Source organism: Sutcliffiella sp. NPDC057660, from assembly GCF_042800035.1.
Classification (GTDB): domain Bacteria; phylum Bacillota; class Bacilli; order Bacillales; family Bacillaceae_I; genus Sutcliffiella_A.
On sequence record NZ_JBHVHV010000004.1, the window covers coordinates 1 to 115,343 of the forward strand.

At 44.1% G+C, this 115,343-nt stretch carries 109 protein-coding genes and 2 riboswitches (1 of these 111 running past the window's edge); of the genes, 29 read left to right on the plus strand and 80 right to left on the minus strand.

Annotation, left to right across the window (positions count from 1 at the left end):
- Positions 1 to 435: 435 nt before the first annotated feature.
- The 16 genes from ACFVAD_RS04685 to ACFVAD_RS04760 form a co-directional block, all read right to left on the minus strand.
- The gene (locus ACFVAD_RS04685; protein WP_386636624.1) at positions 436 to 3,489 is read right to left on the minus strand and encodes an efflux RND transporter permease subunit; all 3,054 of its coding nucleotides are present in this window, start codon (positions 3,487 to 3,489) and stop codon (positions 436 to 438) included.
- Between the two features lie 356 nt (positions 3,490 to 3,845).
- A complete protein-coding gene (fabG, locus tag ACFVAD_RS04690) occupies positions 3,846 to 4,583 on the minus strand; it encodes a 3-oxoacyl-ACP reductase FabG (RefSeq protein ID WP_386636626.1) in 738 nt (245 codons plus the stop codon).
- A complete protein-coding gene (phaZ, locus tag ACFVAD_RS04695) occupies positions 4,580 to 5,494 on the minus strand; it encodes an intracellular short-chain-length polyhydroxyalkanoate depolymerase (protein ID WP_386636628.1) in 915 nt (304 codons plus the stop codon). Before phaZ ends, fabG begins: the two co-directional genes overlap by 4 nt.
- Positions 5,495 to 5,507: 13 nt before the next feature.
- Complete coding sequence (locus tag ACFVAD_RS04700) at positions 5,508 to 6,527, minus strand: 3-oxoacyl-ACP synthase (RefSeq protein ID WP_386636630.1); 1,020 nt, start codon at positions 6,525 to 6,527, stop codon at positions 5,508 to 5,510.
- A gap of 5 nt (positions 6,528 to 6,532) precedes the next feature.
- Entirely contained in the window at positions 6,533 to 6,709 is a 177-nt protein-coding gene (locus tag ACFVAD_RS04705; protein WP_386636632.1) for a hypothetical protein, read from the minus strand.
- Positions 6,710 to 6,719: 10 nt separating this feature from the next.
- Positions 6,720 to 7,718, minus strand: coding sequence for a branched-chain amino acid ABC transporter permease (locus tag ACFVAD_RS04710; RefSeq protein ID WP_386636634.1), 999 nt, complete (start codon positions 7,716 to 7,718; stop codon positions 6,720 to 6,722).
- A gap of 4 nt (positions 7,719 to 7,722) precedes the next feature.
- On the minus strand, positions 7,723 to 8,583 hold the full coding sequence (locus tag ACFVAD_RS04715) for a branched-chain amino acid ABC transporter permease (RefSeq protein WP_386636636.1): 861 nt from the start codon (positions 8,581 to 8,583) through the stop codon (positions 7,723 to 7,725).
- A gap of 15 nt (positions 8,584 to 8,598) precedes the next feature.
- Complete coding sequence (locus tag ACFVAD_RS04720; RefSeq protein ID WP_386637118.1) at positions 8,599 to 9,306, minus strand: ABC transporter ATP-binding protein; 708 nt, start codon at positions 9,304 to 9,306, stop codon at positions 8,599 to 8,601.
- A complete protein-coding gene (locus ACFVAD_RS04725; protein WP_386636638.1) occupies positions 9,290 to 10,057 on the minus strand; it encodes an ABC transporter ATP-binding protein in 768 nt (255 codons plus the stop codon). The genes ACFVAD_RS04720 and ACFVAD_RS04725 overlap by 17 nt, the downstream gene beginning before the upstream one ends.
- 564 nt (positions 10,058 to 10,621) lie before the next feature.
- The gene (locus ACFVAD_RS04730; RefSeq protein ID WP_386636640.1) at positions 10,622 to 11,839 is read right to left on the minus strand and encodes a substrate-binding domain-containing protein; all 1,218 of its coding nucleotides are present in this window, start codon (positions 11,837 to 11,839) and stop codon (positions 10,622 to 10,624) included.
- A 122-nt stretch (positions 11,840 to 11,961) separates the two neighbouring features.
- Complete coding sequence (locus ACFVAD_RS04735) at positions 11,962 to 15,189, minus strand: winged helix-turn-helix domain-containing protein (RefSeq protein WP_386636642.1); 3,228 nt, start codon at positions 15,187 to 15,189, stop codon at positions 11,962 to 11,964.
- Positions 15,190 to 15,333: 144 nt separating this feature from the next.
- Positions 15,334 to 15,858, minus strand: coding sequence for a signal peptidase I (lepB, locus tag ACFVAD_RS04740; RefSeq protein WP_386637120.1), 525 nt, complete (start codon positions 15,856 to 15,858; stop codon positions 15,334 to 15,336).
- 304 nt (positions 15,859 to 16,162) lie between these two features.
- Positions 16,163 to 16,762 carry a TVP38/TMEM64 family protein gene (locus ACFVAD_RS04745; protein WP_386637122.1) on the minus strand — a complete coding sequence of 200 codons (600 nt, stop codon included), beginning with the start codon at positions 16,760 to 16,762 and terminating at the stop codon, positions 16,163 to 16,165.
- 183 nt (positions 16,763 to 16,945) lie between these two features.
- Positions 16,946 to 17,362 carry an HIT family protein gene (locus ACFVAD_RS04750; protein WP_386636645.1) on the minus strand — a complete coding sequence of 139 codons (417 nt, stop codon included), beginning with the start codon at positions 17,360 to 17,362 and terminating at the stop codon, positions 16,946 to 16,948.
- Positions 17,363 to 17,394: 32 nt separating this feature from the next.
- Positions 17,395 to 17,763 (minus strand): VOC family protein, encoded by a 369-nt coding sequence (locus ACFVAD_RS04755; protein WP_386636647.1) that lies wholly within the window; start codon positions 17,761 to 17,763, stop codon positions 17,395 to 17,397.
- A 398-nt stretch (positions 17,764 to 18,161) separates the two neighbouring features.
- Positions 18,162 to 20,153, minus strand: coding sequence for a S9 family peptidase (locus tag ACFVAD_RS04760; protein ID WP_386636649.1), 1,992 nt, complete (start codon positions 20,151 to 20,153; stop codon positions 18,162 to 18,164).
- A 197-nt stretch (positions 20,154 to 20,350) separates the two neighbouring features.
- Between ACFVAD_RS04760 and ACFVAD_RS04765 the strand changes: the two genes are divergently transcribed.
- Positions 20,351 to 20,713 (plus strand): YhjD family protein, encoded by a 363-nt coding sequence (locus ACFVAD_RS04765; protein ID WP_386636651.1) that lies wholly within the window; start codon positions 20,351 to 20,353, stop codon positions 20,711 to 20,713.
- Here ACFVAD_RS04765 and ACFVAD_RS04770 read toward each other — a convergent pair.
- Positions 20,710 to 21,441 (minus strand): DUF421 domain-containing protein, encoded by a 732-nt coding sequence (locus ACFVAD_RS04770; protein WP_386636653.1) that lies wholly within the window; start codon positions 21,439 to 21,441, stop codon positions 20,710 to 20,712. The two genes, ACFVAD_RS04765 and ACFVAD_RS04770, sit on opposite strands and share 4 nt — an antisense overlap.
- 107 nt (positions 21,442 to 21,548) lie before the next feature.
- Positions 21,549 to 22,100, minus strand: coding sequence for a competence protein ComK (locus tag ACFVAD_RS04775; RefSeq protein ID WP_386636655.1), 552 nt, complete (start codon positions 22,098 to 22,100; stop codon positions 21,549 to 21,551).
- Positions 22,101 to 22,301: 201 nt separating this feature from the next.
- On the opposite strand from ACFVAD_RS04775, the gene ACFVAD_RS04780 reads away from it, so the two are divergent.
- The gene (locus tag ACFVAD_RS04780) at positions 22,302 to 22,547 is read left to right on the plus strand and encodes an IDEAL domain-containing protein (protein WP_386636657.1); all 246 of its coding nucleotides are present in this window, start codon (positions 22,302 to 22,304) and stop codon (positions 22,545 to 22,547) included.
- Positions 22,548 to 22,797: 250 nt separating this feature from the next.
- On the opposite strand, the gene aceA is transcribed toward ACFVAD_RS04780, so the two are convergent.
- From aceA to ACFVAD_RS04825, 9 genes are all read right to left on the minus strand, one after another.
- Positions 22,798 to 24,072 carry an isocitrate lyase gene (gene aceA / locus ACFVAD_RS04785; RefSeq protein ID WP_386636659.1) on the minus strand — a complete coding sequence of 425 codons (1,275 nt, stop codon included), beginning with the start codon at positions 24,070 to 24,072 and terminating at the stop codon, positions 22,798 to 22,800.
- 31 nt (positions 24,073 to 24,103) lie between these two features.
- Complete coding sequence (gene aceB / locus ACFVAD_RS04790; protein ID WP_386636661.1) at positions 24,104 to 25,699, minus strand: malate synthase A; 1,596 nt, start codon at positions 25,697 to 25,699, stop codon at positions 24,104 to 24,106.
- A 155-nt stretch (positions 25,700 to 25,854) separates the two neighbouring features.
- Entirely contained in the window at positions 25,855 to 27,117 is a 1,263-nt protein-coding gene (locus ACFVAD_RS04795) for a M48 family metallopeptidase (protein WP_386636664.1), read from the minus strand.
- A gap of 118 nt (positions 27,118 to 27,235) precedes the next feature.
- A complete protein-coding gene (locus ACFVAD_RS04800; RefSeq protein WP_386636666.1) occupies positions 27,236 to 27,544 on the minus strand; it encodes an AzlD domain-containing protein in 309 nt (102 codons plus the stop codon).
- Positions 27,537 to 28,265, minus strand: coding sequence for an AzlC family ABC transporter permease (locus ACFVAD_RS04805; RefSeq protein WP_386636668.1), 729 nt, complete (start codon positions 28,263 to 28,265; stop codon positions 27,537 to 27,539). Before ACFVAD_RS04805 ends, ACFVAD_RS04800 begins: the two co-directional genes overlap by 8 nt.
- Before the next feature lie 451 nt (positions 28,266 to 28,716).
- On the minus strand, positions 28,717 to 29,496 hold the full coding sequence (locus ACFVAD_RS04810; protein ID WP_386636670.1) for an enoyl-CoA hydratase-related protein: 780 nt from the start codon (positions 29,494 to 29,496) through the stop codon (positions 28,717 to 28,719).
- A 79-nt stretch (positions 29,497 to 29,575) separates the two neighbouring features.
- Positions 29,576 to 31,126: a fatty acid--CoA ligase family protein gene (locus ACFVAD_RS04815; protein ID WP_386636672.1), complete on the minus strand. Its 1,551-nt coding sequence runs from the start codon at positions 31,124 to 31,126 to the stop codon at positions 29,576 to 29,578.
- Positions 31,127 to 31,302: 176 nt separating this feature from the next.
- Positions 31,303 to 32,289, minus strand: a complete 987-nt coding sequence (gene lplA, locus ACFVAD_RS04820; protein WP_386637124.1) for a lipoate--protein ligase — start codon at positions 32,287 to 32,289, stop codon at positions 31,303 to 31,305.
- 3 nt (positions 32,290 to 32,292) lie between these two features.
- Complete coding sequence (locus ACFVAD_RS04825; RefSeq protein ID WP_386637126.1) at positions 32,293 to 33,033, minus strand: MBL fold metallo-hydrolase; 741 nt, start codon at positions 33,031 to 33,033, stop codon at positions 32,293 to 32,295.
- A gap of 152 nt (positions 33,034 to 33,185) precedes the next feature.
- On the opposite strand from ACFVAD_RS04825, the gene yhfH reads away from it, so the two are divergent.
- Complete coding sequence (gene yhfH / locus ACFVAD_RS04830) at positions 33,186 to 33,320, plus strand: protein YhfH (protein WP_204416747.1); 135 nt, start codon at positions 33,186 to 33,188, stop codon at positions 33,318 to 33,320.
- 47 nt (positions 33,321 to 33,367) lie between these two features.
- Here the strand turns inward: yhfH and ACFVAD_RS04835 are convergent, their stop codons facing one another.
- A complete protein-coding gene (locus tag ACFVAD_RS04835; protein ID WP_386636675.1) occupies positions 33,368 to 34,681 on the minus strand; it encodes a polysaccharide deacetylase family protein in 1,314 nt (437 codons plus the stop codon).
- A gap of 197 nt (positions 34,682 to 34,878) precedes the next feature.
- Between ACFVAD_RS04835 and ACFVAD_RS04840 the strand changes: the two genes are divergently transcribed.
- Together ACFVAD_RS04840 and ACFVAD_RS04845 are read left to right on the plus strand one after the other, a co-directional pair.
- The gene (locus ACFVAD_RS04840; RefSeq protein WP_386636677.1) at positions 34,879 to 36,615 is read left to right on the plus strand and encodes an ABC transporter ATP-binding protein; all 1,737 of its coding nucleotides are present in this window, start codon (positions 34,879 to 34,881) and stop codon (positions 36,613 to 36,615) included.
- A 226-nt stretch (positions 36,616 to 36,841) separates the two neighbouring features.
- Positions 36,842 to 37,378 carry a hypothetical protein gene (locus tag ACFVAD_RS04845; RefSeq protein ID WP_386636679.1) on the plus strand — a complete coding sequence of 179 codons (537 nt, stop codon included), beginning with the start codon at positions 36,842 to 36,844 and terminating at the stop codon, positions 37,376 to 37,378.
- A 43-nt stretch (positions 37,379 to 37,421) separates the two neighbouring features.
- Here ACFVAD_RS04845 and ACFVAD_RS04850 read toward each other — a convergent pair whose 3' ends face one another.
- From ACFVAD_RS04850 to ACFVAD_RS04885, 8 genes are all read right to left on the minus strand, one after another.
- On the minus strand, positions 37,422 to 38,432 hold the full coding sequence (locus tag ACFVAD_RS04850; protein WP_386636681.1) for a LacI family DNA-binding transcriptional regulator: 1,011 nt from the start codon (positions 38,430 to 38,432) through the stop codon (positions 37,422 to 37,424).
- 321 nt (positions 38,433 to 38,753) lie between these two features.
- Positions 38,754 to 40,946, minus strand: coding sequence for a YhgE/Pip family protein (locus ACFVAD_RS04855; protein ID WP_386636683.1), 2,193 nt, complete (start codon positions 40,944 to 40,946; stop codon positions 38,754 to 38,756).
- Positions 40,947 to 41,020: 74 nt separating this feature from the next.
- Complete coding sequence (locus ACFVAD_RS04860) at positions 41,021 to 41,587, minus strand: TetR/AcrR family transcriptional regulator (RefSeq protein WP_386636685.1); 567 nt, start codon at positions 41,585 to 41,587, stop codon at positions 41,021 to 41,023.
- Positions 41,588 to 41,719: 132 nt separating this feature from the next.
- Positions 41,720 to 43,147 carry a protoporphyrinogen oxidase gene (gene hemY, locus ACFVAD_RS04865; RefSeq protein WP_386636687.1) on the minus strand — a complete coding sequence of 476 codons (1,428 nt, stop codon included), beginning with the start codon at positions 43,145 to 43,147 and terminating at the stop codon, positions 41,720 to 41,722.
- Positions 43,148 to 43,171: 24 nt separating this feature from the next.
- Entirely contained in the window at positions 43,172 to 44,113 is a 942-nt protein-coding gene (hemH, locus tag ACFVAD_RS04870) for a ferrochelatase (protein ID WP_386636689.1), read from the minus strand.
- Positions 44,114 to 44,156: 43 nt separating this feature from the next.
- The gene (gene hemE / locus ACFVAD_RS04875; RefSeq protein WP_386636691.1) at positions 44,157 to 45,197 is read right to left on the minus strand and encodes a uroporphyrinogen decarboxylase; all 1,041 of its coding nucleotides are present in this window, start codon (positions 45,195 to 45,197) and stop codon (positions 44,157 to 44,159) included.
- A gap of 149 nt (positions 45,198 to 45,346) precedes the next feature.
- Positions 45,347 to 46,993 (minus strand): ATP-binding protein, encoded by a 1,647-nt coding sequence (locus tag ACFVAD_RS04880; RefSeq protein WP_386636693.1) that lies wholly within the window; start codon positions 46,991 to 46,993, stop codon positions 45,347 to 45,349.
- 37 nt (positions 46,994 to 47,030) lie between these two features.
- Positions 47,031 to 49,295 (minus strand): transglycosylase domain-containing protein, encoded by a 2,265-nt coding sequence (locus ACFVAD_RS04885; RefSeq protein WP_386636695.1) that lies wholly within the window; start codon positions 49,293 to 49,295, stop codon positions 47,031 to 47,033.
- Positions 49,296 to 49,434: 139 nt separating this feature from the next.
- Between ACFVAD_RS04885 and ACFVAD_RS04890 the strand changes: the two genes are divergently transcribed.
- On the plus strand, positions 49,435 to 49,953 hold the full coding sequence (locus tag ACFVAD_RS04890; protein ID WP_386636697.1) for an antibiotic biosynthesis monooxygenase family protein: 519 nt from the start codon (positions 49,435 to 49,437) through the stop codon (positions 49,951 to 49,953).
- 40 nt (positions 49,954 to 49,993) lie between these two features.
- On the opposite strand, the gene ACFVAD_RS04895 is transcribed toward ACFVAD_RS04890, so the two are convergent.
- The 3 genes from ACFVAD_RS04895 to liaF are packed head-to-tail and all read right to left on the minus strand — an operon-like array spanning position 49,994 to position 52,496.
- Positions 49,994 to 50,644, minus strand: coding sequence for a response regulator transcription factor (locus tag ACFVAD_RS04895; RefSeq protein WP_386636699.1), 651 nt, complete (start codon positions 50,642 to 50,644; stop codon positions 49,994 to 49,996).
- Positions 50,645 to 51,709 carry a sensor histidine kinase gene (locus tag ACFVAD_RS04900; RefSeq protein WP_386636701.1) on the minus strand — a complete coding sequence of 355 codons (1,065 nt, stop codon included), beginning with the start codon at positions 51,707 to 51,709 and terminating at the stop codon, positions 50,645 to 50,647.
- Positions 51,696 to 52,496: a cell wall-active antibiotics response protein LiaF gene (liaF, locus tag ACFVAD_RS04905; protein WP_386636703.1), complete on the minus strand. Its 801-nt coding sequence runs from the start codon at positions 52,494 to 52,496 to the stop codon at positions 51,696 to 51,698. The genes ACFVAD_RS04900 and liaF overlap by 14 nt, the downstream gene beginning before the upstream one ends.
- A 261-nt stretch (positions 52,497 to 52,757) precedes the next feature.
- Between liaF and ACFVAD_RS04910 the strand changes: the two genes are divergently transcribed.
- Positions 52,758 to 53,030 (plus strand): hypothetical protein, encoded by a 273-nt coding sequence (locus tag ACFVAD_RS04910; protein ID WP_386636705.1) that lies wholly within the window; start codon positions 52,758 to 52,760, stop codon positions 53,028 to 53,030.
- Between the two features lie 240 nt (positions 53,031 to 53,270).
- Here the strand turns inward: ACFVAD_RS04910 and ACFVAD_RS04915 are convergent, their stop codons facing one another.
- On the minus strand, positions 53,271 to 53,945 hold the full coding sequence (locus ACFVAD_RS04915; RefSeq protein WP_386636707.1) for a phosphatase PAP2 family protein: 675 nt from the start codon (positions 53,943 to 53,945) through the stop codon (positions 53,271 to 53,273).
- Positions 53,946 to 54,072: 127 nt separating this feature from the next.
- Here ACFVAD_RS04915 and ACFVAD_RS04920 point away from each other — a divergent pair, with 127 nt between their 5' ends.
- A complete protein-coding gene (locus tag ACFVAD_RS04920) occupies positions 54,073 to 55,281 on the plus strand; it encodes a M20 family metallopeptidase (protein WP_386636710.1) in 1,209 nt (402 codons plus the stop codon).
- Between the two features lie 41 nt (positions 55,282 to 55,322).
- Here ACFVAD_RS04920 and ACFVAD_RS04925 read toward each other — a convergent pair whose 3' ends face one another.
- From ACFVAD_RS04925 to ACFVAD_RS04935, 3 genes are all read right to left on the minus strand, one after another.
- Positions 55,323 to 56,042, minus strand: a complete 720-nt coding sequence (locus ACFVAD_RS04925; RefSeq protein ID WP_386636712.1) for an EcsC family protein — start codon at positions 56,040 to 56,042, stop codon at positions 55,323 to 55,325.
- 222 nt (positions 56,043 to 56,264) lie between these two features.
- Positions 56,265 to 57,479 carry an ABC transporter permease gene (locus ACFVAD_RS04930; RefSeq protein ID WP_386636714.1) on the minus strand — a complete coding sequence of 405 codons (1,215 nt, stop codon included), beginning with the start codon at positions 57,477 to 57,479 and terminating at the stop codon, positions 56,265 to 56,267.
- A complete protein-coding gene (locus tag ACFVAD_RS04935; protein WP_386637128.1) occupies positions 57,472 to 58,206 on the minus strand; it encodes an ABC transporter ATP-binding protein in 735 nt (244 codons plus the stop codon). Before ACFVAD_RS04935 ends, ACFVAD_RS04930 begins: the two co-directional genes overlap by 8 nt.
- Before the next feature lie 750 nt (positions 58,207 to 58,956).
- On the opposite strand from ACFVAD_RS04935, the gene ACFVAD_RS04940 reads away from it, so the two are divergent.
- Together ACFVAD_RS04940 and ACFVAD_RS04945 are read left to right on the plus strand one after the other, a co-directional pair.
- Positions 58,957 to 59,379, plus strand: a complete 423-nt coding sequence (locus ACFVAD_RS04940; protein WP_386636716.1) for an HIT family protein — start codon at positions 58,957 to 58,959, stop codon at positions 59,377 to 59,379.
- A 533-nt stretch (positions 59,380 to 59,912) separates the two neighbouring features.
- A complete protein-coding gene (locus tag ACFVAD_RS04945; RefSeq protein WP_386636718.1) occupies positions 59,913 to 60,071 on the plus strand; it encodes a DUF3934 family protein in 159 nt (52 codons plus the stop codon).
- A 48-nt stretch (positions 60,072 to 60,119) separates the two neighbouring features.
- Here ACFVAD_RS04945 and ACFVAD_RS04950 read toward each other — a convergent pair whose 3' ends face one another.
- Positions 60,120 to 60,998: a hypothetical protein gene (locus tag ACFVAD_RS04950; protein WP_386636720.1), complete on the minus strand. Its 879-nt coding sequence runs from the start codon at positions 60,996 to 60,998 to the stop codon at positions 60,120 to 60,122.
- A 101-nt stretch (positions 60,999 to 61,099) separates the two neighbouring features.
- Here ACFVAD_RS04950 and serC point away from each other — a divergent pair, with 101 nt between their 5' ends.
- Both serC and ACFVAD_RS04960 read left to right on the plus strand, forming a co-directional pair.
- On the plus strand, positions 61,100 to 62,182 hold the full coding sequence (gene serC / locus ACFVAD_RS04955; RefSeq protein ID WP_386636722.1) for a 3-phosphoserine/phosphohydroxythreonine transaminase: 1,083 nt from the start codon (positions 61,100 to 61,102) through the stop codon (positions 62,180 to 62,182).
- 124 nt (positions 62,183 to 62,306) lie between these two features.
- A complete protein-coding gene (locus ACFVAD_RS04960) occupies positions 62,307 to 62,831 on the plus strand; it encodes a tryptophan transporter (RefSeq protein WP_386636725.1) in 525 nt (174 codons plus the stop codon).
- Between the two features lie 230 nt (positions 62,832 to 63,061).
- Here ACFVAD_RS04960 and yhzF read toward each other — a convergent pair whose 3' ends face one another.
- A complete protein-coding gene (gene yhzF / locus ACFVAD_RS04965; protein WP_386636727.1) occupies positions 63,062 to 63,253 on the minus strand; it encodes a membrane protein YhzF in 192 nt (63 codons plus the stop codon).
- Positions 63,254 to 63,472: 219 nt separating this feature from the next.
- On the opposite strand from yhzF, the gene ACFVAD_RS04970 reads away from it, so the two are divergent.
- Together ACFVAD_RS04970 and ACFVAD_RS04975 are read left to right on the plus strand one after the other, a co-directional pair.
- Complete coding sequence (locus ACFVAD_RS04970; protein ID WP_386636729.1) at positions 63,473 to 63,835, plus strand: YtxH domain-containing protein; 363 nt, start codon at positions 63,473 to 63,475, stop codon at positions 63,833 to 63,835.
- Positions 63,836 to 63,932: 97 nt separating this feature from the next.
- Positions 63,933 to 64,529, plus strand: coding sequence for an HTH-type transcriptional regulator Hpr (locus ACFVAD_RS04975; protein WP_386636731.1), 597 nt, complete (start codon positions 63,933 to 63,935; stop codon positions 64,527 to 64,529).
- Here ACFVAD_RS04975 and ACFVAD_RS04980 read toward each other — a convergent pair.
- Positions 64,516 to 64,857: a DUF1878 family protein gene (locus tag ACFVAD_RS04980; RefSeq protein WP_386636733.1), complete on the minus strand. Its 342-nt coding sequence runs from the start codon at positions 64,855 to 64,857 to the stop codon at positions 64,516 to 64,518. The two genes, ACFVAD_RS04975 and ACFVAD_RS04980, sit on opposite strands and share 14 nt — an antisense overlap.
- A gap of 172 nt (positions 64,858 to 65,029) precedes the next feature.
- Here ACFVAD_RS04980 and ACFVAD_RS04985 point away from each other — a divergent pair, with 172 nt between their 5' ends.
- The gene (locus ACFVAD_RS04985; RefSeq protein WP_386636735.1) at positions 65,030 to 65,584 is read left to right on the plus strand and encodes a DUF3267 domain-containing protein; all 555 of its coding nucleotides are present in this window, start codon (positions 65,030 to 65,032) and stop codon (positions 65,582 to 65,584) included.
- A 118-nt stretch (positions 65,585 to 65,702) separates the two neighbouring features.
- Positions 65,703 to 65,888: a hypothetical protein gene (locus ACFVAD_RS04990; RefSeq protein WP_078381556.1), complete on the plus strand. Its 186-nt coding sequence runs from the start codon at positions 65,703 to 65,705 to the stop codon at positions 65,886 to 65,888.
- A 119-nt stretch (positions 65,889 to 66,007) separates the two neighbouring features.
- Here the strand turns inward: ACFVAD_RS04990 and ACFVAD_RS04995 are convergent, their stop codons facing one another.
- Both ACFVAD_RS04995 and ACFVAD_RS05000 read right to left on the minus strand, forming a co-directional pair.
- Complete coding sequence (locus ACFVAD_RS04995; RefSeq protein WP_386636737.1) at positions 66,008 to 66,148, minus strand: YjcZ family sporulation protein; 141 nt, start codon at positions 66,146 to 66,148, stop codon at positions 66,008 to 66,010.
- Between the two features lie 85 nt (positions 66,149 to 66,233).
- A complete protein-coding gene (locus ACFVAD_RS05000; protein ID WP_223701000.1) occupies positions 66,234 to 66,320 on the minus strand; it encodes a YjcZ family sporulation protein in 87 nt (28 codons plus the stop codon).
- A gap of 340 nt (positions 66,321 to 66,660) precedes the next feature.
- Here ACFVAD_RS05000 and ACFVAD_RS05005 point away from each other — a divergent pair, with 340 nt between their 5' ends.
- Positions 66,661 to 67,548, plus strand: coding sequence for a peptidylprolyl isomerase (locus ACFVAD_RS05005; protein ID WP_386636739.1), 888 nt, complete (start codon positions 66,661 to 66,663; stop codon positions 67,546 to 67,548).
- Between the two features lie 60 nt (positions 67,549 to 67,608).
- Here the strand turns inward: ACFVAD_RS05005 and ACFVAD_RS05010 are convergent, their stop codons facing one another.
- The 7 genes from ACFVAD_RS05010 to ACFVAD_RS05040 form a co-directional block, all read right to left on the minus strand.
- Entirely contained in the window at positions 67,609 to 67,794 is a 186-nt protein-coding gene (locus ACFVAD_RS05010) for a sporulation YhaL family protein (RefSeq protein WP_386636741.1), read from the minus strand.
- A gap of 78 nt (positions 67,795 to 67,872) precedes the next feature.
- Positions 67,873 to 68,817, minus strand: a complete 945-nt coding sequence (gene yhaM / locus ACFVAD_RS05015) for a 3'-5' exoribonuclease YhaM (RefSeq protein ID WP_386636743.1) — start codon at positions 68,815 to 68,817, stop codon at positions 67,873 to 67,875.
- Between the two features lie 275 nt (positions 68,818 to 69,092).
- Positions 69,093 to 70,310 (minus strand): MFS transporter, encoded by a 1,218-nt coding sequence (locus tag ACFVAD_RS05020; protein ID WP_386636745.1) that lies wholly within the window; start codon positions 70,308 to 70,310, stop codon positions 69,093 to 69,095.
- A 91-nt stretch (positions 70,311 to 70,401) separates the two neighbouring features.
- Entirely contained in the window at positions 70,402 to 73,422 is a 3,021-nt protein-coding gene (locus tag ACFVAD_RS05025) for an ATP-binding protein (protein WP_386636747.1), read from the minus strand.
- Between the two features lie 6 nt (positions 73,423 to 73,428).
- On the minus strand, positions 73,429 to 74,661 hold the full coding sequence (locus ACFVAD_RS05030; RefSeq protein WP_386636749.1) for a metallophosphoesterase family protein: 1,233 nt from the start codon (positions 74,659 to 74,661) through the stop codon (positions 73,429 to 73,431).
- A gap of 144 nt (positions 74,662 to 74,805) precedes the next feature.
- Entirely contained in the window at positions 74,806 to 76,053 is a 1,248-nt protein-coding gene (locus ACFVAD_RS05035) for an ABC transporter permease (protein WP_386636752.1), read from the minus strand.
- Entirely contained in the window at positions 76,046 to 76,948 is a 903-nt protein-coding gene (locus ACFVAD_RS05040; RefSeq protein WP_386636753.1) for an ABC transporter ATP-binding protein, read from the minus strand. Before ACFVAD_RS05040 ends, ACFVAD_RS05035 begins: the two co-directional genes overlap by 8 nt.
- 136 nt (positions 76,949 to 77,084) lie before the next feature.
- Between ACFVAD_RS05040 and ACFVAD_RS05045 the strand changes: the two genes are divergently transcribed.
- Positions 77,085 to 77,270: a YhzD family protein gene (locus ACFVAD_RS05045; RefSeq protein WP_386636755.1), complete on the plus strand. Its 186-nt coding sequence runs from the start codon at positions 77,085 to 77,087 to the stop codon at positions 77,268 to 77,270.
- A 209-nt stretch (positions 77,271 to 77,479) separates the two neighbouring features.
- Here ACFVAD_RS05045 and ACFVAD_RS05050 read toward each other — a convergent pair whose 3' ends face one another.
- The 7 genes from ACFVAD_RS05050 to ACFVAD_RS05080 form a co-directional block, all read right to left on the minus strand.
- The gene (locus tag ACFVAD_RS05050) at positions 77,480 to 78,346 is read right to left on the minus strand and encodes a TVP38/TMEM64 family protein (RefSeq protein WP_386636757.1); all 867 of its coding nucleotides are present in this window, start codon (positions 78,344 to 78,346) and stop codon (positions 77,480 to 77,482) included.
- A 237-nt stretch (positions 78,347 to 78,583) separates the two neighbouring features.
- The gene (locus ACFVAD_RS05055; protein WP_386636759.1) at positions 78,584 to 79,351 is read right to left on the minus strand and encodes an enoyl-CoA hydratase; all 768 of its coding nucleotides are present in this window, start codon (positions 79,349 to 79,351) and stop codon (positions 78,584 to 78,586) included.
- Between the two features lie 138 nt (positions 79,352 to 79,489).
- Entirely contained in the window at positions 79,490 to 79,864 is a 375-nt protein-coding gene (locus ACFVAD_RS05060; protein WP_386636761.1) for a MaoC/PaaZ C-terminal domain-containing protein, read from the minus strand.
- Positions 79,865 to 80,508: 644 nt separating this feature from the next.
- Complete coding sequence (locus tag ACFVAD_RS05065) at positions 80,509 to 82,017, minus strand: coproporphyrinogen III oxidase (protein ID WP_386636763.1); 1,509 nt, start codon at positions 82,015 to 82,017, stop codon at positions 80,509 to 80,511.
- A gap of 127 nt (positions 82,018 to 82,144) precedes the next feature.
- Positions 82,145 to 83,005, minus strand: a complete 861-nt coding sequence (locus ACFVAD_RS05070; protein WP_386636765.1) for a Cof-type HAD-IIB family hydrolase — start codon at positions 83,003 to 83,005, stop codon at positions 82,145 to 82,147.
- 152 nt (positions 83,006 to 83,157) lie between these two features.
- Positions 83,158 to 83,517 (minus strand): YlbF/YmcA family competence regulator, encoded by a 360-nt coding sequence (locus ACFVAD_RS05075; RefSeq protein WP_386636767.1) that lies wholly within the window; start codon positions 83,515 to 83,517, stop codon positions 83,158 to 83,160.
- A gap of 98 nt (positions 83,518 to 83,615) precedes the next feature.
- Positions 83,616 to 84,749 (minus strand): DUF445 domain-containing protein, encoded by a 1,134-nt coding sequence (locus tag ACFVAD_RS05080; protein WP_386636769.1) that lies wholly within the window; start codon positions 84,747 to 84,749, stop codon positions 83,616 to 83,618.
- Between the two features lie 224 nt (positions 84,750 to 84,973).
- Between ACFVAD_RS05080 and ACFVAD_RS05085 the strand changes: the two genes are divergently transcribed.
- The 8 genes from ACFVAD_RS05085 to ACFVAD_RS05120 all read left to right on the plus strand — a co-directional run bounded on the left by ACFVAD_RS05085 (position 84,974) and on the right by ACFVAD_RS05120 (position 92,723).
- Positions 84,974 to 86,347, plus strand: coding sequence for a YheC/YheD family endospore coat-associated protein (locus tag ACFVAD_RS05085; protein ID WP_386636771.1), 1,374 nt, complete (start codon positions 84,974 to 84,976; stop codon positions 86,345 to 86,347).
- Positions 86,348 to 86,353: 6 nt separating this feature from the next.
- Entirely contained in the window at positions 86,354 to 87,424 is a 1,071-nt protein-coding gene (locus tag ACFVAD_RS05090) for a YheC/YheD family endospore coat-associated protein (RefSeq protein ID WP_386636773.1), read from the plus strand.
- A gap of 1 nt (position 87,425) precedes the next feature.
- Entirely contained in the window at positions 87,426 to 88,784 is a 1,359-nt protein-coding gene (locus ACFVAD_RS05095) for a YheC/YheD family endospore coat-associated protein (RefSeq protein WP_386636775.1), read from the plus strand.
- The gene (locus ACFVAD_RS05100; RefSeq protein WP_386636777.1) at positions 88,781 to 89,971 is read left to right on the plus strand and encodes a YheC/YheD family protein; all 1,191 of its coding nucleotides are present in this window, start codon (positions 88,781 to 88,783) and stop codon (positions 89,969 to 89,971) included. Before ACFVAD_RS05095 ends, ACFVAD_RS05100 begins: the two co-directional genes overlap by 4 nt.
- Before the next feature lie 46 nt (positions 89,972 to 90,017).
- Positions 90,018 to 90,227: a YheE family protein gene (locus ACFVAD_RS05105; protein ID WP_386636779.1), complete on the plus strand. Its 210-nt coding sequence runs from the start codon at positions 90,018 to 90,020 to the stop codon at positions 90,225 to 90,227.
- A 55-nt stretch (positions 90,228 to 90,282) separates the two neighbouring features.
- Entirely contained in the window at positions 90,283 to 90,468 is a 186-nt protein-coding gene (locus tag ACFVAD_RS05110; protein ID WP_386636781.1) for a hypothetical protein, read from the plus strand.
- 69 nt (positions 90,469 to 90,537) lie between these two features.
- A complete protein-coding gene (locus tag ACFVAD_RS05115) occupies positions 90,538 to 91,473 on the plus strand; it encodes a PucR family transcriptional regulator (protein ID WP_386636783.1) in 936 nt (311 codons plus the stop codon).
- A gap of 146 nt (positions 91,474 to 91,619) precedes the next feature.
- A complete protein-coding gene (locus ACFVAD_RS05120) occupies positions 91,620 to 92,723 on the plus strand; it encodes an ABC transporter ATP-binding protein (protein WP_386636785.1) in 1,104 nt (367 codons plus the stop codon).
- Positions 92,724 to 92,766: 43 nt separating this feature from the next.
- Here the strand turns inward: ACFVAD_RS05120 and ACFVAD_RS05125 are convergent, their stop codons facing one another.
- Positions 92,767 to 93,009, minus strand: a complete 243-nt coding sequence (locus ACFVAD_RS05125; protein ID WP_386636787.1) for a hypothetical protein — start codon at positions 93,007 to 93,009, stop codon at positions 92,767 to 92,769.
- A gap of 250 nt (positions 93,010 to 93,259) precedes the next feature.
- Here ACFVAD_RS05125 and ACFVAD_RS05130 point away from each other — a divergent pair, with 250 nt between their 5' ends.
- On the plus strand, positions 93,260 to 93,463 hold the full coding sequence (locus ACFVAD_RS05130) for an alpha/beta-type small acid-soluble spore protein (RefSeq protein ID WP_386636789.1): 204 nt from the start codon (positions 93,260 to 93,262) through the stop codon (positions 93,461 to 93,463).
- Positions 93,464 to 93,949: 486 nt separating this feature from the next.
- Here the strand turns inward: ACFVAD_RS05130 and ACFVAD_RS05135 are convergent, their stop codons facing one another.
- From ACFVAD_RS05135 to ACFVAD_RS05155, 5 genes are all read right to left on the minus strand, one after another.
- Complete coding sequence (locus ACFVAD_RS05135) at positions 93,950 to 94,693, minus strand: amino acid ABC transporter ATP-binding protein (protein WP_386636791.1); 744 nt, start codon at positions 94,691 to 94,693, stop codon at positions 93,950 to 93,952.
- A gap of 15 nt (positions 94,694 to 94,708) precedes the next feature.
- Entirely contained in the window at positions 94,709 to 95,410 is a 702-nt protein-coding gene (locus ACFVAD_RS05140; protein WP_386637131.1) for an amino acid ABC transporter permease, read from the minus strand.
- Positions 95,397 to 96,218 carry an amino acid ABC transporter substrate-binding protein gene (locus ACFVAD_RS05145; protein ID WP_386636793.1) on the minus strand — a complete coding sequence of 274 codons (822 nt, stop codon included), beginning with the start codon at positions 96,216 to 96,218 and terminating at the stop codon, positions 95,397 to 95,399. The genes ACFVAD_RS05140 and ACFVAD_RS05145 overlap by 14 nt, the downstream gene beginning before the upstream one ends.
- Positions 96,219 to 96,463: 245 nt before the next feature.
- A complete protein-coding gene (locus ACFVAD_RS05150; RefSeq protein ID WP_386636795.1) occupies positions 96,464 to 98,494 on the minus strand; it encodes an ABC transporter ATP-binding protein in 2,031 nt (676 codons plus the stop codon).
- Entirely contained in the window at positions 98,491 to 100,248 is a 1,758-nt protein-coding gene (locus tag ACFVAD_RS05155) for an ABC transporter ATP-binding protein (protein ID WP_386636797.1), read from the minus strand. Before ACFVAD_RS05155 ends, ACFVAD_RS05150 begins: the two co-directional genes overlap by 4 nt.
- A gap of 794 nt (positions 100,249 to 101,042) precedes the next feature.
- On the opposite strand from ACFVAD_RS05155, the gene ACFVAD_RS05160 reads away from it, so the two are divergent.
- Positions 101,043 to 101,243, plus strand: a complete 201-nt coding sequence (locus ACFVAD_RS05160) for a cold-shock protein (protein ID WP_386636799.1) — start codon at positions 101,043 to 101,045, stop codon at positions 101,241 to 101,243.
- A 271-nt stretch (positions 101,244 to 101,514) separates the two neighbouring features.
- Complete coding sequence (gene hmpA, locus ACFVAD_RS05165; RefSeq protein WP_386636801.1) at positions 101,515 to 102,744, plus strand: NO-inducible flavohemoprotein; 1,230 nt, start codon at positions 101,515 to 101,517, stop codon at positions 102,742 to 102,744.
- A 204-nt stretch (positions 102,745 to 102,948) separates the two neighbouring features.
- Here hmpA and thiE read toward each other — a convergent pair whose 3' ends face one another.
- The 12 genes from thiE to ACFVAD_RS05225 all read right to left on the minus strand — a co-directional run.
- Positions 102,949 to 103,590, minus strand: a complete 642-nt coding sequence (gene thiE / locus ACFVAD_RS05170) for a thiamine phosphate synthase (protein WP_386636803.1) — start codon at positions 103,588 to 103,590, stop codon at positions 102,949 to 102,951.
- Positions 103,591 to 103,613: 23 nt separating this feature from the next.
- Positions 103,614 to 104,423: a bifunctional hydroxymethylpyrimidine kinase/phosphomethylpyrimidine kinase gene (gene thiD / locus ACFVAD_RS05175; protein ID WP_386636805.1), complete on the minus strand. Its 810-nt coding sequence runs from the start codon at positions 104,421 to 104,423 to the stop codon at positions 103,614 to 103,616.
- A 36-nt stretch (positions 104,424 to 104,459) separates the two neighbouring features.
- The gene (locus ACFVAD_RS05180) at positions 104,460 to 105,485 is read right to left on the minus strand and encodes a thiazole biosynthesis adenylyltransferase ThiF (RefSeq protein WP_386637133.1); all 1,026 of its coding nucleotides are present in this window, start codon (positions 105,483 to 105,485) and stop codon (positions 104,460 to 104,462) included.
- Positions 105,482 to 106,249, minus strand: coding sequence for a thiazole synthase (locus tag ACFVAD_RS05185; protein ID WP_386636807.1), 768 nt, complete (start codon positions 106,247 to 106,249; stop codon positions 105,482 to 105,484). Before ACFVAD_RS05185 ends, ACFVAD_RS05180 begins: the two co-directional genes overlap by 4 nt.
- A gap of 1 nt (position 106,250) precedes the next feature.
- Positions 106,251 to 106,454, minus strand: coding sequence for a sulfur carrier protein ThiS (gene thiS / locus ACFVAD_RS05190; protein ID WP_386636809.1), 204 nt, complete (start codon positions 106,452 to 106,454; stop codon positions 106,251 to 106,253).
- Between the two features lie 4 nt (positions 106,455 to 106,458).
- On the minus strand, positions 106,459 to 107,586 hold the full coding sequence (gene thiO, locus ACFVAD_RS05195; protein ID WP_386636811.1) for a glycine oxidase ThiO: 1,128 nt from the start codon (positions 107,584 to 107,586) through the stop codon (positions 106,459 to 106,461).
- Entirely contained in the window at positions 107,570 to 108,190 is a 621-nt protein-coding gene (gene tenI / locus ACFVAD_RS05200; protein ID WP_386637135.1) for a thiazole tautomerase TenI, read from the minus strand. Before tenI ends, thiO begins: the two co-directional genes overlap by 17 nt.
- A gap of 296 nt (positions 108,191 to 108,486) precedes the next feature.
- Positions 108,487 to 108,593, minus strand: a riboswitch (TPP riboswitch).
- Between the two features lie 60 nt (positions 108,594 to 108,653).
- Positions 108,654 to 109,454, minus strand: a complete 801-nt coding sequence (locus ACFVAD_RS05205; protein WP_386636813.1) for an energy-coupling factor transporter transmembrane component T family protein — start codon at positions 109,452 to 109,454, stop codon at positions 108,654 to 108,656.
- Positions 109,435 to 110,913 (minus strand): ABC transporter ATP-binding protein, encoded by a 1,479-nt coding sequence (locus ACFVAD_RS05210; RefSeq protein ID WP_386636815.1) that lies wholly within the window; start codon positions 110,911 to 110,913, stop codon positions 109,435 to 109,437. The genes ACFVAD_RS05205 and ACFVAD_RS05210 overlap by 20 nt, the downstream gene beginning before the upstream one ends.
- 13 nt (positions 110,914 to 110,926) lie before the next feature.
- Complete coding sequence (locus tag ACFVAD_RS05215) at positions 110,927 to 111,517, minus strand: ECF transporter S component (RefSeq protein WP_386636817.1); 591 nt, start codon at positions 111,515 to 111,517, stop codon at positions 110,927 to 110,929.
- Between the two features lie 3 nt (positions 111,518 to 111,520).
- Entirely contained in the window at positions 111,521 to 112,204 is a 684-nt protein-coding gene (tenA, locus tag ACFVAD_RS05220) for a thiaminase II (RefSeq protein WP_386636819.1), read from the minus strand.
- Positions 112,205 to 112,842: 638 nt separating this feature from the next.
- Positions 112,843 to 112,949, minus strand: a riboswitch (TPP riboswitch).
- An 81-nt stretch (positions 112,950 to 113,030) separates the two neighbouring features.
- Positions 113,031 to 115,343, minus strand: partial view of an efflux RND transporter permease subunit gene (locus ACFVAD_RS05225; protein WP_386636821.1) — the 3' portion only. The gene runs 747 nt beyond the window's last position; the window shows 2,313 of its 3,060 coding nt (coding positions 748-3,060); its start codon lies beyond the right edge, outside the window; it ends in the stop codon at positions 113,031 to 113,033.

Here is a 115,343-nt window from a genome sequence, read left to right on the forward strand (position 1 = left end):
ATGAGTTTCGATTTGGTCGTTGATACTCATGCATCATATAGGAGGGCTATTTATTTTTCAAGTACCTCAAAAGATAGAAAACAGGAATGCTCCTCGGCTTCGCCTGTGGGGTCTCCACTAAACGCCATCTCCCGCAGGAGTCTTCGCCTATTGCTCCAATCAACAGCTAGATTCTTAAAAAATCAACTTTCCAGACTAACAGAGACCTGAATTACACCATAAGTAATGAAAATATAGTGCAGACGTTATGCGTCACCTGCCGCCCCTGTTGATTGTAGTGCAAGGTGTGAGACTCCTGCGGGAGATAGCGGTAGACTTGAGACCCCGCAGGCATGCCGAGGAGGCTCAAGCACCGCCCCGCGGAAAGCGAACGCCTGGAACGGAAATCAACAGGGAGTTTAATGTGGCTACCTTATTTTCAGGGGAGCCAACTTATTAAACTTCCTTCACTTTTCTTCTTTTGATTACAAAATAAAACGCCGGGACGAATAGTAGGGTGAAGAAGGTCGAGAAAAAGATTCCCGAGATGATCGAGATTGCCAGTGGTGTGAATAGCACATCTCCACTGAACGCAATCGGGATCAAAGCCGCAATGGATGTAAATGCAGTCAGTACGATCGGCCTGAATCTCGCCTTCCCGGAATCAATGACCGCTTCACTAAGTGTTGCGCCTTCCTGTAATCGCTGCTCCATAAACTCAATGAATACCGTTGCATTACGCACAACAATTCCAGCAAGTGATACAATCCCCATCATTGCCATAAATCCAAGACCTGTCTGTGTCAGGAACAGTCCGATCACTGCACCCGAAATCGCCAGATAAACGGAGCTCATGATCAGCAATGGCAGACGCAGGGAATTGAACTGAATGACCATCAGGATGTATATCAAGAAAACAACAATGATGAACAATTTACCCACTTCAATAAAGAAGTCGCTTCTTGCTGATGACTCCCCTCCAACCGAAATCGAAGTGGACTCCGTTTCATAGGAATCGGCAATCTCCTTGACCTGCTTTTCAAGCTTCTGTTTTTCCTCTTCACCAGGATAAACCCGGACCGTAATCGTTCTATCCCCATTTTTATGCGGGATAAGCGGCAAGGCTTCCGTTTCCTCCTGGGTAACCAGCTCCGATAAAGGAACAAGTACAGGTGCACCGAACTCCGTGGTTGCAAGCTTGCTCGGGAGCTCGAGGTTTTCCAGATTCAACGTTTCCCCTTCATTCATCAGATCCTGAATGATGGTTAAGGTTTTTCTTTCCTTCCCCGCTTCATACGAACCAACAGGTATGCCTTCCGTTTTCAGTCTGATTAGATTACTGATTTCCTGGGCGGTAATGCCATGCTCCTCCATTGCCTCGCGCTTTGGAACATAGTTGATGGTTGGTAATGGTGTACCCACATCATCTATTACCACACCGCTACCTTCCAAAGCATCAATTTCCTTTTTCAGCCCAATTACAGCTTCCATCAATTCATCGATATTTTCTCCGACAACCGCCAGGGCAATCGGGGCACCAACAGGCGGACCGGCTTCAATGGTAGAAAGCATGATGACGCTATCCGGATTTTCTTCCCTCAGCTTAGGCTGCCATTCTTCAATTGTTTCAGCAGCTGATTGTTTTTCACGATCGACTCTGAGGACAATCTGTCCCGTATTTTCTCCGGAATTGGATAACTTGCTGCCGAAAATGCCCGGTTCACCACTACCCGCAAAAATAGTGGTTTCATAGATATCTTCGTCACTCTTCAAACTTTCTTCCATTGCTTTCAACCTTGACTCTGTTTCAGCCATAGGGGTTCCTGCAGGCAAGGTGACGGTCACGGTCACTTCTTCCCTGTCCGCACTCGGGAAGAATACGACAGGAATAAATGGTACTAAAGCGTAGGTTGCCGTACAGAAAATCAGCACCGCAAAACCTGTAAGGAGCGGTTTTTTTACAATCTTTGTTAAAACTTTGTCGCTATACCAAGTGCTCACTTTATCAATTTGAGATCCTAATATTCCATCTTTTGATTTCTTACTGCGCTTTTTTTGACGCCATGCAAGAAAGATTGGAACAATTGTTAGCGCCACAATGGTCGAGCCGATGATCGTTGAAATCAAAACTGTCGGTAATGCCGAAATGAAGGCACCGTTCGGACCGGATATGAACGTCAACGGCAGGAAAGTGAACACAATGGCAAGGGAGGAAGTGATAACAGAAACCCGCACTTCTTTCGTCCCGGTCAACGCCCCCTGCAATGGGCCATCACCAAGCTGGTATCTCCTTTGGATATTATCATTTACCACTATGGCATCGTCGACAAGGATACCCAGGGCGATAATCATCCCGATGATTGAAATCTGATTCAGGTCCACAGATGCATAAGGCAGCGGGATGAGACCCAATGCTATGGATATTGGAATCGATAACGCAACCAGAATGGCGGATACCGCATTTAAACCAAAGAATGTGATCAAGACGACAACAAAGATGGAAATAAGGAATGAGATACCCAAATCATTGAATATTTTACTCACAATCTTATCCTGGGTATAGTAGAGATCCAATTCAATTTCATCAGGCAGATCCTTAGCAAGACGCTCCATCTCTGCATCCACTTTTGCATAGAGGGTTGGGATATCCACGCCCTTCTCCTGCATGATGGTCAACGATAAGGCAGGAGTACCGTTGTAGACAATAATGTCTTCCTGTTCTGCAGGGATTTGTGTCAAACTTGCGATGTCCCGTACATATATGGATTCCCCAGCTTGATTTTTCTTGATAAAAACATTTTCTACACCTTCTATTGAATCAATGTGCTCCATCGTCAGCTGAGAAACCTTGTTCCCTGCCTCCTGGCTGCCTAGTGGGGTGATTTCGAGTTCATTTTGGATACTATTGATTACATCAGGCAGGATTATGCCGGTTTCCTGCATTTTTTCGGAATCAAGATTTAAAGTATAACTTGCCTCCTCCAATCCTTTTACAGTCACCTTGCGGACTCCATCAATCTTTTCCAGTTGGGGAATCCAGTCATTTATCAATCCTTTTTGTTCCAGTAAAAGGGAACGGTCTTCATTCAATAAATGGTAGGACGCAATTACTCCCATTTGAATATCTGAATTGACTGTTGGCTCAAATGCTTCCTCCGGGAATTGACGGCTCACATCCGATACAGCCTGACGGACGAGTGAAAACACCTGATCCCGATCCGCATCATCTGTGAGTTCCAGCACAATATTGGATATACCGACGCCTGAAACGGACGTAACGCTATCCATCCCTTTAATATCAAGAAGCTCCTTTTCAAGAGGTGTGGTGATATCCCTTTCGACTACCTCAGGCGCGGCCCCTGGATAAACAGTGGTGATCGTACCCACATTGATGGAAATCTCCGGTATCTCACGCTTTGGGATTTGAAAATAAGTGAGAGTACCTATTACAACAAGCAATAGCAAAAAAATTAATGTAACCTTTGGTTTTTTAATAAGTGCATTAAACACCTTGATGTCCTCCTATACGAGTTGATTATTCAAATTTGACTATATGATAAATATGATATCATCATAATGGCTAGTGATGGTTAGCGCAAGATTGAATATGCTCGGTAGGAAAGTTTAGATTTTTGGACACAAATTACAACAAAAAAACACCAAGTGCATTCACTCACACCTGATGCTCGTTTTTTCTGTTGGCCCTATAAAAACCGCTGTTGATTTCCGCACTAGGCTTCGCTTTCCGCGGGGCGCAGGAGTCTTCGCCTATTGCTCCAATCAACAGCTAGTGTACACATAAAGCAATACTCTTCTTTTACTAACAATATAGTTTATTAAACTCCCACAACATGGAAGTATGTACTTTACATCATGATGCCGCCATCCACATGCAGTACGGTTCCATTTACATAATCGGATTCATCTGATGCCAAGTATAGATATGCGTTGGCAATATCGCTCGGTTTACCGAGGCGCTGCAACGGAATTACCTGCAATAGTCCCTGGATCACCTTTTCCGGAACAGTCGCGACCATGCTCGTTTCGACAAATCCAGGCGCGACAGCGTTTACATTGATTCCTTTGCGCCCGAATTCCTTAGCCCATGATTTAGTCATCCCTACCACCGCCGCCTTGGAAGCTGCGTAATTGGTCTGGCCGACATTTCCATACACGCCGGAAACAGAAGAAGTATTGATGATTTTACCTGCTCCTTTTTCTAGCATATGGGGAACTACCGCCTGGGTACAGTTGAATACTCCATTAACGTTGATATCCATTACTTTCTGGAAATCTTCACTACTCATCTTAAGCAGCATATTGTCCTTTGTAATGCCGGCATTGTTTATCAATATATCAATCTGTCCGAATCTTTCTTTTACCATTTGAACCATTTCCACTACTTGTGCCTGGTTCGATACGTCCACCTGGTAGAAGGCAGCTTCACCCTCCGCCTGCAGCTCCGAAACCCTTTGATCCCCAGCCACCGCGTCATAGTCCACTAGTGCCACTTTTGCACCTTCCCGTAAAAATACCCTCGCTGCCTCCAGCCCCAACCCATTGGCGGCACCGGTAATGATGGCTACTTTTCCTTCTAGTCTCATTGATATTGTTCCTCCTGTTTTTTCACGAATGTTGTAATGGCTTCCAGCAGTTGTGGCAGATCATCCACCAAGGCAGAGTGTCCGCACCCTTTTAATGGAATGAAAGTCGCTTTATCTCCTAAATCCTCGAGAATCTCCCCTGTCATTTGTTCAGTGATAACAAGATCCTTTTCTCCTGCAAGAACAAGCACCGGGATGTTGATTTTCTTTACATCTCCTGTTCCATCCTTCAGCCCATTATTCTTTTCGCTGATATTAAAAGTATTTAGGGCATGCAGGATTTCAGGGTAATTGCGCTGTGTCAACATATCATCCAAATATGTCTCGTAACGATGTTCTTCCGGTTTATTATCATTGTAGATGGCAAAATCCCATATCATCCGTAACATGTCTTTATTTTTCGTTTCATAAGCTTGTGTAATGGTGATGGTTCTTGTTTTATCCTGCAAGACCTGTTCAAAACTTGTAAGTCTTTTGGATAAATCCGGTTGACCTGTTTCATCCGTAGCGAAAATCGGATAACCTCTTGTAGAAGCGGAAGCAAGCAGGATCAGTTTATTGCAGTACCCCGGGTTATCGACAGCAAATTGCATACCTACCGCTCCACCAGTCGACCAGCCGACCAAGGAGAAACCAAAAAGATTCAGCTCATCGGCAAACAGCTTGATATCATCCGCTAATTCCTTGATAGTATAGAATTTTTCATGATAGGTGGACTCGCCGAACCCACGCATATCCACTGCTATCAAATGAAAAGAAGGATCTATGTTCTCCATGACAAGGTCCCAATGTTTAGATGAGGTCATATTGCCATGAACAAGTAAAATTGTTTCTCCACTTCCTTCACGCTCTCTATACCCAAACGTTTCGCCATTTGCCAATTTGACCGATTTCTGTACGATATCAATCATGTATCTCACCCTCCTAATTGATAGCTTTCCCCCATCTGATCGTTGTTGCACCCCATGCATATCCGATACCCGCACTAACCAGAACGACAATGTCACCAGCTTTTATCTTCTCTTTTTCCAATGCCAGCTCAAGCGTTAGAATCTGGTCGATCTGGCCGATATGTCCGTAGTCTTCCAGATAGATAGATTGCCTTTTGGAAAGTCCAAGTTCCTTTAATACATAGTCATGAGCCGATTTCTTCATATGCAGGATGCCTAAATAATCCACATCCTTTTCAGTTAAGCCGCTCCTTTTCAAAGACCCCCGAATGGCTTCCAGGAAATTTCGCATCGATTTCTCTTCCAGTCTTGCTTTCATTCCTTCCGGGTCCAGGACTTCCAGTTTGTTCAATCCCAATTCGAGTGCTTCTGTTGAAATGGGATTTTTCGTCCCCCCTGCCACCACTACGACATCCTTTGAAAAGGATCCGTCCGTAATCAGGTGGGAGGCAAGCACCTCGTTTTCTCCAAGATTCTTTTTAAGAAGAAGAGCCCCTCCTCCTGCCGCCAAGTTGAACATGAAGCGTGTCCTTGGGTTTTTATAATTGATGAAATCTTCATTGCGATAACCGCCTGCCAGCAGCACGGTATTGATGGCATCATCACTCTGCATCATATCCTTGGCTATCTTCAACGCCATGATGGTGGTGCCACAGCGTAATGCCATATCAAACCCAATCGCATTCACAGCTCCCAAACTCTCTTGCATATATAGGGCGGCTGTCCATAATGGATATTCCTTATGCTCTTCTCCGATATAGATGATCAGATCAATCTCTTCGGCAGTTATTGCCGACTTTTCCAGAGCAATTCTTGCGGCTTTGATTCCCATTTCACATGTATGATCTTCCTCTGCCGCAATGGGCTTCTGTTTAATGCCCAGCTTTTCTTCCACCACATATATAGGTATTCCAGATTTTTCTGAAATCTCCTTGCTCGACATGAAATTTTCCGGGATATAAATTCCTGTACTGACAATTCCAACGGTTGTCATCGCTCTCACCTGCTTAATATATCCTTCATGTATTCATACACTTCCTCCAAGGAAGCAACCGATATTTCTTCCTCTCCTTGCACATGGCTGACAGTGATTCTCCAGACAGGATCCTTATGATCTATATCCACTAAGCTTGCGCACCGTACCACAAAGGATGCTACGCTTGGCTGTGTAATCATCTTTTTCCCCCTAACCTGAAATGTTGTTATCATTTTTTATAGCGCGGTGCTTTGCTTTCCTCTTCCCCCACCAAAGCCTTACTGTCCCGATGATGCCTTGCGGGAAGAACATGACGACCAGTATATAGAGGATTCCAAAAAAGATGATCCAGCGTTCAAAAATCCAATGTACCTTCGCTAAATCCGTTAACCAGTGATGCGCGAATTCAATCAATCCTGCACCAAGAATGGCGCCGATCAACGTGCCTACTCCACCAATGATGGTCATCAATAAGGCATCGAGCGTAACATCCACTGCAAATACGGAGGTATTGACAAAGCGCAGGGTAAGCACGTAAAGGCTTCCGGCGAAGCTTGCCACTACACCGGCAACGACACTTGCTATCACCTTATAGTGAAGAACGTGAAAGCCGAGTGATTCGGTTCTGTTTTCATTCTCCCTGATAGCCTGCAGCACCCTTCCCAATGGAGAAAGAGTGAACCTTCTCAATAATAGGAAAATAGCAGCCATCATCAATAGAGCAACAAAGTACAATGTCATCCGGTCCTTTATGGGATCCGGAATGGAAAAGGTGAATCCATCATTTCCGAATGTCAGGGTTCTCCACTTTTCGGCTACTACTAAAAACAGACCGGAAAAGGCAAGGGTAAGCATCGCATAGAAATGGCTTTTTAATCGCAAGGAAAGCATCCCGACGAGATAACTGATGACGGCTGCAATAACCGCTCCAACGAGTACGGCAAGAACCAATGTTGCGATCGTACTATCAAAATGCTTGAGCATTACACCTGTGGAATAGGCGCCAATTCCAAAGAACATCGCATGACCAAAGGAAACGATACCCGTGTAGCCAAGGAGTATATCATAGCTCATCGCAAATATCGCAAAGAGGAAAATTTGGGTGAACATGATTAATAGCGTACGAGAATCAGAGACAAACGGAATGGTCAGAAGCATGATGAAAATTAACAGATACACCATATAAGGCTTTGTCATATACGTGTTCATGCCCTCACCCCTTTACCCCGAATAAGCCTTGCGGACGGAAGATGAGCACTGTTGCCATCAACAGCATGTTTACCGCCAATGCCAGGTCCGGTACGTAATATGCCATAAAGCTTCCGCTCAATCCCACCAGGATGGCCGCAAGTACAGAACCGGTTATGCTGCCCATGCCACCGATGACCACCACGATGAAGGCAAGTATTCCAAACTCCAATCCCATTTCGGCATATATGACACCCGAATATGGTCCAAGAAGCATTCCTCCAAGGGCCGCCATGGCAGCCCCGACCATGAAAACAAGCATAAAAACCCGTTTAATATTGATCCCCAAGGCTTGCACCATTTCCTTATTGATCACACCAGCCCGAACAATAAGACCTATTTTCGTATTTCTCAGAATATAGTAAATTGCCCCGAAAACCAGTGCGCCAACAATAATAATGAATACTCTGTATTTGATGATGATAATGTCCCCAAACTCCCAGCTGCCACTGAAATAGGAGGGAGTTTTCGCACTAAGCTGATTCGGCCCGAAGACGACCTTGATCATTTCGCTCAGTACAAGCATCACCCCCAATGTGATCAGAATCTGCTGGACATGATTGCCATAAACAGGCTGAATGATAAATCTTTCAAGGGCTAAACCTAAAATAAGTCCAGTCGCAATGGCAGCGAGAATACCTAACATAAAACTTCCAGTTGTGCTATATACCCATATACCGGAGAAAGCACCCCAGGCGAACAGTCCTCCATGGGCGAAATTCAGTACATCCATCAAGCCGAATATAAGCGTCAATCCTGCAGCCAGCAAGAATATCAGCATCCCTGTCGCTAATCCGTTGACAGCAAGGTTAATAAAAACCTCCACTATGCTCCCCTCCTTTTATGCAATTCCCAAATAGTGCTTCCGCAGTTCCGTATTCTCTTTAAGTTCTTCCATCAATCCATTATGAACGGTTCTTCCATCATCTAGGATATAGAAGCAATCCCCGATGGTACTTGCCATATAAAAATTCTGTTCCACCAGAATGATAGTCGTCTCTTTTTTCATCTGCTCAATGGAATGCATCACCTTTTCCACCATGATCGGCGCCAGCCCCTTGCTAGGCTCATCAATCAGCAGGAGCTTGCTGTTATTGACATAGGCACGGGAGATGGCGAGCATTTGCTTCTGACCTCCACTGAGATTTCCTCCACGCTTCTTCCAATAGGTTTTCAGATCCGGAAATAAATCCAGGATCCAATCCAGACTGGAAAGTGTTGCCTCATCGTGCTTTCTCATGGCAACCTTCATATTTTCCTCTACCGTCAATTCCCCAAATATCCCTTGGTCTTCCGGGACATACCCGATTCCTTTATTGGCAATTTCGTAGGTTGCAAGGCCGGTGATATCCTGGCCATTATAGGTGATGGAACCTTTGTTAGGCGGATTCAATCCCATGACACTTCTCAGGGTGGTTGTTTTCCCTGCACCGTTTCTGCCTAGCAGAACGGTGACTTCTCCCTGCTTCGCTTCAAAATCCACCCCTTGCAAAATATGAAACTGTTCAATATAGGTTTGTATTCCTTCCACTTTAAGAAGCGTTGTCATCATACAATCCCCCTAAATACGCCGATTGGACGGTTTCATTGTTCATTATTTCTTCAGGAGTCCCATCCGCCAATAGCCTTCCATTGAAAAGGACCGTTACTGAATCAGATAGATCCAGAATCATATCCATTTTGTGTTCTATTAAAATAATGGTTCGATCTCCCTGTGCTTTTATCAGCTTTATCACTTCGAGAATCGCCGGAACCTCTTCAATCGACATTCCGGCGGTCGGTTCATCCAGAAGGAGGATCTCTGTTTCCAGTGCAAGCAGCATCGCAATCTCCAGCTTCCGTTTTTCCCCATGCGCCAGGTTCTTGGCGAGTGAGTTCGCCTTCTTATCCAACAGTACTGTCGTTAAAAGTTCCATGGCCCTCACTTCAAAATCCTTGAAGTGCAGGAAGTGGGAAAACATGTTGTACCGCACCCCTTTTTGGGATTGAACGGCAATCCTCACATTCTCCAAAACAGTTAAGTTAGGGAAAACATTGGTTATTTGAAAGGATCGACCTATCCCTTTTCTCGTCCGCTTCATCGGAGTCAGCTTCGTTATGTCCTCCCCTTTCCAATAGACCTGGCCTCTGGTGGGCTTCAGCTGTCCACTTAACAGATTAAAAAAAGTGGTTTTTCCTGCACCGTTTGGACCGATGATCGATTTGAAATGATTGGGTTCCACCTTGAAATTCACCCCATCGACCGCAACATGCCCTCCAAAAGCTATCGTTAGATCCTTTGTTTCCAAAATGGGATTCACTTTGATTCCCTCCTTTTAACTTTTATGTGTTGCTTTAAGCATATGGAGCTGGACTAAAGATAAAATGTGAACAATAAACACCGTGTTGGTCTCCGTTCCAGGCGGCAGCGATCGCGGGCGGCCTCGGGAGCCTCCTCGGCGCTTTGCACCTGCGGGGTCTCCCTTGACACGCTGCTCCCGCAGGAGTCTCACGCTTTGCACTCCAACCAACAGGGGGTGAGTAATAGAATAAAATTTGCCTTTCTAAAGTTTGACAAATTGCTCTTTGTCTTATATTTTCATTTCAGTGGAGCAAATAATGTTAAAAAACTGAGTTGATTGTAGCGGAGGACACTTGACTCCTGCGGGAGAGTAGAGGGCATGGGAGACCCCACAGGCGAAGCCGAGGAGGCTCCCATCCGTCCCCGGCGAATCTTGTGTCCGCAGCGGAATTCAACGGCTACATTTGATGGGGACATTTTATCAAATTAGCAACAATGAATGCGAAAACAGCCTTAATGTAAATCCAGAAATATAGTACGAAGGAACTTTAGAGCAGAGCTCCAAAGTTCCTTTCTTCTTTGATTAATTTCGAACTGGTGGGGCCGTTTCCTCTGGGGATAGTTCCCTGATCAGAACTGGCACCGGATAATCTACCCCATCCACCTTTTCCAAGCGAATCGCATATAGGGTCTGCATCGCCTGATGATCTTCAGGGCGGAATGTCATTTGACCTTTTGGTGTATCAAAACTCATTCCTTCCATGGTCTCAATGAGTTGATCCGTGTCCGTTTTACCCTCTGTCTTCTTTAAGGCTTCGACGATGGCAATAGCTGCAGACATCCCGCCCGGCGTGAACAGATCCGGCACTTCCCCATTGAATTTTTCTTTATGCTTTTCCACCAGCCAATCATTTATTGGATTGTCAGGTAGCGTATGATAGTAAACTGAAAATCCTTCCATGCCGATAAGCTGCTCCATCGTGGAAAGAGCCGCAATATCAGGAGCTCCCGTGGAGATCTTGATTCCTCTATCCTGCACCTTCATATCTGAAATCTGGTTCCATGGAGAATTTGCACCTGCCCAGACAACGAAAAGATAATCAGGCTTTGCATCCAGGATTTTCTGTATATTGGATGTGAAATCCGTTGCAGCAGGATCCGCATACTCCTCCAGCACAATGTCTGCTCCGAGAGCCACAGCTGCTTCTTTAAATGCTGCCACTCCATCATGACCGAAGGAATAGTCTGGCGCCAATGTGGCAATTTTCACACCTTTACCGGCGATTGCTGCCGCTCCGGCCACTGCATCCTGGGAAGAGTTGCGGGCAGTACGGAAAATATATTTATTCCAGTCAGCACCAGTGATGCTGTCCGCTACAGCCGGTTCCACAATCATCACCTTTTCATATTCCTCAGCAAGTGGAAGCACGGCCAATGTATCCCCTGAACTTGAGGATCCGACCAGAAAGTCCACTTCATCTTCCTCTAATAGTTTAGTAGCTTTTTGGATGGCCACTTCCGGTTTTGTCTCCGTATCCTCCACCACAAACTCAATCTTATGGCCATTCACTTCCATGGTTCCTTCTGTTGCATATTCCAAACCAAGTTCAAAACCTTGTACCGTCTGCTTGCCGTAGGTTTCCAGAGCCCCTGTCAGAGAAGCAAGTACTCCTACCTTGATCACCTTTTTGTCATCATCTCCACTTGACGAATCCGAATCTGTTCCTGCATTGTTGTTGCAGCCGGCAAGCACCAGCATCATCATACAGACAAGCAGAAACCCTATTTTCCATTTTTTCATTGTTTATCCCCCTCTAAACTAATTTGAAAAGTTGTACCCTTATCGTAAAAGGTAGGGGTTACAAATGAGTTACATGCAAAAACCCCCGTACCCAAAAATTGTGGATACGGGGGTTTCCTCATTCAGTTTGCTTTCCCGAGTACCATGTCATACATCTGCATTGTCGTGGACATAGGCTCCACACCGAGTTCGTTCTCGAGATAGGTTTTACATTTTGCAAACCACTTCATTGCCTGCGGGCGATTGTTTTTTTGATAATAACAGAACATGAGAAGTCGATAGGCTTCTTCCCATGTTGCTTCCTTCTCTATTATCTTTTCGCAGTATTGGATTGCCTGATCGAAGCTTCTGGCTGCAACAAGGAGCTGGGCTATTTTTTCACAGCAACGTAAATAATAGACCAGTAGACGCTCACGTTCATTCAAGCACCAATCCGCATATTTCTGCTCAGGCAGGAAATCTCCTTTGTACAGTTCCAACGCTTTTTCCAATAGGGTTAGCGCTTTACCGGGTTCCTTTTCATCCAGCCCGATATGTGCAAGGGTTTCAAATTCCATACAATCCAGCACATATCCGCAGCTCGGGTTCAATCCATAGGTATTACCGTTCCTTTGGATAAAAAACGGCTCCGTACGCGCTTTACGGTCCGGCTCCAAAGCATTGTTCAATGCATTCAAAGCGACCTTGAAATCCCTTGTCACCGTTTTTTCCGGAACATTGGGCCAAAGTGCTGCAAAAATGTCATCCTTGACGATCTGCTTTTTCCGTTTCGTGACAAAATACTCAAGCAGCTCTTTTGCTTTTATCCGCTGCCAGTCTTTGGAGTCCAGTTCTTTTGAGCCCAACCATACCCTGAATCCACCAAGCGTCTGAACTTTCAACGTATACCCTGGATGATTATGAGCATTCGCAAAGCCCAGTTCATTTAACAAGGATGTCACATACGACCGCTGAATATCTCTTTGCAGCGATTCCTGCAGCAATGGTGTGAATTTCTGGATATCACTCGGGCCAAAGGTTGTACGGGTAAATAGCATGAACTCATAGTTTCCTGCTTGAAGAAACGTCAGGAAGCGGTTCATGGCGTCTTCGAAGTTCCCCCACTCCTCCTTCTCGTAAGAATGGATGGAGCGCCAGAAGTAATAAAGAAGTTCCCCATAATCGTCTCCGCATTTTTGGAGCAGACTGTAAGCACGTACTCCATAGTACTCGACCTTCTCCCATCTTCCATTCACGATTGATGCTATTTTCATGGATAGGTAGATCAAGCCTGAAAGCCAGTTGTCCTTGACTTCCTCTGTTTCCTTTAATGCCTCTTCCCCGCAGATGATCGCTTTTTCAAAAGCTCCCTGGTTGGCATATAAGAGACATAGCCCCATATTCGCTTCCGCTTTTCCCCTTGAAATATTCAATTCATCCATTATGTTCAAGGCAGTCTCATAGCATTGCTTGGCAAGTGTTGCATCATAGGCTTCCATCAATTGAACCGCATGACCTAGACGGATCCAGCCGCATGCTTCCACAAAAGGTGCCTGCAGTTTTATTCCTTGCTTGATTCCGGCATCCGCCAATTTCTTTGCCTGTTCCGCATTTCCCATAAATACCTCTACCAAAGAAAGCAGAAGGTCTGTCTCTCTATGGGATTGGGGCAGGATTCCTTCTACCTGCTCCCTTTTAGTGGAGGTCAGCAATTTCTTTGCTTTTTTCAGCCTTCCTGAGCGGAGCATAATTCTTGGTTCAAGATTATTCTCAGAGCTATGTTTATAGGAAGCCTCCAACTTATCAAACCACGCCAGGGCTTTTGTCGCCTGACCGGCATTCAATAGATTTTCCGCCATGATGGAATAAAGCTGATTCCGCTCTTTGGCTTCTACTTTAGTTGTAGCCAGTAGTTGAATAGCTTCCGATAGCAGCCTCTCCGCCTTTACCGGCTGAATGGTATCCAAATAGATTTTTGCAATCCCCTTCAGAGATCGAATGGTGGCAAGTCCATCCTCATATTCCCTGGAGACCTTCAGCGCCAGCATATAGGCCTTTTCCGCTTCTTCATACTGACAGCGATAGCGGTAGATTTCCCCTTGGATAAACCAGAGCATATAGTATTTTCCCTTTACCTTATCATTGATCCTCAACAGCTTTTCAAGCATATAGGAAAGCTGCCCCTGTTCGATAAGCTCGAAGCCAAAATCATGAATCAAGGCTGCAATGGCACTATAGTCTGCAACCTTTTCCAAATGGGAGATGGCGGAAAGTATATCCCGCTTATTTATATACCACTTCGAACATCGTTTATGCAGCAGGATATATTGCGCTTCCTGCTGCTTCAGCCGCCTTTCCAGAAACTCCTTGAACAAGGCATGGTAGCGATATTGATCAGGGCCCGATGCACTAATAAAAACATGCCTTTCCGCAAGGGTCTTCAGCAGATAGTTCGATCCGTTTATACCAAGGATTTCATCGCACATTTCCCCTGTCATGATATCAAGTATCGAGGTTTGCTCCAAAAACTGCTGCACCATCGGGGTTTGTTTCGTGAAGACCTCTGTCGCCAAATATTTGAACAAATCATCCAATGTACCGGAAGTGGATATCAGGTCATTGTGAAATGACTGCTCCCCCAACCTTTGGCTCAGAAGTCCAATGGCCATCACCCAGCCCTCCGAAAGGGAATAGACCTCCTCCACCTGCTCTTCGGTCACATCCACCATATAGATATCCTGCAATAAAACCTCCACTTCTTCTTTTGAGAATTTTAAATCCTCTTCTGTAAATTCCAATAGTTCATTCTTCACTTTCATTGCGGTGAGTACATCCCAATCCGGACATTCCCTTGTAATCAAAATGAGATGCAGGTTGGAGGATATATGCTGCAGCAGCCAATGGAACCATGTGACAATTTCCGGGTTTCCCTGGACTAAATGAAAATCGTCTATGACAAATATGATCGGTTCTTCAAGATTCAAAAGCTCATTCAGGAACAATGAACATAAATCATGTATTTCCTCATCCCGAATATACCGGTCCATTCTTTCAAGATAAGAGAGTATCTTTTCCCCGAAGCCTTCTCTCTCCCTTCTGAGGGCATGTACCACATAACGCAGAAAAGGAATCAGTTCATCATCGAATGCTGTTGCCGTATACCAATATGTAGGGACATCGAATGTAGGAACAAAGGATGCCAGAATGGTACTCTTCCCATAACCGGGACCAGAATGGACAATGGTCACGCCATGACTGGTAACCGCTTTCATTTTTCTTGCCACTTTTGCACGTCTTAACACATGATCCTTGACGATTGGCGTGGTGAGTTTCGTATGGAGGATTGTGTTTGTATCAGATGAAGACATCATCTTGCCCCCCTAGTTCAGAATATTCCATCTTTTAATTCTATTATAATGGAAAAATGAATGCAGATAGTACTTTTTTCAAGATGTGAAGAGATTTACAACAAAAAAGAGAGAACAGCCTCGGTTTCCAAGATGTCCTCTCTCCAACTATTTAAAAATTGTACCAAATTCATCAGCCGGCCAATAGCGGATATGAACCTTTCCAACAATGTCTTCCATTTTTATAAAGCCGAAATGACGGCTATCGCGGCTGCCCAGACGATTGTCTCCTATAACAAACACATGACCCTTGGGAACCTTTTCTACACCTGTCAGCTCTTCTAGTGTAAAGTCACCGGTGAAATTCCCGCCAAGGATCCGAAGATTATCCGACCGGATAAACGGCTCTAGGACCAGCTCATCATTTACATATAGCATATCTCTCTTATATTCTATTTTATCTCCCGGTAACCCTATTACTCTCTTCACATAGTCTTCCTCGGTATTGTCTTTATGAAACACGACAACATCGAATCGTTCCGGTACGGAAAAAGCATAAACCATTTTATTAACCATGAGGAAGTTCCCTTCTTCTAATGTAGGGTTCATGGAATGACCTTCCACTACATAATTGGAAAAGAACAGGGCACGAATCATAATAACCAAAAGGAAAGAGACAAGCAACCACTTCATCGCTGATTTACGCTGTACGTTTGTATTCTTTTCTTTCAATTCATAACCCCCGAAATTAATCTGTTAGGTCTATTGTACCAATAACCATCTATTATCACAATATACTGAATTCTCGTTTATATTCTTTTTTTATTAGGCTCTTTTCAAAACTATGGTTGTTACTTCACAAGTGAAAAATCGGCATTTGGATTTTTCACCTTTAATTATAGTAACCTCGTGGATTGGTTAGGAAAAGAGCACGATGAAACGTTAAATTCGTGTTTGCAACCTCTACGAAAAGTAACCATTTTTTTAAAGATATCGTTTATTTATCTGCTGAAAGCTGCAGGCGCAATTCTACCTTTTTTCCAATATACCATAAAACAAGCATGATCGTTAAAGCGATCACTGTTTTAATAGGAGCTCGGATAAAAGAAATAATATCATAACCAATATAACTGATCGTAAAAATCATAACCATCTTCCCTGCTAATAGCGCCAGAAAAAATTGATAAAATTTTATTCGTGACAGGCCAGCCACCATATTGATTAAAAAGGATGGAGTGAACGGAAAACATAATAAAAAGAAAATCGGTCCAAATCCATGCCTCTCAATCCAGGACATCGTCTTTCGAATTTTCTCTTTTTCCAGCTGCCTTTGAATCCATTTATTTCTTTTCAGCTTGGTTGCAAAAAAATACACGATGACTGCACCGACCACAGTGCCTGACCAAGAAATCAAAAATCCGAGCCATAAACCGAATGCTGCAGCGTTTGCCATGACAATCACAATCAGCGGCAGAAAAGGTAAAAACGCTTCAAGTACCACCAGTAAAAATCCCGGAAGCGGACCAAATGACTTATAATCCTGAAGCCCTTCCAAAAGGTTATCCATTGTTAGCAGATCTTTAAAGAAATTTATCATATCCATGTAGGTTAACTCCGCTTCTGTCTATATCTATCATCTCTTATTGTACTAGTTATTTCTATATTCACCCATAAAATAACATAAAAACTTTACATTTTTTTATAAAGTATTGAATACCCGATTAATACAAAAAACAACCATCCATTTCACTTTTGGAAATGGATGGTTGTAATAATATCTTCACTGATCAACATGCTGTTGTGTTCTTTTATTTTCCGGCTGCTTCAGCCAGTGCCTTATTCCTTTCCCCGCCAACGGCTCATCGTTGTATCTCGGTATCACATGAAAATGGCTGTGCGGGATGGTTTGATTGGAAGCCTGTCCAACATTCCAGCCTAATGTGAATCCATCAGGTGAGAACTTTTCATCCAGATATTTTTTTGCTTGCTGCAACAGATCATAGGAATCGTTCCATTCCTCCCTTGTCAGCTCAAACGTATTTTTGCGGTGCTTTTTCGGGACAATGACTCCGCAGCCTTCCAGAACGCCCTGTTCTTTATCGTGCTGAAGGAAATAGCACGTTTCGCTTTCCAATACTATGTGTTGATACGGATCGTTCTGCGGGTTACAGAACGGGCAGGTTTTTTCGTCGTTCATGGTTGCCTCCTCTAGGGTATCATTCTTTTTTGTTACTGAGCGCGTTGTGTAAATGCCCAGCGGTGTCCATCCACATCATCAAGCTCGAATTCGATATCCCCCCATGGACGCGTGACAGGTTCGTCGATCGACCTGCTTCCCTCCTGATGGTCGATTGGAACGAGTCCGTTTTCTTTGACCTGTCTGAAATGCTGATGAACATCCTCGACTGCGGCATGGACAGCCGTATCTCCAGGTGTTACCTTTTCGGCTGGATGCAGCATGATAAGTCCGTTACCTAAATGGAACCAATGCATGCCTTCGTATCCGTGCGAGTATTCGAATCCAGCTTTTTCGTACCATTCCTTTGATTTTTCAGTATCCAAGCAAAATAAAACAAGGTGGTCGAGTCCTTTGATCATATGTATATTCCTCCTGGCTTGATTTTTTAGCATCCTTTAAGAATTCTTCGTGATTTTTGAAAGTCCTCTTGGGGATTTGGACAATAATTAGTCCGATTTCCTGTTTGCAGCTTTAAAAAGCTAATGAGATCTTTTTCTGTTAACTCACTTATCGATGGATTTTTTCATATATCAACGGTTTCTGTAGTGATACTACGAAAAAAAAAATTTATATCAACGAATTTTTCGATATTTCAACGAAAAGGGACCAGATATCGAAAAAACTTATTTTTTGACAAAATTCGCATAGCGACGATAGCCGTGACGACTCCACTGGAAACCCCCAAACAGAAATTAAAAAGGGCCCTCCCAACCTTAGGGAAAGGCCCCCTCCTTGTGCTTTCACTCCAAATTGCCTATTACTTCGCACCCTCCAAATATTCCACAAACCAGTTCTTGATATGGTTTAATCGGTGGATTCGGAGTGCCGGGTTGCCGCTTCTGGACAATTCATGGTTAGAATCCGGGAAACGGACGAACTTGGTAGTCTTGCCCTGTTTCTTCAGTGCAATAAACAGCTGCTCGGCCTGTTCGATCGGACAGCGGTAATCTTTTTCACCGTGAAGAATCAAGAGTGGCGTGTTGACATTTGCTACATACTTGATTGGGGAATGGTCCCATAGCTTATCGACTTTGTCCTCCATGTTTCCTTTTACTTCCCACTCGGAGAAATAGTAGCCGATATCACTCACACCGTAGAAGCTCAGCCAGTTGGAGATGGAACGCTGTGTCACTGCCGCCTTGAAACGGTCTGTATGCGCCACCACCCAGTTTGTCATAAAGCCGCCATAGCTGCCGCCGGTTATCCCCAGGTTTTTCTCATCGATATAATCGAATGTTTCCAAGGCATAGTCCATCGCACTCATAACATCGATATAGTCTTTGCCGCCGTAATCGCCACGGACCGCATCGACGAACTCCTGGCCATAGCCATGACTGCCTCGCGGGTTTGTAAATAGGACAACAAAGCCTTGGGAAGTGAGGGTCTGGAACTCATGGAAATATGTGTTGGCGTACATCGCATGAGGGCCGCCGTGAACTTCCAGGATAGTCGGATATTTCTTTCCTTCTTCAAAACCTGCCGGCTTCATGATCCAGCCATGCACGTCCCATCCGTCCGGTGCCTTAAAGCTGATCGGCTCGGCAGCGCTGATTTCCACTTCTTCTTTCCACGCTTTGTTCACATGTGTAAGCTGCTCTCTTTTTTGTGTTCTGAAATCAAGGTAATATAGTTCACCAGGATCAGTTGAGCTGCTGATACCTACAATCGCTTCATGGGAATCTGTCAAGATGGATACCGCATACACATGCTCACCAGGAAGGTGGATTGGGTACATTGCGCCATCAAGGGAACCGTAGTAGATGCCTGTCCCACCCTGGTCACTCAACAGGAAGTAGAATCCATCACTATCCTCCGTCCACATGAGGCCCGGATTCACATTGCCTGAATGGAAGTCGCCAATTGCCACATCTCCCACTTCGATATCCAGATTTTCTGTCAGGCAGTGCAGCACTTCCGTTTCCAGCTGGTACACCCATACACGTGTCAAAGTGGCACTCTGGAACTCTTTTTCATGTCCCAGGAAACCAAGAAACGCACCGTCAGGGGACCAAGTGATGGTAGAAAAGAAACCGTTGCTGTGGGTCACTTTTTTCTTTTCTTTGGACTCCAGATCCATCACGTACACGTCCGTTACAAGCACCTCATCCGGATTTTCCTCCAGGTTCACTACAAAAGCGACTTGCTTGCCGTCCGGGGACCAGACTGGGCTTCCATAATCGCGATCGCCGTGAGTTAACAGGGTAATCTCCTTCGTCTCGAGGTCGAGCACAGCCAAGTGATCGTTTTTCTTGTCCAAAAAGCCTTTTGCATCCGATTTATAACGCAGCTTCTCCACAACCATCGGCTCGGGTTTTTTCTTTTTCTCCTCTGTCTTGGAACCTGCCTTCAGATCTTCCTCCGACTCCAACGCTGTACTGAAGATCAGCTTCGTTCCACATGGGGACCAGACCGGACCTCTTGCACCATTCTTGCAGAAGGTAACCTGCTCGGCTTCCCCTCCGTCCACTGCCATCACATAGATTTGCGCTTTTTCATTGCGCGTGGAAACAAAAGCAAGCTTGGTTCCATCCGGGGACCATCTGGGAGTGGTTGCTCTTCCTTTTCCAAATGTGAAAGGTTTTGCCTTGCCATCCAAGCTTCCTACATAAATGGTGGAAAGATACTCATTATCCTCTTCGCTGATTGTTGTCTGCACATAGGCAAACTTGCGGGAGTGCTTCTCCCACTGTGGATCGGTCAGGGATGTTAATCGATATAAATCGTCCGCTTCTATTTTTCTCTTTGTCATAGGAAACTCTCCCTTATGTATAAATTCATTTTCATTCTATACTGTTTATTTCGACAGCAGAAATAGATACCCTCTATTAAATGAAAAAAAGCTCGAAATTATTCGAACTTAAAAAGTTGCTTGCATAATTTTTATAAATTGGTATAAAATAAATACGAACAGATGTTCTTTTTTTTTAGAAGCAGGAGGATTAATTTATGACTAGACTATCAAAAGAACAAATACACCTCTTTGAGCAAGCCATCTATCTTCCCTTATTGCTGATTGTCCTCGAACGGGATACCGCCATCATCCGGGAAAGCACGTTGAAATTGAAAGAGCCCTATCTTACCTTGATTGACGAGGTCATGAAAAAAGTTCAGCTTCAGCTTAAACAAGTGAAATTGGACATGAAGCAGCAAAAGATGAAACTCCATAAATTAAAACAGGATGAGGCCTTTACGATGTATGCATTTCTATTCAACGGCTATGAGGAACACCACAATTATTTTAATCCAAGGATCCGCAACAAAATCAATGACCTGCTTCACTTTTATCTGGTCAATAAAGAGCAGCGTTAATGAAAAATAGGAAGCGTTTCTGTTTTGTCAGATGTTTTCAAGCATACGTGTAGCCTGTTCTGTTCATTCACCGCAGCATAAAAAACTTCCTTCACATCTGCAATCTTTTGCATTAATAGCTCTTCACGAAGCCAGGCTTCATTCAAGCCTTTATATTGAAGGGCTTCCTTTTGAATGATGCCATCAATAATGACTGGAAACTCGATTGCATTCTGCGCTGGGCTTCCTTTAATATGTTCCACTTTCGCTACTTCCTTATCAGGCTTTAGCTTTACGGACAGGTCACCATTTGCCTCCACTAGGGCAAAATGTACATCCTCTACTCTAAATACATTCTTCTGTCGCAGCATCTGCAAAACATTGTCAATCGAATAGCTTATCTTACGCATATTGTGGATATGGAACTGACCTTCATAAATCACCAGCGTCGGCTCAAATGATAAGTACCCGCCAACTTTTCGGTTCTTTATTTTCCACCAGGCGATAAACTTTTGAAGCAGGGCGATTCCAATGATTGCTCCCACTGTCGGGAGGTGATGTATTTCAGGATCGGCGATATCCGCCCCCACCACAGAACCGAGCGTCAGTATTACGAGAAAATCAAAAACAGGCAACTCGCCAATTGAACGCTTACCCATGAACAAAGTCACCAGCAACATCAGTGGCAGAATGGTGACGATACGCAGCATCACCTTCACCAAATCGAGAATAAGCTCCACAGCAGTCACTCCCTTCCTCCATAGCCTTTTTCAAAAAGAAAATCCTATACACAAAACATGCTTTGTTGTGGTAAACATAAAAAAACATCCCCTAATTTGAAAGAGGATGTTTACCATTACTTTTTTTTGATGATCCGATAGGTTCGGGGAGGAGATGCAATATAATCACGATGCTCCTCAGGTACACCAAATCCTTGAGCCCTTTGCAGCATCCTTGTTCGCAATAGGGCGGCTCTGTGCATTTGGGTTTCAAAGGAACGCAGGGAAATCTGGAATTCCATTTCGGTTTTATTGGTAAAGTGGGCGATTGTAGTGGATAAGGATGTTTTTCTTGTCTTCTCAACATGGTTCAGGGAGATCCAGGTGCATTCGTTTTTTTTGGGAGACATGGTGGGAAAAAAGTACAAGTCACTCATGGGGTCTATTGCAAGTGGGGATTTGTGCGTAACACCCGTCACCATTTTAGTTCCTGACTTTCTGCCTTCCATACTTGCTCCATAGTAGTTACAGCTATCATCGATAATTTTAAGGGGAGGCAGGTCCACGTATATGTCCCCTTCCACTTCCATTATCTTAGAAAACACTTTCCCCTGTTCCTCTATAGGCAATACAGCCATAGTGAAGCGATTGATCTCATATTCTGAAACTAAAGTGACACTATTCTCCATATAATTCACCCTTCCGCTAAAAAATGATTTACCCGGCTCAGAATAGAACGAAAGAACCAGAAATCTGTCTATTTATGTATATTTTTACAAAAGACAACCAAAAAGTAAAGACTTTTTATATTTTTCTAAATATTTTTAATTTTTGTTGATTTTATGCAGGTTCCCCAATATACTATTAAAAAGGCTCGAGGTGAGGGACTCATGAAAAATGAGAAGTCTTATACGGAATTGATGAAGTCGAGAGTAATGAACAAAAAGTTGTCCGTTGAAGCCTATATGATGAATATTTATACCCAGATGATCATTGATGAATCGCTTTACCACTACCACAAGAATCTCCTCCAAGAAAGAATTGACCATGCCATCGACACCAAAGACCACACGCTGTTTCATTCCCTAAGCTCCACATACAAAAAGTTCCTGACTGATTGGGGCGATTCCGCCTGATAATATCCAAAAGAAAAGAGAAGAGCGCCATTTGGATCTCTTCTCTTTTTTATTTTGGCTGTTTCGCATTCATTGTTGATATATAGATAAATTGTAAGCTTCAAATTCCGCCCGTTGATTGCAGCGAGGCACACAAGATTCCGCGGGGACGGATGGGAGCCTTAGGATAAGCGAACGCCTGGAACGGAGACCAACAGGGTGTTTAATGTTGACACCTTATCTTTAGCCCAGCCCTATATTTATTTTTCATTTAGAATTGCGCCTCTTCCGTCGAGCCGGACAGTGCTGTAGTTGAAGAATTCCCGCCGGATACCACTTTTGCCACTTCATCGAAATAGCCTGTGCCCACCTCACGTTGATGACGTGTTGCCGTATAGCCGTGTTTTTCACTGTCAAACTCCGCTTGCTGCAATTCCGAATATGCACCCATCCCGCGATCCCGGTACCCTCTCGCCAGCTCAAACATGCTGTGGTTCAGCGCATGGAACCCTGCAAGCGTCACGAACTGGAACTTGTAGCCGAAAGTGGCGATCTGCTGCTGGAAGGTTTCAATCGTTTCGTCATCCAACTTGGACTTCCAGTTAAAAGATGGAGAACAATTATAGGCAAGCAGTTTTCCAGGGAATTCTGAATGAATGGCATCCGCAAAAGCTTTTGCCTGCTCCAGATTCGGCTCGGACGTTTCACACCAGATTACATCTGCATAAGGAGCGTAGGCCAATCCGCGTGCAATCGCCTGGTCAAGCCCTGCCTTTGTTCTGAAGAACCCTTCAGGAGTCCGTTCTCCCGTCAGGAATGGATGATCATATTGGTCCACATCACTTGTAATCAAATCCGCCGCATCTGCATCGGTTCTTGCAATCAAGACAGTCGGCACTCCCATCACGTCAGCGGCCAATCGTGCAGAGATCAGATTTTTAACTGCGGTCTGAGTAGGCAGCAGAACTTTCCCTCCCAAATGTCCGCATTTCTTTTCGGAAGAAAGCTGATCCTCAAAATGAACACCGGACGCACCGGATTCAATCATTCCCTTCATCAGCTCAAACACATTCAATTGTCCTCCAAACCCAGCTTCTGCATCCGCTACGATGGGTGCAAAATAATCGACTTCCTCTTTTCCTTCTAAGTATTGGATCTGGTCCGCACGTTGAAGCGCCTGGCTAATGCGCTTGACCACATGAGGGACGCTATTGGCAGGATACAGGCTTTGGTCCGGATACATATTTCCCGAAAGGTTGGCATCTGCCGCTACCTGCCATCCGCTTAGATAGATGGCCTTCAATCCCGCTTTTACCTGCTGGATCGCCTGATTTCCTGTCAAAGCACCAAGTGCGTGAACATAATCCTCTTTTGTAAGCAGATCCCAAAGCTTTTGTGCCCCTCTTTTTGCCAATGTGTGTTCAATGTCAATGGATCCGCGAAGCCGTAGTACATCCTCTGCACTATATGGTCGCACAACCCCATTCCATCTAGACTCAAGCTCCCAGCTTTCTTCTAACATTGCCATTCTCTCTTCTCTTTTCATCTTTTCTCCTCCTTCATTATCTTGTAATCTATTAATCTTCCAGCAAGCTGTATGCAGGAAGTGTTAAAAACTCTGCAAACTCTTCGTCTTTTATCAGACTTTCAAACAGCTCGACAGCCTGATCCAATTTCACGTGTGTGTAACGTGATGGCCCCACTTTTGCCAAAATGGCCCGCTTCTCCTCTTGAATGAGTCCCTTTACAAGTTCAAGCTTTATTTTGGTCCCATCCTCCAAATTCGCCCCAGGATGCCTTACCCATTGCCAGACCTGCGATCTTGAAATTTCCGCTGTTGCTGCGTCCTCCATCAGATTGAAAATGGGAACTGCTCCGTTTCCATCCAGCCATGCGGTGATGTACTCGATGCCGACATGGATATTTTTCCGTAATCCCTCTTCGGAAATGGAGCCTTCTGGAAGTTCTACAAGTTCGGCCGCTTCCGCATGGACATCTTCCCTTTTGCGGTCAATCTGATTTGGCCCCTTCATATGTTCATTGAATACTTCCATGGCAACCGGTACTAGCGCTGGGTGCGCCACCCATGTACCATCATGGCCATCTTTCACTTCACGAAGCTTATCCTCCCTCACCTTGGAAAAAGCAAGTTCATTCGCCTGTTCGTCGTTTTTGACCGGAATCTGTGCGGCCATCCCACCGATAGCATGAGCGCCACGTTTATGGCAAGTTTTTATGACCAGCTGTGTATACGCTCTCATAAAAGGCACCGCCATGGTCACCTGGCTTCTATCCGGAAGCAAGAATGTAGAGTCGTTGCGGAACTTTTTGATGAAGCTGAAGATATAATCCCATCTGCCACAGTTTAATCCGGCAGCATGCTCCCGTAGCTCATAAAGGATTTCATCCATCTCAAAGGCTGCCGTGATCGTTTCGATCAGTACCGTGCCCTTGATGGTTCCCTGTGGGATTCCCAGCTCCTGTTGCGCAAATATAAACACATCATTCCAAAGTCTTGCCTCTTGGTGGTTTTCGAGTTTCGGCAAGTAAAAATAAGGTCCGCTTCCGTTTTCGATGAGCAGCTTTGCATTATGGAAAAAATAAAGTCCGAAGTCGAAAAGGCTGGCTGATACTGGATCCTTGTCCAGAAGCACGTGCTTTTCTTCGAGATGCCAGCCTCTAGGGCGGACAAGCAATGTTGCAATCTCATCGTTAAGCTTGTATAGCTTGCCATTTGATGCCTCAAATTCAATGGCCCTTAAGTTTGCGTCTCTCAGATTGATCTGGCCATCCATGATATTTGACCAGGTCGGTGATGTTGCATCCTCAAAGTCTGCCATGAAAACCCTTGCTCCTGAATTAAGCGCATGGATGATCATTTTCCTATCCACCGGCCCGGTAATTTCCACTCTTCTATCCTGTAGATCATGTGGGACTGGGTTGACCTGCCAATCACCGTTTCTGATATGTGCAGTTGATTCAAGGAAATCCAATTTCGTTCCTTGATCGAGTTTCTTCTGTTTTTGCACTCTTTCTTGAAGAAGCTCTTTTCTCCGGGGATTAAATGTTGTATGCAGCTTTTCAATAAAGATAAGTGCGTCCTGTGTTAATACAGTTTCATAGCCTTTTTTCCATTCTCCTGTAACCTCAATGCCTGATGTGTCTATATTCACGCTTCTTGCAACCTCCTTTGTTATGAAACAGTTAGTATATTTGTATTGTATTATATAACAGAATGTTCAAAAAAATAAAGCCCTTTTTTGGATTTGTTTAGTAATTTTTTTCGACAAAGCAAATTACACATAAAAAAAAGAGGCAATAGGCTTCCCTATTCCTCTTCTTCCAAGTATTTTTCCAGGTAGGCAATGCGGTCGACCATTGGCGGATGCGTGTATCTTAGGAATTTTACCAGTGCTGGCGGATGAACTTCACTGAGGCTGGATCTTGTTATCTCCTGAAAAGCGCCAATAGCTGGTGCAGCATCACCTGTCAGCTCGATGGCATAGACATCCGCCGTATGCTCCTGATGCCGCGATATCGCATTGGTGATGGGGCTTGCAAGAAACAGAACAAGGGATAACAGGAGCAGCAGCAAAGGCAAAGAGGAAAATTGTCCCAAACGCGTAATCTTGATAGCTTCCCCCCATTTGGAGATCACTCTGGCTGCACACCAGTGAATCAGATAAAAAGCAAAAAAGGAGAATACAATATAGCCAGAGATCCCGACTACCACATGGTTCATGACGAAGTGACCCATTTCATGTGCCATGATGAACAGGATCTCCTCCTCTTTAAGGCGCGTCAATAACGTGTCCCATAAAACAATGCGTGAATTTCCTCCGACACCTGTTACATAGGCATTGATGCTATTTGTCTTCTCCGACATATTCACTTCATATACCCGGTCCGCTGCAATATCCGATTCTGCTGCAAGCCCGAGGATTTTCTCTTCCAATTCCTTGTCCTGAAGCTCGGTAAAATCGTTGTACAATGGATCGATGACCACCGGCTGTATGTACATGAGAAAGAAGACAAACGGAATGAACAACGCCCAGGCTGCCACCCACCACTTTTTCTCGAAACGGCGGATCAGATAATAGAGGACCATCACCACGAGCCACATGAGGAAAATCCCTTCCCAGAAGCCGACCAGCTGATCTCGCATCCAGCCTGCAAAAGGTTGAACGGTGATATTATAGCTTTTCGAAAGAACGAACCGGATATAGCTTAGTGGAAAGCTAGCGAGTGTGACGAAAAGCGTCAGCCAGAACACATAGATCCCGCCTTGGAGCCAAGAGTACCGTGTCACCTTTTCCGACCAGGCCTGAATTGCCTGGGCCCCGCCGAGCAAAATCAAAAGGAAATAGAGCACCCAATCAAACGGCAAGGATAAAAAATACATCATATTGCGTATCTTGGAGTATTCCTCTACGAGCAGCATTTCCTTGCTTGAGAGAAACGTCCTCGGATCCGCCTTCGTTCCCACCAGATCTGCCGGCAGGGAAGTATCCGCACCAAACCAGAGATAATAGGCCATCACAAGTGCATATAGGACGTATCCTACTATTGTTCCAATAAGAATTTTTTTCAAGAACGCACCTCCCCACTTCCATACTATTCTATCGCCGAACTGGCTGTTTTATTAGTCTGTACAAAAAAACACACATAGAGACATGTGTGCTTTACAGAAAGGCTTTCCTATCATACTATCAACTCACCACCCATGAATATACACTCAGAGCGGCAATTGCACTGATGACAACCAAGATCACATTCGCCCCAAGATAGGCAACAACCAACGCCACTGCACCGCCGATCACCCCGTACATGATATCTTCATTGATGAGAAAAATCCCTGGAACGATCAGTGCCCCAAGTGTTGCATACGGAACATTTTTCAATACCGCTTGCACAAAAGGAGGAAGCTCTTTCCCCTGAAACATGACAAATGGGATAAGGCGCGGCAGATAGGTGACCACCGCCATGCCCACAATCATGATGACAATCGTATTATTCATGGTCCTTCTCCCCCTCTTCTACACCACTTCGAAAAATACTTTCCACTCCAACAGCACTGACCAGTGTTGCCATCACAATGGACCAGCCTGGTGCAATGCCGAGGACCAGGGTGAATATCGAATTCAACATCGCAGCAATCCCCGCCAGGACAACCACTTTGCGATGCTTTTTAAAGGATGGGACAAGCAAGCCGACAAACATGGCATACAAGGCCACCGCCATGCTTTCCTGCAGGGAATCCGGCAGGCTGCTTCCGATGGCATGGCCAATGCCGGAGCTCACGACCCAGCTTGAATAGGAGATGAAAATTACTCCAAACATATAGCCCGTCCTGATGGTTCCTTCCTTTGTCGCTGTGACAGAAAAGGTTTCATCTGTAATGCCAAATGAATAGAGCGACTTCTTCCAAAGCTTATCCTCCTCCACCTTCTCATTCAGTGAAGCACTCATCAGAAAATGGCGGATGTTCAGGATAAAGGTGGTCATGACAATCTCAAACACTCCTGACCCCAGGACTATCATATTCAAACTCATATACTGTGCCGCTCCTGCAAAAACTAGGAGACTCATCATTACCGTTTCCGTTACTGTCAGCCCTGCGGATTTCGCCAGCAGACCAAATGTAATAGCAATCGGAACATATCCGATCGCGATACTGATACCTGCCTGCAGCCCGTTCCGGAAGGATGAACTGTTTCTGGTTGCAATAGTCGTTGCCACAGCGCATTTCCCCTATACCTGTCAATTTTATTATCTATTAATATACTAATTGTCAGGAGGGATTGTAAAGACTATTTCGAAAAACGTAATATTCTTTTTATGCTACGGATTAGAATGAAAATTGTTAGAATGATTTTGTATTGTGTTAGAATGTTAAGCACAGTTGTTAGAATGTTGATGATTCGTGTTAGAATGTTTAGTCCTTCTGTTAGAATGATGAAGAAATCTGTTAGAATGCCCTGAAAAGACTTCAATTATTTCTTCCAAGAAAGTGGAATTCTATCAATTCATTCATTTTTTCTATCAAACCGTAGACTTTTCTAGCAAACAAGCTTTTTATTCTACCAAACCCCATCATAATTCTACTAATCAATCTGCTTTTCTACCTACCTCGTTTTTACACAAAAAGAGCTGCCCGAAAGTCAGCAGACTTTTGGACAGCTTCTTTCTCTTATTTCCCTTTAAACTCCGGCGCCCGTTTCTCCCCGAACGCCACCAACGCTTCCACCCTGTCTTCGGTCGGGATGATCACTTCATAGGCTTTGCGCTCGATCTGCAAGCCTGTCTGCATATCGACACCCATCCCTTGCCTGATGGCAAACTTGGCCTGCTGAAGCGCAACCGGTCCATTTTTCAGCATTTCATGGGCAAGCTCCATGGCTCCGCCGAGTACTTGGGAGCTTTCGTCTACGAGTCTTGTGATCAGGCCGAAGCCGTTCGCCTGTTCCCCAGTGAACCGTCTTGCAGTCAGGATCAACTCCATTGCCTTCGCTTCCCCAATGATTCTAGGAAGACGTTGCGTCCCGCCTGCACCTGGAATGATGGCAAGGCTCGTTTCCGTCAGTCCCATTTTCACATCGCGTGCCGAGACACGGAAATCACATGCCAAAAGAAGCTCCATCCCGCCTCCGAATGCATAGCCGTTGATCGCGGCAATCGTCGGCTGCGGCAGGTCGGCGATGCGGTTGAACACATCCCCGATCTTATACACATTGCGTCGTACCTGCTGCTCTGTCAGGCCTCTTCTTTCCTTCAGATCAGCACCGACACTGAACGCCTTTTCCCCGGCTGCCGTCACAACGACAACACGTACTTCCGGGTTCGTGCGCAGCTCTTCTGCCACAAGACCGAGCTCTAAGAGCATATCGTAATTAAACGCGTTCATCGCATCTGGGCGATTAAGCGTGACAGTCGCAATATAGTCCTTGACTTCCACCTGTATAAAATTCACGTCTGTTCCCTCCCCGAGATTGTTAGCGGTTACAAAATTCGCTATTTTTATAGATTCTCTAAGGAGTCTAAAAATCCTCTTATACTCCCAGCTTTTCTTTCAAAGCCCTTCTGAGGATCTTCCCGGTCGTATTCTTTGGCAGCTCTTCCAGGAACTCAATGGAACTTGGAACCTTATACTTCGCCAAGCGTTCCGCACAATAAGCGAGCAGCTCCACTTCCGCCACCGTTTGATCTGTCACGACGAAACACTTTACCGCTTCACCGAGCTCGGGGTCAGGCACCCCAACAACTGCCACTTCCACCACATTCTTATGGCTGTACAGCACTTCCTCAACTTCACGCGGGTACACATTGTAGCCGCCGACGATGATCATGTCCTTTTTGCGGTCGACGATGTAGAAATAGCCTTCGTCATCCATTGTGGCAAGGTCACCGGTATAGAGCCAGTTATCTCGGATGGCGTGTGCCGTTTCTTCCGGCATCTTGTAATAGCCCTTCATGACATTCGGTCCGCGTACCACAAGCTCTCCCACTTCACCAGGAGCAACCTCTTCACCCAGTTCGTTTACGACCTTGTTCTCCACGTTCACGATCGTCGTACCGATGCTGCCTGGTTTTCTTGGCTTATCCAATGGGTTGAAGCATGTAACAGGTGACGCTTCGGAAAGGCCATAGCCTTCAGAGATGATGACCTGGTATTTCTTTTCGAAATTCTGCAGGAGTGCAACAGGCATGGAAGCACCGCCACTGATGCAAAGTCGCAGTGATTTTAGATCCTCCACATCTCCCTGGGATTGCAAGAGGAAATTGTACATCGTCGGCACTCCGGCAAACACGGTTGCTTCATATTTTTTCACGATTTCAAAAATAGCCTGCGGGCTGAACCTCGGCACAATGATCACGGTTGCTCCATTCATCAACGGGGCATTCAGCGCCACAGTCAAACAGAAGACATGGAACATCGGCAAGGTTGCCACGACCTTATCACTGTCATTCATTTTTAGGAAGTCAGCTGCATCCTTGGCGTTTCGGTACAAATTCTTATGTGTCAGCATCGCACCCTTTGGCTTACCAGTCGTTCCGGATGTATAAAGAATCACTGCCACATCGTCATCCATAAGTTCCGGACCTTCGTACGCAAAGCTTCCGTTCGCCATAATGCTTGTAAACGATTTCATTTTAGGGAATAGGGAAAGCTGATCAACCGGGAAGCTCTTCGCTTTTTCCTTTCCATCAGGTGTTTCGCAAATGATGTAGGTTTCTGTTTCTGGTAAATAGTTGTGAAGCTTTTCAAATAGTGGAACAAGAAGGTCTAAGGTGATGACAGCTTTTACATCGCCGTCTCGCAAAATGTAGCCCAACTCATCTGGTGTGTAGATAGGATTGATCGGAACGACCGTTGCGCCGAGGCGTGCGGCACCGTATAAGCCGACAACAAAATACGGAGAGTTTCCTACCACCAGTGCGATGTGGTCACCCTTTTTGATGCCCATTGCTTCCAGTCCTGATGCAAAGGCATTGATTGCAGCATTCAGTTCCGCGTATGTTTTGGAATCCCCTTCAAAAACATACGCCTCTTTCATCGGGTTCGTTCTAGCCGTCAGTGCTAACTGTGACGAAATATTCATTGTTTCATCTCCCCTTGCTATTTATTGAATGAATGACCATTCATTTATCTCCCACTAACAATTATAGTAGATTGCTAGAGTTCTGTCATTAAATTATGTCTATAAAATTAAAATATTCAGATAAGATATTTTACTATAGAAAAGAACGTGAAGCCCAAAGCCCCACGTTCCCAAAATTAGTATATTAGATCAAGCAATTCTTCACGCGTTATATTCCCGAAATAATGTTTCACATCTACCGTTTCGATCGCTTGGGCTATTTCGGCTTTCTCATATTTGACGCCAATAAGCAGCTCTTCGATTTCACTGACATCCCCGACACCGAAGAAGTCCCCGTAGATTTTGCAGTTTTCTATTTTCCCTTTTGTCACATCGAGGCGGATGTCAATCTGTCCGACAGGGAACCGGTGCGAATGCTGCAGATTGAACTTGGGTGATTTTCCATAGTTCCAGTCCCAGTTCTGATAACGTTCCTTCGATAGCTGATGGATGTTCTTCCAATCCTCTTCCGTCAGTTCATACTGCGGAACATCCTTCGTCTTGAAAATTGCCTCCAGAAGAAGCTGGCGGAACTGCTCGATGGTGATATCCTCTTTCAGGAATTCCTTGATATTCGCCACACGGCTCCGGATCGACTTGATTCCCTTCGATTCGATTTTATCCTTTTTCACATTGAGTGCAGAGACAACATGCTCGATCTCGGAATCGAATAATAATGTCCCATGGCTGAACATGCGGCCCTTTGTGGAAAATTGTGCATTCCCGGAGATTTTGCGTCCCTCTGCAAGGATATCATTGCGGCCGCTCATTTCCGCATCCACACCTAGGCTCTTCAACGCCTCCACTACCGGTGCGGTGAACTTTTTGAAATTGTGAAAGCTCTCCCCGTCATCTTTGGTGATGAAACTGAAATTCAGGTTCCCATGGTCATGATAAACCGCTCCCCCGCCGGAAAGACGACGGACGACATGGATGCCATTGTCTTCTACATATTTCGTATTGATCTCTTCCACACTGTTCTGATTCTTACCGATGATGATGGAAGGCTCATTTATGTAGAACAATAGATAGGTATCCTCGATATCAAGATTTTTCAGTGCATACTCCTCGATTGCCAGGTTGATCCTTGGATCGGTAATTCCCTTATTATCAATAAAAAGCATCATTTATTTCCCACTCTCCCACGTATATCCTTTATGTGCCAATGTGATTTCACCTTTATAGATGGATGAAGCCTCCTCCACCAGCTGCTCGATGTTTCCGAAATGAGGCAGATGCGTAAGCAAGAGCTTCGGCACGCCGGAATCCCTTGCCACTTTTGCAGCATCATGGCTGTTCATATGACCTGCAGCCTGTCCATTCTGGTGGGCATACAGATTGCACTCGCAGATCAAAAGGTCCGCATCCCTAGTAAATGGGATGAACGATTCCTGATAGCTTGTATCTGCGGTATAGACAAAAGAGCCCTCATCTGTCGTTACCTTTATCGCATAGCATGGAACCGGATGCGTGGTCTTCAAAAACTCTATGCAAAAAGGCCCAATCTGAAGAGTCTGCGCGGGATCGTATGCCACACCCTTTGTATACTCCTTATGATCCAATGCAGCAAATCCTTGCGCGTCCTCCTGGTGTCCATAGATCGGCAGCTGTGTCACCGTCTTGCCCATGTAAAAAGAAATCAATCTTGCAAACTGCAACGGCCCGATGTCTGCCACATGATCATGATGATAATGCGACAGGATGACGGCATCCAACTCTGTGACTTCTATATAATTCTGGAGCTGTGCTAATACACCGCTTCCGCAATCAATCAGTAAACGAAAACCATCATGCTCGACTAAATACCCGCTTGTTGCACTATTTGCAGCCGGATATCCGCCCCAATACCCTACAACAGTAAGCTTCAACGCCACATCACCCTTTACCTGTTTCTTTTCAAAATAAGAATACCATACCCACACCCATTTTCCTATTTTACAGTTTGTATTAAAACAGTTGTTGACAGGACAAGCACTGTTATAATACAATAACAACAAATAACAAAACGGAGGGTGATAACATGTTGATTAAAAGTACAGAATTTTTCAAAACCTTACCACCTAAAAAATGCGTAGAATGCAAAAAAACAATGGATGAGCAGCACGAATGCTACGGCAACCATTGCAACGAATGCATGTCCAATCAATTAAAATAGCAAACTGCCAACAGGGTATCCTCTTCGGGTACCCTGTTTTATTCCTTTTATTGATCGGTTTTATAGGCTTTAATAGATAAAAGATTTTCTAAATCAACTATGTCGAAATTCCTTTCCTGTAATTCCTCAATCATTATAGAGAGGGCCATGGCAGTTTCTTTCTTTTCGGAATCGGAATGCATCAAAATGATATCTCCATTTCGAACATTTTCAAATACGTTCTTCACAATATTTTCTGATTCCTTCTGGGACCAATCAAGGGTGTCAATAGACCAGAGAACAATAGAATAGCCTTCTTCTTTCGCTATATCTGCAACCATCCCATTTGTTTCTCCATAAGGAGTTCGGAGGATTGCCGGCTCCCTTCCAATTACTTCCTCCACAGCATTCCCGGCCATTTCCAGTTCATTCCTCAATTTTTCCTCTGTCAATGTTGTGAGATCAAGATGATGGTAGCTATGGCTTAATACAAGATGCCCCTCGGAATAAGTTCTCGTCACAATATCAGGATGCTTCTCTACTTCACTCCCTAGATAGAAGAAACTTCCTTTCACATTATACTCTTTTAAAACATCCAAAATGGCAGGTGTTACGAAATTGTCCGGTCCGTCATCAAACGTGAGGGCAACCATTTTCTTATTTGGGCCATTTATGTGGATATGGTCATAGTCTCTGGAAAATGAAACAATATCCTTCCGCCATTTTTGCATGTCTATCCATGATTTAGAAGATAGTTGATTTGATGTCCCTTTAATATCAAGGAGATAGTCTCTTTCCTCTTCGATCTCAGACGCTTTTGCCCTTTCCCCATTAAACACTGACAAATGATCAACTCCTTCAGTCTGATTGGTTATTACCATTTTCATCTCAAGCTGCTTTTCAAGTCTATAAACATAAATCCGTTCGTTTTCAAGCTCACGTATTTCGGAAGGCTTCCCCAACTTCTTTTCCATCATTTCCAAAGTGATTTCTTGAAGATTTCTTGCATAGGACCGGATATCAAAAATCTCCCCGTCATCTCTATATCCGATGGTAACCTTTTTCTCCGGAAAGCTGGCATATATTCCGGAGCCCGCCCGATCTACCTGCTCGGGTTTGCCCCATTCCTTTTGAACTTGGTCGATAGTTGTTTGCCATACGTCAAAGGAGCTTTCCTTGATCATTCCTTTTTGTGCCATGGCTAAGATTTCATCAAGTAGTATGGATGGATCAATCTCATTAATTGGTGAGGGTTCTTTTTCGACTGAAGGACTTTCTGCTTCATCAGGTGGAATTCCCAATTCCCCTTTTTCACATGCCCCCTGGACGAAAATAAATAAAAAAAGGACGAAAAATAAGGAATTGGCCATTTTACTTTTCATCCGATACTGGACCTCCCTTCATTTCTTGGGTTGATTTCTTTTAAAAACATTATAATCTCTTTTGGACTCACTCATCCTAATATTGTTGAATTCTTGTAAGATTTAATGGAGATTTTAAGCATTTTCTACAAGTAATCCATTAATAGAGTGGTAAAATAAGGAGGCATACTTATTTCGATTAAAGGAGTTTACATATTTTGATAAATGAACAACAAAGGAAGTTAAAGCCTTTTATATCACTCATTCTATCCACGAATATACCGAAGCTGGCACTGACTCTCGGATTGATCGGCAGCATATTGACGACCTTCGTAGGTCTCACCATCCCCTTATTGACCAAGCAGCTGGTTGATGGGTTTTCAGTCGACTCCCTCAGCATCTGGATCATCGTCGCCATCGGAGTCGTCTTTATTGTCCAGGCACTGATTGACGGCTTTGCCACCTATGCACTTGCATATGTCGGACAGAAGATCGTCTCGCGACTTCGTGAACTGATGTGGCACAAGTTGATCCGCCTTCCTGTCAGCTATTATGACAAGCAGAAAAGCGGGGAATCGGTCAGCAGGGTCGTCAATGATACGGGAATAGTTAAGGATCTAATTTCACAGCATTTCCCTCAGTTCATTACAGGAATAATTTCCATAATAGGCGCAATCATCATCTTGCTCATCATGGACTGGAAGATGACTCTTCTCATGCTTATATCTGTTCCTGTCACCACTATAATCATGATTCCTCTCGGCAGAAAAATGGCATCCATCTCCCGAGGACTTCAGGATGAAACCGCTCATTTCACCGGAAGCATCCAGCAGACACTGAGCGAGATCCGCTTGATGAAGGCCTCCAATGCAGAAAAGGCGGAAGCTGCGAAAGGGATTGACGGAATTGGAAGGCTTTTGACTTACGGTTTAAAGGAATCTCGTATTTTTGCCATGATTGGCCCTTTGATGTATCTGATTATCATGGCGGTCATTGTGGTAATCATCGGGTATGGCGGAATTCGGGTGGCTGAGGGTTCCATGACCACCGGTGCACTTGTCGCTTTCCTGCTTTATCTTTTCCAGATCATCTTTCCCATCACCTCCTTCACGATGTTCTTTACCCAGCTTCAAAAAGCGAAGGGTGCTACAGAACGAATCATCGATATTTTGAACCTGGAAGTCGAAGAGGGGCAGGAAGGATTGGACATAGACATTACGGACTTGCCTGTACGCGTTGAGGGAATCTCGTTTTCCTATAATGAGGACGAGCCGATTTTAAGCCATGTTTCCTTTGAAGCCGAGCCTGGCACCATGGTGGCCTTCGCTGGTCCAAGCGGCGGAGGGAAATCAACGATGTTTGGACTGCTGGAACGATTCTATGAACCTACCTCTGGGGAAATCCTTGTCGGCGACACACCAATCCATGATCTTTCCATGGAATCCTGGAGAAGCCAGATCGGCTATGTTTCCCAGGACAGTCCCATGATGGCCGGAAAAATCCGCGACAATCTGACGTACGGATTGAGTGATGCTTCAGAGATCCCTGATGATCGCTTATGGGAAGTGGCAAAGATGGCCTATGCGGACCAGTTCATTGCCGAGTTTCCAAAAGGCTTGGACACGGAAGTCGGTGAGCGTGGGGTCATGCTCTCTGGTGGTCAGCGCCAGCGAATCGCCATCGCCCGCGCTTTCCTCCGAGACCCGAAGATACTTATGATGGACGAAGCGACGGCTAGCCTCGACAGCCAGTCCGAAGCAATAGTGCAGCAGGCACTGACGAGACTGATGGAAGGTCGCACCACCTTTGTGATTGCCCATCGTTTATCGACCATTGTCCATGCAGATAAGATCGTTTTTATTGAAAAAGGGCAGGTGACTGGTGTGGGGACGCATCAGGAAATGGTTAGAGCCCATTCCCTTTATCGCGAATTTGCAGAACAGCAGCTGACATAAAAGTTTGATTTTAAACCGTTAAGACCTTTGGATGTCACATTCCCAAAGATCTTGGCGGTTATTCTAGTTCTATAGTGGAATCTATTACAAAGTCCCCCTTCTATATTAATTTCTTTAATAAACCGATAAAATAATTTATTGATTCATTCTATATCTAATCATTTTGCCGATACAAAGGATTGCTATTTTCATAGAATAAATAAGCATATAAAAAGGAGGTGTACAAATGACTCAACCCATTCTTCCACAGTTAAGCCCCCCTCAATTTACCTATTACAATGAACTGAAATACTCTGTTGGAAACGATCCTGCGGTCACAGTGACGAATATCATTGAGTTGCCATTGAATGCAGGATATCTCGTTCCGATTCTTGTCCGAAACCGCAAGAAAGCTCAGGCCCTGGCTACTATTCTAATTGGCCAAAAGGAAATAGGAAATATTAATGTGTATACCGCAGTTATTAATGATGGACAGGTTGTGGATCCGATTGAAGGAACTTTGACAGCAAAGGAAATCCAAGAGCTTTTTGAAACCGCTCTGGATTCGAACCGCTATTTCAAATTTGCCGTAGTGGAACCGTTCACTCCTGGTACATTTTCTGTATTTCCGGTATTTTTAAAGAGCGTCATCCAATTCTATAACGATGATCTCTCTGACCTGTATAAAAACTTTAATGAAGTGGCAGCCAATGTATTCAGAGATATTTTAAAAGAGGATATAAATGGCACTTCCATTAACCCCTCAACCGCTGAAAAAAATTGAGTCAAAAAAAGCGCACCATCCCCACAGTGCGCTTTTTCCTATTCTATAAGTAAACCCCTTGTTTGACCGTTGATTCCCGAACGATGAGCTCGAGGTCGTATTCATATATTTCCTTGTGGCGGAAGCGTTTGGAGCGGACTTTTTCCATCATGACCTGGAAGGCTTTGCGGGCCATGTCCTCGATCGGCTGGTTGACGGTTGTGATGGACGGTTCGACGAGCTCGGTGATTGCCTGGTTGTCGAATCCTACAACGGCCAGATCCTCCGGAATTCTAATACCATGTCGCTTTGCTTCTGTAATGATGCCGGCAGCCACTTCATCCCCGCCTGTGAAAACGGCGGTCGGCTTTTCCTTCAGTGTGAGCATATCGCGAAGAATTCTGCGGCCGTCCTCAATGGTGAAGGCGTCCCCGAAGGTGAACTCTTCTTGAAATGGTACATTGAATTCCGCCAGCGCTTTTCGGAAGCCAGCTTCACGGCATTGCGCCACATTGCTTTTGTACCCCCCGGTACAGTAGGCAATCTTACGGTGACCAAGTTCCAATAGATGCTTGGTGGAAATGTATCCCCCATATGTCTGATCCAGGCGGACGGATGGCACTTGCGCATCTTCTTCAAATTCGTTGCATAAAACGATCGGTCCATATTCTAAAAATGGCTCTATTACATTCCAGTCGTTTTGAATCGAGGAGAGTATGATACCGTCTACCTGCCTCGTTTTTAGAAGGTTTAAGTAGTCCAATTCCTTTTTCTTGGAATATTTCGTCTGACAGATGATCAGCTGATAGCCGTTTTCCGCCGCTGCCATTTCCATTCTTTCAATCAGTTCACTGAAAAATGGATTCATGACCCGCGGAATCAAAAGGGCAATCATTTCCGTTTTTTGACTGCGTAAGCTTCTTGCAGAGGAATTCGGGACATACCCAAGCTCACTCATCGCATTCATGACAAGCACTCGCTTCTTCTCCGACACATACGGGTGGTTATTGATGACACGGGAAACAGTCGTTCTCGATAACCCTGCTAGTCTTGCTACATCTTCTATTGTTGCCACGAGTCTCCCCACCTAACTAGAATTTAATATGTTAGAAGAATGATTGAAATCGTTTTCATAACTACTAGTATAAAAGGAAATGTAAGTGTTTTCAATAGGTTTTTTGCATTTATGCAGCAAATATGGTGGTGAGCCGTTGGAAATTAATTCTTTTACTGGAATAGGAATGATGATTTAGGCATGTTGACATCGATTTCGTGCGGAACAAGGCAGAGTTGATGCCGAACTTGGGCGAGTTCGTGCCAAAGTCCCCCTAGTTCGTGCCAAACCACCGAAATACAGAAAAAACGGAGTCCAGCATCCAGCCGGGCCCCGTCTCCATTATTCTTCTATCAGTCTACCAATCTTCTTAAATCTTGCAATAAAGTACATCCACGTCCCGAACATCAGCACACCCATGAATCCTGCAAGAACCGCTGCATTTTCCCACATAAAGCCGTAGTCGCCGCTTGAGATGATCGCTTTGAAACCTGCAACCGAGTAGGTCATCGGCAGGAATGCATTGAATACCTGCAGCGCACCAGGAATCAGCTCCAATGGGAATGTCCCGGCGCTTGTTGTCAACTGAAGGATCAAGATGATGATCGCAACGAATCGTCCCGGGTCGCCGAGCAGTGTAACCAAGAACTGCACCAGTGCGATAAATGCTAGCGATGTCAGGATACTGAACACCACAAACAACGAAACGCTTTGTACCTCAATGCCAAGGCCAAACAACAGAACAGCATCCGCAAGCAGGGCCTGCACCACACCGACTGCAACCAGCACACTCAGCTTACCGAGAAACCAGCCAGTACCGGAGCTTGGGATCCCGACAGTATCCCGTAATGGATACACGATGGATAACAACAGGGCTCCGACAAACAACCCGAGTGATAAAAAGTAAGGAGCAAATCCTGTTCCGTAATTAGGGACACCATTGGCAACCTCTGATTTCACTTTCACCGGATCGGCGAACATCCCGAAAGTCTCTTCATCAGCTTTGACCGCCCCTGCCTGATCGGCTGCATCCGTCAGCTTGGACTCCAGTTCATGAGAGCCTTCACCCAGCTTGCCGATTCCTTCGTTCAAAGCGGAGGAACCTTCTGCAAGCTTGGATGTCCCGTCGCTGAATTGCTTCGAGCCATCATCAAGCACTCCCATTCCGTTGACTAATTCTTTTCCTCCGGCAGAAAGCTCGCGGCTTCCATCAGCAGCAGAAGTCAAACCATCACCGAATCTGGCAATGCCTGAAGTCAGCTCCGTCTGACCTTTAAGCAATTCATTTGTCCCTGCCGTCAATTTTCCGGACCCATTTACAAGTGCTGCCAACCCTTCTGATAGCTGTGCTTCACCGCCTGCAAGCTTGGCCAATGAAGCCTCTGAAACTGTCAAGCCGTTTTGCAGCTCACGCACCCCGCCGTCCAATGCAGCCATGCCTTGTGAAAACTGATCGGAGCCTGCAACAAGCTCCTTCAGGTAAGCCTCAATAGCAGCGCGCTCCTCTGGCGTCGCATCATCCAATAAAGGCTGGAGCACCGCATCAAATTCTTTCATGCTTCCTGCAAACTGTTCCGCTTTCACAGCAGCTCCTGAAGTCTTTTCCTGCAAGGAGGCTCCACCTGCTGCCAGCTTTTTCGATCCTTCATGAAGCTGCGAGGCGGCACCGGCAAGCTGTTGCTGGGAGTCGTATGCCTTCTCAATACCAGCCTGTGTTGCTGAAGCACCATCACTCAACTCTCTTGTTCCAGCAAGCGCGCGCTCCGCTCCATCTGCAAGTCTTCCATGACCCTCTTCCAGATCACCCAAACCATTTGCAAGCTTTTCATTCCCTATATAAATTTCCTGTACTCCGCCATAGGCTTTTGCCATCCCTTGGCTGAAGCTGATAGATTTTTCCGCTGCCTGGCTCAATGCTTCCTTCAAATCACCGGAGCCTGATTGAATTTCTGCAACACCTTCATTTAGTTGATGCGTTCCATCTGCCGCCTGTGAAAATCCATCACCGAGCTTTTCGATATTGGCGAACATCTCCTCCGCATAGGTGGCCGTCAATTCGTTGGAAACTTCCTCCTTGATTTTCTCTACCGCGGTTGACCCGATCTGTGCAGAGAGGAAGTTGTAGCTTTCATTCGGTACATATTTCAATTCCATCGGAAAGGGCTTTTCATCCAGAAGCGTCGTTGCCCGCTTCGAAAAGTCCTCCGGTATCTCGATCACCATATAATATTTTTGATTTTCCAGGCCTTGATACGCCTCTTCCTTATTCACAAACTCCCATTGGAACGAAGGATTATCCTTCAGATTCTTTGAGAGATCCTCCCCTATTGCGAGCTCCATCTTTTCAATTTGAGCCCCCTCGTCCAGATTTACGACCGCAACCGGCAGATCATCCAATCTCTCGTAGGGATCCCAGAACGCCCACAGGAACATCCCGCTGTACATCAATGGTATGAACAGGACCGCCAGCACCGGGATCAATATTTTTTTATTTGTAAAATGCTCCTTCCATTCTGCTCCAATAAAATTTTTCATTGTATCAAAACCTCCTGTAAACTATATGACCAATTCCCTCATTTGGTCATTTTTCTTCAAATAGGTAAGGATCATCAGACTGACAATCCTTTGAAAAAGTAGAGCTCAAACAGCTCAGCGATCTTTTCTTTTGATAATGCTTCGTGATTTTTTTCCCAATCCACAATCAGGGCAAAATAGAATTTCAGCATCAGGAAAGCTGTAAGTTCTGAATCGCATGGAATGATGTCCCCTTTTGCAATGGCAACGTCGATCTTGTCCTGGATATAGGCGACAATGACCTGTTCCACTTTTTGCAGTTCTTCCTTCACAATCGGTGTGCCAAGCTCTTTTTCTTCCTGGATCAACTTTATCGTCAATTGATGCTCTTTTCGGAACTCCAAAATCCTCACAAGTGCCCGGTGTGCGTTCTCATGAAACGTCAGCTTGGGATCGATGGCCCTATCTGCAACCTCTCTCATTTCACAAATGATGGCTGATACGATGTCACCGAAAAGCTCCTCTTTATTGGAATAGAAGTTATAGATTGTTCCTTTTCCGACATTGGCAATTTTGGCAACCTGGTCCATGGTGGTGGCTTTGTAACCGAACATGGAGAAGGATTTAGCAGCCGCTTCCTTTATGCTTTGTTTTTTATCCATGATTGATTGACCCCTTTTTATCTACTGACCAAAATACAATTCCGGTCACTTCGTCACTATTATATTCCCTGTTCACAAAAATTGCAATAAAAAAAGAGATTACATCCGAAAATGCAATCCCCCCTTTTCTATTTATACCGTAACCGGCTGATTCTGGTAATGATTCAAAATGGTCGCCACTGCCGCTTTCCCTTGATCGATGCAATCCGGCAGTCCCACCCCTTCAAAGGAGCTTCCTGCAAGATGAACGCCTGGCATATCATCAGCAAGGCGCTCATTGATCTCTCGAAGCATCTTCTTATGGCCGACAGCATATTGCGGCATGGCCTGCTTCCATCTGCTCACAATGGTGAATTCAGGCTCTGCATGGATGTCCATGATTTTATTCAGGTCATCGAGCACCACCTGCTTGATTTCTTCATCGCTCTGCTCGACAATCGCTTCTTCCCCTGCTCTGCCGACATAGCAGCGCAACAGTATTTTCTCATCAGGTGTCGTATGCGGCCACTTTTTGTGGGTCCAGGTACACGCGGTGATGGTGTAGTCGCTGTTACGGGATACCACAAAGCCAGTGCCATCGATATCTTGCTTGATGGCAGATGCATCAAACGCCATGGCTACTGTTGCAACACTTGTAGAATCCATCTCTGCAAGTGGTGCCAAATAATCAGCATGTGGCAGCATGCTTGTAGTTGCAAAATGTGGTGTGGTCATCACTACATGATCAGCTTTCAGCGTTTTGCCATTGCTTAATGAAATCTGGTAATGAAAATCACCCTGCTTGACTACTTCATCCACTTTTACAGCCTTTTGCACGTTCACATGTTTCAATTTGTCCTCAACAGCATCCACAAGTGACTGCAAACCGCCCGTCAATGTCTGGAACATCCCTTTTTTGCTCTTCGGCTGATTGGCAGGACGCTTCGGTGTGGTCTGCTTCATTCCCAAAATCAAACTGCGGTACTTCTGCTCCACCTGCTGAAATTGCGGGAAGGTTGCCTGCAGGCTGAGTTTATCAATGTCACCTGCATAGATGCCGGATAACAATGGTTCTATCAGGTTTTCGACAACCTCATCTCCGAGTCTTCTGCGAAAAAAGGATCCCAGTGATTGGTCTTCGCCATTTCCTGAAGAAGGCATGATTAGGTCTGCCGCTGCTCTCATTTTACCCATTGGAGAAAATAGACCGGTTGTGACAAATGGTGTCAGCTTTGTCGGAATGCCCATCACTGCACCCTCCGGCATTGGATAAAGCTTTCCTTTTAACAGGATATGGGCAGTGCCTGTTGCGTTATTGGTCAATTTGCTTTCAAGCCCTACATCCTTGGCCAATTGACCGGCACTGACCTTTCTCTCCAAGAAAGAATCCGGCCCGCGCTCAATGGTAAAGCCGTCTTTTTTCACCGTCTGGATTTTTCCGCCTAATCTGTTGCTCGCTTCAATCAATGTAATCTCTATATCTAACTTTTTCTCTAACATTTCTTTTTGAAGATAATAGGCGGCAGAAAGGCCTGTAATCCCTCCACCGATGATGACAACCCTTTTTTTCTCCTCGTTCATGGTTTCATCGCCTTCTTTACTAGTTTACTGATTGTGTTTTTTCAATTCTTCCAATACGACTGTTGCCATTGCATCCACAAACTGTGGCTGTGTATTCGGCATCTCTGGGCGATAGTACTTGGCACCGATCTCGTCTGTTACAATCTTGCACTCGGTATCATTATCATAAAGTACCTCAAGATGGTCGGAAACAAATCCTACAGGAGTGTAAACAAATGATGTATATCCTTTTTCTTCATGAAGGTCCCTGGTAATATCCTGAACATCGGGACCTAACCATGGATCTGGTGTGTTTCCTTCACTTTGCCATGCGATTACATAGTTATCGACACCTGCACCCTTGGCGATCATATCAGCTGTTTCCTGAAGCTGGTCGCGGTAAGGATCTCCCATTTGAAGGATTTTTTCAGGCAGACTGTGCGCAGAAACGATCAGCACCGCCTTCTCTCTTTCGGCACTATCCATGCCTTGGAACGTTTCCTTGACACGTTTTACCCAATAGTCGATGAATTTCGGCTCGTCATACCAGCTCTCCACAGAGTAGATTGCCGGACCTCCGATTTTCTCCGCTTCTTCCTGTGCACGTCCGTTATAGGATTTCACGCTGAAGGTGGAGAAGTGAGGTGCAAGGACGATGCTAACCGCTTCTTTGATTCCGTCGTTGTGCATCGCTTGCACTGCATCTTCCACGAATGGCTCGATATGCTTCAACCCCAGATACACTTTGAATTCGATATCGTCCTGGATGGAGTTCAAATGTGCGCCAAGTGCATTCGCCTGATCTTCCGTGATTCTTGCAAGAGGGGAGATTCCCCCGATTGCATCATAGCGGTCTCTCAAATCCTGCAGCATTTCATCAGACGGCTTTCTGCCATGTCGGATATGTGTATAATAACGCTCCAGGTCTTCTTCTTTATATGGCGTACCGTAAGCCATCACCAATAGGCCCATTGTCTTTTTTGCCATTTGTTCTACACCTCGTTCTATTATTCTTTATAGGATAAAGCCATTATTTCTTAGAAGAATAGTCGTGTACGAATTGTGCCAGACGTTTCAATGTGTCAGGGTTCACTTCAGGAAAAACGCCATGGCCAAGGTTGAAGATATAGCCAGGCTGCTGCATTCCTTGATCCAGGATAGCTTTCGCTTTTTCCTCGATTACTTCCCAAGGAGCAAGGAGAATGGCAGGATCCAGATTCCCTTGTACCGTTTTAGTGATGCCGCGCTGTCTTGCTTCTGCGATTGGCAGTCTCCAGTCAAGTCCCACTACATCCAACGGAAGGTCATGCCATTCGTTGGCAAGGTGGCTCGCACCGACACCGAACATGATCAACGGTACATTTTCCTCTTTTAGAGATGAGAAGATGCGGTTCATGACAGGCTTGATGAAATAGCGATAATCTTCCACATTCAACGCGCCAACCCAGCTGTCAAAAATCTGGATTGCTTTTGCTCCAGCATTGATCTGTGATTTCACATAGGTGATAGTCATATCAGCCAGTTTATCCATTAATGCGAACCATGCTTTCGGTTCTGCATACATAAATGCTTTTGTCTTATTGTAGTTTTTGGACGGACCGCCTTCGATCATATAGGAAGCCAATGTAAATGGTGCACCGGCGAATCCGATCAGGGGAACATCCAATTGTTCCTGTGTTAAAAGTTTGATTGTATCAAGTACATAAGGAACGTCCTCTTCCGGGTTGATTTCTCCAAGCTTCTCCACGTCCTGAACGGATCGGATCGGATTATCGATCACAGGACCGATTCCTGATTTGATTTCTACATCCACGCCGATTGCTGGCAGCGGACTCATGATATCCTTATACAGAATGGCAGCGTCGACATTATATTGATCAACAGGGAGCTTTGTTACGTATGCACATAGCTCAGGCTGGTGAGTAATTTCAAACAGGGAGTACTTCTCCTTGATTTTTCTGTATTCAGGCTGGGAACGGCCAGCTTGCCTCATATACCATAAAGGAACATGATCCGTTTCTTCCCCTCGACATGCTTTTAAAAATGTATCATTGAACTTGCGTTGACTCACTGTGATGACCCCTTCCGTCTATCGATTGATTCTCTTTTATTACGTTTCACTTCTGTCATTTATCACTATACCTATTATTGTAAGGAAAGTATAGAATTAGCGCCCATTGTTCATAAAATTGACGATTTATTTAAGCTCTTTTCGCAAAATTATTTATGAAGCGGCATTAAGATTTTTACGATTGTCCCTTTATTTTCCAGACTTTGTATCGAAACGGCTCCACCATGGTTTTCAACGATCTTCATGCTGACCATCAGTCCAAGGCCTGTCCCCTGCTCTTTTGTCGTGAAAAAAGGTTGTCCAATTTTTTCAATCAGATCAGCCGGAATACCTGTCCCTTCGTCCTCGATCAGGAGATAAATGAAGTCCCGCTTTTTTTTCACCTTTATGCGGATCTTTCCGCCTTCAGGCATAGCTTCTATTCCATTTTTTATCGTATTTATCAGCACCTGCTTGATTTGGTTCGGTTCACAATCAATCCATACAGCAGTTTCTTCATGCTCCACCAAAAGCTCCACCTTATGTAACAGGGCTTCGCTTTCAAGAAAATCGGTCACCTGGAAGATCAGTTCCAAAAGATTCTGGTTTTTGATTTTGATTGCCTGGGGTTTGGCAAGTGCCATAAATTCATTGGTGATCTGGTTGATCCGATCAAGTTCCTTTTGCATGATATTAAAGTAATAGGGATCGGGGATCGTCCGCTGCTGGGAGAGAAGCTGAACGAACCCTTTCAGGACGGTCACCGGATTGCGGATTTCATGGGCCACACCTGCTGCCAATTCACCGATGACAGAAAGCTTCTCAGACTGCATCAGCGCTTCCTCCGTCCGTTTTTTATCCGTAATATCCTCCATCAGAAAAATGAGGGCGATGATAGTTCCTCTAGGATTTTTGATAGGTGTTACTGTCACTTTCACTTCTAGTGTATGGTTGCCGACAGACATTACGGTCTCGAAGGAAACGTTCTTCTGTTCTTCCATTCTGCTTATTAGATGAGGCAGACTTTCCATTTTGGTAAAAGCCAGAAAGCTCGTTTGCTTGCCGACTACATCCTTTGCACGGACCTGGAAGATATTTTCGAAAGATGCGTTAATTTGAAGCGCCTGTCCATTTAAGTCATACACGCCGATTGCATCGGTGGTATTGGTAAAGTACGCCTCCAAGTACTCCTTGGTAGAAATCAGTTCGCGGGATGTCTCCTTTTCCTTCTCCTCCGCCCTCAGACGGAACCGTTCATTCAAGCTGCTTGAAAAAAGGAGATAGACGGTTACAAATAACGTAAATAATAGAAAATAGACGACATCCACTTTAATATTTTCATAAAATACAGTTTGGAAATAATAGAAATAGAAATATGTCAAGGTAGCAAGGGTTATGGCACTTGCCAAGATGGTTGGCATAATCCTGTTGTATACCGAGGACATGATTAAAGGCATCGTTAAAAATATGTAATTGATAATATCCTTGTCCAGGTATGCTACCAGCCAAAAAGGCAAAAAGGATGTACATACAATCACGTACATCCCTATTTTTGCAAGTCTGGGCTTTAAAACAAAATAAAGTGTCACGCAGCAGCCAAACAAAGACAAAAGAACTACCGGCAATAGAATGCTTGGAAAAACAAAGAGATTTGTGATGGTATCCAGAACGGACAGGGTGACGAAAACTATCAGCAATAGTTTGTTCCTTTTATGGATCATCGCAAGCTGTTCACTCGTGTCGTTCTTTTCCAAGTTCCATTGTTCGGCTAATCGTAGGGTGAAGACAGTAAAAAAGTTTGGTTGATAAGATTTCATTTCCTTGTTTCTCCTCTAGTGCATTGCTTTATCTATTTTAGCGAAATGCTGGTTTTACTACAGGTGACGGTTCCCCTTCCTGTTCTGTCTGTGGATTGTATGGAACCACGTAATAGGAAGGGACGGAAAAGATATTGATCATTTCCATCTCATACGTACCTTTGCCAGTTACTTCATCGACAAGTGTGGCTTTTTTGTCTTGCAGGGAATAGATTCTGTAAATTACCCTATCGTCATCCGATGCCGGCCAATGCAGGATAGTGGTAAACAGGCCGAATGGACGGAAAGTCAGCGATGCTTTCAGTTCCTCGACATCGGGCAGAATGATCGGCTCTTCAAGATCGGTTACACCGGCTGGAACGGAAAACATCCCCTCATCCAATCCCGAGTCCCTTACAATGTCCTTAAATAGCCTGGTAGGGAATGCACCGCCTCCTGTCAGATACTGCTCTTTTGTCGTCACATCATAGCCCATCCATACAGTTCCCACGATATCCGGGGTATACCCGACAAACCACGTATCCTTGATGGCACCTTCGACATGCGGATAATTGGTGGTACCCGTTTTCCCCGCCAAGTCCCCTTTTATCGAACCTGCCTGGGCAGTCCCCTGTTCAACAACTCCCTCAAGCATCCTTGTCATAGTCCACGCCGTTTGGGAGCTGAAAACATGCTTCTCTTTTAATTTTGCCTTCGCGATGACTTCTCCGGTTCTGCTCTTTATTTCCTTGATGAAGTATGGTTCCACGATTTTACCGCCGCTCCCGAAATTGCGGTAAGCCTTGGTCAATTCCAGTGGTGTGACCCCTTCCTTCAATCCCCCAAGTGCAATGGCCAATCCGTTATCCGGGATGGACAGATCCATTCTATCGAGATAGCCTTTACTCTTTTTTATCCCCAGTTCATTTAAAGCCCAAACCGCCGGGGCATTAAGCGAATCCTTAAGCGCATCATACATCGTTACCTGTCCCAGATATTTGTGATGATAGTTTCTAGGTTCATAGTCGCCATAGGATAGAAGCTTGTCCGATAAGAGACTGTATGGCTCAAACTCCTTTTCCTCAAGGGCAGGTGCATAGACCGCGAGGGGCTTAAAAGTAGAACCTGGCTGCCTCTTGATGGAAACGCGATTGATGCCTTGGGTGACATAATGCCTTCCACCCATCACGGCAAGCACACCTCCCGTTTTCTGGTCCATCAGGACGAAGGAGCCTTCCACAAACTCATGCTTGCCTGGAAAATACTCATCCTTTTGGAACAGCTCGAAGGCGGCGTCCTGTGCGGCAACGTTCATTGGAACAGTGATTGAATACCCGCCTCTGTGCAGTTCTTCGTTCGTAAGGCCATAACGTGTTTCGGCCTCTTCCACTACCATATCAATATAGGTCAGATAGGCCTGTTTTTCCGTTGGCTCGACAATTTCGATACCTAAGGTCCTACCTTGCAAGGTCACCGCTTCCTCCGCTTCCAGATATCCATGCTGATGCATAAGCTCTATCACCAGATCTCTCCGGTTTTTGGCTTCCTCCGGATTATTGATAGGAGAGTAGCTGTTGGGAGCTTTAGGCAACGCTGCCAGCATGGCTCCTTGCTCCACAGAGAGATCCTTGGCGCTTTTATTAAAATAGAACTTGGAAGCCGCTTCTACTCCATAGGCCCCGTGCCCAAAATATATCTGATTCAGATACATTTCAAGGATCTCATCCTTCGTGTATCGTCTCTCCAGATTAATGGCAATGACCGCTTCCTTCGTTTTACGAAGCCACGACTTCTCATTCGTCAGAAAAATATTTTTCGCTAGCTGCTGCGTTAAGGTGCTTCCACCCTCCGCCTTGCTTCTCGTCACCACATCGCGATAGACTGCCCTTCCAATGGCCCTGACATCTATACCCCGATGCTCATAAAACCGTTGATCCTCCACCGCAACAAATGCATGCTGAACATGCTTTGGAATACGGTCGAGCGTCACAATTTCCCGATTTTCAAAAAACAGCTTCGTGATGGGTTTCCCTTCTTCATCAACAAGTGTAGTGGTCGAATCCATAATGAGTTTCGTGTCGTCTATGACATAGTTCCCAGCCAGGATAATCGCGATATACCCGACTAGGCTGAAAAGTATCGCACATACAGCTATCAATGGAAACACAATATATTTTTTCTGAAATTGCTTTGTGAAATGCTTTAAACCTTCCCACTTCTTGTTCCTTGCAGCTCTTTCGATGATGTTTACCTCCTTATGAAAAGCGGTAATAATAAGTAAGATTAATTTGCTCGGGCATCCTTGCAGAAGGTGTCCGGGCATCCTTTTTCTTATATAATTGCAGTAAAAGAGTAAGCTAAAAACGTCCAGATACTATTTTAACTTATTCTGGAGAATCTTTCTTGCATTTACCTTATTTTGTTATAAGAAACCGTTAATTAAACATGAGGAGAGATGAAAAATGAACTTTTATATGACATTTGGAACAGCGGGGTTCCTTGAGGACCTGCGCGAAGGAATACATGATGGCGAATTACTGTTGATGCATGGTGAGGATAATGCCGTACTGATGCACGAAACCACGGAACAGTCGAGCTTCAATTCCGGAAACAAGTATGAAGTGCTGGACGCATCCGGCGAGCTCTCGAAGGGGAAGTTTGCTGTCCTGAATAACATTCCAGTAACTGATGAAGGACGTCCGGTATTTGAATACCGCTTCAACCAGCGTGCAAGATTAATTGAGGATGAAGCTGGCTTTGCCGCTATCAGGGTTCTACGTCCGGTAGGTTCTGATACTTACGTTATTCTTACGCTATGGGAAGACGTCAAATACTTTACACAGTGGCAGGAATCCAAGGCATACGATAAAGCGCACGAAAAACGCGGTTCATCTGAGGGAATCGACCAAAAGCAGCAAGTATTCCCGCGTCCCTCTTATGTCACCACCTACCATGTGCAGATGCCTTACGAGACGGAATAGGCAGCAAAAAAGGACCGTGCATTCGGTCCTTTTTTGTGCATCATTTTTTCTCTTTATCCCTTAATACCCCATGCCTATTTGCATAAATGGCTGCTTGGGTGCGATCTGCCACATTCAGCTTGCTTAAAATATTGCTGACATGCGTCTTGACTGTTTTCACACCGATATATAGCTCATCACTGATCTCCTGATTCGTCAATCCATCCCCAAGACACATCAGCACCTCTATCTCCCGGTCTGTCAATTCATCGTGCGGAAGCTTGGAAGGAGCCCGGAATCTGTTCATCATTTTGCTTGCCACCTTTGGTTCAATCACTGGCTCATTGCGGACAGCCTTCTCGATGGCCTGGATGATATCCTCTGCTCTTGCCGTTTTCAATAGATAGCTGTATGCACCTGCTTCTATCGCCGGAAAGACCTGTTCATCATCATAATAGCTTGTGATTATGATGATTTTGCAGTTTGGGTGAAATTTCACTATTTCCCGTGTAGCTTCAATTCCCGTGCCATCCTCCATCAAAAGGTCCATCAGCATGACATCCGGCATTTGCTTTCTTGCCAATTCGATGGCAGCCCTGCCACTCGCCCCTTCCCCGACTATTTCTATTCCCGGCTCTGTTATGAGGTAAGCCAATAGGCCTTTGCGCACCATGTCATGGTCATCCACCACAGCAACTCTTACTTTATCCATTTAAATTTCCTCCCCTCTTATCGGAATATGAATTTCTATATGCGTGCCTTCCCCTTTTTTCGAACGGACTGTAAACTCTCCGCCAATCTCTTCACAGCGCTCCTTCATATTCGACAGACCATAGGAGGATTGCTTCTGATGGTTCACTTCAAACCCTTTTCCGTTATCACTAATAAATATGTATACATACTGATCTTCCTTTTGATGCATATCTATTTTCACAATGGTAGCATCCGCATGCCGCAGTATATTTGAAATCGCTTCCTGAACAATCCGGAACAAGTGATCCTCCGTTGCATTGCTCAAAGATGAGATCTCTTTTATATCATGCTGGAACGTAATCGGAGTCCTTTCCTCCAATTCTTCAAGGAGCTTATGTATTCCCACACACAATGTATCGTTCGTCAGGGAAACCGGACGTAAATGCAAGAGCAATGCCCTCATCTCCCCTTGTGCCTGGGCAGCGATACCTGCAATATCATTCAATTGCTTTTTGGACTCATCCGGGTACTGCTCAAACATCCTTATCGCAGCAGAGGACATGATACTTAAGGCGAAAAGCTGCTGACTGACGGAATCATGCAATTCCCTGGCCAGTCTCTGACGCTCTTCTATAGTGGCAGCATTATGTGCTTTCATGGCAAGCTGATTTTTCTCTTCTGCAAGCTTCTGAAGCGATCTGACCTGGCTTTGGAATTTATTAGCGAGCTGGTTGATATCCTCCGTCAATCTTCCCAATTCATCCTTTTCAGCGACAATGATTCTTTCAGAAAATTTCCCACGGCCAAGTGTTGCGATGAAGGTTGAGATGTCCTCCACCCTCTTTTTCAAATAGCTGCTCTGCTTATAGCCGATATAAATACTTGTACCAACTGAAATCAGAAAACTCATGACAGTCATCCAGATCGATATGGAAACAGTGATTTCAAAATCCTGTATGAACAGGACCAGTAATTGCAGGGAAATGAAAAATAGGGAGCAGGAAATTGTCGCCACCGTCACAAATGAACGAATCAGCCAAAAACGCAAACTGTTAATCTTTTTATCTTGTTTAGATTCGGTCAATGCGCACATCCCCTATTTTCAGATCCAGTTCAATATCAAGCTTTCTGGTCGCACTATCATAATTCGGTGATTCATAGAAAACCCTGCATTTTTTCCCTTGAGAGGATTCATCAAAAACCCTGATTTTCCCTATTTTCACCGAAGACTCGATTCGAATTGGCAGGTCATCCGGTATCAGCATTTTCAAGTCCGCGACCACTCCCTTTATTCGAATTTTCGTTTCCTTGTCAGGGATATAAGCTTTTGAAAAATCAAAGTAGTAATCTCCTACCACCGTTTTCAATGTCAAAGGCTCGACAGCCCAGTTCGGCTTATTCATTTTCAGCTCACCGATCGTAATGATCCTCTTTTGATGAGAAGGGTCTTTCTTTTCCTCATTTGAAAAATCAACGTCTTCCTCTTTTGAAAATAGGTCGAAATCATAATCACCCTTGGTGACCGTTATTTTAACCGGGCGCTTTTTGATAAATAACTGTAGGCCAAAATAGATGAACAAAAGTGGCCAAAGCTTCCAGATCATCTGAAATTCAAATACGAGGAAATCAAGACGGTCCATCAGCAACAACGCCCCGAACACGACAAGTACGAGGCTGATAAAGAGGGCTTTCTTACCGTATAAGACAGATTCTATGAGCCACTTTAACCCCAGCAATACGATGAGGACAGGATAAAACGTGACAAAATACTCTTTTATTTCCAAGGAAATGACTCCTAAATTGACAAGAAGCAACATGATTCCTATAAGAACAAATAAAATTGCGATTATTTTCTGATTGAATGTTTTCATGATGATGCTTTTCTCCCCCCTTATACCTAATTAGACAATACCAACGGAAAATCCTTTTAATCTACTATCAGTTTACTAAAAATCAAAGCTTTAAAAACCGACCTGCAGTTTGTATCTTTATCCGTCTTGGGACGGAAATTACATGCTTTGTCGTTTTGATAAACAAGAAGTATAAAAATAATTTTATGTTAAGATGTACAAAGAGTTTGTAAAGGATAGTTAATAAACTAACGAACTGTTTTATAAAATGGAGGGGAAATAGTGGATATACTGAAAGAAAGGGTTTTTCAAGCATTCCGTTTAACCTATGACTTTTATAGTTCTATAGATGAAAGGTGTCTACCAATGACGATTTCAGGCGCACCATCAAATACAATAGGAGAGCAGGCATATTGTATTATTGGAGCGAGAGAAAGCTATTTAAAGGCTTTAAAGATTGGTGAATGGTCTGGTTTTGATTGCAGTCTGATTGATAGTACTAATAAAAGCTTAATAGTCAGCAAATTGGAAGAAACTCTTACAAACTTAGAGTGATTTTTTCAAGAAAATAGGACGGGAGAAATTAATACAAATTTGTTAATTGATTTATTAGAACATGAGGTTCAGCATCATGGTCAGTTAATTCGTTATGCGTATGCTAATAAAATTGATTTCCCTGGAAGTTGGAATAGACGCTACACCGTATAATCCCTTTTTCGAAAGGCCATATAAAAAAAACGCATGTATTTCATTACAAGCGTTTTTTTGCCATTTGCACCAACGGAACTATTTACCCTAGGGCTTCACCATTCTTTTTTGAAAATAGGAATGCAACCCTTCATAGGTCAACACACCCAGTAGCAGACAGATATAGCCTGCTGCATAACCTGCAAACACGTCGGAAGGATAGTGGTAGTTAAGGAAGATCCGACTCGTCCCAAGCAACGCAATGAATACGATGCCGGCAACAAGGATGATCAACCGTTTCCCACCGGTCTTTGTATAGGTAAGGATCAGATACAGGAGCAGCCCATAGAAAAAGAGCCCGACCATTGCATGTCCACTTGGAAAACTTAAGCTTTCGGCACCCGGTCCAGTCATCGGCCGCTCTCTCCCGGTATAATCCTTTAGCCATTTGTTTAATTCATTGACCACAATAACTCCGGCAATGATCGTTCCCATCGCTATGTAATCCTTTTTTCTCCACCAGATCAGCACCACAGCAATTAGCATGATTGTGATCACACCAGGTTTATCGCCAAGTGTGGTAAACAGGAAACCGACAAGCCAATCCGCTTCCAACCCATTGACAGCCTCTCGGATCGCCCCATCGAACCCTATCGTATTTTCAGCAACAATCTGTTGAAAAGACCAGAAGAAAAACAGTCCACATAAAAGAAAAATGGCACTCCTGGTCCAAATCCTATATTTGATTGCAACCTGTTCTCTTTGCACTTTTTCCGCTTGCATTCTATCTCCTCCACCATACTTTCTACCTATCTATCATACATGATTTTTGAAAAATATGACTATTCTTTTTTGGCGAAATCATATAGAATACTAGAAAACCAATATTTATTTCGAAAGGGGAAACATTATGCTGAAAAAATTGAATGTGCTGTTAGAAGAACATTTTGATGAAATGGTAGAAATCAGACGTTACTTGCATCAATTCCCTGAGGTATCCTTCAAAGAATTTCACACGGCAACGTACATAGCCGATTTTTACAAGGATCTCGGCATTGCCGTGACAACGAATGTAGGCGGAAACGGTGTGGTTGCAAAAATAGAAGGAGCTCTCCCTGGCAAAACGGTTGCATTGCGCGCTGACTTTGACGCACTTCCGATCCAGGATGAAAAAGAAGTGGAATACAAATCCAAAGTTCCAGGAGTGATGCACGCATGTGGTCATGACGGCCACACTGCTACCCTGCTAGTTTTGGCCAAATGCCTGAATAAGCTCCGTGATCAATTGGCTGGGGACGTGGTCCTCATCCACCAGCATGCAGAGGAATATGCTCCAGGCGGTGCAATCGCCATGATCCAGGATGGCTGCCTGGAAGGCGTGGATGTGATATTCGGCACTCATTTATGGGCAGGTGTTCCCGTTGGTACCATCCAGTATCGTGTAGGTCCCGTCATGGCCGCCGCTGATCGCTTTTCTATTAAAATTCAAGGGTCAGGTGGACATGGTGCCCAGCCGCACAAAACAAAGGATGCCATTGTAACCGGCTCCCAGCTTGTCATGAACCTGCAGCAGATCGTAAGCCGCAGAGTCAACCCAGTCGATCCGGCCGTCATTTCCGTCGGAACATTTGTAGCGGAGAACGCCTTCAATGTCATTGCAGATTCTGCACAACTTATCGGTACTGTCCGCACCTTCAACGATGATGTCCGCGACCAGATAGAAAAAGAAATTGATGCAGTGACAGCCGCTACTTGCGCGTTGAATGGCTCGACTTACGAATATACGTTTGATCGCGGCTATCCCGCTGTCGTGAACCACAAAGAGGAAACAGAATTTCTCGTGGAGATTGCCAATCAGATTCCCGAAGTGGAATCTGTGGAGGAAACAGAGCCTCATATGGGCGGGGAGGATTATGCCTATTACCTTCGTCATGTAAAAGGGACCTTCTTCTTTACAGGCGCGAAACCGGAAGGCGTGGAAGTTGCCTATCCGCATCATCACCCTAAGTTTGATATTAATGAAAAATCCTTGCTGGTTGCAGCAAAAACACTTGGTTCTGCAACTCTCCAATATCAGAATCAGTCACAAAATGCTCTCGTTCAGCCCCATCAGGCATAGTTAAAAGGCACCGAACTTCTCCTTTGAAGTTCGGTGCCTTTTTACATAAGTCCCTGTTCCTTCAGATATCTCAGTCGGTAGCAATTGACCGCAGTTTTCCCAAGATGATCGAGGAAATTATAATTCGCATATGCCCCAACAATCGCTCCAAAACCCGGAATCATCTGCAGCATCTTGATGAGATCGATATAATCCCTGTACTCCTGTTGGAATGTCTGCCAATCCAATTCAGTGATATCCTCTTTGTTTTTTTCCCAATCCACTAAAAAGCCGAGCACGTTCCTGCGGTGTTCTTCACCTGAAAACGCCAGTTGGAAAATATAAAGGATGTACACCCGCTCCTCATACTCTTTAACGTTATAGCCGTAGATGGATGCGACTTCAAAAAGGAACTTCATTTTGATTGAAAGCAGGAGAGGGAAGTCCGCCAATCCCAACAAAATGCCGCCAGCCCCCGTTCCCGCTCCTTCGACAGCTGCAGTTCTTTTGTAGAAATCCAGCTTTTCCTGTACCAGTTTTTCTTTTTCTTCCAAGGAAAGGTCGTTGACATCCTCTCTCTTTTTTGTAGTAATATTACTCCCCACTAAAGTTGCCTGTACCATCTTTTTTATACTTTCACGCATCACCGTATGGACTTTTTCCGGAATCATGGCATTCACTTTATTCTGCGCACCTTTGGAAAGCCTTTGAAACATCGTAGATTTTTTCTGCAGCTGGAGCTTCCATTTTGTGACTTCGTCCAGCATTTTCTGTTCATACATGGGAAACACTCCTCTTGTCATGTTTTTAATATATACGCTGGTTTTTATTGTAGGTTTCATGGATGATGAGCTTTTACTCTGGGAAGCTGGTTGAAAAGCTCTTCATAGCCTTGGCGATGGGCTTTTCTCCCCGAAAAGCTGTACGAAAAGCTCTTCATGAGCGTCCACATCCAACACTAAAACAAAAGCACGCAAACGCCAATACGCTTACGTGCTCTCCCTTTACAACTTTGCAATTTTATTCTTTACTACCGTATTCACATAAACGTAAGCAAACAGGACGCCCCCACCCAAAACAATGCCCACTTCCATCCAGGAAGCCACGAACGCAACAAGGACACTCAATATCACAGACTGCACAACTAGAATGCCTGTCATCATCTTCAAGAATGCGCGGCTTCTTTCCTCTTCCTTGACCGGATAGATGGACAACCATAATTTGTTGTAATGATGGCGCCACATCGGCACGAGCTGGAAGGCTGTGAGATAAAGGACAAACAACGGTGCAAGGTAGGTTGCATATCCCACAGGCAATAGGATCAGGAACACTCCGCCGATAATCAGCAGCCTCAGGAATAAACCGAAGTAGTCACCTGAACGAAGAAACGTCCGCAAGTATAAATAGAGATAGCTTTGTTTCTGATGATACTTTGCCAATGGCAGCACCGCATCCAGCCATCTTCTCCTTTTTACTTTTTCCTTCAGTCCAGGTACATCTACAAACAGATTTGCCACACGGTAGAAAAGCTGCATTCTCTTTGTTTCATTTTCGATCAGGTATTCCCATTTCCAGTTCAACTTAGCGGTTGCTTTTTGGAAATAAACAAGCAAGAAAGCCATGATCACCAATACAAGCCCTATGAATAGATAGTCCGCCCGCGCAAAAACGAGGTACAGTAGGGCAAAATTCAAGAAAAGCCTGATCCACCAATCAGCCAGGCGCGCCTTATTATCAGTGTAAAAGCTCATAAGCCAGGCTATCCAGAGGTTCCAGGCTTTCACTGCAACTAAGAGGGCCAGGATTACCACGACAGTCTGCATCGTTGCCCCTGTAAGCGTTACAAACAATGGCACCGATACCCCAAAGACGAGAAGAAGGAAATAACTCTCCAGGACAATCGAAAACTTGAATGATTTTTTTATGTAAGGACCAAGCTTTGCTTCAAGTGGAAGCAAAAAGACAATATCCGGATCCTTTAAGAACGTATGAAGGCTTCCCCTTGTCAAAAGAAGAGCAAGCAGCGCTCCCATGAGTGGGGCATACGGGAAATCCCTCGGTACGACCTCCAGCCAGTTTTGATAGGCAAGCGCAAGTCCACTTAATAGAAAGATCATGACAATGACCAGATGATCATTGAACATATAGCGTAAATATTTTCTCGTATCCTTTATATATTGATTGAACCTGGTTCTCCACAGCTGATCGACATTAAACATTGTTTTCTTCCTTTGTCAGCTGGATATATAGGTCATCCAAGGAAGCATGCGACATACCGAATTGCTGTCTAAGCTCCGTTAGTGTGCCCTTCGCCCTCACTTCCCCCTCATGCAGGATGACAAAGGAATCGCAATATTTTTCAGCCGTTGCCAGGATGTGAGTGGACATCAGGATTCCTGCACCACTTCTCTTTGCTTTATCCATGATTTCCAATAAGGAATGGATCGCAAGTGGGTCCAACCCGACAAACGGTTCATCCACAATGTAGAGCTTCGGTTCAATCAGAAAGGCAGCCAAGATCATGACCTTCTGCTTCATCCCCTTTGAAAAATGGGCGGGAAACCACTTTAGCCGTTTCTCCATCCGGAACTCCTTCAATAAAGGGTGCAAACGTGCCTCAAATGTTTCCTTGGAGAGGCCGTAAGCCATCGCTGTCAGCTCCAAGTGCTCGTAAAGAGTCAGTTCATCATACAAAATCGGAGTCTCCGGTATGAAGGTAAAAGTGGAACGGTACTTGGTCGTATCCTCCTGAATGGATATGCCATCAATCTTAATGGACCCTTTCTTCGGCTCCATCGTTCCGATCACATGCTTGATTGTCGTACTCTTCCCTGCCCCATTCAGACCAATCAATCCAACCAGCTCGTTTTTCTTCACCGAAAACGAAATATCCTTCAACACGGCCTGATTCGTATATCCCCCGGTCAACCCGCTAATCTCCAACAAATCTAAACTCACCAACACCCCATCCTTTCACAATCCACTAAAGCAATATTAATATGTACTACATAAAAAGGGAAAATCCTGCCGGGGTCTGGCCCCAAATTTTTTTCTTATTTTTTCTTATATATAAAATTTACCATAACATATTTTCGCGGAAAGTGCGCATCATATGTAAGGAAGGGGAACGGGGGCCAAGAAACAAGCCTTTAGGTTAACTTTATGAGATGAGGTGGCTGTCCAAGACAGTTGTGCTTGACTCAATAAAAGTTAAATTAATGTTTTCTCGTCGTTGTGGGACTTAACCGGCTACAACAAATCGATCATCATGAACTCCTACCGATGATTAAGAATGAGGTGTTTACGGGCGACGCTTTACTGTAAAGTAGTGTATCCGTGAGTAATTCATTTTGAAAATGAGGTGTTCGTCAAAGACTATATAGTCGAAAATCCAAGTTACTCTAGTTGTGAAACCAAGTAACAAGGGGATGGTTGTTTTGAACAGGAAAGCTGACCATTAGACACATTTTTAAAAACAGATGAGGTGTTTATCAAACACAGTTTATTTGTAAGCTAAAAATGCTGTTTGTAGGCTTCTCCTAATTCTGATAGAGAAGCTTGTTGCCCCCTTCCCTTTCTTTAAAGCAGAGGCTTAATGCTTCTGCTTTTTATTTTATCCAATTCTTGATGGTTAACTGATTATGCAACGTGTCCAAAACATGGTAAAATGAGAAAAAAATTAATGAGGTGATTCTGATGCATGATTGCATTTTCTGCAAAATTATCAATGGAGATATTCCTAGTGCAAAGGTATACGAAGATGAGCATGTTTACGCATTTTTGGACATCAGTCAGGTAACAAAAGGTCATACATTGGTGATTCCGAAAGTACATAAGGAAAATATCTATGAACTTACTCCCGAAATTGCATCCAACCTGTTCAAGGTGGTACCAAAAATCGCAAATTCCATTCAATCACAGTTTGACCCAATCGGCTTAAACCTCCTTAACAACAACGGAGAAGCTGCAGGACAATCGGTATTCCATTTTCACCTCCATATCTTGCCGCGTTACGGTAAAGGGGACGGATTCGGTGCGGTGTGGAAGTCAAATCAAAGCGACTATTCCACCTCCGACCTATTGGAGATTTCCTCCAAGATCGCGGAAGGAATTAAATAGGATGATTTATCGAGCTGTCCGAAACGTCGGGCAGCTTTTGATTTTGCTGGGGGTATTTAAAGCGGGGTGGAATACTAATTGGATGATGGACTTTTTATATGCCTTCACACCTCAAAAGGTCCTTCATTATTCCGATGATGGACTTTTCACACGCCTTCACACCTCAAAAAGTCCTTCATAACCTCTATGATGGACTTTTCACACGCCTTCACACCTCAAAAAGTCCTTCATAACCTCTATGATGAACTTTTCACATCCATTCACACCTCAAAAGGTCCTTCATTAACCCGATGATGGACTTTTCACATGCATTCACACCTCAAAACGTCCTTCATTAACCCGATGATGGACCTTTCCATAAAGATCACACCCCAAAAAGTCCTCATCCAATAACGCTACAAAGACATCCCTTCATAACCCACTTTTTAATAGCCCCTTTTACATAACCACAAAAAACATGGTATGCTTGTTGTCATGCGTTCATTTCTTTTTCAAATCCAACGAACGCATACAAGAATGATGGAGTTGATAGTATGAGTAAGAGCAAAGGCGGCGGAACTGGCCGGGGTACAGGAAAAAAAGGCTGGAATCGCTGGAAAGCCGGCGCCAATAAAGCAAAAAGCGCAAAGCCCTATAAAAGCAAGGGTGTTAAGCACGGCGGCAAAGATAATCCTGATAGTTCCGATAACTGATAGATAACCAGTACAGTGCGAGGTCAAAACCCAAGCACTGTACTTTTTTTATCTGAATGATCGATTCATCTCCCCGATGCTTGCAATCGTATCGAGGACTTTCCAATCCTCATGATGAAATTCACATGTATGCTTCTTCAAGAAAAGCTCCACCTGCTCCCTGAATGCGAAATCCCATCTTAATAAATGGATGAATTCTTCTCGTGTTCCCAGAAAATCGATCCTCTCTCTCACCTCGTTCAGCATATCTGCCTGCCAGATGGCCGGAAGCTGGCTAGTGCCCGGGATATCAGGAAACCTTATCATATGTCCTTCCCATAACAATGCCTCGGGAACAAAGTAGGCATATACTTTTTCAAAAACCTCACCTGATTCCAGAACCACCTTCTGACCCTTATGTTCCCTTAGCTCGTAGCCCTTTTCTGTCGCGTTTATCAATTCGAGCTGTTTTTTATCCATAAAGGTGATCCAGACCTCGGTTTTCGCTCCCTTCATTGGTGCTATTACCGCAGGCAGTGAACCATATGGGGCGAGAAAAGGACCATACACAATTTCCGAATCCATAATTTCACCCTTAACACAAAGCATGAAGTCATCAACAGATGGACGGAGATTGAATTTATAGCGGAGCTGCGCTAAACAGACATTCGATCCATAAGCGACAACAGGCACTTTTTCCCTCATCAGATCCTCGCCTAAGAAATCCGCTACCTTCCTTGTCTCAAAGCTATTGAAGGCAAGGCTGCCGAGAATATGGTCACTATTTGATAAATGGACACATTGATGCTCAAGAGGCAATCCTTTTACCGCTTCAATTCGGTGTGCTTTTCCCTGCCAAAAGACAAATGAGGAATGCGGCCTTGGTCCAGGATAGATATCGGGATGGTCATAAGGACTTAAATCAAATGGTTTGTTATCTCTAAACATGAAAGGATCTCCTTCGTTTTCAAAATCTTTTATGTATTCTAACATAATTCGTGGTAGGATATATATTAATATTTTGAACCAAATCCAAGGAGGAACCTTCCATGAAACAAGTGTTCAATTTCAATGCCGGTCCTGCAGCCTTACCCAAAGAAGTATTGCAGAAGGCGCAAGAGGAACTATTAAACTTTCAAGATTCAGGCCTTTCCGTCATGGAACTCAGTCATCGCAGCAAGCAGTATGAAAGCATTCAGAATCATGCCACAGAGCGACTTCGGACATTGATGGATATTCCGGCAGATTATGACATCCTCTATATGCAGGGCGGTGCCAGTCTTCAGTTTTCTGCTGTTCCGATGAATTTTCTCACAGAAGGAAAAACCGCCAATTACTGCCTGACCGGTTCCTGGTCTGAAAAGGCGCTGAAAGAGGCAAAGAAAGTCGGCAGCACCCATATTGCATCCTCCTCAAAGGAGGCAAACTATTCCCAGATACCAGACTACCTTGAGCTTTCAGACAACCCTGCTTATGTGCATATCACCAGCAATAACACCATCTTTGGCACGCAGTGGAGAACCACACCTGAACTGCCTGCTAAAGTCCCTTTGATTGCCGATATGTCCAGTGATATTCTAAGCAGGCCCATACCCGTAGATAACTATTCTCTTATTTATGCCGGTGCCCAGAAAAATCTCGGACCGTCAGGCGTGACCGTTGTCATCGTCAAAAAGGAATTGCTTGAGCGCTGCCCGGATAACCTTCCAACTATGCTAAACTATCAGACCTATGCAAAAAACAGCAGTTTATATAACACTCCAGCAACCTTTTCCATCTACATGCTGTCCCTTGTATTGGATTGGGTAGCGGATCAGGGTGGAGTCGAACAAATTGAAGCCATAAATACTGAAAAAGCAAATCTGCTCTATCATGTAATCGATTCCAGTGACAGTTTCTACAAGGGGCCAGCAAGACAAGATAGCCGCTCCAACATGAATGTTACTTTTACGTTGCCATCAGAGGATCTCACGAAGAAGTTCCTGCAGCAGGCAAGCGAGAATGGCTTTGTCGGCCTCTCGGGACATCGCCTGATAGGGGGCTGCCGTGCTTCCATCTATAACGCGGTCCCACTGGATCATTGCGAAAAACTGGCACAATTCATGAAGGATTTCCGTACCAATTTTATGTAATAATGAGCATTCCCCTTTTCAAACACGGAAATATTTTGTATAATTGCCTCTATAATCCGCATTAGACAACGAGTGTACTAATGGGGTTATAAAAAAGAGTAGTAGAGATGAGGAGAGTTGAGAAATGAATACAAAAACGTTAGTTGCTCTATCTTTAATGGTGGGAATCGGTGCGGTTTTACATACCGTTGTTCCCGGGGTCATCCTTGGCATGAAGCCAGATTTGGGCTTGACCATGATGTTCCTTGCGATCATGCTGTTCCCGGAAAAGAAGAACGTATTGTTGGTTGGTATTGTTTCAGGATTAATTTCCGCTTTGACCACAGGATTCCCTGGAGGTCAGATTCCAAATATCATTGACAAGCCGATTACAGCGTTTCTATTCTTCTTCCTGCTTCTTGCAGTGAAAAAGATAAACAAACCTATAGTGAAAGCTGGAGCGTTAACCGCAATTGGCACCATTGTTTCAGGCGTTATTTTCCTATCGTCTGCACTTGTGCTTGTCGGGTTGCCAGGAGGAGAATCTTTCACCTTTTTCCTTGTTACGGCCATTTTACCCGCTACAGCCCTTAATACCGTGCTGATGGTAATCATCTACCCAATTGTAACCTCCATTGCCAAACGATCAAATATTATAGCTACTACTTAAACAACAGAGGGGATGCTCCATAAGGAGGCATCCCCTCTTTTTATTAGGCTCTTTTCGTAATGTTTGTTCTTATGTACGTAAAAAATCGGCTTTTGGATTTTTTACAGCATTGATCCCAGTTTTATTAAAAATAAAATAAATCTATAACATGGGAAAAGAGCACGAAAGTCAGTAATCTTAAGTGTTTCCGTTGAATGCGTCAAAAACAGAAAACAGCCTTTTATTGTTTTTCAAGAAATCCATAAAGCAAGCAACGCCAATAGAAAAACTGCCCCGCCGCCACCGCAAATGACAAGTCCTTTTTGCTGCAATACTCTCTTGGGCGGGTAGACACCTGCTCTTTGGGAAGCCAAAAAAAAGTTTACTCCACCCAACAATAGCAAGATGCTTATGGTAAATAGTCCAAATGTTATCCCTGCCATATCATGCCCCCCCCTTTCTTCATATCTATGCAATCTCCCTCTTTCTTATGTACATGTTCTTTTCTGGCAACATATTTTCCAGTCTTCAATTCACGGATAAATATTTTTATCCTATCTCGTAAAGAATAAAAAAAGGAATTTTTCAATAAATGTTGAATTATATAATAATCTTAGGGTATTGAACTATACTTACATAATTTTAATAACGAGGTGATTTTAATGAATGGCAAATCATTCATCTATGGTGTAATTATTGGCGGCGCAGTGGCAGGCGTTTCAACTTTGCTTGCGACACCCAGTTCCGGAGAGAAAATGCGAGACCGCTTACGATCTACAAAACAGCAAATCCAATTGAGTATAATTGAGCTCAAAGACGAGGCTATGGGAATAAAAGATCAGGTTTCACAGGCAGTGGAAGAAAGCAAATCTGTTGTAACAAACCTTTCAAACGATTTGAAAACTTCTGTGGAGCTTTGGCAGAATTCCATCAAACCCCATCAGGATTCGATTCAGCAAAGCATCGCGCTGGTGGAGAAAGAATTGGAAAAATTAGAGAAAAATTTAGGTAAAAGAGCCGAGTAACGAAAAAATTTTAATTTTTTGTAAATTTTGACCTTTATTAATTATTATTTTATTGTCATAATAGATAGTAATATATTAGAAAAAAGTAGGTGAGTTTGTGAATACACAGAACGGTCAGTATTCATTAAAAGAAGCTATGCTGTTTAGCCAGCGTGTCGCCCAGCTAAGTAAAGCTCTTTGGAAAACAATTGAGAAGGATTGGCAAGCTTGGATCAAACCCTATGATTTGAATATCAATGAACACCATATTTTATGGATAGCATATCATTTGAAAGGTGCAAGCATTTCAGAGATAGCTAAATTCGGAGTCATGCATGTATCAACCGCCTTCAACTTTTCGAAGAAGCTAGAAGAACGTGAATTACTACAATTCTCCAAAAAAGAGAATGATAAGAGGAATACCTACATTGAATTAACGGACAAAGGGGAAAAAATTCTGCTCGATCTAATGGAAAGCTATGATCCTAGCAAAAATTCCGTTTTCAGTGGTGCCCTGCCTATGCATGATTTATATGGGAAGTTCCCGGAGTTGTTGGATGTCATGTGTGTCATCCGTAATATTTACGGAGAGGATTTCATGAAAATCTTTGAACGTTCTTTTAATAATATTGAAGAGGACTTTGAGGAGATTGATGGAAGACTTTCTAAAAAAGAAGAAGCTGCAGAAAAAAATGAAAGCGTTACTTCTTCTTAATCAGGAGCTTCATAAACGCATCCATAAGTGGTTCATACAACGTTTGTGCCTTCATGGCTTGTATCGTATTTTCCAATGGCAGATCAGGATGTAATTTTTGATGAAACTCAGTAAGAAGCGGAGCAAACGTCACAAACCCTTCCGCTTTTTGCTTTTCCATTTCTTTGCTCAGTTCTTCACAAAGATTCATCAATTCCAGGACTTCTTTTCTTCCGAGTTTACTTTGGATCACCAGAGCATCAAATGGATATTGATCCATACGAATCTGCTTTACTAATAGTTCCATATGGTATTCCAACTTGGCCAATCTTTCTTCTACACTACTCATTTTCTTCTTCCTTTTTCGTCATTTCCCTCTATTTTACCCTATAATTTGCCGCTTACCAATATTTAGATTCCCTTCTTTTAAAATAAGTGAAAAACACCTATTGCTTTTCAATACAAAAAGGCTTACAGTAGTTTAGTAATTTGAACTTGTAATAATGGAAGGTGAATCAACCATGAACTGCTGGAAATCCATTAATATCGTTAAACAATATGGACTCCATCGCATAACGCTCGTTTCCTTTATAATCGCCTTACTTTCATTTATCTTGTTGTTTTTATCTTTTAGCCTCATCTTTCATGACGTAACGGTATCATCCAATTATTTTGGTTGGTTCTGCCTATCAATAGCTTCCATGTTTACCATGCATAAGCTATGTCATGCTTTGCCGCTGCTTGCTACTAGAAAACAAGTGAAGTTTTGCTGGAGACTGAAAAGCTTTATGCCTTATATGATTATAAAAACAAAAAAACCTTTTTCAAAATTCCAATCATACATTGTATTTTTGTCACCATTCTTTATCATAACGTTTGCCTTGCTTTTACTTACGAGCATTTTCCCAACCTATTATCATTATTTTGCGATGCTTGCCTCTTTGAACATCGGCTTGTGTTTTCCTGATTTCCTGTATGTCAAACACATCCAGGGTGCCCCGAGCGCATGTCAGATTGAAGAACTGGAAAGCGGTTATGATATTTTGATAAGAAATGAGACCGAAGTGGCTTCCTAACATATATTAGGAGGCTTTTTCTTATTTCTGTAAAAGTTTTGGAACGTCTAGGTATCTTTTTTACTCAAACTTTGGTAATGTATTATGTATAACTGGAAGCCAAAAGGAGGGATCTTATATGGCTATCTTATTTATCGTGGTGGCTGTATTTATACTCTTCTACATAAACAAATTAACTAATGCATTGTGTGTTCAGAAGGAAATCCCTGAGGAGCGTCAACCAAAAGTTTTCCGGACCATCAATGTACTCATTACCATCCTTTTAATTTCTTCTTATGTAGATATCCTGTTAAAATCTTTGTAACTATTCATCAAGCATTCTATTAGCAATTTAATCAAAAAGCATCTCCTGTTCATGGGGGATGCTTTTTGCATTCCAAAAGCAAGGGGTGGGAAAATGCTTCCCCACCCTTTCTGGTTATATTAGTATAACCAAGCTGCACCTACGATTACCAACAAAATAAATAGTACTACGATTAAAGCGAAACCGCCTGAATGTCCACCTGACATCTTTTTTCCTCCTTTTGTTTTATAAGTGAAACTTCCAGTAATGAATGTTTTCATCCATTACAAGTTAGTTGAACCAATCGGGGTGTTAATTTCCGACCACTTTATACAAGTTGACCGGATAACCTGGATTAGAATGTACTTAGTACAACCAAGCTGCACCTACGATTACCAACAAGATAAACAATACAACGATCAACGCGAAGCCACCTGCATATGGAGTACCCATCTAGTAACACCTCCTTTTTGAGTTGTTACGATATCTTATGCTGCATTTCTTAGGAGGCATAGGCGTTTATCCTGCCTCAAAGCTTTTTTCATGAAATCCTTGTGCTTTCTGGACAGCTGATGTATTTCATGATTCTGTTTATCATATGTAGGGCAGTCAAAATTGGATTGGACTTTTGCCCAATTTTTTAGGAAGAACACACATTGCCTAAAAAACTGCATTTCAACCATATGCTACAATTTTCTTATCTTTATGTATAAATCCGATAATTTTTTCATTAATTTAGGAGATTATGCTATAGTAGAATTTGTACCTTTAATACATATGGGAGTTGTTTAGAATGAAAAAATGGATGATTGCTTTTACTGCGACAACAACAATCTTTGCCCTGTCCGCCTGTAACGCCGAAAAAGGAGATAATTCCGAAGTGGTGGCAGAAACAGCAGCAGGAAACATTACGCAAGAGGAACTGTATACTGCTTTGAAGGAGCGTTTCGGCGAGGAAGTCCTTCGTGAGCTTGTGTATGAAAAAGTTCTTGGAGATACATACGAGGTAACGAGCGAAGAACTGGATGATCGTTTGAATGAACTAAAGCAGCAGCTTGGCCCACAATTCGAAGCTGCACTGATGCAAAGCGGATTTAAAGACGAAGAGCAATTAAAACAGACTCTCCGCATTTCCATGCTACAGGAAAAAGCTGCGATTGCAGATATAGAGCTAACAGACGAGGAAGTACAGCAATATTACGATAGCATGAAGGCTGAGATTCGTGCCAGCCACATTCTAGTTGAAGATGAGGCAACTGCCCAGGAAGTAAAGAAGAAGCTTGAGGAAGGCGGAGACTTTGCAGAATTGGCCAAGGAGTACTCCACTGACACTGCATCTGCTGCAAATGGCGGCGACCTGGATTGGTTTGGTGCAGGCAAAATGCTACCTGAGTTTGAAGAGGCAGCTTACAGCCTGGAAGTGGACCAGATCAGCGACCCGGTACAAAGCATGTACGGCTACCACATCATCAAGGTGACTGATAAAAAAGAAAAGCAGCCATTGGATGAAATTCGTGCAGATGTGGAAGAGGAGCTGCGCCGCTCCAAGGTTGGACAAGAGTCTGTCGATGCCGCTGTGGAAAAAGAGCTGGAAAATGCAAAGGTAAAAGTGAAGGAATCCTCCTTAAAGGATACGTTTAAGAAAGAGGAGCCTGCCGAGGAAGCAAAAGACGAGCAATAATAGACAAAAAGCTGGAGCACGGATGCTCCAGCTTTTTTGTTGACCATGCAACTCCAGACTTTAAGAGGCATTGGAAGACATGACCTGTCTTCTCTTCTCCCTTGCTTCCTGGATCCGGTCCATATAGACTTGTCCTTCTTTTTCGATGATGGCACTTTCCACTTCTTTCTCCTCTTTTGCAGTCCGAAGCGTCATATACGCACTGAAACAGATGCCAATAACCACAAGCAACATCCACCAAGGCATGTTCATTCCTCCTTCAAATCTAGCTTACACTTCCTAGCTAGTCTATTTATATGAAAAAGAATGATAGCCTATTACTTATTATTCATGAAAAGTAGGCTTATAGAAGTTTCGATTGTCCATTGCAAAAATTCTCTCCGTATACTCTCCAGGCTTTACTCGTTCAAGTGCACGATCAAGCATATTCATTTTCGCATCAATATTATCAATATAGTGCAACATCTCCGCTTCCTTGATCAGAGGCATCTTAGGACTGCCCCATTCCAGCTTCCCGTGGTGACTTAATACAAGATGCTGAAGCACCATCACTTCTTCACCGGCTATACCCAGTTCTTCTGCGGCTTTGCCGATCTCATTCACCATAATGGAGATATGGCCGATCAGGTTCCCTTCAATCGTATAGCTCGTAGAAACAGGTCCTGAAAGCTCTGTCACTTTTCCCAGGTCATGCAGGATGACGCCGGCGTAAAGCAGGTCCTTGTCAAGTGTTGGATACAAGCTGCTGATTGCTTTTGCGAGGTCCAGCATGGAAACGACATGATAGGCTAAGCCTGAAACAAATTCATGATGGTTTTTCGTTGCAGCAGGGTATTGCAGAAAGTCCTGCTGGTGCTTTTTTAACAGATGTCGGGTAATGCGTTGGATATTGGGATTTTTCATTTCAAAAATAGCCTGTGTGATCTTTTCCATCATTTGATCTTGGGCAAGTGGAGCGGTCTCTATCAAATCAGCAACGGAAACCGCTTCATGCTCTTCCTTCGGCTTGATCTTACGTATTTTCAGCTGATTTCGACCACGGTAATGGTGAATATCACCTTGGACCCGAACAATGCTTTGAGGGCCATATAGATGCTCGTCATCAGGTGAAGCATCCCAAAGCTTGGCTTCGATTTCCCCGCTTTTATCTTGGAAGATAAGTGTCAGAAAAGGTTTTCCATTACTGGCAATCCCTTTTGTCGAGTTTTTTATCAATAAATGAACATCCACCTGTTCGCCAACCTCAAAGTGGAGAATTCCTTTTTTCATGTACATTTCCCCCTGTCTACATATAGCAAATGTAGGATTGTATTATATTATTTAGCTTGGCTCTTTTAACGACGCTGTTGATTTCCGCAAAAGGCTTCGCTTTCCACGGGGCGATGCTTGAGCCTCCTCGGGCTCCGCCCTGCGGGGTCTCAAGCCTACCGCTTTTCCCCGTAGGAGTCTACGCCTTTTGCTCCAATCACCAGCTGAATTCGGATAAATATCAACATACTTCTTTAACAGAGCTTATAATATGAAAAGAAAAGCAGTACTGTATATTATGAAGAGACTTCCACGGATCTGCTTTTTCTCGCAAGCCACAGTTTTGTAGCGGCTAGTCCGAACAGCATGACAAATGCGCCAAACAGATATGGAATATGAATATTCACTTCAAAGAAAATACCTGCCAAAATAGGGCCGGCTACATTTCCGAGGCTTAAAAAGGAATTATTCAGCCCCATGACCAAACCTTGTTTATTTCCGGCAAGCTTGGAAATGAAAGAATTAAGTGATGGACGAAGCAGGGAGTTCCCCAGGAAGAAAATGCTTGTCGTCACTAGAACAAGCAGGAAATTCGTCGCCAATGTCATCAAGACAAAGCCAAGCGCACTGATCAATAGCGAACCTGTCACTACCCGTTCTTCTCCGAACCTCTTAGTTAGCCTTCCAACCAGCACTCCCTGGACCACGGTGCCAACGATTCCCACCAAAAGGATGATCAGTCCCACTTCACTTGGGTCATAGTGGTAGCGCTGCATGGTATAGTACCCGAAAATGGACTGAAAATTTGCCAATCCGAAACTCATTATAAATACCAAAATCAGCAGGAAACCTACTGGACTTTTTAATGCCTTCCACATCTGTACAAATTGGTTATCCCTTTTCTCACCTGCTTCAAGAAGCGCATCCTGCTCCCGTTTTTCCTTTGGATAGGATTCCGGCAGAATAAGAATGGATAATACTCCGGCTAAGCTCGCAGCAACACCTGCCACAATAAATGGGAATGACAGATCGATTTCTCCAAGCCACCCACCTAGGCCGGGCCCTACAACTATTCCAAGCCCCATGGCTGCTCCAAGAATCCCCATTCCCTGACCACGTTTTTCCGATGTGGTGACATCTGATACGTACGCCATCGCAGTCGGCATGAGAGCTGAACCGAAAATACCGGCCAGTATGCGAGATAGGAACAGCATCCAAAGTCCATTGGCAAAAGCAAAAACGAATTCTGCAACGGCAAAGCCGAACAGCCCTATGGTGATCAATGGCTTTCTCCCTATTCTATCGGAAAGTCTACCCCATAATGGTGCAAACAGAAATTGCATAAAGGCAAAAACTGCTACAAGCAGCCCAAGGGTTCTTGCATCTGCACCGAAAAGGTCAATATAAAAGGGAAGGATGGGGATTACCAATCCGATTCCCACCATGATGATAAATAAATTGAAGCTAAGCAGAATCAAGGGAGCTTTTGTTTTTGATACAAGTCTTTCTTTCATTCATTTGTTCCTTTCAGGCGTTCCTCATTTTTGTCTATATAAGCATAGCACTTGTCTTAACCAGGTAGCAATTAAATATAGACAATAAGCCTTAGCTTATCGTGATTGGTAGGTAAGTTCGCTCCAATTCTACGATTTTGGAGTTTTCTACTTTTTCAAAGAGTGATTTCATATGCTCATGGCAAGTAAAGAATAACAGCTGTTCTCCCTCCTCAGTCATCTTCTTCATGAGATCCAGGGCTTGAACCGTGCGGATATGGTCGAAGTTGACAAAACTGTCATCCATCATAAATGGAAAGCGCTGTTCCCTGCTCCAGACGCTGGCAACTGCAAACCTTATCGAAATGTAAAGCTGTTCAACAGTCGCCTGGCTTAGTTCCTTCGGTTCAAAAGAAAGTCCGTTTTTATGCTTTACCATCAGCTTTGTCTCATTAGTTGGATCGTAAACTTGGCTATACTCCCCGTTGGTCAAAAAACGGAAATAATCGGATGCCTTATTCAGGACCTCAGGAAGTTTTACGGTGCGATAATAGTCCATGGTTCTATTGAGCAATTGCTGGGAGGTTGCAAGGACAGCCCACTTCCTTGCCTGCTCCTGGAGATGGCTTTTTGACATCTCGAATTTCTGGACCGCATCTGAATAGGTTCCGCCTTCTTCCAACGTGCGAACGGCTTCTTCTCTTTTAGTTTTCAATTGATAGTAATGTGCTTGCTCCTCCGATAAAAGGCGAATCTGCTCTTCCGTTTCCGCTTTTTCCGAATTCCACATCGAAAGGGTCTTACCTTTTTCCGGAATGATGCCGTAGGAATTCTGCACTTGCTCAAGTTGCAACTGAAGCAGCGACATATTCTGCTCATATTCCGTCCCTTTTTGGAACTGCTGATGTTTGAGGCGAAATTCCTCTTCCTTTGAAACACCAGCTCTCTTCATCAATTCTCCGATTTTTTCAGTGGCATCCTTCTTTTGAATGGTTAAGTATGTGGCTTCTTCCTCGATTTCTTTTCCCTTCACATAAAGGTCGTCAAGTATTTGCTTGTTCCTCTCATTCTTCTCGAGTTCCGCCTTAAGATAATAGAAGGCTTCCTCCAAGGATGATTGAGTCAAGCCTAGTTGATTCATAATCTTGGAGGCTTCATCCCTGAATTGATCAACCATTCTTTCGCTCAGTTGAATACTCTTATGGAGATTCTGTCTTTCCATGAATACCGTTTTTAATTCTATTGCTTTGGCAAATGCCTCTTCCATATGACTTGCAGGAATAGCTCCCAACCCTCGATACTCTGTCCATTCCTTCCATTTCTCATCAAAGGAGAACTGTTGTTTTTCCCACTCCTCAAATTGAAGAATGATTCTGTCATAGGTTCTTTCGCTTTGTGAAAGAAGTAGCCTTTCTTTTTGAAGAAGCTCTTCAATCTGCTTTTCTTTTGCCAGCATCAACCTATACTTTTCAAGACCGGTTCTCTCCGGACTTGTGTAGAGTGTTTCCTTGATCTTGCTGAGCTTCTCTTTCTGAGCCTCCCGATCCTTTTGCAATCGAATCAAAAGGGATGTGGATGCCTTCGTAAAGAAAAGATATCCTCCGATACCCAGTGAGAGAATGAACAAGAATAATCCTAACAATGTGTTGTCCTGCATGTATAAGACAGCAGCCCCTGCTCCCCCTGCTGAGATACTTATCACTGAGGCAAGCTTATTTTTCTTTTTCATTTGGACATGTTCATGCTCCTGCTGCTGAATCTGACCTTCCATTTGATGAAGCAACTGTTCCTGGATAGCTATATCAGTTTCCAGACGTTCGACGCCAAGGCCTTGTACCTTCTTTTGCAGCTGTTGAACCTCTTCTCGTGGTAGCTGTTCTTTTAGAAGGGATGCTATGCGATCTTCCTGCTTTTCAAGATCATCTTTGGCTTGCTGAAATTCTTCATCCAAGTGCTCTTTTTGAAGGGACAGCTTATTCTGTTGTTGCAGAAGTCCCCTCAGCTCCGCTTTCGCGGCAAGGCTTGTATCGATGCCCTCTACCTGTTCTCCGTGTTTTTCTTTCCATTTTAGCTCCATCTTCAAAACTTGAATCTGTTTTTCAAGTCGCTGCTCCTCGGTAGATAGAAACGCTAATCTCTCCATCGATTCCTGATACTTAGGGAATTGTATTAATAAGCTTTCGATACGTTCCTGTTGCTCCAGCAGCGCTTCATCCACTTCGATCTGCTCGATTTTTTTATCAAGCGAGAACCTGTCCTGCCCTAGTTTTTCCAATCTGGAATTGTAGTTGGACTGTTCAATCAAAAGCTTTTCCAACCTTGCTATCCCATCAATAGGGAAGGTTGAATAGTCCCCTAGCTTAGAATGCTCTCTTTTCAATTGTGATAATTGATCCTCAATGGGCTGGATGGCTACCATCGCATCTATTTTTCTCAGCTTTGCGGAGAGCTTTTCCTTTTCGACCTTCAAAGTTTTAAGCTTGTTTGCTGCATGTTGTATATCTTTCTGGAGAGATTCATATTGCTCGAGCTTTTGCTTCCATTGAAGCACCGTCTTTTCCTCTTCCTTTAAATCCCCCATAAGTTTATTCATCACAGGCTTCCGACCGCCCGGCTTGAACAATTCCTCCATGGATTTATTCAACTGATCCGAAATCCTCTGCAGCTTATCAGACCCTATCAGACCCGATGAGAACAAATAGCCTCCAAGCTGCTCTAAATCTACAAGCTTCAGATTTTGTACATCCATTATATTGAAGGAGAAAATCCCTTTATAGATACTCCTATCAATTCCTGCCAACACAGAATCGATGGAAAGGTTCATCCCCTTCTCATCAATTACTGTTACATCACCTGCGGATTTTCCAGCAACTCTTTCAATGGTTAGGAGTTTGCCTTCCTTCGTTTCCATGATAAGTCTACCACCATACTTGTACCCCTTTTTGGGCTCATACCTTAGTTCAGTCTGATTTTTCAAAGGAAACCCAAATAGAATGGCATGTATAAATGCCATCAGTGTGGACTTTCCAGCCTCGTTTCTTCCATAGAATACTTGAATGCCTTGGGAAAACTCATCGATTTTCACATTTTCCAATTTACCAAAACCATAGATTTCAAGAGATTTTATTTTCAAGTTCTATCACCTCTTTTCCGATTCCAGAAATCTTGTCACGAGCCATTGCTCCGCTTCTTCCAAGATGGCTTTTTTATCCTCCTGTTTAAAGGGATCCAAAAAACCCCTTGCATCGGAATGCTTGAACAGCGATCCCAGGAATGGGGTGATATCAGTCGTTTCCTCTACCACCTTATAGAAGTCTTCATAAAAGGCTTTCTTTTTTAACTCCACCTTGGTGAAAGAAGGGGTCGTTTGATTTGATACACTGTATACAAATTGAAAGATGGGCTGTGCTGCTTCGCCATCATTTATAAATTGCTGAAAATCCTCCAGGATACTTTCATCCTGAAGATGAGCAAATAATGGACCGCTCCCGGTTAATCTAATACGTATGAGAGAGGCTCTCTCCTCCTGCCTGCTTATATCCAGCAGGTTTTTTGCTTCCTGCAAGATTTGATCCATCGTCTCACTGGATTCAATGGATAGCCTGAGCTCCTTCCATAGAATGGTGGCTGTATCCTTAAAGGTGGTTTTTGCCCCATGTTGATCCAGTTCCACTAGATAACAGCCTTTCTCACCGGTTTCTTTTTTATTTCTGCCTTGGATGTTTCCCGAATAGATAACAGGGGGATTCTCATGAAGGATTTCGCGTTTATGTATATGTCCAAGAGCCCAATATTGGAATTCCTTTTCCAATAACTCGGAAAGGGAAAATGGCGCATATGGGTCGTGATCCTCCCTACCTGCCAGGTTTCCATGCAACACTCCGATATGATAAGGGACGTTATGGTCCTTCTTCATATATTCACTTGTTCTGTTCTGAAGGACATGCCGTCTGTCGTAGCTGAATCCATAGATATTGGCAATGTGCTCTCCATCCTTGATAAACTTTTTGCTTTCTACCTTCTCGTTAAAAATATGGACATTTTTCGGATACCGGAATTGCAGAGAGCCGGCACCGATGAAATCGTGGTTTCCGTGAATAACATAGACCGCGATGTCCTCCTTCTCCAAGCGCAGGAATTCCTCTCTCAGCTTTGCCTGAGCCATCAGGCTTCGTATTTCCATGTCAAAAAGATCTCCTGCCAAAACAAGAAAATCAACCTTCTCTTCTATAGCAATATCCACCAGGTTGGCGAGTGCTGTAAACGTGCTCGCTCGCACCTGCTCAAAAATTTCCTGGGGCAGATAGTTCAACCCCTTAAATGGGCTATCTAAATGCAAGTCTGCAGCGTGTATAAATCGAATAGCATTCATTGGTATACCTCATCTATCAGTCTTTTTCTTTATTTTACCACGGTTGAAATACGAATGCACGTTCGTGCCGAATGAAAGTTTTGGTTTAGGCCAACCCTTTTCAAAAAACAAACCCCCAAATGATTTCATTTAGGGGTGAGTGCGTTATTTATCTTTTGAAAGCTGCAATGCCTTTTTGATATCCTTCAGGGACGAGCTCTTTCCATACATGAGAACTCCGCCACGATATACCTTTGCTCCAAATATCGCAAGAAGCACAATGGTAGCAACCAAAATCCCGATGGATAATCCGATTTCCCAGAATGGAACCTCCAGCATCCCGACTCGTAGGAACATGATCATTGGCGCAAAGAACGGAATGAATGAGGTTACCTGAATAAATGAATTGTCAGGGTTGTTCAAGCCGAACATCGCAATCATAAAGCCGGCAACAATCAACAGGGTCATAGGCAGAATGATCTGTTGTATTTCCTCGATCCTGCTTACTAAAGATCCCAGGAATGCTGCAAAGGTAGCATAGAGGAAATATCCCAGCAGAAAGAATACAATTGCAAAGATAAAGGTTGAAACCGCAATATCCCCTACACCGAAGTATTCAAACACGCCACCTGTCATGCCCTCCAGATTCCCACTTAAGGAGATGTAGCCAACCACAATCCAGAAAGTCAATTGTGTTAAACTCAGTAGAGCAATCCCGAGGATCTTTCCGAACATATGCATGATCGGTGATGCCGATGAAATCAGAATTTCCATGACCCGGGACGATTTTTCCACGGCCACATCTGTAGCAATCATGCTTGCATACAAGATTACCGAGAAATAGATGACAAATAGAAGGATATACACCAATCCTCTTGCCTGATTCAGTTCTTCTTCCGATTTTGCCGATTCCTGTAAAGCTGTGACATCGAACTGTATCGGTTCATAAAGTGTTGCTATCTGCTCCTGGGTAAGCCCAATCTGACTTGTTGCAATACCAACCTTGATTTGTTGCAAGGCCTGCTCAAGCTGGGAGATGGTTTCGTTATCTGTGATGGACGAAGCCTTGTACTCACCTGTTGGGAGTCCTTCTTCATCAAATGTAACAACCAATAACCCTTCATAATCTCCGGACTCAATCTTCTCGTCGATTCCTTCCGTTGTGTCTACCTGTTCCACTTTCAAGGAATCGCCTGTCGCAGCCAAATGCTGTTCAAGCAAGGGAATGGCAGCATTCTGTTCATCATAGACAGCCACAATTTTTTCTTCCTCTGTATCAAAAATATCAATGATGGACTGAATATTCGTGATGCCAAGAATGATAATGGTACTGATAATCGTTGTGATAATAAATGATTTGGATTTCAATTTACTCATATACGTATGAAAAAGAATGACTAAAAACTTATTCATGATAGGAAGCACCTACCTTTTCAATGAAAATATCGTTCAAGGAAGGCTCTTCAAGGATAAATTTCCTTACATAGCCCCTACCGGTTATCTGCTGCAGAATATCCTGGGAGACTTCTTCATCGTTCACCTGAACAATCATGCCCTCCGCTGTTTTCTTGGTGTTCGTCACACCTGGCAGATTTCCCAGAAACTCCAAATCGAAGTCTGCATGAATGATGACATTTTTTCTACCGAAGGAGCGTTTAATATCCCTCAGCGCGCCATGCACTACCGGCTTCCCGTGATGCATGATGCAAAGATGCTCGCAAAGCTCCTCCACATGCTCCATCCGGTGCGAGGAAAAAACGATCGAAGTGCCCTGATTTTTCAGATCCACCACCGCTTCCTTCAAAAGCTCCACATTCAATGGATCGAGTCCACTGAACGGCTCATCTAAGATCAGTAGCTTTGGTCGGTGAATGGTGGAAGCGATGAACTGAATCTTTTGCTGATTTCCCTTGGAGAGCTCCTCCACCTTTTTATTCAAGTATTCCGGCACTCGGAACCGTTCTAGCCAAAGCTCGAGCTCCTTCAATATTTCGGGCTTCCCCATCCCTCTTAGGCGCCCTAAATAAATCATCTGTTCTTTTACTGTCAGCTTCGGATACAGCCCTCTCTCTTCCGGAAGATATCCAACAATCTCGCTCTCCTTGTACGTAATCGGCTTCCCTGCCCAGGATATCCTGCCTGCCGTAGGTTCAAGCAGCCCAAGGACCATACGAAACGTCGTCGTCTTCCCTGCACCATTTGCCCCAAGAAAGCCGAACATCTGGCTTTCAGGGATTTCCAGGGTTAAATCATTCACTGCGACATGTTTCCCGAATTTTTTTGTTACACCTTCTATTTGCAATGCCATAACTATATCCCTCCTAAACTCTCCTTAACTATACGATATAGAATACAAATAGTTTCATATTCTTTTTACAAAAAAGGAATCTAATAGTAAAATAAAAGCAATGAATAGGTATTCATTCTTTTATGGAGGGATAAAGATGGGGAAATATACACTGACTGTATTCAGTAAAACAGGGGAAACGCTCCTTGATGAAAGCTTTGAAGCTGCCACCGAAAAAGAAGCAAAAGAAACAGGGGAAAAAAGATTGGCAGAACTGAACCACCTGGATACCACCCACCGTTGTACAAATGCAAGCGGGAAATTGGTATTGTTTCATAGATAAAGGCTGTTTTCGCAGAAAGTGTTGCTTTTGACGAATACAACTTAGACAAGTAAAATTATCTACCACCGTGCTCTTTTCAGTGTATTAGAAGTTGTATTTTTTAAATAAAGCGAAGTTTATCTCGGTAAAAAATCCAAAAGCCGATTTTTTCCGGTCATAAACAACAAACTTTATGAAAAGAGCCTAGATAAAAGAGACGCTTCGATCTTTCATTGTGATCGAAAGCGTCTTTTGCTTTTTTCCAACACTTTTTTTAAAGCGATGCTAGAAACGAAGATGACAAGCAGGATAATAGAACCGGCAACTACCAGCTGGGTGCTGGTCAAGGAAAGTGCTTTGGCAAAATAGACCGAATAGGCTAATAAGGAGGTAGTGAACAGCTTGGAGATGCTTGCGATGATAAAGAACCTTTTGAACGAAACCGCCCCGATACCCGCCCCCACGCAAATGATTTCATCCGGGAGGATTGGAATGATAAAAAGGAGTGCCAGTATGACTGTTTCATTCTTCCCCATATACTCCTGAAATTTCAGGAGATGCTTTTCCTTCACCAATCTGGATACTAGCTTAACTCCGCCGATACGCGCTATGAAAAACATGAAAACAATTCCTGCCAGCGTTCCCATGAATCCTAGGTATGCAGCTGTAAAAGGACCGAAAACCGCACTTCCAGCCGGGAGCGTCACTGCTTCGGGAATCGGGAGAATAATAGGCTGTGCCATACAAACGAAGAAAAAGATCAGCTGAGCTGTCGATTCATGTTCACGAAGCATATTTTCCATTCCATACATATCCGTTAAAACCAGGAATTTTGTTAAGTAGTATACTAGAAATAAAAGAAGTACAAAGATGAGAACGGTAAAATGTGCAACTTTTGTGATTTTCAGATATTCATAGCGTTTCCAAAGCAATAGGAAAAAGTCCACCACTGCGATTCCGATAATGATGAATAAAAAAATCATTTTATACGATAAAAGCAAGGTCGGAAAAACTGTACAGAGCAAATAAGTGGATGTGACCGCTAAAAGGATGTGCAAAAAGACCTCGAGCGGTAACTGTTTTCTTTTATTTATCAAGGCAGTAACATCTCCAATGTGAACCGTAATTTTCGAACTGATATTCCACTTTTATTATAGTTAACCTCCAATTATGATAAAACGAACCAAAGCATTAAGTTTAGGTAAGCCTTGAGTCTTAGTTGAAAAAATAGTATCACCATTGGGGAGCTCTGTCTATTTTTAACACTGGCAATAATTTGGACCTTACTAAAAAATGCTGCTACACGAAATAGTAGCAGCAAAAATATAATCCTTTTATTTTCCTGTAAAAACAGGCATCCTCTTTTCCACAAAAGCCTTGATGCCCTCTTTATGATCCTCGGACTTTCTCATTCTGCTTTGTGCATTTTTTTCGAGTTCCAGAATCTTTTGCAAGCGAGGAAGAGAAGTTTTAATGTAAATCTCTTTTGTCTCGAGCATAGCTTGGAGTGGAGCATGAAGAAGCGTGGACACTTTTTTCATGATCATTTCCTCCATCCCTTCGTCCTCTACACGGTCTACCAAACCCAGTTCCAGGGCGGCAGATGCGGATATGGTTTTGCCTTCCCATATCATTTGTTTTGCTTTCGCTTCCCCTAAGCGCTTTTCCATAAAGAAGTGCCCTCCCCCATCAGGGATAAGGCCGATCTTGATAAAATTCATCGCCAATTTCGTAGAAGAATGAGCTACAACAAAATCACTTGCAAGGGCCAGACTCAGCCCAAGCCCTGCGGCAGCCCCGTGGATGGCGCTAATCGTAATTTTCGGCATCGTGTAGATGGTCGTGATCATTGAAGCAATGGAATCCATGACTCTATCAAAGTTGCCGACATCCTCCTGCAACATCATCTTAATGTCTCCCCCAGCACTAAATGCATTCCCGCTTCCCTTCAGCACTACTACCTTTGCATCTCCTTTAGCGATATTTTCCAATTCCTCCGCCAAAGTCTCCAGCATCTCCACATTCATAGCATTCAACGACTCCGGTCTATTCAACTCCACCATAACAACCTGTCCCTGATCCGTCACCTTCACCGTACCCATTCAAAACCCTCCCTTTTATCATACTAAATATGAATGACTATTCATTTCTTTATTATACATTAAATCCTATGTGGTTGATAGAATTTTCAGAAATATTAAATTGTGTTTTGGGGCCAGACCCCTGCAGGAATTCCTCTATCAGTCGCGAACGATTCCGCTGCTGGTGGCGAGGAGGACTTGTTTGTCTTTTTGGTTGGTGTAGGTGGATTGGACGGTTACTTTTTTGTAGCCTTCGCCGTTTTCGACTCTTGTCAGTTTTGCATGGCATGTGATTGTATCGCCTGTGAATACGGGGCGAATGAATTCCATGTTCATGTTTCTTGCGATATAGTTCAGGTCTCCCCCTATTTTTGTGCCAATGCTTGCAGTCAGTAAACCGTGAACCATTAATCTACCATGCTCATCATACTCAATATGGTGTTTCCCCTGATCTCCAGACAGCTGTGCAAACTGCAATGTCTCCTCTTCCGTGAACGTGCGTGACCATGATAGAACATCCCCTGTTTTTATCATTTGTTTGGTACCCTCCCCAACTTTTTTCACTTTGCTACTACTAGTATAATACGAAACTATCGGGAAATGAATGATTATTCATTCATGATTATATTTTTTAAAGACAGCAGCTTACAAATAGAGTGATGCCTCTGTATCGCAACTGGCCTATATAGCAGTTTTTGATTTTGGGTTTTCTACTGACTTTATGGCTATGACTTGCATTTTACTACCTTTAGGTTTAAATGAGCTGAAAAATTGGTAACAAGTGGTTCATTCGAGTGAGGAAGCGGGTTAACAACAGGTTTGATGGGAGATTCAAGAGTCCCGACTCCCATGTTTTTTATAATCTATCGAAAATCGGCAGTAATCTATCCAAAATCCACCTTATTATATCCAAATCGTTCCATAATCTATCGACTTTGACTCTTCATCTATCCAAAACACTTCTTAATCTATCAACTTTCCAATAATAGGTAAAAGTCACAGCATATAAGCATTTAAGCATCCACGAACCTATGCAACTCCCGCCTTACACTCCATTAAGTACCACAACGCCAACAAACAGCACAAAAAAGAACGTACAGCCCAAAAGCTCATACGCTCTTTTCCTTCCTATGGCCTACACTCCCCGTGAAATCCTCACTGCCATAGCCCCATTCACCCTATCGTACCTCCAGCTTATCATCCGAAAAGAACAGCTCATCCAGGATGCGGATTTTTTCCTCCGTATAGTGAAGGAAGCCGTCGTTATATGATTTCGGGTCCTTCGGGTTTGCAAATCTCGTAATTTTCCCGGTAGTCGGATGGACAAATTTACTGGATGCCCCACAACCCAACCCGATGATTGTCTGCTTTTCTTCCATGATCATGATGTTATAGATGCTGTCCTGTCCTGCCAGCGCGTAGCCGACATTTTCAAGATTGCCAAGGATGTTCTTCTGGCGGTACAGATAATATGGCACATAGTCATGCTCCCGGGTCCATTCTGTCGCCATATCCATCATCCGGCTGATCTCATTGCGGTCGGCAACCTTGTATTTACGCTTATTTTGCGTCATCTCGGAGGCACGCTTAAAGGAAAGAGTATGCACCGTCAAGGATTCCGGCATCAGCTTTTCCGTCTCCTGCAGGGTATGGTCGAATTCCTCGACTCCTTCCCCAGGCAAACCGATAATAAGATCCATATTGATATTGTTCATTCCCATTTCACGTGCGAGATGGAATTTTTCAATGGTCTCCTCGACCGTATGGTGGCGACCGATTGCCTTTAAGGTTTCCTGTATATAAGATTGAGGATTGATGCTGATACGGTCGATGTTCCATTTTTTCAGAACCTCGAGCTTCTCAGGCGTAATCGTATCAGGACGGCCCGCCTCCACCGTTACTTCACGGACACGGTCCATGTCAGGAAAAGCCTCATACATTTCCTCATACAGCATGTCCATTTCCTGGGCCGTGATGCTTGTAGGTGTTCCTCCGCCATAGTAGACAGTCGTGATCTTGATTCCTTTTTCCTTCAGCCAGGCACCGATTTCCCTGATTTCATGATGCAGTCCGCCGAGGAAGGAATCCACCTTGCCCTGCTTGCCGTTGATTGCATAGGCCGGGAATGTACAGTAGGCACATTTCGTCGGACAGAATGGTATCCCGATATAGATGCTGACCTCGTTACCAAGCTCGTAAAGGTCAGGCACGACAGAAAGCTGACGATCGACAATTTCCTGCATCAGTGCAATTTTCTCGTCTGTAATCAGATAGTCCTCACGCAGCTGCTGGTGGACCTTTTCCTTCTCCTCGCCCTTTTGCAGTTTTGAATGTAGAAGCTTGGTAGGGCGTATACCTGTCAAAATACCCCACTTCTGGATGATTTCCGTCTTATTCTGCAACAGAGTCAGATAAACGTAGGAAACCGCCTGCTTTTTCAAGCGAAACCTTTCCTTCTCATCCTTAGACGTTAAATTCTTGCTATGTTGGACTGTATCCCCGCCAAGCATTCCTTGTACATGAAACGTATCAGCCACTTCCTCTACAGAAAAAGTGATAAGGATATCAGCCATGTCATTTACACTATTCTCAAAAAGCACTTCCGTTTCTTCAAAAAACAAGTCCGAAATTAAGGATAACGGACGGTGGTATCTATCATCATGAAGCCCTTTGATTGCTATTTTCATTATAATCACCCTTCAATGTTGCTCTCCATTTCACTCTTTCTAGTGTAACGGAACAGGTGAGCCATTATCAAGCGTCAGGATAAGGAAAAAGAGGCGGACCAAAGATTGCGTCCTCCTCTTCTTTCATTTATATTTTCATTTTATTTAAAAATGCAATTCGCTGCTGCTTGCGGAAATGCTCTTTTATCATGTAAGCAACACCGGACTCATCATTGGTCCTAGTAATCCAATCGGCTGCCTGCTTCACTTCTTTTGGTGCGTTACCCATTGCTACACCAAGACCTGCAACCTCGATGATTGGCAGATCCTCCATCGTGTCTCCGATGACGACCATTTCCTGTGGGGCAATCTTAAGAACATCCCCAAGCATCAATAGCCCATCCAGCTTTGTTCCCCCATCCGGAAGAATATCCACCTTTCCATCGGCATGTACGAGGATCTCAATATCTTTGAAGGCGGATTTCAAAGTGTCTATGACCCGCTCCCTTTCTTCCGGCTCCGTAAAATAAACCTCGATCTTCGGCGGCGCTATCGGATTATCTATTAAAGTATCTCCCAGCGATTCCACAAATTGCATCGGATAGATCAATGGATCACTCGAACCGAGAACCGCCCTTGCCATCAGGTTATTTGCACCTCTCAATCTGTTACCGATCGAGTAGCGTTCGTGCAATATCCTCACCGTACAATCATAGTTTTCCAATACCTGAACAAGATTGAACGTTTTATCCTCCGAAATCCTTTTAGCCTGCAGCGGTTGATCCAGCTTGGAGGCGATGAATGCTCCCCCATGAGTGATCAGGAATGTGTCAAGCTTCAACGATTTGGCAACCTTCTTCGCAAATGCAAAGTTCCTGCCAGTCACTAACGTCACATAGACCCCTTTATTCTTCACATATTCGATGGCTTCCTTCGTTTCCTTCGCTAATCTTCCATTCGATTTCAACAAAGTGCCATCGATATTTATGGCTAGTAAGCGGTATATCATGGAGAGGCCTCCTTATCTAAGATGTTTGTACTTACTGATATGAGTATGAGGAATGAAGGGAAAATAGAACAGGTAAGGTGTGGTTGGCGGGGACGTTTATGGTTGAATGCAAATGATCCCAAAACAAAAAGCGTACCGAAGTACGCTTTTGTTTAGTTCTGGTTCTCTTTTTCGCTATATAATTCTTCAAGAGGCTTCATGATGATTTTGTTCAGTTCGCTTACCATCATGCTCATGCGCTGCTCGGCTTCCATCAGCTTGGCGATGCTTTCGTTCTGCTGAACCAGTGCCACCGTTTGTTGCGCTTGCTCCACTTCCTCCTGAGTGATTTCCTGACCGCTCATCTGCTTCTGCTGAAGCTCCAATTGGATGTTACGGAAATTCTCGAACATTCTTTTAGTGGACTCGTCAGCAAAAACCTCTTTATATAAATGTTGAAGATTTTTAAAGTCATCGCTTTCTCTAACCGCTTTTTCCAATCCATATGCCACATCATAAACGTTATTAGACAAGATAAATCATTCCTTCCTTTTTTACCCAACTATCAGGTATGCTAGTGACCAGTATAACAAACCTGCCAATCTCATTCAAACAATTCACTATGCCGCTCTTAAACGAAAAGAACAAATATCCCCTGAAAAAGTCCGATCAGCCCGCCGAGCAGGGCTCCAAGATAGGTGATCATCTTCAGTTCCTTTTTGGATACCGAGAGGACCATTTCCTCCAATTGCTCCAAGGAGAAGGACTCGACCTGATCACGGACCACATCCTCGAGCTGTAGTTTTGCAAGAAGTTCTTCGAGTTTTTCCAGTACGAGATGACTCCCTGTCAAAAGTATTGATGGTACAAGCTTTTCCATCATCCATGGCTGAATCGGCCGAATAGCCTCTAGCAGGCTCTTCTCCATCCAGCCCTGTATGTTCAAGGTACGGTCAAGTGCTTTGTGTATAGTGGAAAGGATCGTCACTTTTGTCACTTTCTCTTCGACTTCCCCGATTTCCATCCTCTTGATTTTTTCCCATTCACCATACAGCACCTTCATCAGTACATCCTTTGTTCCTTCATGGTTCAGGAACTTGACGACCTCTGGCTGCACTTTATCCACAATATTGTAATTGCCCATAAACATTTGGACCACACTTCCGAGCTTGCCACGTGTAGCGATAAAATCCTGGATCATCTTATTGAGCTGTCTTTTTCCTTCAGGACTTTCAAAATAATGGACAGCTTTTGATAAAACATATTCCGCTGCATACGGTATATTGCTCTGGACGGAATGAACTATTGAAGCTGGAAGCACTTGCTGCAATGGTTTGGTGCGCAGACGCGTCATGATTTCTTCATATTTTGATTCCACGACGCGCACAAGGTTCTCCTTCAACTTTTCATCAGCATTTTCGATTCCGAATCTGGACAAAAACTCCTGGACGGTAATCCCGCTTTCCAGATAGTTTTGGAGCTCCACTTTGACCCATTCCTCCATCTTCTCCTGGAACTGGCTGTTTTCCAGTTTTCGCTTCATGCTGTCTGCAGTAAGGAGGTGCTCCATCACAAGCTTTCCGAGCTGGTCTGCCAGCTCCCCTCTTCGTTTAGGAATCAGGCCTGGGGTAAACGGAACCCTTTTCCCGAAAAGATAAATGGGTTTGTAAGGACGGAACAGCATCCTTATCGCAAGGGAGTTCGTGACTCCCCCGATTAATGCACCTACAATAACCATCACAGATATGACATACAGTATTTTCATCTATAAACAACCTTTCTTTTATCACCTATTACTTCCGCTTTCATACAATAAAAGGAACCTTCTAATTGGGTAGGAGCTTAAGGCTTCTAACCATAGTTAGTTGAACCAATCGGGGTGTTAGCGACCTTCCTCCAATGACTGAGGACAGATCCTGACACCTTCTCATTATCCACACATCGTTTCACCTACACCTTGCCGCCACAGGTAATAAATGAGGGAATATCATGAACTTTCATATTGTAAGAGTAGTGCCCTTTGAAAGCATGCACCCAGTTCCAATTATACAAATTAGTGAAGCGTTGGCAAAAAAATTGAAGCTTCCACAGGATAAATCTTTACTTGAATTGCAATGCAGCCGGAATAGAATCTCGGCTCCTGTCGTATGTATCAAGGGAGAGGATTGCACCATAAGACTCGATCCTTCTATATTACATTCCCTGCTGCTATTTGAGGAAGAAAAAAATTATTTAATCACCTTTGATCACGCAAAACAAAGACTTCTGATTGGACCTGTTATCGGGCTTCTGACTGAAATCACCTTAAAAGAAGAAGGTATCGATTTGAAGTCCATACATGAATACTGCCAGGAGCTGGCGAATTACGCCGATGAGATCGGCGCCATCTTTTATGTGTTTTCCATGCCGGATCAGTGGGCAGCACCATCGATTGAAGGCTATTTTTACGAAAATGATGCCTGGAAACGGTACACACTCCCTTTTCCTCAGGTGATCCATAATCGGCTCCATAAACGTACGAATGAAAGACGGCAAATGTTTCACGATTTCACTCAGGCCTTGCAGGAATGGAAAATACCTTATTTCAATGACCATTTTCTCGATAAGTGGACAGTCTATAAGCAGTTGCAGGAAGCTGAGCATCTTCAGCCCTTTTTGCCGGATACCGCTCTCTATTCGAAAGAATCGCTGAAAAGTTGGCTGGAACAATACTCCACCATTTTTATTAAACCCATCAATGGCAGCCAGGGAAAGCAGATTTTCAAGGTCTGCAAGGTGCCAGATGGTTTTGCATTAAGCTATTCATCCATTCAACAGGAAGTATCTTCAACATACAGTACTTATGCTGAATTGTACAAGCGACTCTCCTCGCATATCAAAAAAAAGCACTATATTATCCAACAGGGTCTTGATCTGTTCGACCTCGATGGCCGACCTGTGGATTTCCGCTACCTCTGCCACCGCGGGGAAAACCACCGCTGGCGTTTGACTTCCTCCACCGCTAGAGCGTCCAAGGCGGGATACTTTGTCTCCAACCTTGCACAGGGAGGCGAAATGCTGACCGTTTCAAAAGTATTGCGAACACGATATGAAAGGAATGAACTTCTACATCTGCGTCAGCATCTGAAGGAGATAGCGCTTGAGGTGGCCGATGTGGTGGGAATGGTTTCGGAGGGAATCTATGGAGAGCTTGGGATTGACCTGGCTATCGATCAAACCGGACGTCCCTGGATCATCGAGGTGAACACCAAGCCTTCCAAAAATTTGTATAGTACTACAAGCTCTCCTACCGTCCGCCCTTCTGCAAAAGCGATTATCCTCTACTGTCTATATCTGATTGATGAAACAATCAAGGAGGCCTAATTAAACATGATAGTACTAGGAATACTTTCTTTTTTGAAGCCGACTCCATATGTGACGAAAATAGCACAGCATAGCGTCAGCAGTACGATGGTCTATCACTTTACTCCCCAGGAATTGAATGGGGATGAAAAAATAAATGGTCTGCGGTATTGTCGTGAAAAAATGGAATGGGTAAGTGACAGCTTTCCTATTCCTTCTTTTATTTATGACCGCTGTTTTTACTCCTCCCGATTGGCTCGTGAACTGTCCGGTAGAGTGGAAAAGTTGAAAAAGCAGGAGGAGCGCCATTTTTTGGGATATGGCCTGCCAAACAAATGGGATGTTCATCAGGCGGTTTCAACAGACCCATCTCTTGCGCCATTTTTTCCTAAGACTCTAAAACTGACCACAGCAAGCTTTCTTCTGGCAAATTTGCAGATTCAAAAAAAGTGGGTGCTGAAACCGATTCATGGATCACAAGGAAAAGGTCTGATCAAGGTGGAAGCCTCCAAAGGACAGATTATGGCTAAGGAAGTGAAGCAGCCGGGGGAGCAGTATTTCACTTTTCCTTCCTCAAGTCTTTTTCAGCAATGGCTACATACACGCATGAAAAAAACATCCTATATATTCCAACCCTTTTTATCCCTTCAGAATAAGGATGGCACCCCTTTTGATATCCGGCTCTTACTGCAAAAGGATGAAAGGGGTGAATGGCAGGAGCGTATAAGGGTCATTCGTACAGGCATTCCCCATCATATTACCTCCAATCTGGCTGGAGGAGGAAGGATGCACACCTATTCCTCGCTGACTAAAAGCCTCACCTCCTTACAAAAAAGCAAGCTGGAAGAGGACATTCGAAAAATAGTTACCCACCTCCCTGTATTACTGGAAAGAGCATTTCAGCCCCTATTTGAATTGGGCGTAGATCTCGGATTGGATAGCCGCCAGAATTTATGGATATTAGATATTAATTCCAAGCCAGGTCATAAGATAGTAACAATGACAGCAAAGCAAATTCAAAAGGAAATCTATGAGGCTCCAAGTAAATATTGCGAGTATCTGGCTTTTTCACAGAGAAACAAAATGGGAGTTGAATGATATGAAAGCTCTTTTACCTGTAAAATGTAAGGAATCATTAAAGGAAGATGTTATTTCCATTCCTGAAACACTGATGGAATGGCCTATCTCCTCCATTGCTTTTGGAACCGTGCAATATGCGTGCAAGCCCACCTATCATTCTGGAGGAATCCTATATTTATCCAAGAAAATCTATGAAGAGCTGATGCTGCCTTATGAAGGGAAAATTCATCTTTTTGTTCATGAGGATGTTCTTCATCTCGGTCCATTAATCGGGATTTTCACGGCAGGTTTCACCAATTCCATTATCAGGCCAATCGGCGAGAGGACACTCTTCTTCTCGAAGCTTTTGTCAACGGAGAAAAAAGTGGGAGCGTATGTCTTTCTTTTTGGTGCGAATCATATCAATTGGGAAGATGGAACCATGGAGGGTTATATGTTCTCTGACAAAGGCTGGTGCAGAAGAACTTTACCCTTCCCTCATGTTGTGTACGATAGACTTCCCAATCGAAGAACAGAAAAGCACAAGCTCCTCTCGGAAACAAGGGAAAAAATGCAAAAGGATTATGCGATACCCTGGTTCAATCCTGGATTCTTCAACAAATGGGATATTCATCAGAAATTGATGATCGAGGAAAACATTGTCCCCTATCTGCCTGAGACGAGCAATAAGGTGACCATTGAAAAAATGGAAAGTTTTCTTGCCAAATATCCATTTATTTATGTAAAACCGACAAATGGGAGCCTAGGATTCGGTGTCTATAAAATCATCTATAATCGTGAGGAAGGCTTCTATTATGTCAGATACAAGAATGTAGAGCTTCAAAATAAGCTGATGCGCTTTTCCTCTTTGGAAACCATGCTTGGGACAGTCATGAAAAACAAAGATCTATCAGGCTATCTTATTCAGCAGGGCATTCCTTTAATCAAAAAGGATGATTCCCATGTGGATTTCCGGGTACACACCAACAAAGATGAAAGCGGCAGGTGGATGGTAAGTGCCATGGCGGCTAAACTCAGCGGCAAAGGAAGTGTCACCACCCATATGAATAGCGGCGGTGTGGTTAAGACCATTTCGGAGATGTTCCCTGGCCGGGAAGATCAAGAGGATATCACGCAAAAGCTTACAGCTGCATCGCTTCTTATCAGTGAGGCCATCGATACTCATCTTCCTGGCTTCATCGGGGAGATTGGCTTTGACTTTGGAATGGATAAGGAAAAAAGGATCTGGCTTTTTGAAGCAAATTCAAAGCCTGGGAGGTCTATTTTCTATCACCCAAAACTGCGGTATGAAGACATTCTGACCAGAAAACTTTCTATAGAATATGCAGTTTATTTAACGGAACAAACCATACAGCATCCGGACGGGATTTTCTCATGAAGCAGATCTATTACGATTTAAACGGAAAATCCTGGTATCACACCTATCAAGGGAAAGAAAAGATCTATCTGGGCAAATATTTTTCGGTTCCTTATAGGGACACTCATTCTGAAGAATATCAATCCTTCCCATTTCATATGGAGGACAGCAAGGCTGGACCCCTTGTCGGAATTTTGGCCAGTCCGAAAAAGGAGGGGTTTGTCGGCAATATAGGATTGTTCAAGCGCCTACAGCTCACCTTGGCAAAAAAAGGGGGAAATTCGATTGTCTTCACGCCCCAGCAGCTGACAGATGACGGGATGGAAGGGTTTTGCTTTTTGCCGGCACACCGTAATTGGATAAAAATAAAGGCCCCACTCCCTGACATCATTTATAACAGACTGTATTCGATAGAAGATGAAGAGAATCATTTGGAACAAGTGAAGAACCTTTCCGACCTCTATCAAATACCTATGTTTAATCCGCGGTTCTTCGATAAATGGGAACTTTACTTGCAGATGAAAAGCCATGAAGATTTGGTCGACCATCTCCCTCGTACAGAACTGTTATCCGAAAAGACATTGGAGGAAATGCTTGTCATCTTTGGCGCAGTCTATATAAAAAAAAGAAAAAGCAAAAAGGGAATCGGACTTTCCTATATCTATACAAATGGCCATAGTTTCATTTTAAAAACCACTTCCGCCAAAACCTACTTATTCCCGAGCATCAAAAAGCTCATACAATACTTCCTAAAGGATGATAAAATGCAATCCTACATTGTCCAGGAGGCAATTTCCACTCTTCTTTTTGAAGGCAAAAAATTTGATTACCGAATTCTTGCACATGCGAAGGATAGGGAATTCACTATCACGGGTATCGGAGTACGTGTCGCCAATACGCAGCAGGTAACCACACATGTTCCTGCAGGTGGAAGGATCGCTACATTGGAGGAATTGCCTATAGAACTCAATTTACCTGCGGTCAGCAACCTCATCAATCAATCCGGCAAACATCTCTCCACCTTTTATGACAATCTAAGTGAGTTTACTGCTGACATTGGGGTTACAGAAGAAGGGAAATACTATCTTTATGAACTGAATGCAAAGCCGATGGACTTTGATGAACCGGCAATCAAGGAAGCTTCGACAGAAAAGCTGACTGACCTTTTTATGGAGAAGACAAATAAAATAAAGGATTATTCCGTTTAATATAGAACTAATCATTATTGAGAAATAATGATTAGGAGGTAACAGCATGATATCACATTTTCAAATAAAACCTTTATACAAAAATAGCCAGTTGCCCGGGTGGCACCTATCCTTCTTTTTCAAAGGCCAGAGCATAAAAGCCACCTATCATAAGGATGGCAAAATTGAATTTGACGACTCCACCTTCTCACCTGAAGAAATAGTGCAGGTGGAGAAACAAATCCACGAACTCATGCTGTTTCACGTCTATGAATAACTGGTATGGTTCTTCCCTCCTTCACACAAACTACGTGTAAAAGGAGGGATTTTTTTTGACTGAGAAAAAGAAGGATCAGACGAGGAAAGAACCAAGCTATGAGGGGCGTGATGAATACTTCATGGACGTGGACCGCTATATTAATGAAGGTATGGCCGGAGGTAGCGTTTTTTCAAGAGACAAGTATACGAATATCGAAGAGGCACGCGATCTGGAGAAGGAAACGCCGCCGAACGAATAGCTTTACTGACTCTTCCTTTCTATGGGAAGAGTTTTTTTGTTTGTTCTTTTGCTATAATAGAAGCAACGCATGTACAGAAAGAAAGGGATCCTCATGTACAATCAACTGAAAAAAATTTACGGAGATTCTCTTGTCAGAAGATCCTTGCCTGATGATTTCGAACAATATGAATGGTACTATGGGCCAACCAATGACTTTATCGGTATTGAGAAGAGCGTGTTAGTGGAAAAGGACAGGCTCTTGTTGGCTGCATTTTTGGAGCGGGTTTCACAAGTCCAATTTGAAATGACATCAACTGAAAATTGGTGGCATTCCTTTTTATATCTAAATGAATATAGCGCACCTGACCATCCATATCCACCCCATATGCATTGCCGTTTTATCCAGTTTCATTTCGGGGAGGCCTTCCCGCTCAAGGAAGAATGGAAGGAAGCACTGGCTGCCTTCTTTGAAACTCCCATCGAGCTGATATGGGAAAATGCAACAAGCGGGGTCCTGGTTGAAGTATTTCCAAAAAACCATAAACCGGAAGACAGCCCTCCCTATTCCGATATCATCGATACAACTGCAAGCGACTTTTATACGAACGTAAAGCTGTTCATCGGCTCCGCAAGACCTATAGACGAAAAAGCGAAGGATGCCTTTGACTGGGAAAAGAAATGCTTTGACCTCTCCCGCCACTCACAAAAGAAGTTCGTGATCCATACATTTGAACAGGCCATTCCCTATTTGGTGACAGGCCAATTGGAACCAGAGCTTGTCACACAGTTTAAGCTGCAGTTCGGACCTGTGCTCGAAGAAGACCAGGAATTGCTGCAAAGCATCAAGGTCTACATTGAAAATAACCTCAATGTCTCGTTGACTGCCAAAAAGCTTTTCATGCATCGCAACAGCCTGCAATATCGGATAGAAAAGTTCTCGGAACGGACAGGAATAGACATCAAAAACTTCCGGGGGGCATTGGCGGCGTATCTTGCACTCATTATTTTGGAAACGGAGAAGTAGTGATTGCGATGGTATTTCTGTCGGCACATGTCAACATGCACAAGACCCCGCCACCATCTTTGTGCAACTTGTACATTTACGAAATGTATCCGTTTTCGTTACACTTATACTAGTTAAGAAAACGATTTCACAGGAGGAAATGAACAATGGCTGAATTAAAATTAGATCATATTTATAAAGTATACGAAGGCGACGTTACTGCCGTTAAGGATTTCAACTTACACATCAAGGATAAAGAGTTTATCGTATTCGTAGGTCCATCAGGTTGCGGTAAATCTACAACTTTACGTATGATTGCAGGTCTTGAGGAAATTTCCAAGGGAGACTTTGAAATCGACGGAAAAAGAATGAACGATGTAGCCCCAAAAGACCGCGACATCGCAATGGTATTCCAGAACTATGCACTTTACCCGCATATGAATGTATATGATAACATGGCTTTTGGATTAAAGCTTCGTAAGTTCCCGAAAGAAGAAATCGATCGTCGCGTAAAAGAAGCAGCAGCAATCCTTGGATTAGAGCAATATTTAGACCGTAAACCAAAAGCATTATCAGGTGGTCAGCGTCAGCGTGTTGCCCTAGGTCGTGCAATCGTCCGTGATGCAAAAGTATTCTTGATGGATGAGCCTTTATCCAACCTTGATGCGAAGCTTCGTGTAGCCATGCGTGCTGAGATTTCCAAGCTTCACCAACGTCTGCAAACAACTACTATTTACGTAACGCATGACCAGACTGAAGCAATGACAATGGCAACTCGCCTTGTTGTAATGAAGGACGGTATCATCCAACAGCTTGGTTCTCCAAAAGAAGTATACGAAAATCCGGAAAACGTATTTGTTGGCGGATTCATCGGATCTCCTGCAATGAACTTCTTCAATGGTAAATTGGAGGAAGGCGCATTCTTACTTGGAGAGCAGAAAATCTCTGTTCCAGAAGGAAAAATGAAAGTTCTGCGTGATCAAGGTTATGTCGGGAAAGAAGTAATTCTTGGAATTCGTCCAGAGGATATTCATGATGAGCCTGTTTTCATCGAATCTGCTGTTGGTTCAACCATCACTGCAGTAATCGAAGTTGCAGAATTACTTGGTGCTGAATCCATGCTTTACTCCCAGATCCATGGCCAGGATTTCGTAGCACGTGTTGACTCCCGTTCTGATGTCAAGCCTCAGCAAACGCTACAGCTTGCACTTGATATGAACAAAGCTCACTTCTTCGATTTCGAAACCGAATCTCGCATTCGTACAAAATAATAAAACTTCCAAGCCAGGCCCTCTTTCATGAGTGGCCTGGCTTTTATTCATTTACCGCCAAGATGAGGTCCTGCTGACAACTAGTGCAACTAATAACATGTATGCAGACATTTTCCGTCAGACTTGTCAAATCCCCATCGACAAGCTTTAACACATCAATATCCATATACGCGCTATAATCATCCAAAAAATCTGTTACCTTCCCTCCGTCCATCATCATGCCTCCACAAGATGAGCACTGGCTTTCAAACTCCTTAAATCCATTGCATAAAGGACACATTGCCATCCTTGTCCCTCCATTCCTGATTAGGGTTATTTTTTTCTCAAACTGGTGGAATTATGCTTTGTAGACGCCTCAACAATATCCAATAATTACCTGAAGGAAAAAAGAATAAAGATTTTAAGAAATTCCTATAATACAAGTAACATCTTACTAACAGATGGACCAGGCTAAAGAGCGCGGCAGAAAATTTCTGCTGAACTGGTGCAAACCCAGTGGGTCCAACCAAAACTATATTTCGAGGAGATGAATCAACATGGCAAACCAATCAAGAAATTCGTCTAATCAATTAGTAGCACCTGGAGCACAAGCAGCTATCGATCAAATGAAGTATGAAATCGCTTCTGAGTTCGGAGTTAACCTTGGTGCTGACACAACTTCTCGCTCTAACGGATCTGTTGGTGGAGAAATCACAAAGCGCCTAGTTCAAATGGCTGAGCAATCCCTAGGCGGAAGATAAGTTCCAGTTTTTATGTAACACATAATTTTATATGTATGGCTATGGGCACCTCAAACTTTGGGGTGCTTTCCTTTATGAGAAGAAGAAAGGGCTGTTTTCGTTTTCATTATTGCTATTCTGATATGATGTTCACATCAAATGTAGCCCGTTGCTTTCCGCTCCGGACACTTCCTTTCCGCGGGGACGGATGGGAGCCTCCTCGGCTTCGCCTGTGGGGTCTCCCCATGCCCTCTACTCTCCCGCAGGAGTCAAGTGTCCTCCGCTACAATCAACTCAGTTTTTTAACATTATATGCTCTACTGAATATGAAAATTGAGACTAAAACTTTTTTCTACTTTTAGTTAGGCAAATTATTTCTTTGAGTCGCGTTATTGGTTGGATTGCGTGAGACTTCCTCATTAGTTTTGCCCTATGCTTAAAGCCACAATCTATAAATAAAGAACCAAAAAAAGAGACCCCGCACAATACGAAGTCTCGATACGTTAATCATACACCGCTGCTGATCAATCGCAGGAATTGCTTTGTTCTTTCTGCTTTTGGAGACTCAAAGATCTCCTCCGGCTTGCCTTTTTCGATTATCACGCCTTTGTCCATGAAGATCACTTCATCTGCCACTTCCCGGGCAAATTGCATTTCATGGGTGACCACAACCATGGTCATCCCTTCCTGGGCCAGCTCCTTCATGACTCGAAGAACTTCGCCTACAAGCTCGGGATCGAGTGCGGATGTCGCCTCATCAAAAAGCATCACTTTCGGCTCCATCGCCAATGCTCTTGCAATGCCGACACGCTGCTGCTGTCCTCCCGAAAGCTGGAATGGATAAAAGTCCGCTTTATCACCGAGGCCAACCTTCTCCAGAAGACGTCTTGCTTTTTCCTCGGCCTTTGCCTTCTGTTCCTTTTTCACCGTTATCGGCCCTTCCATCACATTTTGGAGGGCTGTCATATGAGGAAAAAGATTATAGCTCTGGAATACCATACCTGTCAATCTTCTGAAGCTGGCGATTTTCCCGGAAGGAAGCTTCGAGGAAAAGTCCAGTACCTGACCGTCAATAGACACTTTTCCGGAAGTTGGTGTCTCCAAAATGTTCAAACAGCGTAAAAGTGTCGTCTTTCCTGAACCTGATGGGCCAATGACGACCACCACTTTCCCCTGCTCGACATTCAAATCTATTCCTTTTAAAACTTCTAAATCTCCGAACTGCTTGTGTAAGCTCTCTACTGCAATCATATCTCGAGCTCCTTTTTATTTTGCTACATACCTGTCTAATCGTCTCTCAAGCTGGCCTTGAACAAGTGAGAGAAGGAAGCAGATAATCCAATACAAGGCAGCCGCCTGTGTATATAGTAGTAGGAATTCATAATTGGTGGCTGCTATCTCCTGTGCTTTCCTGAACATTTCCGTCACCAATATCAATGAAGCCAAAGAGGTATCTTTGACAAGGCTGATAAAGGAATTTGACAACGGCGGTATGGACACCCTGGACGCCTGCGGTAAAATGATCCGCTTTAACGCCTGCGGGTATGTCATTCCCATGGAATATGCCGCCTCCCACTGCCCTTTTGGCGTAGATAAAATGGCTGCACGGATAATTTCGGAAGCATATGCACCAAGATTAAGTGAAAATCCGATAACGGCAGCCGGAAATGGATCTATAGTAACGCCTATGGACGGTAAACCGTAGAAAATGATAAATAATTGCACTAAAAGCGGTGTTCCCCTGATGATGGAGACATAGATGCTTGCTATAGTCTGGAGCGGCTTAACGGAAGAAATCCGTGCCAATGCCGTTAGCACCGCAATCACAAGACCTATGCTGAAAGAAATCAATGTCAATGGTATCGTATAAGTGAGAGCTCCCTTCACCAGTGGGAGAAGGGAACTCTGGGCAATGCTCATCATACGGTCCAGTCTTTCAGGGTCTGAAAAAATACTAGTTAAGTACATCTTCACCAAACCATTTCTCTGAAATTTTTGCATAGGTGCCGTCTTCGATCATTTCTGCCAATGCACCGTTGACTGCTTCGACAAGCTCGTCACTGCCTTTTCGGAACATAAAGCCGCTTTGTGCAGCATCTTCATGCTCTGCTACGATTTTAATTGGTGCATTCGGGCGGTTCTTCTTGAAATCAAGAACGGACAGATTATCATTGATGGTGACATCTACACGATTGGAGGATAAAAGCTCAATTGCTTGGTTAAATCCGTCTACTCCAACGATCTCCGCATTGTATTCACGTGCAATATCTGCATAGTTGCTTGTAAGTGACTGAGCAGATTTTTTACCTTCGATGTCAGCGAATCCCTTGATATCATCATTGTCTTCATTTGCCACTACCACAGCTGTGGAAGTAATATAGTGATCAGAGAAATCATACTTTTCCAAACGGTCCTCTCTTATACCAACCTGGTTTGCAATCATATCAAAACGTTTTGCATCAAGACCTGCGAACATGGCATCCCATTGCGTTTCCATGAACTTCGCTTCTACGCCTAAGCGCTTTGCCACTTCTTCTGCCACTTCCACATCAAAACCAGTCAGCTTGCCGGAATCGTCATGAAATGTGAATGGAGGGTAAGTACCTTCCGTTCCAATCAGAAGTGTTCCTTCTTCTTCCACTTTACTTAGCAGATTTTCCTTTTCTTCCGCCTTGTCGCCCTCGCCTGTCGTTTCATTATTATTTGTAGTTCCACATGCCGCCAGAACGAATGCGAATGTGAACAATAGTGTAAAGATTGTTAAATATTTCTTCATCCTTTTTAAACCCCCAGTAATCTTATCAGAATTGTTTTATTAACATATTGTATAGTATATAAAGTTTCCCCTGTTGTAAAGAGTTTTGTTTCAACATTATCATTTCCTATTTCCTCGAAAAAATGTTGCATCAGATCACCTAGAATCATCCATTACTGAACCTATACCCTGCACACGATAAGAATAACTGATCATTTAGAACCAAAAAAAAAGAGCCCGGATAATCCCGGACTCTGGTTGATAAATTAACCTGCCAAATGCTGGCCACCCTGTTGCAGCTCATACATCTGATAGTATTTTCCCTTACGCTCCATGAGTTCTTCATGGTTACCTCTTTCCACAATTGCGCCGCGATCCAATACCAGGATCTGATCTGCACTCTTAATAGTAGAAAGTCGGTGAGCAATAATAAAGGTCGTTCTTCCTTTTTTCAGCACTTCAAGCGCATTTTGGATGACTGCCTCCGTTTCAGTATCAATGCTGGCAGTTGCTTCATCCAAAATCAGGATTGCCGGATCAAAGGCCAAGGCTCTTGCAAAAGAAATGAGTTGTCTTTGTCCGGAGGAAAGCGTGCTCCCCTTTTCGATAACCGGCTCCTCCAAACCTTTTGGCAGTGCGGAGATGAAGTCCATTGCACCCACATCCTCCAACGCTTTTTTGACCTTCTCCATGGAAATCGAAGGATCCTCCAAGCTCACATTGGAAGCGATTGTACCGGAGAAAAGGAATGGGTCCTGGAGCACAATACCCATGTGCTGCCTGATTTCCTGTTTGGAAAGCTGCTGAATATCTTTCCCATCAATAAGGATTTTTCCTTTTTCAATATCATAGAAACGGAAAAGAAGGTTCATGATGGAGCTTTTTCCTGAACCTGTGTGACCCACAAGTGCCACCGTTTCCCCTTTTTGGGCCTGAAAGCTGATATCCTTCAGGACATATTCATTCTCTTTGTAGCCAAACCAGACTGATTCAAAGGAGACGTTCCCTTCATAGCGGAGATGCTTTTCATCCGATACGTCCACCCCTGCTTCATCCATCAGTTCAAATACGCGAGCTGCGGATACACGTGCCTGCTCCAGGTTTGCCAATTGATTGACCATCCCTGTAATAGGTCCAAACATTCTTCCAAGGTAGTCCACATAGGCATACAGGACACCCAGGGAGATCATTGATCCGACTCCCAATGAGGCACCACCGAAATACCAGATGACCACTACAAATGAAATGTTACGCAATACACCAACCAGATTATGGGAGGTCAACGCATTCAGGCTCAACAGTTTGTTCTGGTAAGTGAAATGCTCCTCATTCCAAGTTTCGAATTCTTCCTTCGCTTTCTTTTGGCGGCGAAAAGCTTGAATGATCGTCATCCCTTGAATGGATTCATTAATGTTTCCATTGATATCGCTTAACAGTGCTCTAATTTTATGATTATATACAGATGCGTACTTTCTGTAGAAAATAAACCACACCACAAGGATCGGAATGAGCAGCAAGCTTATGGCTGCAAGCTTTGCATCCAACAGGAATAAAGCAATATAGATCCCTGTAATATAGATGATTCCGGAAAAGAACGTAGCAAGAACTGTTACGTACAATTCCTTGATTGTTTCCGTGTCATTGGTGATACGTGATACAACCTTACCAGCTGGAAGATGATCAAAATACTGGATCGGAAGCTTTTGAATCTGACCGAATACATCCTCCCTCATCTTCTGGATGATTCGGTTTGCCGATGTCTGAAGGTAATAGCTTTGCCCATACTGGAAAAAGGATGAAACGACCAGCAGTCCAAAGTATATCGCAACGAGATACCCGATATATTTTACCTCAGGCTGATAAAAGTCGATCAGCTCGCCGTTAGTGAGTAATGTTGCCTCATACGTTGCTGACTCCTCGCCACGGGTAATGGTGAGTTCGCCATTGGAAGCACTTCTTTCACCATCAAATGTAATTTCTGAAGGAACAAAATAATACTCTCTTCCAACCTGGAGAACCCTCGCTGTTTCACTTCCAGAGGCTTCTGTTCCTTTTGCACGGTCCTCCCTTATATAGTACGATCCATCGTAATAGACCTTATCCTTTCCGTCCTCCTCTGTCGCAATCCACGTCTTTTCAATACCTAAAATGTGGTTGTCGATCATACGCTTCGCAATAAACGGACCGGTAAGCTCTGCTGCAACGGCTATGGAAAGCATGATTAGCGCAATAATGATAATTTTCTTTTGTGTAAGGGCATAGCGGAATAGCCGTTTCCCTGATTTTACTTCTTTCATGTCAACACCTCGCCTCCTTTTGGCGACTGAACTTGCTGTCGTTCAAACTGTTCTTTGTACCATCCTCCAACTGCCATTAGCTGCTCATGCATACCCGACTCGACGATTTCCCCGTTTTCAAGGACGATAATCCAATCTGCATGCTGAACTGCTGATAAACGGTGAGTGGAGATGATGGTCGTTTTACCTGATCGTTCATTTCGAATATTTTCGATGATGGCTGCTTCCGTTTTCGCATCCACCGCCGATAAGCTATCATCAAGAATCAAAATTTCAGGATTGGCGATCAGTGCTCTCGCAATAGAAATCCTTTGCTTCTGTCCGCCTGATAATGAAACGCCTTTCTCGCCGACAAGCGTCTGTAATCCTTCCGGAAGCATCTCCAGGTCTTTTGTGAATGCTGATGATTCGATTGCCCTTGCAATCTCTTCTTCTGTAGCATCTTGCTTCCCGAATAGGATATTCTCTTTTACCGTTCTGGAAAACAGCACGTGATCCTGTGGCACATAGCCGATCCAGCCTTGTATCTCCTCGAGGGTGATTCTTTCCAATGTTACGCCATCAATAGTGATCTTGCCTTTACCAATTGGATACTCTCTCAGCAATTGCTTGATGATGGTTGTTTTACCGCTTCCCGTCTTGCCGACAATCCCAAGTGTCTGCCCTTTCTTAATATGGAAGGAAACCTTCTTTAAATTATCCACTGTAGAGGAAGGATAACGGAATGTCACCTCGTCGAAATCAATGGTTGCCGGATCATTTACCGTTACGGGTGAAGCATGGTCCGCTACATCCGCTTCATAGGCAAGTGTCTCATTGACACGGTCCAATGAAGCATTTCCTCGCTGCATGACATTGATCAGCTCACCAATTGCGAACATCGGCCAAATCAGCATTCCCAAGTATACGTTAAAGCTGACAAGTTCCCCGAGTGTGATTTCTTTATGAAACACAAGGTATGCCCCGTAGCCAAGTCCGATCAGATAGCTAGCTCCGACCAGCAATTTAATAGTAGGTTCAAACAAAGAATCAATAATTGCCACTTTCACATTCTTTTTGTAGACATCATCCGTCATGTCATGGAATCTGCCCTGATCTGCGCGTTCCTGCACATACGCGCGGATGACGCGCACTCCTGCTATGGATTCAAGTACCCTGTCATTCATATCCCCGAAAGCATCTTGGGCTTCGGTAAAGCGTTGATGAATTTTCTTCCCGTATATATTCATCGCAAGGGCCATCAACGGCAATGGCAGAATGGCTGCAATTGTCAGTTTCCAGCTGATGAGGAACCCCATCGTTCCAAGGATGACCAGCATGAACGCACTGGAGTCGATAAGCGTCAGTACCCCAAAACCGGCGGTGGTCGAAATCGCCTTCAAATCGTTCGTAGCACGAGCCATCAAATCCCCTGTACGATTTTTTTCATAAAAAGTAGGTGTCATCTTTAAAAGATGCCCCATCAGCTTCGAACGTAACGATCTTTCCACCAGGAATGAACTGCCAAATAGTTGATACATCCAAACATATGTTATTCCATAGATAACGAAAGCAAGGACAAATAAAAAGGCAACATACTGAAATAGCCTTTCCGGTGTAAAAGCTCCTACCTGTATATCATCAATGGCCATCCCTATCATCTTTGGCGGAATGATTTCCAAAAACCCCGCAAAAATCAATAACGCAATGGCAACAGCATATCTTTTCCAATGCTCCTTAAAAAACCAACCCAATTTGCCTAAAACTGAAAGCATATGATCCAACCCCTTTCCGTTCTCCTAAAACTAAGATACCTACCCATCATCTGAAGCCTCTCTGTATGTGATCCTAAGAACCTTTACTTTTTCCATTTTCAATTCCTCCTCATTATTTGTTAGTTAGTGGATTAGTGGTTTCTTATATGGAAGAAAATAGTAATAACTACAAACAAAAAAAGGCACACCGAACGTCAGCCCGGTATGCCTGAGAATCTTCCCAATAAAAAAGCACACGCCACGTTCCTGAAGTGACCTGTGTTTGCACAATACTATTATCCCAAATAACACAAAAAATATAAGGTGAGGTGACAGTCAGCATCAATCCAGACTGAAAGCACTCTTAGGACAGGTCACGAGATCTATGAAGTTATAAGGCTTACCTGCAACATCACCGAAAACAACAATTAAATTAATCATCTCTAGCCCTCCTCTTCCTTAAAATTTCTGTTTCATATAATTTCCACCCTCTAAATTTATCACCACAGACAAGATTTTGTCAATTACTAATTTTAAGACAATTAAAAAGCGGAGTGCGAAATACTCAATGGAAAAATAAAATGAAAGTCGGGGCCAGACCCCGGCAGGAGTATCGTCATCCATGTCGAACGGCTTCATAATTCTTAAAGGAATATCATCTTCTCTTGCTATTTTTGGTGTTTACTGTTATTCTTAAGAAGAATTATTTTTGTTCGGTATGTAAGGATTCAAAGTTAAGATTTAACTTTCGCCTTGATATTGTTTGAGCAAGAATAGTAATACATTTGTGCGTAAAGCACATAGGAGGTAACAACATGTTACAAGGTACAGTAAAATGGTTTAACGCAGAAAAAGGATTCGGATTCATCGAGCGCCAAGACGGAGACGACGTATTCGTACACTTCTCAGCTATCCAAGGCGAAGGTTTCAAATCTTTAGAAGAAGGTCAACAAGTTACATTTGAAATCGTTCAAGGTAACCGTGGCGACCAAGCAGCTAACGTAAATAAAGCATAATTTTCCAAAAGATAAAAAAGGCTCCCTTTATGGGGGCCTTTTTATTTTGTCCTTTTTCTCCAGATTTTATCTGCAGTCCCCTTCCCTCCATTTCAATTCAATATAAACGGCTTAAATTCCATCCATATACACATACCAAGACCTCATTCACAATTCAGCCATAAAATTGTGACAGACTCGTTAAAGATGTATTTAAAATATATCTTTAACCAATCACTCCCCCTTATAATAAAGATGCATTTAAAATATATCTTTAAAAGGAGATCTTAGCATGTTAAGCCAGAAAACAATTGAGATCGTTAAGTCCACTGCACCTGTATTAGCAGACAAGGGCGTAGAAATTACTACTTACTTCTATAAGAAACTATTCGAAAATCATCCGGAATTATTAAATATCTTTAATCACGCCAACCAATCCAAAGGACGCCAGCAAACCGCTTTGGCCAATACCGTTTATGCAGCTGCAACCTATATCGACCAGCTTGAAGTCCTGCTTCCTGCAGTTAAACAGATTGCACATAAGCACCGAAGCCTGCAAGTAAAACCGGAGCATTATCCTATTGTCGGTGAGCATCTGCTGCTCGCGATCAAGGAAGTGCTTGGGGACGCTGCAACGGAGGAGATCCTGCATGCATGGGGAGAAGCCTATGGCGTCATTGCTCAAGTATTCATTGATGTGGAACAGGAAATGTATCAAGAAGCAGAAAAAGCGAATGCTGGCTGGTCCGGCTTTAATGAATTTGAAGTGGTAAGAAAAGAAGAGGAAAGCTCTGTAATCACCTCCTTCTACTTGAAGCCTGTAGACAAAAGCAAAGTTCCTCTTCATAAGCCTGGGCAATATATCACCATCCGCGTATCCATTCCTGGTGAAGAATACTTATTGAACCGCCAGTACAGTCTATCTGATGCGCCAACTGAAGAATTTTACCGGATTTCTGTCAAAAGAGAAGCGGAATTCACTCCGGAAGGAAAAGTCTCCAACTACTTGCATGATTATGTCAATGTAGGTGATAAACTGGCGCTTACTGTACCTGCAGGGGACTTCACTCTTGATACAGGCAAGTATCCTGTCTACCTCATCAGTGGTGGAGTCGGGATCACTCCTATGCTAAGTATGCTGAAGGCAATCGCTCAAACAGAGTCTACCCGCCCAACGACCTTCCTGCATGCTTCAAAAAATGGAACGGTTCATGCATTTTATGATGAAGTGAAGAATTCAATGGAAACTCTGCAAAAAGGGGAAGCCATCTTTGTCTATGAAAATCCAACAGAGGAAGATCGCAGCTTCCAAAAGTTCCACTTCGATGGATATGTAACAGAAGAAATGCTCAAAGAACTGCAGGCTGAACCAGAAGCCATATTCTATGTATGTGGACCGGTTCCATTCATGCGTGCCATCCTGACTCACCTGGAAAACATCGGAGTACCAGCGGAAAAAATCAACTATGAATTTTTCGGCCCTGCGATGGATTTGAAACAGAAGGAAAGTGTGGGGGCCTGACCCTCACTACATTAAAGCACTAAAAAAGGGCCTGACCCTCACCGTTTTAAAGCGGTGGGGGTCAGGCCCCTCAAAACGTCGTTCACTATAAACAGAGCGACAACCACATAAAAAAACCTGTTCCAAAAAGGAACAGGGTGGTTACAAACATGTAATAAAGTAAATGGTCCTATTATTATAGCATCATATTTTGATAATGGATATTTATTTTTTTGCAACATGCAAAACTTTTTCCACCGCGCATAGCAATTCCCTTGCTGCAGCAGTGGGGCAGGGTGCTTGGCTAATCGCTGAAATGACAGCAACCCCATCCGCACCAGCCTCCACCACACTCGCCACTCGTTCCTTGTCTATCCCACCGATCCCGACAATTGGCAGGGTGATTCCTGCTGCGCGGATTTCTTTGATTATATCCGGCCCTTTCACGTCATGCAGATCTGTTTTCGTGCTGGTAAAATACATCGGACCTACGCCCAGGTAATCCGCACCGCACTTCACTGCCTCTTCCGCCTCTATGACATTATGGACGGAGACACCGAGAAGTTTTTCGGCAAATTTTTCTCTTATTATGGAGATCGGTCCATCCTCCTGACCGATATGTAAACCATCTGCATCAAGGGTCAGGGCAAGTTCCACATCATCATTCACGACAAATGGTACACCGAATGATCGACAACGGCTCATCAACGCCTGCCCGAGCACTATTTTTTCCTGCCCAGATTTGGCACCGGTCCCCTTTTCACGGTATTGGAAGAGGGAAACGCCTCCTCTTAACGCTCCTTCCAGAACGGTCAGGGGATCCTCTTCATGACAATTGTTGCTTCCCATCACTAAATATAATCGCATTAAATCTTTCCATTTATCGTTTATCAAGTATTGACACTCACCCTTCTCTGCTGGTAAGCCCAGTGATTGGTAGGGCCATGGCCACTGCCAATTTGCAGGTCTTCTTCAATTGCAGCATGGATGAATTCCTTCGCTACCTGTATGGCATCCCAAACCGGCTCTCCCTTTGCCAGTTGAGACGTAATGGCAGCGGCAAAGGTACAGCCCGTTCCATGTGTGTTTTTCGTGGCAATCCTCATACTCTTCATTTCATGGAAGCTATGCCCATCATAAATTAGATCTATGAGTTCTTCTCCAAATCCGTGTCCACCTTTGATCACTACATAATCCGCTCCAAGCTTTTTCAAGATCCTTGCTGCCTGCTGACGGTCCCTAAGCGAACGGATCGGAATTTCAGTCAACACCTCCGCTTCTGGAATATTTGGGGTGATGACGGTTGCAAGCGGGATGAGCGATTCCCTCATGGAACGAATTGCATCCTCCTGCAAGAGCTTGGCTCCCCCCTTTGCAATCATCACCGGATCCACCACTACATTCCCCCATTGGAAGCTTTTTATCTGTTGTGCGACTGCTTCTATCAGAGCGCTGCTAAAAAGCATTCCCGTTTTTAAAGCATCCGGCTTCAAGTCTTCCTCTATGGAAGAAAGCTGTTGAAGCACCATATCAATAGGGATTGGATAAACCGCTTGAACGCCTTTTGTATTTTGTGCAGTTAGGGCAGTAATTGCAGACATTCCGTAGACCTTCAATTCCTGAAAGGTTTTCAGATCGGCTTGTATTCCTGCTCCTCCACCGCTATCCGAGCCTGCGATGGTTAATGCTTTTCCTATCATGATTTTCACCTCCGTACTCTTTTTCCGATAAAAAAATTAACCAAAATACCGATAATACAACGATTTTGCTGCCTGTACATCCTTTGTTCCGTGGATGAGTACCCTGCCATCCTTGAATGCTACAAGACGGTGTTTCTCTATTGCAAAGGAGAGCAGATAAGGATTTTCCTCTACATCCATTCCTCGTTCGAGAAGCACTCTTTTCAGCTCCATCAGATTCCTTTCACCCTTTTTGGATGGGCGGATCTGGACTGAGTCGCGTCCGCATAGGACCGCTGTTTTTGTTTGGTTTTCAAAGGAAAGATTCGGATAGGTTCTCTTTTCTCCGCAGCTCTTACAGCCTGCCTGTTTCATTTTCGCAACATCCATGGACACATAGTGGTTTTTCCAGAGGTCAAAAGAAACGAGCTTTCTTCGGCATGCTTCCTTGTTGCCGGTTAACAGCTTCAAGGCTTCTGCCATCTGATGTGCCACTACCATTCCAACAGCGGGAGAGATGATACCGACCGTGTCACACGTTGCCCCCCCTAGCGGAACTGTATTCAAAAGACACTGCAGACATGGAGTTTCTCCCGGTAAAACGGTAAAAGAAAGGCCGTAGCTCCCAACGCATGCCCCATAGATCCAGGGAATCTCATATTTTTGCGAGATATCATTCATGATCAGACGGATGTCAAAATTATCGGTGGCGTCAAGAAGCAGGGAAACCTGTTCATTTTTCACGAAATTCTCCAGACTCTCTGCTGTGACATCGTCTACAAGGGCATTTATTTCTACTTCCGAATTGATTTTTTCCAGACGTGCTTTTGCGGCAATAGCCTTGGGCAGCTTTTTGCTTGCATCCTCTTCACTGTAGAGCTGCTGACGCTGAAGATTGCTCCACTCGACATAATCCCTGTCGACAATGGTCAGCCTGCCGACACCTGCACGAACCAGGGCCTCGGCATTTCCTGTTCCCAGTGCACCGGCACCGATCAGGAGGACATGCTTTTGTCCTAAAAGCTTTTGACCGTCTTCCCCGATCGGTGAAAATAGGGTCTGACGTGAATAGCGTTCCATTATCCCACACTCATTCCTTCGGTCGGGCTGCTTGCTGTAGCATAGCGCTTTTTCTCCATTCGGCCCGCTTCATATCCCAAGCGTCCCGCTTCAATGGCAAGCTTCATTGCATAGGCCATTTTCACAGGATCTTTTGCGGCTGAAACTGCGGTATTCAATAAGACACCATCTGCCCCTAAATCCATCGCCTTGGCTGCATCAGCAGGGGAACCTATTCCAGCATCGACGATTACCGGGACCTTCGCCTGTTCGATGATGAAGCCAAGGTTCAATTCGTTGATGATTCCCTGTCCAGATCCGATAGGGGAAGCTCCTGGCATGATGGCATGTGCGCCAAGCTCCTCAAGTTTTCGAGCAAGAACGACATCATCGGACGTATATGGCAGGACAGTAAATCCCTCTTTCAACAATTCTTCTGTTGCTTTCAAGGTTTCCACCGGATCTGGCAGGAGGGTCTTCCAACAGCCGATCACTTCGACCTTGATCATGTCACACAGCCCGGATGCTTTAGCGAGCTTGGCAATCCGTACCGCTTCCTCTGCCGTTTTGGCACCTGCAGTGTTAGGCAGGAGCGTGTATTTCTCCAAATCCAACTTTTCCAAAAAGTTCGGCTGACTCGCTTCAAAGATATTCATTCTTCTTACGGCAAACGTCAGGATTTCCGATTCAGATACATCCACTGCCTGCTGCTGAATATCAAAATCCGGATACTTTCCTGTTCCAAGCAATAAACGAGAATTAAATGTGTATGAACCAATTTTTAACATATTATCCGCCTCCTACAAAATGTACTAATTCCAGCTGGTCACCTTCTGCAACTGTTTCCGCTGTATGAAACTCTTTTTGCAATATCTCTTTGTTCTTTTCTACAATAACTACCTTTTGATCAAGCTGAAAATGTGATAATAATTCCGCAACGGTGGTTACTTCGTTTGGAATTTCCAGCCTATCGCCATTAATCCATATTTTCATTTTTTCACCTCATTGAAGGTTCTTGTATTCTATTTAGTCCAAATGTACGACTATATTCCGGCAACGTCCATCCATTAATCATGCGGGACACCAGCTTCCCTGTGATTGGCGAAAGCAGGATTCCATTCCTGTAGTGGCCTGTGGCAATAATGAGATTGGGGATGGTGGGGTGCTGCCCCAGGAACGGGAGCCCATCACCCGTTTGCGGCCTGATTCCTGCCCATGTCCGTTCAAAGCTGGCATGCTCGATTGCCGGAAGAGTTCTGATTGCTTCCTTCATTAGGGAAGCCAGGCCTCCAATTGAAACTTTTTCGGAGAAAGTGTGGGGCACCATGGTGGCACCAACCACCAGCCGGTTGCCGCTTTTTGGTACGATATAGCAAGAATCTGTAAAAATAGTACTCTCCAAAATCGGCTTATCCGTCAGCACTGAAAAGCATTCACCTTTTACCGGATAGGACGGGAGATTTAAACCAAGCCCAGATAGGATTCTCTTACTCCATGCACCTGCGGTTACCACAATGGAAGCCCCTGAAAAGATTCCTTCACTTGTTTCCACTTTTACAGTTTCTTGATTAAGATCCTGTAGCGAATACACTTCCACATATTCTTTGATTTCTGCCCCGAGCGTGATGGCACCCTTGGCAAAAGCGTGTGTCAGCTTTTCCGGATTGACGTGCCCATCCATCGGAATATCCATGGCGCCAAGCATCTCCATCCCTAAATCCGGCTCTCTCCTCAAAACCTCTTCCTTGCTGATCCAGGCTGCCTTTTCTCCAAGTTTCTGTTGAAGCGCAATCGTCTTTTTAAGAGAAAGAGCCTCCTCTTCTTGATACGCAATCTTCAGCATCCCTTTTTGAACTAGCTCAATATCTATACCGGTTAATTCCTTCAAGTCTTGTTGCAGCTGGGGAAAAATGGCCCTACTTTCTTTTGCAAGTTCAAAAAGAGGACCCGCCTCGGTCACCTCCACCTGGGCACCAAGCATGCCTGCTGCGGCACTGGATGCCTTTGAGGCAATCCGCTCCTTTTCCAATAGAAGTACCTTTTTTCCGGATTTGCTTAAGTAATAGGCGGATGCACATCCATTGACACCCCCACCTATGATAATGACGTCATAGCTTGTGCCCATCCAATCCCTCCTGTCTCCAACTAGTTTGATAGGTAATTGCCACTTCCACCGGATCCTTGGCACTCATGATCCCGGACATGACGGCTATCCCTTTTATGCCGATACCTTTAAGCTCAGCTGTCTTGTCTGGAGTAATCCCGCCGATTGCGATCACTGGTATGGAGATGGTAGAGGCAATAGTGCTCAGCTCCTCCATTCCTCTTGGCTTCAGACCTTCCTTTGACTTTGTACTGTATACGTGTCCATAGAGCAGAAACGAAGCTCCATCTTGTTCCGCTTCTACTGCCTCCTGATAGGAATGGACCGATTTTCCGACTTGCAGTCCGGGGAAAGATCTCCTGACATCCGAAACTCCCAAGCTATGATAGGCCAGCTGTACCCCTCCTACCCCGAGTGTATGGGCCACGTCCACCCGGTCATTGATGAAGATTTTCTTAGGAGGAATTCCACCATGAATCAGTCTTTCCACTAATTGATATATCTCTTGTGCTGATCGATTCTTTTCCCTTACATGTATGAGATCAACATAGGTATAAATCGAACAAAGAATGGATACCAGTTCATCATCTGACCTTTTTCCATCTGTAATAACATGCAGCGTCATTTCCAACACCCTTTTTTCTCTTTTATCTCAAATAAAGACTAGTGTTGATTCTTAAGAATCCAGCTGTTGATTGGAGCAATAGGCGGAGACTCCTCGAAAATGCGAGCATTTTCTTCGTGCGATGTGTCGCTGCCGCAGCCTTCCTTGTCCTACGGGAAGCTCCAGCACCGCCCCTTGGGTCGCTACGCCTAGTGCGGAAATCAACTGCGGTGTTTAACGGCCCCATTCCATAAAAAAAACCACTCTTCGCGTAAGAGTGGTTTAGTCTATCAATGGTATGTACTTTCCTCATCCAAAATAGAACGGCTCCACTTCCCTACGCTGGTATTAACCAGATCAGGTTCGAAGGGTCTGGAAATCGTTCTTTCCATCTCAGTCACTTATGACTCCCCTAGTGATAAATATTCAATTGATACCTTCATTTTAACACACGATTACGAATATTCAAGAAATTCGTCCTGACCTACCTGTAACGAACATCTGTAATCGAGAACATCGGCAGGTAGTAGGCTGCTGCAAAGCCTATCATAAACACACCTATAAAAAGGGCCACACACCAGATGTCTTTTTTTGAAAAACCTGTACTATAATAATAGGTCCGTTCCTTCTGCCTGCTAAATCGTTTCGCCTCCATCGCGACCGCAACACGATGGGCCCTCCTGATGCTCTGGGATAAAAGGGGAATGCTAAAAAGCTTAATCTTATAAATGAGCGCGGCCACCCCTTTTTTCTGCTCCACCCCTCGAACCAAAAGAGCATTTCTTAATGTAAGATACTCCTCCACCATGATTGGCAGCAGCCTTACTCCAGCCATGAAGCCATAGGCAAACCTTGGAGGAAGCTTTCCTTGCTGCATCAAGGAATAGAATAGCAGTACCGGTTTTGTGGTAAGCGCGAAAAGCAGGCCGCAAAAAGCAAACACCATTGAACGCATTCCTAGATGCACTCCCCTGAAAAAGCTTTCTTCGGTCACATGTATGAGTCCAAAACGAAACAGGGTCGTATCCCCTTTTCCAAACATGATCATCGCAAGTGAACTCGTCAGGAAGATGAACAAAAAAGGCAGAAGCAGCAGCATTTTTATTTTTACAGGGTACCTTATGGAAGCTAGAAAGACCAACAGGAATAACAGGGTCACATAAGCAATGACATCCACATTATGAATGAACATGATGCCGATAAAAACAAACAGCATGATCAGGAGCTTCAGGCTTGGATTCACCCCATGCATCCATGATTCTTTATTAGTTAATGCTAACTGCATGCTTCTCTCTCCTACTCTCAGGCTTACTGCAAAGTTCTTTACCCGGGACCTCTTCTTTTACTTTCCCATTCTCCACCACCCACACTCTATCTGCGAAATTCTCCGCAATATGAAGATCATGAGTGACCATGACAACAGCTACTCCTACCTGTTTCATAGAGTACAGCCATTCCAGCATTCGAAACGTATTTTTACTGTCCTGTCCGAAAGTCGGTTCATCGAGCAGGAGGACATCAGGTTTGTTGATGACTGCAGCTGCGACACTGAGCCGCCGCTTTTGACCCATTGAGAGCTGATAGGGATGCTGTGCTTTCAGATGCTGAAGCCGAAACCTTTGCAACAATTCCTCGACCCGCAACGCTATCTCCTCTTCCTCCAGCTTTTTCAAACGTAATGAGTATGCGATTTCCTCATAGACGCTGGTGGTGACAAATTGGAACTCGGGATTCTGAAAGACAAAGCCGATCCGATTGGAAGGGATGCCTTTTACTGCCTTGCCATCCAAAGCATACTTCCCTTCCGTTTTGACCAGCTGCATCAACGACTCCAGCAAGGTGCTTTTGCCAGCGCCGTTTTCACCTACAATAGCTATCCACTCTCCGCTATAGATAGCCTTTTCCTCTACCTCGATTTTTTTCTCTTTTCCCCGATAACCAGAGAAATCATTTAAAGTAATAATGGGAATATGAATACTGTCTATGGAAACTTCTTCACAAGCTTGCTCTCTTTCCTCGAGGTAATCCTTCCACACTCCCGGATACCAGATGCCATATTTCTTTAAAAGTGGAATATGATTCCGAAAGATGCTGGCTGTTGGACCGTCTGCCACGATACATCCTTCCTCATCAAGCACCACAATCCGCTCCACGTAATCAAGGAGGAGATCCACCTTATGCTCCACAATAATCACCGTTTTTTCTCCGTCTATTCCCTTTATCGTATCCCACACCTGCTGCGTTCCTTCCGGATCCAGCATGGCGGTGGGCTCATCGAGAAACAATACTTCCGGCTCCATGGCAAGAACGGAGGCAATCGCCAAGCGCTGCTTAATACCGCCAGAGAGCTTCCCGATGCTTGTATGCATATCATCGAGATCCAGTCCAACCAGTTCCAGGAGATGACAGATTCTTTCGGGCATTTCCTCTCTTTGAACAGCCAGATTCTCCAGGACAAATGCCAGCTCTTCATCGACGTATGGCATGCAGAACTGGGAATCGGGATCCTGGAAAACATAGCCAAAGGATAGTGGCGACAACGTTTCCTTGGCAACCATCGGGATCTCCAGCACTTCGGGAATCAAGCCTGACATCACCTGGAGCAGGGTAGATTTGCCACTTCCTGAAGGCCCCAGAATCAGAACCTTCTCTCCCTTTTTTACAGACAGGGAAAAATCATGAAACAGTTGCCTGCCTCCTGGATACTTCAACCGTAATTCTTCCAACTTGATGATTTGCTCCATGATTGCCTCCTTATTACTGTCTCAAGGAATCGTAGTCCTCTTTGCTCGCAGGACGCAATAAACTTGTGACACCCGTTGCTTCCAACGCTTTTACCAATATATAGGCAAGTACACCTGATAAAAGGATGGCACCGATGATTCGGAAAGAAATCAACAGCGTCACATTCCACCACACATAATCAAACAGGTAGCCTCTGAACAAGTCCATCAGAAGAGATCCTATTGCAGCAGCAACACCTGCGATTGAAACAACCATCATGTCAAACTTTTTATAGCGGAAGCCCATGAATACAGCCTCAGCAAAAAGCCCTTGCACCACGCCATAAACAAGTACCATCAATCCATATTCCGAACCGACGAGAAATTCACCCGAGGCAGCGGCCACCTCCGCCAAGAAGGCGACACCTGCTTTTCGGATAAGCAGATAGGCAACAGATGCTGCAATGAACCACATGCCATAGGATAGCTCCTGAATCTGCAGTCCCAATGGCGTTAACATACTATAGACCGGTCCCCAGATTTTATAGACGATTCCAAACACCAATGCGATCACAATGGTGACGAGAATATCCGTCAATTTTAATCCCTTTTTCATTTTCTTCATCCTTTACGCGTTTATTTGAATTTCCCCGACAGGCCATTTTTCTAAGGTATAGGCCATCTCCCAGAAGGAATATTCATACTTGCTGCTGATGATGAAATACTCCATCATCCTTTCCTGCTCTTCTTTTGTCGCTTTTTCCGCAAGCTCATCCAATCTATTAATCTGTTCCTCCACAAGCTCGCGGAACCACTCCCCACCATAGGCGGCAATCCATTCCTGATAGATCGGCTCCTCTGGTGTGGCATCCTTCAGCCTTTCTCCAATCTCGTAATATAGCCAATAGCATGGAAGCAGGGCAGCAATGACTTCCCCAAGCCCCCCGGTAAGGACGGCACGGTACATATGGGAAGTATAGGCGTGTGCAGTAGGCGCCGCTTTAAAGCTTATTTTCTCCTCCTCCGACACTCCCAATCTCTTGGAAAAATTCTCATGCAGGGACAATTCTGCCTCATACGTACCTTGTGCATGGGCAGCCATTCTGGATGTTGTATGTAGATCGAAAGCTTTGGCTCCTGCATAGGCCTGCACTCTTGCAAAGTGGCTTAAATAGTAGGCATCCTGCAACACATAGTATTTGAATGACTCCAACGACAAAGTGCCATCCGCTATCCCCGTTACAAATGGATGGTGAAAGCTAGCCTCCCAGATAGGATCTGCCTTCATGCGTAATTCCTGTGAAAATTTCATCCTTCTTCCTCCTGTCGAAATCTTTTAATAAAAGGCTTTTTTCGTATTCATCGTTGCTATTTAGGTAAAAATAAATGTACACATCAGATTTAGCCCGTTGATTTCCACTCCGGACACTTGCTTTCCGCGGGGACGGATGGGAGCCTCCTCGGCTTCGCCTGTGGGGTCTCCCATGCCCTCTACTTTCCCGCAGGAGTCAAGTGACCTCCGCTACAATCAACTCAGTTTCATAACATTATTTGCTAAAAGGAAAAGCCTAAAAATCAATCCAATTCGCTACTGAAATGAAAATTTGAGACAAAATCCAATTTTTCTACTTTTAGTAAGGTAAATTTCTCACTTTGGTCACCCCCTGTTGGTTGGAGTGCAAGGCGTGAGACTCCTGCGGGAGCAGCGTGTCAAGGGAGACCCCGCAGACGCGTAGCGTCGAGGAGGCTCCCGAGGCCGCCCGCGGAAAGCGAACGCCTGGAACGGAGACCAACAGGGTATTTAATGGTGACATCTTGTTTTTAGTCCCCCCTATTCTTAAATCAACAATTTTCACGAAAAAAAAAACAAAAAACCACCTTCCTCGCTTACGCAGGAAAGGTGGTTGAGTATATTTCGCAATTCTCTGCCACTCGAAATAAAGAGATGGAGAGCTCGACCGACCACTTCCCTACGCTGGTGTTAACCAGATCAGGTTCTAAGAGTCTTAGAGTCTCACTCTAATCTCAGCCTTTTGAAGGCACCCCTAGTGGTAGAAAACTATGAAGTTAGTGAAAAAGGTGGAAACCATTTTCTGATACCAATCTTATATCAGCTTTCTCCGGTTTGTCAAAACTTTTTAATTTCCGCTGATTTCGATTGGACTTTTATCCTTATTTTTACGCCCAAACCATCTACGTTTCTTCTTGGATTTCTTTCCGAAGCCATCGAGCATTTCATAGACAACCGGAACAACAATCAGGGTAAGTGCCGTGGAAACGGTCAGCCCCCCGATAACAACAACAGCCAAACTCTTTGATACAAGACTGCTGGCACTTGCATGACTGAAAACAAGCGGCATCATCGCGGCGATTGTCGTAACTGCTGTCATCACGATCGGACGAAGTCTTGTGGATCCCGCCTCAAGCAGTGCTTCCCTTGTTGGCAGCTCCCTTTGTTTGTTCTGAATGACTCTCTCCAATAGCACAATCGCGTTGGTTGTCACGATTCCAATCAGCATCAATGCGCCGATCAGTGCATTCATATCAAGCGAGGTTCCCGTCACGATCAATCCGATTACTCCACCTACCACTGCAAGCGGCAGCGAGAATAGAATGGCGAATGGAGCACGAGCTTCACCAAATGTAATGACCATGATCAGATATACAAGCAGAATGGCTATCCCCATCATCTTGAACAGGTCCATAAAGGTTTCCTGCATTGATTCGGTGACACCGGCAACAGCCACATTCGCTCCATCAGGAAGGTTAAGACCCTTGATCATCGTATCTACCTCAAGACCGATTTTTCGGACATCCTCTCCCACAATTTCTGCTGAAACCTGTATCGTTTCTTCCCCGTCCTTGTGGAAAATCTGCGTTTTAATATTCTGCTCTTTAACGGTTGCTACATCCTTAAGTTCCACTAGACCTGCCACTGGGGAAGCAAGCTTCAAGGCAAGCAGCTCTTCTTGTGAATCCAATCCATTGTGGTTGTATTTAAAGGTTACTGGGAGTCTTTCCCCGGATACTGTCACTTCTCCCATCGGTGTTTTTGCCAAAGCCATTTTCACTTGTTCCCCGATCTGTTGGGCTGACAATCCCGCTTTTTCGGCTTCAGACTGATTCACTTCCACCTTCCACTCGGACTGCATCTCTTCATAGTTGGAAGTGATTTTATCCAAGCCATCTATATGCTTCAGCTCTTGCAGCACCATTTCTGTTGCAGCTACCCGCTCCTCTTCATTGGCAGCTGTAACATCGATTTGGATCCCGCTTCCCCCAAATCCACCAAAGGAATTTTTCATGGCTTCCACTTCGACAGCGTTAAAGTTCAATGCCTTCTCTTTTGTTTCCTCGATAAAAGCGTCCACATCTTTCCCTTTTTCAAACATGACGAAAAATGCTGCGACATTCGATTGTGTCACCTGGCCAAATTCTGCATCCTCCTGTGCCATCCCCATACGAAGCAGCACTTGGTCCGCTTTTTCTTCTTTCAAAAGCTCTTTTTCAAACAGAAGCGCGTTCTCCCTTGCCAGTTCAGGATCCATGTCCTTAGGGAAGGTAAGATTGACACTTACTGCTGACTCCACCTCTGACTCCACATTGGATTGCGGAATCAGAAAATATCCGCCAATGGATGCAAGAAATATCACGAAAGAAGCTGCAAGGACAATGAATTTATGAGACAGGGACCATTGCAGGACTTTCTTATATCTTAATGCTGGTTTTTCCTCCTGCTGCTTCACTTTCTTCAACAACATAAAACTCAGCATCGGTACCACAGTCAAAGCAACAAGCAAGGAAGCCATGATGGAATACACAACCGCCAAGATCATCGGAAGGACAAACTCACCAAGCGAGCCTGATACAAATCCAACAGGCAGGAACACTGCAATAGTTGTAAGGGTCGACGCGGTAATCGCCATTCCCACTTCTCTGGTCGAATCGATGACAAGCTCTTTCGAAAGTTGTTCAAGCTGCAGTCTTCGGTAGATGTTTTCCATGACCACGATACTATCATCTACAAGTCTACCAACAGCGACCGCCAATCCCCCAAGGGTCAGAATATTCAAGCTTACCCCTGATTGTTTTAACAAAAACATCGTTATAAGTATGGAAAGCGGAATGCTAACGATTGCAATAAAGGTTGTTCGGATATTTCTTAAGAACAATAGGATGACAAAGGTGGCCGCTACCGCTCCGATTCCCACTTCGCGTGCCATTCCATATACTGCACTTTCCACTTCGGCTGCAGTGGAGAAGAGCATGTTTATGTTGTAAGCGGGATATTCCTTTGCCAACTCTTCCAGCTTCTCGTCCATTGCCTTACCGACATTTACGGCATTTGCACTTGTTTCCTTCGTAACAATAAAGGCCAATCCATCAGCACCATTCAAACGGGTAAGCGCCTCATAGTATTGATTGATCGATACAGATGCCACATCACCCAA

Coding starts and splice junctions, on each gene's coding strand:
- fabG (WP_386636626.1), bottom strand. CDS start 4,583: ATGAGACTAGAAGGAAAAGTAGCCATCATTACCGGTGCCGCCAATGGG.
- phaZ (WP_386636628.1), bottom strand. CDS start 5,494: ATGATTGATATCGTACAGAAATCGGTCAAATTGGCAAATGGCGAAACG.
- ACFVAD_RS04700 (WP_386636630.1), bottom strand. CDS start 6,527: ATGACAACCGTTGGAATTGTCAGTACAGGAATTTATATCCCGGAAAAT.
- ACFVAD_RS04705 (WP_386636632.1), bottom strand. CDS start 6,709: ATGATTACACAGCCAAGCGTAGCATCCTTTGTGGTACGGTGCGCAAGC.
- ACFVAD_RS04710 (WP_386636634.1), bottom strand. CDS start 7,718: ATGAACACGTATATGACAAAGCCTTATATGGTGTATCTGTTAATTTTC.
- ACFVAD_RS04720 (WP_386637118.1), bottom strand. CDS start 9,306: ATGACAACGCTTCTTAAAGTGGAAGGAATACAAACCTATATTGAACAG.
- ACFVAD_RS04730 (WP_386636640.1), bottom strand. CDS start 11,839: ATGAAAAAATGGAAAATAGGGTTTCTGCTTGTCTGTATGATGATGCTG.
- ACFVAD_RS04735 (WP_386636642.1), bottom strand. CDS start 15,189: ATGATGTCTTCATCTGATACAAACACAATCCTCCATACGAAACTCACC.
- lepB (WP_386637120.1), bottom strand. CDS start 15,858: ATGAAGTGGTTGCTTGTCTCTTTCCTTTTGGTTATTATGATTCGTGCC.
- ACFVAD_RS04745 (WP_386637122.1), bottom strand. CDS start 16,762: ATGATAAATTTCTTTAAAGATCTGCTAACAATGGATAACCTTTTGGAA.
- ACFVAD_RS04750 (WP_386636645.1), bottom strand. CDS start 17,362: ATGAACGACGAAAAAACCTGCCCGTTCTGTAACCCGCAGAACGATCCG.
- ACFVAD_RS04755 (WP_386636647.1), bottom strand. CDS start 17,763: ATGATCAAAGGACTCGACCACCTTGTTTTATTTTGCTTGGATACTGAA.
- ACFVAD_RS04760 (WP_386636649.1), bottom strand. CDS start 20,153: ATGACAAAGAGAAAAATAGAAGCGGACGATTTATATCGATTAACATCC.
- ACFVAD_RS04765 (WP_386636651.1), top strand. CDS start 20,351: ATGACTAGACTATCAAAAGAACAAATACACCTCTTTGAGCAAGCCATC.
- ACFVAD_RS04775 (WP_386636655.1), bottom strand. CDS start 22,100: ATGGAGAATAGTGTCACTTTAGTTTCAGAATATGAGATCAATCGCTTC.
- ACFVAD_RS04780 (WP_386636657.1), top strand. CDS start 22,302: ATGAAAAATGAGAAGTCTTATACGGAATTGATGAAGTCGAGAGTAATG.
- aceA (WP_386636659.1), bottom strand. CDS start 24,072: ATGAAAAGAGAAGAGAGAATGGCAATGTTAGAAGAAAGCTGGGAGCTT.
- ACFVAD_RS04800 (WP_386636666.1), bottom strand. CDS start 27,544: ATGAATAATACGATTGTCATCATGATTGTGGGCATGGCGGTGGTCACC.
- ACFVAD_RS04815 (WP_386636672.1), bottom strand. CDS start 31,126: ATGAATATTTCGTCACAGTTAGCACTGACGGCTAGAACGAACCCGATG.
- lplA (WP_386637124.1), bottom strand. CDS start 32,289: ATGCTTTTTATTGATAATAAGGGAATTACCGATCCAAGGATCAACCTG.
- yhfH (WP_204416747.1), top strand. CDS start 33,186: ATGTTGATTAAAAGTACAGAATTTTTCAAAACCTTACCACCTAAAAAA.
- ACFVAD_RS04835 (WP_386636675.1), bottom strand. CDS start 34,681: ATGAAAAGTAAAATGGCCAATTCCTTATTTTTCGTCCTTTTTTTATTT.
- ACFVAD_RS04845 (WP_386636679.1), top strand. CDS start 36,842: ATGACTCAACCCATTCTTCCACAGTTAAGCCCCCCTCAATTTACCTAT.
- ACFVAD_RS04855 (WP_386636683.1), bottom strand. CDS start 40,946: ATGAAAAATTTTATTGGAGCAGAATGGAAGGAGCATTTTACAAATAAA.
- ACFVAD_RS04860 (WP_386636685.1), bottom strand. CDS start 41,587: ATGGATAAAAAACAAAGCATAAAGGAAGCGGCTGCTAAATCCTTCTCC.
- hemY (WP_386636687.1), bottom strand. CDS start 43,147: ATGAACGAGGAGAAAAAAAGGGTTGTCATCATCGGTGGAGGGATTACA.
- hemH (WP_386636689.1), bottom strand. CDS start 44,113: ATGGCAAAAAAGACAATGGGCCTATTGGTGATGGCTTACGGTACGCCA.
- ACFVAD_RS04880 (WP_386636693.1), bottom strand. CDS start 46,993: ATGAAATCTTATCAACCAAACTTTTTTACTGTCTTCACCCTACGATTA.
- ACFVAD_RS04885 (WP_386636695.1), bottom strand. CDS start 49,295: ATGCCCGGACACCTTCTGCAAGGATGCCCGAGCAAATTAATCTTACTT.
- ACFVAD_RS04890 (WP_386636697.1), top strand. CDS start 49,435: ATGAACTTTTATATGACATTTGGAACAGCGGGGTTCCTTGAGGACCTG.
- ACFVAD_RS04895 (WP_386636699.1), bottom strand. CDS start 50,644: ATGGATAAAGTAAGAGTTGCTGTGGTGGATGACCATGACATGGTGCGC.
- liaF (WP_386636703.1), bottom strand. CDS start 52,496: ATGAAAACATTCAATCAGAAAATAATCGCAATTTTATTTGTTCTTATA.
- ACFVAD_RS04915 (WP_386636707.1), bottom strand. CDS start 53,945: ATGCAAGCGGAAAAAGTGCAAAGAGAACAGGTTGCAATCAAATATAGG.
- ACFVAD_RS04920 (WP_386636710.1), top strand. CDS start 54,073: ATGCTGAAAAAATTGAATGTGCTGTTAGAAGAACATTTTGATGAAATG.
- ACFVAD_RS04925 (WP_386636712.1), bottom strand. CDS start 56,042: ATGTATGAACAGAAAATGCTGGACGAAGTCACAAAATGGAAGCTCCAG.
- ACFVAD_RS04930 (WP_386636714.1), bottom strand. CDS start 57,479: ATGTTTAATGTCGATCAGCTGTGGAGAACCAGGTTCAATCAATATATA.
- ACFVAD_RS04940 (WP_386636716.1), top strand. CDS start 58,957: ATGCATGATTGCATTTTCTGCAAAATTATCAATGGAGATATTCCTAGT.
- ACFVAD_RS04945 (WP_386636718.1), top strand. CDS start 59,913: ATGAGTAAGAGCAAAGGCGGCGGAACTGGCCGGGGTACAGGAAAAAAA.
- ACFVAD_RS04950 (WP_386636720.1), bottom strand. CDS start 60,998: ATGTTTAGAGATAACAAACCATTTGATTTAAGTCCTTATGACCATCCC.
- serC (WP_386636722.1), top strand. CDS start 61,100: ATGAAACAAGTGTTCAATTTCAATGCCGGTCCTGCAGCCTTACCCAAA.
- ACFVAD_RS04960 (WP_386636725.1), top strand. CDS start 62,307: ATGAATACAAAAACGTTAGTTGCTCTATCTTTAATGGTGGGAATCGGT.
- yhzF (WP_386636727.1), bottom strand. CDS start 63,253: ATGGCAGGGATAACATTTGGACTATTTACCATAAGCATCTTGCTATTG.
- ACFVAD_RS04970 (WP_386636729.1), top strand. CDS start 63,473: ATGAATGGCAAATCATTCATCTATGGTGTAATTATTGGCGGCGCAGTG.
- ACFVAD_RS04980 (WP_386636733.1), bottom strand. CDS start 64,857: ATGAGTAGTGTAGAAGAAAGATTGGCCAAGTTGGAATACCATATGGAA.
- ACFVAD_RS04985 (WP_386636735.1), top strand. CDS start 65,030: ATGAACTGCTGGAAATCCATTAATATCGTTAAACAATATGGACTCCAT.
- ACFVAD_RS04990 (WP_078381556.1), top strand. CDS start 65,703: ATGGCTATCTTATTTATCGTGGTGGCTGTATTTATACTCTTCTACATA.
- ACFVAD_RS04995 (WP_386636737.1), bottom strand. CDS start 66,148: ATGAAAACATTCATTACTGGAAGTTTCACTTATAAAACAAAAGGAGGA.
- ACFVAD_RS05000 (WP_223701000.1), bottom strand. CDS start 66,320: ATGGGTACTCCATATGCAGGTGGCTTCGCGTTGATCGTTGTATTGTTT.
- ACFVAD_RS05005 (WP_386636739.1), top strand. CDS start 66,661: ATGAAAAAATGGATGATTGCTTTTACTGCGACAACAACAATCTTTGCC.
- ACFVAD_RS05010 (WP_386636741.1), bottom strand. CDS start 67,794: ATGCCTTGGTGGATGTTGCTTGTGGTTATTGGCATCTGTTTCAGTGCG.
- yhaM (WP_386636743.1), bottom strand. CDS start 68,817: ATGAAAAAAGGAATTCTCCACTTTGAGGTTGGCGAACAGGTGGATGTT.
- ACFVAD_RS05020 (WP_386636745.1), bottom strand. CDS start 70,310: ATGAAAGAAAGACTTGTATCAAAAACAAAAGCTCCCTTGATTCTGCTT.
- ACFVAD_RS05030 (WP_386636749.1), bottom strand. CDS start 74,661: ATGAATGCTATTCGATTTATACACGCTGCAGACTTGCATTTAGATAGC.
- ACFVAD_RS05035 (WP_386636752.1), bottom strand. CDS start 76,053: ATGAATAAGTTTTTAGTCATTCTTTTTCATACGTATATGAGTAAATTG.
- ACFVAD_RS05040 (WP_386636753.1), bottom strand. CDS start 76,948: ATGGCATTGCAAATAGAAGGTGTAACAAAAAAATTCGGGAAACATGTC.
- ACFVAD_RS05045 (WP_386636755.1), top strand. CDS start 77,085: ATGGGGAAATATACACTGACTGTATTCAGTAAAACAGGGGAAACGCTC.
- ACFVAD_RS05055 (WP_386636759.1), bottom strand. CDS start 79,351: ATGGGTACGGTGAAGGTGACGGATCAGGGACAGGTTGTTATGGTGGAG.
- ACFVAD_RS05060 (WP_386636761.1), bottom strand. CDS start 79,864: ATGATAAAAACAGGGGATGTTCTATCATGGTCACGCACGTTCACGGAA.
- ACFVAD_RS05065 (WP_386636763.1), bottom strand. CDS start 82,017: ATGAAAATAGCAATCAAAGGGCTTCATGATGATAGATACCACCGTCCG.
- ACFVAD_RS05070 (WP_386636765.1), bottom strand. CDS start 83,005: ATGATATACCGCTTACTAGCCATAAATATCGATGGCACTTTGTTGAAA.
- ACFVAD_RS05080 (WP_386636769.1), bottom strand. CDS start 84,749: ATGAAAATACTGTATGTCATATCTGTGATGGTTATTGTAGGTGCATTA.
- ACFVAD_RS05085 (WP_386636771.1), top strand. CDS start 84,974: ATGAACTTTCATATTGTAAGAGTAGTGCCCTTTGAAAGCATGCACCCA.
- ACFVAD_RS05090 (WP_386636773.1), top strand. CDS start 86,354: ATGATAGTACTAGGAATACTTTCTTTTTTGAAGCCGACTCCATATGTG.
- ACFVAD_RS05095 (WP_386636775.1), top strand. CDS start 87,426: ATGAAAGCTCTTTTACCTGTAAAATGTAAGGAATCATTAAAGGAAGAT.
- ACFVAD_RS05100 (WP_386636777.1), top strand. CDS start 88,781: ATGAAGCAGATCTATTACGATTTAAACGGAAAATCCTGGTATCACACC.
- ACFVAD_RS05105 (WP_386636779.1), top strand. CDS start 90,018: ATGATATCACATTTTCAAATAAAACCTTTATACAAAAATAGCCAGTTG.
- ACFVAD_RS05115 (WP_386636783.1), top strand. CDS start 90,538: ATGTACAGAAAGAAAGGGATCCTCATGTACAATCAACTGAAAAAAATT.
- ACFVAD_RS05120 (WP_386636785.1), top strand. CDS start 91,620: ATGGCTGAATTAAAATTAGATCATATTTATAAAGTATACGAAGGCGAC.
- ACFVAD_RS05125 (WP_386636787.1), bottom strand. CDS start 93,009: ATGGCAATGTGTCCTTTATGCAATGGATTTAAGGAGTTTGAAAGCCAG.
- ACFVAD_RS05130 (WP_386636789.1), top strand. CDS start 93,260: ATGGCAAACCAATCAAGAAATTCGTCTAATCAATTAGTAGCACCTGGA.
- ACFVAD_RS05135 (WP_386636791.1), bottom strand. CDS start 94,693: ATGATTGCAGTAGAGAGCTTACACAAGCAGTTCGGAGATTTAGAAGTT.
- ACFVAD_RS05140 (WP_386637131.1), bottom strand. CDS start 95,410: ATGTACTTAACTAGTATTTTTTCAGACCCTGAAAGACTGGACCGTATG.
- ACFVAD_RS05145 (WP_386636793.1), bottom strand. CDS start 96,218: ATGAAGAAATATTTAACAATCTTTACACTATTGTTCACATTCGCATTC.
- ACFVAD_RS05150 (WP_386636795.1), bottom strand. CDS start 98,494: ATGAAAGAAGTAAAATCAGGGAAACGGCTATTCCGCTATGCCCTTACA.
- ACFVAD_RS05155 (WP_386636797.1), bottom strand. CDS start 100,248: ATGCTTTCAGTTTTAGGCAAATTGGGTTGGTTTTTTAAGGAGCATTGG.
- ACFVAD_RS05160 (WP_386636799.1), top strand. CDS start 101,043: ATGTTACAAGGTACAGTAAAATGGTTTAACGCAGAAAAAGGATTCGGA.
- hmpA (WP_386636801.1), top strand. CDS start 101,515: ATGTTAAGCCAGAAAACAATTGAGATCGTTAAGTCCACTGCACCTGTA.
- thiE (WP_386636803.1), bottom strand. CDS start 103,590: ATGCGATTATATTTAGTGATGGGAAGCAACAATTGTCATGAAGAGGAT.
- thiD (WP_386636805.1), bottom strand. CDS start 104,423: ATGATAGGAAAAGCATTAACCATCGCAGGCTCGGATAGCGGTGGAGGA.
- ACFVAD_RS05185 (WP_386636807.1), bottom strand. CDS start 106,249: ATGTTAAAAATTGGTTCATACACATTTAATTCTCGTTTATTGCTTGGA.
- thiS (WP_386636809.1), bottom strand. CDS start 106,454: ATGAAAATATGGATTAATGGCGATAGGCTGGAAATTCCAAACGAAGTA.
- thiO (WP_386636811.1), bottom strand. CDS start 107,586: ATGGGCACAAGCTATGACGTCATTATCATAGGTGGGGGTGTCAATGGA.
- tenI (WP_386637135.1), bottom strand. CDS start 108,190: ATGACGCTGCATGTTATTACAGATGGAAAAAGGTCAGATGATGAACTG.
- ACFVAD_RS05205 (WP_386636813.1), bottom strand. CDS start 109,454: ATGCAGTTAGCATTAACTAATAAAGAATCATGGATGCATGGGGTGAAT.
- ACFVAD_RS05210 (WP_386636815.1), bottom strand. CDS start 110,913: ATGGAGCAAATCATCAAGTTGGAAGAATTACGGTTGAAGTATCCAGGA.
- ACFVAD_RS05215 (WP_386636817.1), bottom strand. CDS start 111,517: ATGAAGAAAATGAAAAAGGGATTAAAATTGACGGATATTCTCGTCACC.
- tenA (WP_386636819.1), bottom strand. CDS start 112,204: ATGAAATTTTCACAGGAATTACGCATGAAGGCAGATCCTATCTGGGAG.